Origin of the sequence: Pandoraea sp. NE5 (genome assembly GCF_024363545.1) — a bacterium.
In the GTDB taxonomy this organism is placed as follows: Bacteria; Pseudomonadota; Gammaproteobacteria; order Burkholderiales; family Burkholderiaceae; genus Pandoraea; species Pandoraea cepalis.
In genome coordinates, this window is sequence record NZ_AP025517.1 from 1,025,807 (window position 1) to 1,139,072 (window position 113,266).

Here is a 113,266-nt window from a genome sequence, read left to right on the forward strand (position 1 = left end):
AACTGGTCTTCACACAGCAATCGTCGCCTTGAGCCGGCCCGGCTCGGCTCGGACCTCCGGGGCGCTAAACCCCGCGCCCCCATTCGTTAGAATTTCGAGCGATGTGCACGTCGCACCGCGGCGCGGCGCAGTGTTGTCGTGCTACTACGGTTCGCCAGCAGAAGTCCAAGGTTCCTGACATAATCAGAAACATCCCACTGCACCTACGCCACTTCGCCAACGCATCGACGAGATTTGGGGGACCGCTCACCATGAAAGTCAGTGCCAACGGTGCATCGATTCATTACGCGGTGGAAGGCCACGGTCCGTGGGTGACGCTCGCGCATCCGCTGGGCGCGGATCTCACGATCTGGGACGATCTGGTGCCCGACCTCGCGGCCCATTTCCGGGTGCTCCGATACGACAGCCGCGGCCATGGCCGCAGCGACGTCCCCGCCGGCCCTTACACCATCGAACAACTGGCCGCCGACGCGACCGCATTGCTCAATTCGCTGGAAATCCCACAAACGCACTTCGTCGGCATTTCGATGGGCGGTGCCGTCGCGCAACAAGTCGCGCTCGATGCGCCGGAGCGCATCGCCAGCCTGACGTTGATCGACACCACGGCCGGTTACGACGACGCCGACGCGAAGGTGTTTCGCCAGCGCGCCACGCAGGCACGCGAACGGGGCATGAAGGCGCTTGCCGACGGCACGCTCGAGCGCTGGCTGGGCGAGCGCTTCCGCAAGCGCCACCCCGAGGCATCGGAACGCGTTCGCGCGCTGGTGGCCAAGGCGCATCCTGAGGGTTTCGCGGCCGCCTGCGAAGCGCTGGCCGCGTTCGACGTGCGAGCCAAACTGTCGGAAATCGACGCGCCGACCCTGGTGCTGGTCGGGGAAAACGATCCCTCCACGCCGCCGGCCGTCGCGCGACGCATCGCCAGCGGCATCGCCGGTGCCCGGCTGGAAATCGTGCCCGACGCGGCCCATCTGTCGATCGTCGAGCAGAAACAGTTCGTAACCAATGCCCTTGCAACGTTTTTGCTCGGGGCGTCCTCTAACGTGTGAACCAGCAAGCTGCGGGACCTGTAGCGGGATCTTAGACAAGGAGGGCCAAAACCATTGAATTCGTCAGCCGGTGTGCCGATAAGCGAATCATGGGGCACTGCCTCTTGAAATCGCGCCGCGTCGCCCCTATGTGGGTTACTGAGGACCATGCAGGAACACCAGGAGAGTTGCCATGCTCATGATTTACAACAGCCCGAACTACTATGTGGTCGAGTTTGCCGCGGATAACGGCGATCACGCGCTATCTGCCGGTGGCTATGAAATCGTGGACAAAACCGCTGGCCGTGAGATTTTTCTCGACGGCACGCTTGCCCGGCAATTCCGTGAAGAAGTGCAGAAGTTGATCGCCAGCGAGCCCTCCGAGGACGAAGTCGATGAATTCCTCGGCCAGTTCGATACCTTCATGACGAACCCGGTCGTGCTCCACTGACGCCAACACCGCACGCGGTGCCGCCACCCACACCCAACCCTCGCCACGGCGAGGGTTTTTTCATGGCGCCGAAGCTTACCGGCATGTCATGCATCACCGCCTTATCCCGCACGGCAATGGCCTCGCGCAGGCCCTCAGCACTGTTCCCACGGGAGTCCTTCGAAGCGCCACCCGTTCACGGCGTTGCGGTGATGGGTGCCGTCCAGATCGCCCTCGAAGCCATGCAGCACGGCATACACGTTGCGGAACCCGGCCGCCTCGAGCGCCTCGCCGGCCGCAGTGCTCCGGTTGCCGCTGCGACAGATCAGCAGCACGGGACGCTCGCCTCCGGCGCCGGCGAGCTTGCGCACGCTCTGGACGAAATGGGGGTTGATCTCCCAATCCGGGCCGTCGTTCCACGCCACGTGGATCGCCCCGGCCGGGTGTCCCACGAACAAGTATTCCATTTCGCTGCGGCAATCGACGAACAGGGCATTGGCCTTGGCTTGCAGAAACTGGTGAGCGGCGCTCGGGAGCAGGAATTCCATATCGTTGGCGAAAGCGGGTCAGGACGGCGCGGCGCGCGCGTCACGAATCGCCGCCGGCGCCGCCCGGCAGGCGGCGGCGCGCGGGCGGCGGGCGCGAAAACCATTACAATTATAGGTTTTCCGGCCACTCCAAGGCGACGTCCGTCATGACCACCGCTAGCCCATCCGCCGCCAACGCCCATACGGGGACCGCATCGACCACGGCTCCGGCCCGCTCACAGCCACGCTACACGCGGGGTCAGGCACTGCCCGCGCTGCTCGAATCGCGCATCCTGATTCTGGACGGGGCCATGGGCACGATGATCCAGCAGTACAAGCTGAGCGAAGCCCAGTACCGTGGCGATCGCTTCGCCGACTTCGCGCACGACGTCAAGGGCAACAATGAGCTGCTCTCGCTCACGCGCCCCGACATCATCAGCGAGATTCATCGCAAATACCTTGCGGCAGGCGCCGATATCCTCGAGACGAATACGTTCGGGGCGACGACGATCGCCCAGAGCGACTATCACATGGAGGATCTGGCCGACGAGATGAACCGCGCGTCGGCACGTCTGGCGCGCGAGGCCTGCGATGCCTTCAGCACGCCCGACAAGCCACGCTTCGCCGCCGGCGCCATCGGTCCAACGCCGAAGACCGCGAGCATCAGCCCGGACGTGAACGATCCGGGCGCGCGCAACGTCGACTTCGACCAACTGCGCGACGCCTACTACGCGCAAGCCAAGTCGTTGCTCGAAGGCGGCGTCGATCTGTTCCTCGTCGAGACGATCTTCGATACGCTCAACGCCAAGGCCGCGCTCTTTGCCATCGACGAGCTGTTCGAAGACACCGGCGAGGTATTGCCGATCATGATCTCGGGCACCGTCACCGATGCCTCCGGGCGCATTCTGTCGGGCCAGACGGTCGAAGCGTTCTGGAATTCGCTGCGTCACGCCCGCCCGCTCACGTTTGGCCTGAACTGCGCGCTCGGTGCGACGCTCATGCGTCCGTACATCGCGGAACTGGCCAAGCTGTGCAACACCTACGTGTCGGTCTACCCGAACGCCGGCCTGCCCAACCCGATGAGCGATACGGGCTTCGACGAGACGCCCGACGTGACGTCGAGCCTGCTCAAGGAATTCGCGCAGGCGGGCCTGGTGAATCTGGCGGGCGGCTGCTGCGGCACCACGCCGGAACACATCGCGGAGATCGCGAAGGCGCTGGCTGACGTGAAGCCGCGCCGCTGGCCGTCGCAGTATCGCCCCACCGGCGGCGGCGACGGCACGGATGGCAACGACGGCGACGACGCCTGAGCGTAGCCAGCGTCCGCCCGACGAAGACAAGATTGATTGCAGCAAGCCCGGCGCGCCGCCGTCGCCTCTCACGCACGAGGCACGGCCAACGCGCCAACCACTGAACGGATTGCCCCATGAGCCAAACGCCCTTCCTGACGCCTGTCGAATCCGTCGAGCCAGTGCAGCCGATGCGCCTGTCCGGCCTCGAGCCCTTCAACATCGGCGCGGGCACGCTCTTCGTCAACGTCGGCGAGCGTACCAACGTCACGGGTTCGAAAGCGTTTGCGCGCATGATCCTGAACGGCCAGTTCGATGAAGCCCTCGCGGTCGCCCGCCAGCAGGTCGAGAACGGCGCCCAGGTCATCGACATCAACATGGACGAGGCGATGCTCGACTCCAAGGCCGCGATGGTGCGCTTCATGAACCTGATCGCCTCCGAGCCGGACATCGCGCGCGTGCCGATCATGATCGACTCGTCGAAGTGGGAAGTGATCGAGGCGGGACTGAAGTGCGTGCAGGGCAAGGCCATCGTCAACTCGATCTCGCTCAAGGAAGGCCGCGAAGCGTTCGTGCATCACGCCAAGCGGATTCGCCGTTACGGCGCCGCCGCCGTGGTCATGGCCTTCGACGAACACGGGCAGGCCGACACCTACGCGCGCAAGACCGAGATCTGCGCGCGCAGCTATCGCGTGCTCGTCGACGAAGCGGGTTTCCCGCCCGAGGACATCATCTTCGATCCGAACATCTTCGCGGTGGCCACCGGCATCGAAGAGCACAACAACTACGCGGTCGACTTCATCAACGCCACACGCTGGATCAAGGCGCACCTGCCCGGCGCGAAGATCAGCGGCGGGGTGTCGAACGTCTCGTTCTCGTTCCGCGGCAACGACCTCGTGCGCGAAGCGATTCACACCGTGTTCCTGTACCACGCGATTCAGGCGGGCATGGACATGGGCATCGTCAACGCCGGTCAGCTCGGCGTGTATGAGAACCTCGATCCCGAACTGCGCGAGCGCGTCGAAGACGTGGTGCTCAACCGCCGCGACGACAGTACCGAGCGTCTGCTGGAAATTGCAGAGCGCTTCAAGGGCGGCGCGCAACGGCGCGAAGAGAACCTGGAGTGGCGCAACCAGCCGGTCGAAGCGCGTCTCGCGCATGCGCTGGTGCATGGCATCACCACGTTCATCGTCGACGACACGGAAGAAGTGCGCCAGAAGATTCACGCCGCGGGCGGCCGTCCGATCCAGGTGATCGAGGGCCCGCTCATGGACGGCATGAACGTCGTGGGCGATCTGTTCGGCGCGGGCAAGATGTTCCTGCCCCAGGTCGTCAAGAGCGCGCGCGTGATGAAGCAGGCCGTCGCGCATCTGGTACCGTTCATCGAAGAGGAAAAGGCGCGCATGGCCGCCGCCGGGGAAGACGTTCGCTCGAAGGGCAAGATCGTGATGGCCACGGTCAAGGGCGACGTGCACGACATCGGCAAGAACATCGTGACCGTGGTGCTCCAGTGCAACAATTTCGAGGTGGTGAACATGGGCGTGATGGTGCCCTGCGCCGACATTCTCGCCAAGGCGAAGGAGGAAGGCGCCGACATCATCGGCCTGTCGGGTCTCATCACGCCGAGTCTGGAAGAGATGGCCTACGTCGCCTCCGAAATGCAGCGCGACGATTACTTCCGCCTGCGCAACATTCCGCTGATGATTGGTGGCGCCACGACGTCGCGCGTGCACACGGCCGTGAAAATCGCGCCGCACTATGACGGCCCCGTGATTTACGTGCCCGACGCGTCGCGCTCGGTGTCGGTCGCCTCGAATCTGCTGTCGGACGAAGCCGCCGAGCGATACCTCGAAGAGGTCAAGACGGATTACGAGCGCGTGCGGGCACAGCATGCCAATCGCAGGGCCACGCCGATGGTCTCGCTCGCCACCGCGCGGGAAAACAAGTTCAAGATCGATTGGTCGACGTACGTCCCGCCCAAGCCGAAGTTCATTGGCCGGCGCGTGTTCAAGAACTACGACCTGGCTGAACTGGCGGACTACATCGACTGGGGCCCGTTCTTCCAGACGTGGGATCTGGCCGGCCCCTTCCCCGCGATTCTCAGCGACGCGATCGTCGGCGAGTCGGCCCAACGCGTCTTCGCGGACGGCAAGGAGATGCTGGATCGCATGATCAAGGGCCGCTGGCTGACGGCCAACGGCGTGATCGCGATGCTGCCCGCCAACGTGGTCGGCGACGACGACATCGAAATCTATACGGACGAGTCTCGCTCGGAAGTCGCTTTCACGTGGCATAACCTGCGACAGCAAAGCGAGCGGCCCGTGGTCGACGGCGTGCGTCGCCCGAACCGCTCACTGGCCGACTTCATCGCGCCCAAGGACAGCGGGGTGGCGGACTACATCGGCGTGTTCGCGGTCACGGCCGGTCTCGGTGTCGACGCCAAGGAAGCCGGCTTCCTCGCCACACACGACGACTACAGCGCGATCATGCTCAAGGCATTGGCCGACCGACTCGCCGAGGCGTTCGCCGAGTGCATGCACGCGCGCGTGCGTCGCGAGTTCTGGGGCTACGCCAGCGGCGAGCAACTGGACAACAATGCCCTCATCAAGGAAGCGTACGTCGGCATTCGCCCGGCCCCGGGCTACCCGGCTTGCCCCGAGCACTCGGTCAAGGGACCGATGTTCCACTACCTGCAAGCCCATGAAGTCGGCATGAGTGTGACGGAATCGCTCGCCATGCTGCCCGCCGCGAGCGTCTCGGGCTTCTACCTGTCGCATCCGGACAGCACGTACTTCAGCGTCGGCAAGATCGGCCCCGATCAGGTCGAGGACTTCATGGAACGCGCCAACGTGGACGAGGCCACCGCCCGGCGCCTGCTGGCCCCGCAACTGTCGTAATCGCATGCCTTCGCGTGACCCGGTGGGCGGCATGACGACTGCACGCCGACGCCGGTGTCACGCCCCTGTCGCAACCGACGCGTAGTGTCCCGCCCGTTCGGGCTGAGCCGGCAGATCGGATCCTCGGCCACCGGCGCCTTGCCATCTGTCGACCGGCTCACTTCGAGAGGTTCCATGCACGCATTGCAAAGCATTCAGAATTTCCACCTCCTGCCGCTGCTCAACACAGCCGTCTCGCTGCTCGTCGCGTTTATCCTGGGCACGATCATCGGTGTGGAGCGTCAGGTCCGCCAGCGCACGGCCGGTCTTCGCACCAACGTGCTCGTGGCCGTGGGGGCCGCCGCCTTCGTCGACTTGTCGATGCGGCTCATGCCCGGCGATACGCGCGTGATTGCCTACGTCGTGTCGGGGGTCGGCTTCCTCGGGGCCGGCGCCATCATGAAAGACGGCGCCTCGGTGCGCGGCCTGAACACCGCCGCCACGTTATGGGGCTCGGCCGCCGTGGGCGCCGCCGCCGGGGCCAGTCTGATCGTCGAAGCAGTCGTCGTCGCGGGCTTCGTGCTGGCGGCCAATACGTTGCTGCGTCCGGTTGTGAACCGCATCAACCGCGCCCCGATCAACGAGGCGACGTCGGAGGCGACTTACGCGCTGTCCGTCATCTGCGCCCGCACGACGCAACGAGAAGTGCTCGACAAGGTGGAAGCCTGGCTCGAAGCGTCGAACTATCCCGTGCGCGCGCTCGATATTCACCCGTTCGGCGAAGCCGACGTCGAGATCGAAGCGCTGTTGCTGCCCACCGCCGTGCAGGCTGGCGAACTCGACGCCCTCTCCGATCATTTGGAAACGCTGCCGGGGGTGAATCAGGTGTTCTGGTCGAGCCGTTCGGACGACTAGGGGAAACATGCCGAGTGATGCGCGATGACGGCCCATGTGAGGGCGTCGCCGCATCGATCGCTGGCACTGAAAGTTGCAGATTCCGGGACGGGGAACTCACGCGAAAGCGAGAGGGTTGGCGAGCGACGCGCTCGGACGAGGGGCGCGTCGTGCCGGACGAGGGGGGGGGCGCCTGCCCTGCGCTGTCTGCGAGGGCCTGCCGTTGCCTTCGACCGCTTAGCGGCGGCCAGTCTCCCACATCACGGCGACGTTTTCCTTGCGGGACTCGCGCAGCATATCGAGCAGCGGATACGCACGTTGCGCCAGGCGCAGACGATCCTCTTCCTCTCGTTCGCCGGACTTCTTGCCTTCGTTTTCCTTCTTCGCGGCGGCATTGTCTTCCGCGATGGCGGCTTCCAGCTTCGCAATGGCCTCGCCCATTTCGTCCTCGCCGATGGCACCGCGCTCGCCAAGCTTCTTGCCGACCAGCCCGAGCAGAAACTGCGCGAGATTTTCCAGCATGGTGATTGTGGGCGAAGCGTGCGACTTGAACGTTACCAGCATGGTTGTCTCCCTATTGGCGTTGTGACCCCCTCCGCCGCCCCGAGCGCATGTCACGCAACGCGTGGGATCAGCGGGTACCGTGACTTCATCATACACCTGTTAAAATCCGGTGCTGACGATTCAATTGCCTGTCCGGACGCGTCCGGACGCACCCGAAACACCCGCCAATGCTACCTGCACAAAAGAATGCTCTCGTCGCGCTGATCGGCGACGTCGTCGCCGGTCTGATGCCCGCAGACGGCACTGCGACCCCCGCGCAAAATGCGCCGGCCTTGCCGACTATCCTGCTCGAACGCCCGAAAGTCGCCGCGCATGGCGATCTGGCCTGCAACGTGGCAATGCAACTCGCGAAGCCGCTGCGCGCCAATCCGCGCGAGCTGGCCCAGAAGATTGCCGACGCCATCCTCGCCGACGCCCGCGCGAGCGGACTCGTCGACGCGGTTGAGATCGCCGGCCCCGGCTTCATCAACCTGCGTCTGGCCAACGCCGCGAAGCAGTCGGTGGCGCGCGCGATCCTGACCGAAGGCGCCGCCTTCGGCCACTGCGCTGTGCGCCACGACGACGCGCCGGTGCTCGTCGAGTTCGTCTCGGCCAACCCGACCGGCCCGCTGCACGTGGGTCACGGCCGTCAGGCCGCGCTCGGCGACACGATCTCGGCGCTGCTGGGCACGCAAGGCCATCCGGTCCATCGCGAGTTCTATTACAACGACGCCGGCGTGCAGATCCAGACGCTCGCCACCTCGGTGCAGGCGCGCGCACGCGGCCTCAAGCCGGGCGACGCCGAGTGGCCGGAATCGGCCTACAACGGCGACTACATCGGCGACATCGCACAAGACTTCCTCGCACGCAAGACCGTGCAGGCCTCCGACGGCGCCCCGGTCACCGGCAGCGGCGACATCGAGGACATCGATTCGATCCGCGCATTCGCCGTGGCCTATCTGCGCCGCGAGCAGGACATCGATCTGCAGACCTTCGGTGTGCGCTTCGATCAGTACTACCTCGAGTCGTCGCTCTATGCCGACGGCAGTGTCGAGCGCACGGTGCAGGCGCTCGTCGACGCGGGCGTGACGTACGAACAGGACGGCGCGCTGTGGCTGCGCACGACCGATTACGGCGACGACAAGGACCGCGTGATGCGCAAGTCCGACGGCACGTACACGTACTTCGTGCCGGACGTTGCCTATCACACCCGCAAGTGGGCGCGCGGCTTCCATCAAGTCATCAACGTGCAGGGGTCGGACCACCACGGCACTATCGCCCGCGTGCGCGCGGGGTTGCAGGCCCTGGGCATCGGCATTCCGACGGGCTACCCCGACTACGTGCTGCACAAGATGGTCACCGTTATGCGCCACGGCGAAGAGGTGAAGATCTCCAAGCGCGCGGGCAGCTACGTGACGGTGCGCGACCTGATCGAGTGGTCGGGCGGCATCACGGCCGAAACCCCGGTCACGGATCCGGCCGAGCGTGAAGCCGCCCTGCGCCGTGGCCGCGACGCCGTGCGCTTCTTCCTAATTTCGCGCAAGGCGGACACCGAATTCGTGTTCGACGTGGATCTCGCGCTCAAGCAGAACGACGAGAACCCGGTGTACTACGTGCAGTATGCGCACGCCCGCATCTGCTCGATCCTCACGCAATGGGGCGGCGACGACGCCCGTTTGGCCCACGCCGACCTCGCGCCGCTCGACAGCGAACGCGCGCTCGCGCTGCTGCAACTGCTCGCCGAATACCCGGACATGCTCACACGCGCGGCCGAGGAACTTGCGCCGCACGCCGTGGCCTTCTATCTGCGGGATCTGGCGGGGGCGTTCCACTCCTTCTACAACGCCGATCGCGTGCTGGTCGACGACGAGACCGTCAAGCACGCGCGTCTGGCGCTGCTGGCGGCCACGCGTCAGGTGCTGCGCAACGGTCTTGCCGTGCTGGGCGTGTCGACCCCGGCCAAGATGTAAGCCCCAGTTATCCAACCCTTCCGAACGGCAAACGCATCGGAACTCTGTAAGGACGGAATCGACTCGATGGCACACACACGTCGGCCTCCCCGCCAGCGGGGCGGTACTTTTCTGGGCATCGTGCTCGGCCTGATCGTTGGGCTGGCCGTTGCCGTCGTCGTCGCGCTCTACATCACGAAGACGCCGACCCCATTCGTCGAAAAGACGCCGCCGCGCCCGGCCGATAACTCGCCGGCCGCGCAAGCGCCCGATCCGAACAAGTCGCTGCAGCCGCGCACGCCGCTGCCGGGCGCCGCGTCGGCCGTGGCCGGGCCGGAGTCGGCCTCGCAGGCCGTGACGTCGCCGCTCGTACCCGGCACACCGGTCACGTCGCCCACCGCGTCCGCGCCCACGGCACCGGCCCCGACAAAGCCGTCGCCCGCCGATATTCTCAGCGGCAAGTCGACGGTGCCGGTCGCGCCGCAGACCACGCCGCCCGCCAGCGCGACGGACACCGCCAACACGGGCTACTACCTGCAAGTCGGCGCATTCAAGTCGCAGAGCGACGCCGAGCAACTGCGCGCCAAGTTGGCGCTATCGGGCTTCGAGGCGAAAGTCACGCAGCGCGATGCCAACGGTCTGACGCTCTACCGCGTGCGCCTCGGCCCGTATGGCAAGCTCGACGAGATGAACCATGTGCGTCAGCGCCTGCAGGATGGTGGCTACGACACGGCCGTGATCCGCTTCACGAAGCAATAAACGCAAGAGGCGTTGCTCGATAAGGGCAACGCTTTTTGTTTCGTCGCCCGGCACCGCGTCGCGCCCGTGCGGAATGCATGCCCCACCGGCGGCATCGCTCGGGAAACGCCGGGGTTGCCGGGAGGTTGAACCCGGCAGCGCGGCGCTGGTCATACGCACTAGCTTATCTGTCTGAATCCGGGATATGGTTTCGCAGGAACGCCGACCAACCGATGGCTGGCGCGTCTGCCTCACTCCTCAACAACGATCATGAAAAAACTTCTTGGTACCGTTCTGCTGTCTTTCGGTTTCCTTTGCGGCGCCGCCTCGGCCTCGCCCGAAGCCCCGGTCGCGGGAACCGATTACCTGGTGTTGCCGCAAGCACAGCCCACGTCGGCCGGCGCGGGCAAAATCGAAGTCACCGAATTCTTCTGGTATGGCTGCCCGCACTGCAATGCGCTCGAACCGTCGCTGGAAGCGTGGGTCAAGAAGCAAGGCAAGGATGTCGTGTTCAAGCGCGTGCCGGTCGCCTTCCAGGACCGCTTCGAGCCGCACACCCGTATGTTCTACGCACTCCGCGCGCTGGGCCGCGAAGCCGAACTCACGCCGAAGGTCTTCAACGAGATCCACGTCAAGCACAACTATCTGCTGACGGCGCAGACCCAGGCCGACTTCCTCACGCAGTTCGGCATCGACAAGCAGAAGTATCTCGACGCCTATAACGGCTTCTCGACCCAGGCCAGCGTGAAGACGGCCAACAAGACGTGGCAGGACTACAAGATCGACGGCGTGCCGACGATCGCGATCCAGGGCAAGTACCTGGTCTCGCCGGCCACCTCGGGCGACGCCCTGCAAAAGGCCGGCAAGCCGGCCACGACCGAGCAGCAGACGTTCGATGCGGCGCTCAAGACGGCCGACGCCATCATCAACCAGATCCGCGCGAAGAAGCTGTAAGCTTCGCCGCTCACCCAGCCCGGCCCCGGCCGGGCTTTTGCATTAGATGGCAACACACACGACATCACCGAAGGTCTTTATCACGGGCGCCTCGAGTGGATTGGGCGAAGCACTCGCACGCCACTACGCCGCGCAGGGCGCCATCCTCGGGCTGGTGGGCCGACGCGGCGACAGGCTCGCCGATCTGGCCGCCTCGCTCCCCCATCCGCATGCCGTACATAGCTACGCGCTCGACGTGCGTGACGCGCTCGCGTTGCGCGCGGCGGCCGACGACTTCATGGCGCGTCACGGCGTACCGGACATCGTTATCGCGAATGCCGGCATCAGCCACGGCGTGACGACTGAAGACCCGGCCGATCTGCCGCACTTTGCGTCGGTCATGGACACCAACTGGCTGGCGATGGTGGCCACGTTCAGCCCCTTCGTCGCGCCAATGCGCGAACGCAAGCACGGCACGCTCGTCGGTATCGGCAGCGTGGCCGGTGTGCGCGGTCTGCCCGGGCATGGCGCCTACAGCGCATCGAAGGCCGCCGCGATGACGTACCTCGAAAGCCTGCGAGTGGAATTACGCGCCGCCAAGGTCGCGGTCGTGACGATTGCGCCCGGCTACATTCGCACGCCAATGACGGATGGCAATCCGTTTCCGATGCCGTTCCTGATGCCCCCGGACACGTTCGCGCGCAAGGCGGCCGCGGCGATCGCTCGACGCAAGCGCTTCGTGGTGCTGCCGTGGCCAATGGGCGTGGTGGCCTGCGTCATGCGATGCCTGCCGCGCTGGCTTTACGACGTGCTCTTCGCCCGTGCGCCGCGAAAGCCACGGTTGTCCGAGCGCAACGTACAAAACGCCCCCTCGGCCCATGCCGACCCGCCGCCCGACGATCCCTCAACAGGCCCCAAATAGCGGCCAACGCAGGGATATTCCCCAAATCCAAGGGTGAAACCGGGGGAAGCTCAATGTCACGCGTTACATTGCTCCGAATCCCTAACGCGCGACGTCCCCATGAACGCCATGTCAACGCAAGCCGCGTCACGCGCTTGCCCCAATCGCGGCGTCGCGCTACACCGACGCATCGCCCTCATCCTTAGCCTGCCGCTTGCCCTGATGGTTTCCGGGTGCGCGGCGTTGGACCCTGGCAACTGGCAAATCGTCGGCCCGCCGGAGTCGTACATCCGCCCCGCCCCGACCCTCGTCGCGCCCGCCCCCATGGTCGTCGCCCCTGCACCGGTGATCGTGACGCCGGCGCCCACCATCATCGCGCCCGCCCCCGTCATCATTGCGCCGCGACCGCCCGTCGTCATCGCGCCCGCGCAGCCATACATCGTCGTGCCGCAGGCGCGACCACGCACGTCGCGCGATGCCGCTCACTTCCTGAGCGAGAAATGCTATCTGCAGAAGGGCGGCTGCTACACCAGCGAATACCGGGAAGGCTACGAGTTCAACCCCTACACCGGCACGTGGGAATGGGTCGGTCAACGAGACTACCGGTGGAAAGGCAGCCGCGGGAATCGATAGTCCGACACGCCCAAGTTTCTCCCTTGGAACACGCGCCGGCCGCCGTGGCAGCGCGGATTATTGAACCGTTGTGGTGCATTGCGAACCTGCGCTAGAGTGCTTGTGTAACTTCGATAGAGGTACACACGACGTTAAACCGGTCTTGCCGTCAGCGAGCGGACGGATGTCGACGGACGTTAGCAGACCGATCCGACTGCGGCACGCCCAACCAAGCAGGAGAGGCATATGCAGGCAACCCCCACCGGCGCGCCGGTCATCGATCCGGCACTGCGACGCAAAGCGGTGATCGGTTCCACGCTGGGCAATGCATTCGAGTGGTTCGACTTTACGGTCTACGGTCTCTTCGCGGTCATCATCGCGAAACTCTTCTTCCCTGCGGAAAACGATACGAACTCGCTGCTCGCGAGTGTGGCGTCGCTTGGCGTAGCGTTCTTCTTCCGTCCCATCGGCGGGCTCGCATTCGGTTTGTACGCCGACCGGGCCGGGCGCAAGTCGGCGCTCTCGGTCATGGTGTTGCTCATGGCGCTGGGCACGGGCCTGATCGGCATCGCGCCGACGTATGCGGCGATCGGCTTCGCCGCGCCGCTGCTTATCCTGCTGGCACGCGTCATTCAGGGCTTCTCGGCGGGCGGTGAATTCGGCGGCTCGACGGCCATGCTCATCGAGTTTTCGCCGCCCCACCTGCGCGGCTTCTACGGCAGTTTTCAAATGTGCTCGCAGGCACTGGCCGTCGCGTTCGCCGGGCTGTGCGCGTATGTGCTCAACACGTCGCTCACCAAGGAGGCACTCGAATCGTGGGGCTGGCGGCTTCCGTTTCTGTTCGGGATTCTGATCGGTCCGGTGGGTTTTTATATTCGACGTCGCATGACCGAGTCGCCAGAGTTTCTGGCCTACGCGGCCGCGCGTGCACCGACCCGCCGCACACCGCTCGCCGACGTCTTCTCGCATCACTATCGCGCCCTCATCGCCGGCTTCGGCCTGACGGTTGCCGCAACGACGTCGTTCTACGTCACGCTGATCTATACGCCGATCTACGCAGTCAAGCAGTTGGGATTGACGCAGGGCGCCGCGAGCCTGTCGACGTTCATCGCCGCCATGCTGATCGCCGCGCTGTGCCCGCTCACGGGCTGGATTTCGGATCGCGTGGGCCGCAAACCGCTGATTCTGCTGTTCGTGCTGCTCTACGGCCTGACGTCGTTCTGGATGTTCACGCGGCTGCACGGTGCGCCGTCGATGGGCAATCTGCTGCTCGCGCAGATTCTGCCGGCCGTCTGCATGGGCTTCGTGTGGGGCGCGTTCCCGACGGCGGTCACCGAGGTGTTCCCGGTCGGCGTGCGCTCGACGGGCGTCTCGATTCTCTACAACGTCTCGGTGATGTTGTTCGGCGGTCTCGCGCCGTTCTGGATCACATACCTGATCAAGGCGACGCAGAACCCGCTGGCCCCCGCGTATTACATTCTGATGACGGTGACGATCAGCCTGGTGACGTACGGTTTGCTTGGTCGCGACGGCCGCAACACGGCGGCATCGACGCAGCACGCCTGACGTCGCACGCGACGCCGAAAGCACGCGCGCAAAAGCAATGCCCCGGCGACCTGATTCGGTCACCGGGGCATTGTTTTGTGGCCAACCGATCCAGTCGGCCGCTCATACGCGACGCTCATGCCTGTCCCTCGCACCTGCCGCTCGCACCTGCCGCGAAGGCCGGTCGTCGTGCAGGTCGGTCACGCAGGTCCGATCAAACCGGGGAAAAGCGCCAGACGCCCTTCGCATCCTGCTCGCGCTTGAGTTCCCCCGAACGCCAGAGCATGTGCAGGTGCGCCAGCGCTTCGCCCATGGCGAAGGTGGTCTGGTGCGCATCGAGCTTGCGATGGAACATGATCGGCACGATATCGCCCGCGCTTTGCGGCGACCGGGCGCAGGCGTCGCGCACCTCCTGCAGCCGCGCGGTGTGGTGATCGCGCAGTTGGCCGATGCGGGTGTGCAGTCCGGTGAACGGCCGGCCATGCGAGGGCAGCACGAGACAATCGGCGGGCAGATCGAGATAGACGCCGAGCGAGTCGAGGAACAGTTGCAGCGAGTTGGCTTCGGGTTCGATGTCAAAGACGCTGACATTGGTCGAGATGCGCGGCAGCACCATATCGCCGGAGATGAGCACGTTGTGCTGTTCGGAGTACAGCGCCATGTGCTCCGGCGAGTGGCCATAACCCGCGATCAAACGCCAGTCGCTGCCGCCGATGCGCAGGGCCTCGCCATCGCGCAAGCGGAAGAAGCGCGACGGCACTTCGGGCACGAGATCGCTGAAGTAGGTCTTGCGGTGGCGGATCTGGTCGATCATGGCCTCATCGGCGAGCCCATGCGAAATAAAGTGCGCCACGGCGAACTCTCCGCCGGCATTGGCGGCGTTGTTGTTGACGGCCTCCGACATGAGGCGGCCCCATGCGTAGTCGCCCTGCGACATGGCGAGCCGGGCCGACCAGCGGGGTTTGTCGCCGCCCTTGCAGATCCAGTGCGCGAGGCCGAGGTGATCGGGGTGGCAATGCGTGACGACGACACGCAGAACCGGCTCGCCGCCGAGCGCGTTCTCGAACACTTGTTCCCAATAGGCCTTGATCTGCGGATGGGTGATGCCGCAATCGACGACGGTCCAGCCTTTGACGCCGTCGATATCGTCGCGCAGCAACCACAGGTTGATGTGATCGAGCACGAACGGCAGCGGCATGCGCACCCAGAAGACGCCTGGCGCCACTTCGTGCACGGTGCCGCCTTCCGGCAAGAATTCTCCGAGGGGGTAATTCAGTTGTTGTTCAAGGGCATTCACGAGGACCACGCTCCAGATGGACTTGTTCTGTCGTTATCGGTTAACGCCGTCACCGATTGCATAGGAAGCAACTTGACGCTAACGTAAACGGCAATTCTATCTGCAATGGTAAGCACCTGCTTAACCCGATGCTCACATACACGATTACCGAGCTTGCCCGCGAGTTCGACATTACGCCCCGCGCGATCCGTTTCTACGAGGATCAGGGGCTGCTCACACCGGCCCGCGAAGGTCCCGGCGGGCGCCACCGCGTCTACACCGGGCAGGATCGCACGCGTCTGAAGCTGACGCTGCGCGGCAAACGTCTAGGACTCACGCTCTCGGAGATCAAGTCGATTCTCGATCTCTACGAGTCGCCCAAGGATACGGTGTCCCAGCTTCGCGTGTTCCTCGAAACGCTGTCCCAGCATCGGCAGGTGCTCGAGCAGCAACTCGAAGACCTTCACGCCACGCTCGACGAGGTCGCGCAACACGAAGCCCAATGTCTCGCGCTGCTCGAGGCTGCCGGCGAAGCCGCACCCGCCGACGTCGCTCAACGGTCGAAGACGACGTCCGTGTCGCACTGATTCGTCAGGTTTCGACTTCTGTTTCGGCCTTGGCGTCGGCCTCGGTTTCAACCACTTACTGCCCCAACCCGCCTCAACCCGCCTCGCCCTGCATCCTGTCCGGGGTCGCCTCCCGCCCGGCCGACCTTCGCGCTTTCGATGCTGGAAAGCCCTTACTTTACGTTTACGTAAACGTAAAGTAATATCTGGGCACTCGGCTTTGTCCGTACTTTCGCTCCCATCATGGCCAACCTCCCTGTCTCTCACGCTGCACCGCTCGACGACGCCGTCGCCGCAAAAATCCGCGCCAGCTTCGACCAACAGGGCGTCATGACGCATTGGGGCGCGTTGCTCTCGCATCTTGCCGACGGACACTGCGAAATCTCGCTGCCGTTCTCGGACAAGGTCAACCAGCAGCACGGCTTTTTCCACGGGGGAGTGATCGGCGCCATCGCGGACTCCGCCGGCGGCTACGCAGGCTACACCCGCATCTCGCCGGACCAGGAACTGGTCACCGCCGAATACAAACTGAACATTCTCGCGCCCGGCAAGGGCGATACACTGATCGGACGCGGCCAGGTCGTGAAAGCCGGTCGCACGCTGATCGTCGCCACCGCCGAACTGTTCGTTGTCGACGACGACAAATGGACGCTTTGCGCACTGATGCAGCAAACGCTGTTCGTGCTGGCGGCAAGTCCCTCGGCAACGTCGTCTCCCAAGACTCGCTGAGCGCCCCCGCCACCGGATCACCGAATCAACCTCATCAGCCGCACCATCGAACCCATGCGCGGGCTAACGGCCACGCGCCACCCTCTGGAGACTGTGTCATGACCCTGTTGCCCGGACTCAATTTCATGCTCGGCGAAGACCTCGATATGCTGCGCGAATCGGTCGCGAACTTCGCGTCCAAGGAAATCGCCCCGCGCGCAGGCGAAGTGGACCGCACCGACCAGTTCCCGATGGACCTCTGGCGCAAGATGGGCGACCTCGGCGTGCTCGGCATGACGGTTTCGGAAGAGTACGGCGGCGCGAACATGGGCTATCTGGCCCACATGATCGCGATGGAGGAAATCTCGCGCGCCTCGGCGTCGATCGGCCTGTCGTACGGCGCGCACTCGAACCTCTGCGTCAACCAGATCCACCGCAATGGCACCGCCGCGCAAAAGGCGAAGTACTTGCCCAAGCTGGTGTCGGGGGAGCATATCGGCGCCCTCGCGATGAGCGAGCCGAACGCCGGCTCGGACGTGGTCAGCATGAAGCTGCGTGCCGAGAAGCGCGGCGACCGCTTCGTGCTCAACGGCACGAAGATGTGGATCACGAACGGCCCGGACTGCGACACGCTGGTCGTCTACGGCAAGACCGATCCGGAAGCGGGCGCCCGCGGCATGACGGCCTTCCTTGTCGAGAAGGGCATGAAGGGATTCTCGGTCGCGCAGAAGCTGGACAAGCTCGGCATGCGCGGCTCGCACACGGGTGAGCTGGTGTTCGAGAACGTGGAGGTGCCGGAGGAGAACGTGCTGGGCCAGGTCGGCGGCGGCACGAAGGTGCTCATGAGCGGTCTGGACTATGAGCGCGCGGTGCTCGCCGGCGGCCCGCTGGGCATCATGCAGGCGGCCATGGACGTGGTCGTGCCCTATATCCACGACCGCAAGCAGTTCGGCCAGTCGATCGGAGAGTTCCAGCTCATCCAGGGCAAGGTCGCGGACATGTACACGATTCTGCAGGCAAGCCGCGCGTATCTCTACGCGGTGGGCCGCCAGCTCGATTCGCTCGGTCGCGATCACGTGCGTCAGGTGCGCAAGGACTGCGCGGGGGTGATTCTGTACACGGCCGAAAAGGCGACGTGGATGGCCGGCGAGGCAATCCAGATTCTGGGCGGCAACGGCTATATCAACGAGTACCCGGTCGGCCGCCTGTGGCGCGACGCGAAGCTTTACGAAATCGGTGCGGGCACGTCGGAGATCCGCCGCATGCTGATCGGCCGCGAGTTGTTCGCGGAAACGATGTAAGCCCAAGACACATCGACTGACATTCAGGCGCAGGCAGCGGCGCTACAATCCCTTGAGATCGCCCCTGCGCCTGTCCCGACCGGTATGAATCACTTCCCGAAACTCCTGTCGTCGCAGTTTGCTTACGATGTCGCCCGCACGATGCTGGACGGCTTCGACAAGCATTACCGCATTTTCCGCGATGTATGCATCGCGGCGCAGGCGTGTTTCGAGGCGGGCGATTTCATGGGTATCCAGAAGCTCCAGCGCGACCGCATCGCCTATTACGACGAACGCGTGCGCGAATGCGTCGTGACGCTCGAAGACGAGTTCGACGCCCAGTCGCTCGACGACGATGTCTGGCAGCAAGTGAAGCTGCATTACATCGGCTTGCTCACCGAGCACCGTCAGCCGGAGCTGGCCGAGACGTTTTTCAACTCGGTGTGCTGCAAGATCCTGCACCGTTCGTATTTCAACAACCGCTTCATCTTCGTGCGCCCCGCCGTGGCGACGGAGTACATCGAGAACGACGCGCCCGCCGCGAAGCCGACGTATCGCGTCTATTACCCGGCGCAAGACGGCATGGCCCCCACGATCGCGCGCATCGTCACGAATTTCCAGCTCAAACGCCCGTTTGCCGATCTGACGCGCGACGTCGGCTATGTGATGCGCGCCCTCGATGAGACGCTCGGCGACTTCGTGCCCGCGCCGAATTTCCAGATTCATGTGCTCGCGTCGCTGTTCTTCCGGAACAAGGCCGCCTATATCGTGGGACGTATCGTGAACGGCGATGTGACCACGCCCTTCGCCCTGTCGATCATGCACGACGCGAATGGCATGCTGGCGCTCGACGCCGCTCTGCTGCGCCGCGAGGAACTCCGCGTGGTGTTCGGCTTCACGCACGCCTATTTCATGGTCGATATGGAAGTGCCGTCGGCCTACGTGCAGTTCCTGCGCACGATCATGCCGGGCAAGCCGAAAGCGGAGATCTATACGTCGGTCGGTCTGCAGAAACACGGCAAGAACCTGTTCTATCGCGATTTCCTGCATCACCTGAAGCATTCGAGCGACCTGTTCGTGAGCGCGCCAGGCATTCGCGGGCTGGTCATGCTGGTTTTCACGCTGCCCTCGTATCCGTATGTCTTCAAAGTGATTCGCGAGCGCTTCGCGCCACCCAAGGAGACCACGCGCGAGCAGGTGAAAGCGAAGTACCTGATGGTCAAGCAGCATGATCGTGTGGGCCGGATGGCCGATACGCTGGAGTTCTCGAGCGTGGCCTTCCCGCGCGCGCGTTTCGACGACGCCCTGCTCGCCGAACTCCAGCGCGAAGTGCCCTCGCAGCTCGAAATCGACGGCGACGCTCTCGTGATTCGCCACTGCTACATCGAGCGCCGCATGACGCCGCTCAATCTGTGGCTGCAAACGGCATCGGACGCCGAGGTCGACCACGCCATGCGCGAGTACGGCAACGCGGTGAAGGAGCTGATGGCGGCGAACATCTTCCCCGGCGATCTGCTGTACAAGAATTTCGGTGTCACGCGCCACGGCCGGGTGGTCTTTTACGACTACGATGAACTGGAATATCTGACGGATTGCCACATCCGTCGAGTGCCGGAACCCCGTAACGAAGAAGAGGCGATGTCGGGGGAAGTCTGGTACCGTGTAGGCCCGCACGACGTGTTTCCGCAGACGTTCGAGACGTTCCTGACAGGAGACGCGCGCGTGCGGCACTCCCTGAGCCAGCATCATCCGGATTTTTTCGACCCCGGCCTGTGGCAGGACTACCAGGACCGGGTGCGAGCCGGACAGATGCACGACTTCTATCCGTACGATGTCTCGCTGCGTTTCGTCAATCGCTACGGCACCGGCCACGGTGCCACCAGCGCCCCGCCCCGCGCGGCGGCCGCTTGAGCATGCGATGTCTCCCAGCACACGACACGTTCACCGGATGACACGATCATGACCGAAGACAAAGACCAACCTCTCCTCCATCTGCTCGATAACAACCGCGCCTGGGTCGCCAGCGTGAACGCGGAAGATCCCGCATTTTTCGAGCGGTTGTCAAAGCTGCAAACGCCGGAGTACCTCTGGATCGGCTGCTCGGACTCGCGCGTGCCGGCTAACCAGATCACGGGCCTCGCGCCGGGCGAAGTGTTCGTCCACCGCAATATCGCGAACGTCGTGGTGCACAGCGATCTGAACTGTCTGTCGGTATTGCAGTTCGCCGTCGAAGTGCTGAAGGTTCGCCACATCATGGTGGTCGGCCATTACGGTTGCGGCGGCGTAGGCGCGGCGCTCGACGGCGCGAAGATGGGCCTCGTCGACAACTGGCTGCGCCACGTGCGCGATGTGTACGAGCGCCACGTCGAGCAAATCGACGCGCTGCCGTCGCGCGACGCGCGTCACGACCGACTGTGCGAACTGAACGCCATCGAGCAGGTGGTCAATATCTGTCATACGACGGTATTGCGCGACGCCTGGGCCCGCAATCAGCCCGTAACGGTGCACGGCTGGGTGTACGGCCTGCGCGACGGGCTGGTGCGCGACCTGCGCATGTCGGTCAACAGCCTCGAAGCCCTGCCGCGCATTTACGACCGCTGCGTGGCCGCGATGGCCGAATTACGCAATCCGCGCGCCTGAGCGAGCCACCTTGTCCGGCCACGCCGGACACCCCTCGCCGGGCGCACGGACGATGCAAGGACTGAAGCATTGGATATTCGGGGGCTGACGACCCGGTCCGCAAGGACGATCGTCGGCCCCCGCAAGCAATTACAGGAGACTGCCATGCAACACGACCCGATCGTTATCGTTTCCGCCGCACGCACGCCGATGGGCGGCCTGCAAGGGGTATTCGGCGATGTGACCGCACCGCAACTGGGTGCCGCTGCCATTCGCGCCGCCGTCGAACGCGCCGGAATCCAACCCGAGCAGGTCGACGAAGTGGTCATGGGCTGCGTGCTGCCCGCCGGCCAGGGTCAGGCGCCTGCGCGTCAGGCCACGCTCGGCGCCGGTCTGCCGCTCGCCGCCGGGGCGACCACCGTCAACAAGATGTGCGGGTCGGGCATGCGCGCCGCCATGTTCGCGCACGACATGCTCGTGGCCGGCAGCGCCGACGTGATCGTCGCCGGTGGCATGGAAAGCATGAGCAATGCCCCGTATCTGCTGCCGAAGGCACGCACCGGCATGCGCATGGGACACGGCCAGGTCATCGACCACATGTTTTACGACGGTCTGGAAGACGCCTACGACAAGGGCCGCCTGATGGGCACCTTCGCCGAGGAATGCGCCGACCGTTACGCCTTCACCCGCGAGGCCCAGGACGCCTTCGCCATCGCCTCGCTCGAACGCGCGCAAAAGGCCACGAAGGACGGCGCGTTCTCGTGGGAAATCGCGGCGGTGACGGTACCGGGTCGCAAGGGCGACACGGTGGTCGATCAGGACGAGCAGCCGTTCAAGGCCAACCCCGAAAAGATCCCGACGCTCAAGGCAGCCTTCCGCAAGGACGGCACGGTGACAGCGGCAAATTCGTCGTCGATCTCGGATGGTGCCGCGGCCTTGGTACTGATGCGCGAATCGACGGCCAAACGTCTCGGCCTCGCGCCGCTCGCGCGCATCGCCGGACACACCACCTTCGCCCAACAGCCGGGCCTCTTCACCACGGCGCCGGTCGGCGCGATGCGCAAGCTCTTCGAGAAGACCGGCTGGTCGACGAACGACGTCGATCTGTATGAAATCAACGAAGCCTTCGCGGTCGTCACGATGGCCGCGATGCACGAGTTCAACCTGCCGCACGAGAAGGTCAATATTCATGGCGGCGCCTGTGCGCTCGGCCACCCGATCGGCGCCTCCGGCGCCCGCATCCTGGTCACGCTCATCGGTGCGTTGCGCCAGACCGGCGGCAAGCGCGGCGTAGCCAGCCTGTGTATCGGCGGCGGCGAAGCGACAGCGATGGCCATCGAACTCGTTTGACCCCGCAGGCTCACGCACTGGCCCACAGGAATCACAGGTCATGAAAACAGCGCTCATCATCGGTGCCTCGCGCGGCATCGGCATGGAATTCGTCAGACAGTATCGCGACGACGGCTGGCGTGTCTTCGCTACAGCACGCCATGAGGACGGTCTGGCGGCCTTGCGCGAGTTGGACGCCGAGCCGTTGCAGCTCGACGTCACGCGTGTGGAGTCGCTCTCCGGCCTGTCGTGGCAACTCGATGGCGTGGCCCTGGACGTCGCGATCTACAACGCAGGCGTGAATTCGGAGCGCACCACGGGCCTCGCGCCGATCACCATGGCCGAGTTCAACCGCGTGTTCCACACGAATGTCCTCGGCGCCATGCAGGCCGCGCCGCTCGTGTTGCCGTTCGTCGAGGCCGCCGGCGGCGCGTTTGGCTTTCTTTCGAGTCGCATGGGCAGCATCGCCCTGATGGAGACGAATGGCAGCTGGCTTTATCGGGCAAGCAAGGCGGCCGTGAATTCGGTCGTCAAGGCCACGTCGCTCGAAGCGCGGCGCGCCACCTGCGTCGCAATGCATCCGGGCTGGGTGCGCACGGACATGGGCGGCGAGAACGCGGACATCGACGTGCAGACGAGCGTGGCCGGCATGCGGCGTGTGCTCGCCCGAGCACCGGGCGAGCGCGCCACGCACAACGGAGGTTTCTTCAATTACGACGGCAACGCACTTGCGTGGTAATCGCAGGAAAAAATAAATTCGCGACCGGGCAGACATCGTCCGGCGCGAAACGGAATAACAAGCTGTAGCCACACCGCCGCATCTTTTGATTCGCGGGCCAGACACGTCACTCGGAAACGGAGCCCACATGACGTCCGCCATCGACTTTTATTTCGACTTCGCATCCCCGTATGGGTATTTTGCGAGCACCTGCATCGACGACATCGCGACGAGACACGGGCGTGGCGTGGCGTGGCATCCGATCCTGCTCGACATCGTCTATAAGGTGAACGGCACGGGCGCACCGACGCAGCATCCGATCAAGACCGCGTATCTGCGGCATGACGTGGAGCGCACCGCGCGGTTTCACGGCATCGCGTACAAGCGGCCGACGCACTTCCCGATTCCGACGCAAGCCGCCGAGCGCGCCGTGCTCTGGGTGCAGGATCATCACGGCGGCGACCTGTCCGCCGAGTTCGCGAAGTCGATCTTCCACGCGCTTTACGTCGACGACGTGAACATCGGCGACCCGGCGGAACTCGTGCGTCTCGGCGAGGCCCTGGGCATCGACGGCACGAAGCTCGACGCCGGCATGCACTCGCCCGCCGCCAAGGACCATCTCAAGGCCGAAATCGATCTGGCGATGGCGCGTGGGGTGTTCGGCTCGCCCTTCGTGATCGTGGACGGCGAACCGTTCTGGGGCTTCGACCACTTCCCACAGGTCGAGGCCTGTCTGAAGCAAGGCAAGATCTGACAACAAGGCAAGACTCACGATGGCAAGACCCCAAACGTCGCGCAGCGCAACGACGCCAGACCTCGAGCGCGACACCTGCCCTTGCGGCGGGCCCACGTTCGACGACTGCTGCGCGCGCTACCTGGAACACGGCGACATGGCGCCGAGCGCCGAAGCGCTGATGCGCTCGCGATACACGGCGTTCGTGCGTCACAACGCCGCGTACCTGCTCGACACCTGGGCGGCGCGCACGCGTCCCGCCACGCTTGACTTCGACGACGCACCGCAATGGCTTGGCCTGCAGATCAAGGCCCATCGCCAAAGCGATGCGTCGCATGCCGAAGTCGAATTCGTCGCCCGCTACAAGGTCGGCGGACGGGCGCACCGGCTGCACGAACGCAGCCGCTTCGAGCGCTCGGACGACGGCCGCTGGCGCTACATCGACGGCGACCTGTTCGACTGACCCCGCCGCGGTGCACGTCCACGAAACGCCTCCAACGACTCCCTCACTCTCCACCGGATTTCGTCACATGCCGATTCTTGAAAGCAAGCTCAACCCGCGCGGCGAAGACTTTGCACGCAACGCGGCCACGATGCAGACCCTGGTCGACGACCTGCGTGCCCGCATTGCACAACTGGCCGGTGGCGGCGGTGAGGCCGCGCGCAAGAAGCACATCGCGCGCGGCAAGCTGCTGCCGCGTGAGCGCGTACAACAGTTGCTCGATCCGGGCTCGCCGTTTCTCGAACTCTCGCAGCTCGCGGCCATCGGCATGTATCACGACGACGCCCCGGGCGCCGGCATCATCACCGGCATCGGCCGTGTATCAGGCCAGGAGTGCGTGATCGTCTGCAACGATGCCACGGTCAAGGGCGGCACCTATTACCCGATGACGGTCAAGAAGCACCTGCGCGCGCAGGAGATCGCCGAGCAGAACCATCTGCCGTGTATCTACCTGGTCGACTCGGGCGGCGCCAACCTGCCGAACCAGGACGATGTCTTCCCCGACCGCGATCACTTCGGGCGCATCTTCTACAACCAGGCGCAGATGTCCGCGCAGGGCATTCCGCAGATCGCCGTGGTGATGGGGTCGTGTACCGCCGGCGGCGCCTACGTGCCTGCGATGAGCGACGAGTCGATCATCGTCAAGGAACAGGGCACGATTTTCCTCGGCGGCCCGCCGCTCGTGAAAGCGGCCACCGGTGAGGAAGTGAGCGCCGAAGACCTCGGCGGCGCCGACGTCCACACGCGCCTGTCGGGCGTGGTCGATCACTTCGCGCAGAACGACGCGCACGCGCTGTCCATCGCGCGCAGCATCGCCGCGAATCTCAACCGTCGCAAACCGGCCACGGTTGCGGTCAAGCCACCGGTCGAGCCGAAGTACGACGCCCGAGACCTGTACGGTGTGATTCCGTCCGACACGAAGAAGCCGTTCGACGTACGCGAAGTGATTGCGCGCCTGGTCGACGGCTCCGAGTTCGACGAATTCAAGGCGCGCTACGGCACCACGCTCGTGTGCGGCTTCGCGCATCTGTGGGGCTATCCGGTCGGCATCGTGGCGAACAACGGCATCCTGTTCTCCGAGTCGGCCCAGAAAGGCGCGCACTTCATCGAGCTGTGCTGCCAGCGCAAGATCCCGCTGATCTTCCTGCAGAACATCACCGGCTTCATGGTCGGGCGCAAGTATGAGAACGAGGGCATCGCCAAGCACGGCGCGAAGATGGTGACGGCGGTCGCCACCGCGAACGTGCCGAAGTTCACGGTCATCATCGGCGGCTCGTTCGGCGCCGGCAACTACGGCATGTGTGGCCGGGCCTACTCGCCGCGCTTCCTGTGGATGTGGCCGAACGCCCGTATCTCGGTGATGGGCGGCGAGCAGGCCGCGTCGGTGCTCGCCACGGTCAAGCGCGACGGCATCGAGGGCCGTGGCGGCCAGTGGAGCGCCGAGGAAGAGGATGCCTTCAAGCAGCCGATTCGCGATCAATACGAGCGCCAGGGCCATCCGTACTACGCCAGCGCCCGCCTGTGGGACGACGGCGTGATCGATCCGGCGGATACCCGCACCGTGCTCGGACTGGGGCTGTCGGCCACGCTCAACGCGCCCATTCCCGAAACGCGCTTCGGCCTGTTCCGCATGTAATCGCCCGCAACGGCCCATCGAGGAATTCCACGTCATGAATCTCGTCACGTTAAAAGTCAGCGTCGACGCCCACGTCGCCACCGTCACGCTCAATCGTCCGGACGTGCGCAACGCGTTCAACGAAACGGTCATCGAGGAACTGACGGGCGCGTTTCGCGCGCTCGCCACGAACGACGACGTGCGCGCCATCGTGCTCGCCGCAGAAGGCGTCGCCTTCTGCGCGGGTGCCGATCTGAACTGGATGCAGAAGATGGCCGGCTACTCGGACGCCGAGAACCGCGCCGACGCGATGACGCTGGCCGTCATGCTGAGCACGATCTATCGCTGCCCGAAGCCGGTGATCGCCCGCGTGCAGGGCGACGCGTACGCGGGCGGCGTGGGTCTTGCCGCCGTGGCCGACATGGTCGTGGCGGTCGACACTGCGCACTTCTGCCTGTCGGAGGCAAAGCTGGGCCTGATGCCGGCAACGATCGGCCCCTACGTCATTCGCGCCCTCGGCGAGTCGGCTTCGCGCCGCTATTTCCTCACGGCGGAGCGCTTCACCGCCGCGACCGCCCACCGTCACGGTCTCGTGCACGAAGTCGTGAGCGCCGAGGCGCTCGACAGCACCGTGCAGGCACTGGCCAAGGCGCTCGTCGACAACAGCCCGAACGCAGTAAAAGAGTGCAAACGGCTCGTGCAGGACTTCGCGAGTCGAGAGATCGACGACGGCGCCATCGCCGACACGGCGGACCGCATCGCGAAGATCCGCGCGTCCGACGAAGGCCGCGAAGGGGTGCGCTCGTTCCTCGAGAAGCGCGCGCCAGCATGGCGCGAAGCGTCCTGAGCGACGCACGTGCGTCAGGCCACATCATCGGTTACAAATTTTTTGGGGGAGGGGTGACGGCGGAGATGCCGCAACGTTATCGGCGGGTTTTGCGAATTTATCGATAACGTCACGCTACGGCACACAAAACAGCGATTTTTCGCACCAATTCCGCCTATTGCCCTACTAAAACGCTTTGCCTACCATGCGTCCATCCCCCCACCTCCGGCCCCGTGCGGCAGCGCCCTGCGCAATGCCCGTCACCGGCCAGCCGAACGGACGGCACACATTAGCTTGTGAGCGTCGTCCGTCGCGGCCAACCAAGGAGTCACCGATGGACGCCTCTTCGCGCCCCCCCGCCGTTCCCGGCGATCTCGCCGCGCGCAGTCTGCGACAGGTCTGGCACCCCTGCACGCAGATGAAGCAACAGGCACAGCTACCGCTCGTCGCGTTGTCCCACGGCGAAGGTCCCTGGCTCGTCGATACCGACGGCGAGCGTTACCTCGACGCCATCAGCTCATGGTGGGTCAATCTGTTCGGCCACGCGAATCCGCGCATCAACGCGGCACTCGTCGATCAGCTTGGCCGCCTCGAACACGCGATGCTCGCAGGCTTCACCCACGAACCGGTCGTTGCCCTGGCCGAGCGTCTGTCGGCGCTGACCGGCGGCGTGCTCGGCCATGCGTTCTTCGCGTCTGATGGCGCGTCGGCCGTCGAGATCGCCCTGAAGATGAGCTTTCACGCGTGGCGCAATCAGGGCCACAGCGACAAGCGCGAATTCGTCTGCGTGCGCCACGGCTATCACGGTGAGACGCTCGGTGCGCTCGCCGTGACCGACGTTGCGCTCTTTCGCGATGCCTACGACCCGCTGCTGCGCCACGCCCACGTGGTGGCCTCGCCCGACGCGCGTGACGCCCGCGACGGGGAGACGCCGGCCGACGTCGCGCGTCGCGCCGCGGCAGACCTCGAGACGTTGCTTACGCAGCGCGAGGGACGCATCGCCGCCGTCATCGTCGAACCGCTGGTGCAATGTGCGGCCGGGATGGCAATGCACGATCCCGAGTATCTGCGCCGCGTGCGCGCGCTGTGCGACCAGCACGGCGCGCATCTGATCGCCGACGAAATCGCCGTTGGGTGCGGACGCACCGGCACCTTCTTCGCGAGCGAGCAGGCCGGCATCTGGCCCGATCTGCTCACCCTGTCCAAGGGCATCAGCGGCGGCTATCTGCCCCTGTCGCTGGTGCTCTCGCGCGACGCGATCTACAACGCCTTCTACGACGACGAGACCGCACGCGGCTTCCTGCACTCGCACTCGTACACCGGCAATCCGCTGGCGTGCCGCGCCGCGCTCGCCACGCTCGACATCTTTGCCGACGACGACGTGCTCGCCAGCAACATACTTCGCGCACAACGCCTCACCCAGGCACTCGCGCCGTTGGCCGACGATCCGCGGGCCAGGCACTTGCGTCATCGCGGCATGATCTGGGCGTTCGATGCGATGTTGCCGGACACCCCCGGCGCCGCCAGCGCCTTCGCGAAACGCTTTTACGCCGAAGCCCGGGCGCGCGGCGTGCTGCTGCGCCCCATCGGCGCCACGGTCTACCTGATGCCGCCGTACGTGCTCGACGACGACACCATCGACTGGCTCGCGGCGCAAACGCTTGCGGCCTTCGACGCCACGACGACGCACGGCACGGAGGTGCCCGCATGACAACCCATCCCCTGTTCGCCCGGCTCGACGCCGGCCTGGCCGACATCGACCGCGCGCATCTGCGACGCCGCCGCCGCGTGGTGTCCACGCCCTGCCAGCCCCATGTGCGCGCCGACGGCCGCGACGTGCTCGCATTCGCCAGCAACGACTATCTCGGTCTGGCAGCGCATCCGAAGATTGTCGAGGCGCTCATCGAGGGCGCGCGGCGCTACGGCGCAGGCAGCGGCGCATCGCACCTCATCAGCGGTCATTCGCAGGCCCACGCGGAACTCGAAGACGCGCTCGCCGACTTCATGTCGCCCCATCTCGTCGACGGCCGCGCGCTGTACTTCTGTACCGGTTACATGGCCAACCTGGCGACCCTCTCCGCGCTCGCCAACAAGGACGCCGACATCTTCTCCGAAGCGCTCAATCACGCCTCGCTGATCGACGGCGCACGTCTGTCCCGGGCGCGCACGCACGTCTACCCGCACGGCGACGTCGACGCCCTGGCCGCGCTGCTCGACGCCAGCACCGCCGAGACGAAGCTGATCGTCACCGACGGCGTGTTCTCGATGGACGGCGATATCGCGCCGCTGCCACAACTGCTTGCACTGGCCGAACGACACAACGCGTGGCTGGTGGTAGACGATGCGCATGGCTTCGGCGTCGTCGGCGAGACGGGGCGAGGCGTGTTCGAGCATTTCGATCTGTGCTCGCCGAACCTTGTCATCATCGGAACGCTCGGCAAGGCCGCCGGTGTCGGCGGCGCATTCGTCGCCGCCAACGAGCGTGTCATCGAATGGCTCGTCAATCGTGCGCGGCCGTATATCTTCACCACGGCCGCCGCGCCGTCGCAGGCCCACGCACTGCTCACGAGCCTGGCGCTGATCGCCGGCGACGAAGGCCGCGAGCGCCGCGCCGCGCTGCAAGCGCGCATCGCCCAACTGCGCGACTCGCTCACGCTGCGGCATTGGCGGCACAGGGTCTCGCCCACGGGCGTGCAGCCGATCATCCTCGGCGAGAATGCCGCGGCACTGCACGCGCAGGCTGGGCTGGCCGAAGCGGGACTGTGGGTGCCCGCCATCCGCCCGCCGACCGTGGCACCCGGCACGTCGCGACTGCGCCTGACGCTCTGCGCAACGCACACGGCCGACGACGTCGACCGGCTCGCCACCGCCATCAACCAGTTGGATCGAGACTGGACGGAGCACGCCCATGGCTGATCCGCGTCTCGTCGCTCCCCTCGATATATCTATCGATACGCCCGCCGCCCGGGCCACGTCGGCGCGCCATGCGTTCTTCGTTACCGGCACCGACACGGAAATCGGCAAGACGCTCGTGTCGTCTGCGCTGCTCCATGCCGCCTCTCGGCGCGGGCTGGTGTGCGCGGGGCTCAAGTCGGTCGCGGCTGGCGCCTCGGAGCATAACGGGCGCTTCGTCAACGACGACGTCGAGCAGTTGCACCAGGCGAGCAACCTGAAGCTGCCCGACGACTGGTACTGCCCCTATGTGCTCAAGGACGCCACGGCGCCCCATATCGCCGCCGCCGCTGAAGGCATCGCGCTCGATTGCAGCGTGATCCGCGCGGGCTATGCGCGTGTCGCCGCGCGGGCCGATCTGGTGATCGTCGAGGGCGTGGGCGGCTTTCGTGTGCCGCTCGGCGCCGATGCCAATGCACCGGATACGGCCGAGCTGGCGCGCCAGCTCGGCCTGCCGGTGATCCTGGTCGTCGGTTTGCGGCTCGGCTGCATCAACCACGCCCTGCTCACCGCCGAGGCCATCACCGCCCGCGGGCTCACGCTCGCGGGCTGGGTCGCCAATCACGTCGATCCGGAGATGCGTCACGTGGCGGCAAACATCGACACCCTTGCCGCGCGCTTGCCCGCGCCGCTGCTCGGGCGCGTGCCGCATCTGGCGCACCCCGACGCGGCGACCGCCTCCGGCTATCTCGACATCGGGCCGCTCGTCGACATGACGCGGCCCTGAGCGCGCCACTGCCCTATCGCGCGACATCAACGAACTCACCGAATTCAAGGAATCACATCATGCAAGTTCACGCCCACACCGCCGCTCACGGCCACGACGAAGCCCTGCGCCGCAACGACACGCCCTGGAGCGTCGCCGACATCGAGGCGCTCTTTGCACTGCCGTTCAATGACCTGATCTTCCGCGCACAGCAAGTGCATCGCGAACACTTCGATGCCAATGCCGTGCAGCTCTCGACGCTGCTCTCGATCAAGACCGGCGGGTGCCCGGAGGACTGCGCCTATTGCCCGCAATCGGCGCGCTACGACACCGGCGTGGAAGCCGAGAAGCTCATGCCGGTGGAGGAAGTGGTCGCCGCGGCGCAACGCGCGAAAGATGCAGGAGCGACCCGCTTCTGCATGGGCGCCGCCTGGCGCAGCCCGAAGCCGCACCAGGTCGACGCGGTGGGCGAGATGGTGCGCAGCGTCAAGGCGCTGGGCCTGGAGACATGCGTCACGCTCGGCATGCTGCGTGACGGGCAAGCGCAGCAATTGCGCGACGCCGGCCTCGACTACTACAACCACAACCTCGACACGTCGCCCGAGTTCTATGGGCAGATCATCACCACGCGCACCTATCAGGATCGCCTGGACACGCTGGCCCGCGTGCGCGACGCGGGACTGAAGGTGTGCTGCGGCGGCATCGTCGGCCTGGGCGAGACAAGCCGCGAGCGCGCCGGCCTGATCGCACAGCTCGCCAACCTGTCGCCGTATCCCGAATCGGTGCCCATCAACAACCTGATGAAGGTCGAAGGCACGCCGCTGGAGAACAACGACGCCGTCGATCCGTTCGACTTCGTGCGCATGATCGCCGTGGCGCGTATCACAATGCCGCGCGCGATGGTGCGGCTGTCGGCCGGGCGCGAGATGATGGACGACGCCCTGCAATCGTTGTGCTTCCTCGCCGGCGCGAATTCGATGTTCTACGGCGAGAAGCTGCTCGTGACGCAGAACCCTCAGGCCGAACACGACCGCGCGTTGCTCGCGCGTCTCGGCATGCACACGTCGACCGAGGAAAAGCTCGGCGCCGCCGAGCCCGCAGGCGAGTGCGATGGCCTGACGGCCTGCGCCACGCACTGAGCGTTATCGGCACGGCGAAGGGCTGGCGTTGAAGGATGTGTTGACAGGTTAAGCCGCCACGACGGCGACGAGATCGCAAAAGACGATCCGCCGTCGCGGCGAAGTTGGATAGCAAAGAGAATGGCGCGAGTGCAGTGGCCCTTCGTCACAAGCGAAGTGCGATGCGCAGGCGCCGCCCCAATCGATCATTTTCCGGAGGCAGCATGTTCGACAAGATCCTCATCGCCAACCGCGGCGAAATCGCCTGCCGCGTGGCCGCCACGGCCGCACGGCTGGGCATCCGCACGGTGGCCGTCTATTCCGACGCCGACGCGCACGCCAAGCATGTCGCCGTGTGCGACGAAGCGGTGCACGTGGGTGGCGCCGCCGCGCGCGAGAGCTATCTGCGCATCGATGCCATCATCAACGCCGCCAAGGCCACCGGCGCCCAGGCCATCCACCCGGGCTACGGCTTCCTGTCCGAGAACGAAGCCTTCGCCGCCGCGTGTCACGAGGCCGGCATCGTCTTCATTGGCCCGCCGGTCGGCGCCATTCACGCGATGGGCAGCAAGAGCGCCGCGAAAACCCTGATGGAAGGCGCCGCAGTGCCGCTGGTGCCGGGCTACCACGGCGACAATCAAGACGCCGCGTTCCTGCACGAGCGCGCCGACGAAATCGGCTACCCCGTGCTGCTCAAGGCCAGCGCGGGCGGCGGCGGCAAGGGCATGCGCGTGGTTGAGCGCAGCTCGGCGTTTCGCGCCGCGCTCACGTCCTGCCAGCGCGAAGCCGCCAGCAGCTTCGGCGACGAGCGCGTGTTGGTCGAAAAGTATCTGACGCGTCCGCGCCATATCGAGATTCAGGTATTTGCCGACGCGCACGGCAACTGCGTCTATCTGTTCGAGCGCGACTGCTCGGTGCAGCGCCGTCACCAGAAGGTCCTGGAAGAAGCCCCCGCCCCGGGCATGACCGACGAGCGTCGTCGCGCCATGGGCGAAGCCGCCTGTAATGCCGCGCGGGCCGTGGGCTATGTCGGCGCGGGCACGGTCGAGTTCATCGCCAATCAGGACGGCTCGTTCTACTTCATGGAGATGAACACGCGCCTGCAGGTCGAGCATCCGGTCACGGAGATGATCACCGGGCTCGATCTGGTGGAATGGCAATTGCGCGTGGCGGCGGGCGAACCGTTGCCGCGCAAGCAGGACGCGTTGCGCATTCACGGGCATGCGCTCGAAGCCCGTATCTACGCCGAGAATCCGGATAACAACTTCCTGCCATCGACGGGCACGCTCTGCACGTTGCGTCCGCCCGCAGCGGTCCAGTGCGAGATCGGCAGCGCCGACGTGCCGGCCGCGGTGCGCATCGACTCCGGGGTGCGCGAAGGCGACACCATCTCGCCCTTCTACGACCCGATGATCGCCAAGCTGATCGTGTGGGGTCGGGACCGCGACGAAGCGCTCGCCCGCATGCGACGCGCGCTAGGCCAGTATCGCGTGGTGGGCGTGCAGACAAACATCGCGTTCCTCGGACGCCTGGTCGCCAGCGAGCCGTTCGCCGCGGCCGATCTCGACACCGGGCTGATCGAGCGCCATCGCGACACGCTGTTCCCGGCCGCCGCCCCGGTACCGGCGACCACGCTGGCACTGGCCGTCGCGGCGCAGCTGGCCCGCGAAACCGTGATCGGCCGCCGCAAATATCAGGACAGCATCGATCACCACTCGCCGTGGCAGCTCGCCACCGGGTGGCGCCTGAACGGCGACTACCAGCGCACCCTCGCCTTCGATCACGACGAGACGCGGCTGTCGGTTCTCCTCACGAGCGGGCCACAGGCGAGCACGCTCACCGTGGACGGGCAGACGTATCCGTATCGCTACGCCCACGACGCCGGGGTGTATCGCGTGACGCTCGGCGATCGCCGCGTTCAAGGGCATGTCGACTTCGAACACGACGCCGCGCACGTCTTCGCGGACGGTCAGTCCTGGACGCTGCGCTGGCACGATCCGCTGGCACAGGCCGGGGCGCAGGAAGGGGGCGAGGGGCGGCTGACGGCGCCGATGCCGGGCAAGGTCATTGCCGTGCTCGCGCCAGCCGGTACGAAGGTCGAGAAGGGCGCGCCGCTGCTCGTGATGGAAGCGATGAAGATGGAGCACACCATCAGCGCACCCGAGGACGGTGAAATCGAAGAGGTGCTGTTCGCCGTCGGCGACCAGGTGCCGGAAGGCGCCCAGTTGCTGGCGTTCAAGCGATAACGATCGTCCTGGCGCGGTGCTCCGGCATCACGCCGCAGCGCACGCCGGTGCGGATCCACATTGACTCGCGCAGGACGGTGCTTTCCGCGCTACCGCTTACTGCGGTAGCGCGCGATGAAATTTGAGGACACTTCCTAGAAACTTCGGCAGCGCCCCCGACAGGGGGTCGCTGCCATGGGGATTTCAGTGCATTCGGAATTTTCATAAGGAATCCGAATGGCTGTTCGGAAATATTCTCGGTGTCGATTTCCACCATGCGCGGTTAAGCGCTCGACACCATGACTCAACGTCCTCACTCGTTCATCGGCCCGCGCGCCATTGCGCTCGCCGCCACGCTCACCCTCCTGACTTTGCCTGCCAGCGCCAATGCGCAAAGCAACGTCACCCTCTACGGCACGATCGATTCCGGCTTCGTCCACGCCAATCACACGGACGGCCTCAACGGCCCGCAATCGCGATCGATGATCACGAGCAACATCATCTCCGGCAGCCGCTGGGGCTTGCGTGGCACCGAGCCGCTGGGCCGCGGACTGTCGGCGATGTTCCAGATCGAAAGCGGCTTCAATGCGGTCAACGGCGAGATGGGTAACGGCGGCCGGGCGTTCGGACGCAAATCCATCGTCGGCCTGACGAGCACCGAATGGGGCGAAGTGACCATCGGCCGTCAGTACGACCCGGTCGTCAATCTCGTGCAGGGCATGACCGCAGACGGTTACTTCGGTGGGTTCTTTGCCACGCCGGGCGACGTCGACAACTACGACAACGGCGCACGCATCAACAACTCGATCCGCTACGCCACACCGAACTTCGGCGGCCTGCAGTTCGAAGGCATGTACGCATCGGGCAACGTGGCCGGGGAAACCGGGGCCGGCCGGTCGTACGGCGTCGCCGGTGCCTACAACAACGGTCCGCTCGCGCTCGGCGCCGGTTTTTTCTTCGCGGACGGTGGCAACACGCGGGCGGCCTACGGCTATCGCGAGTGGACCAGCAGCGCAGGCTCGCTGTTCAACTCGCCGATCAACAGTGGCTTCCGTACGGCGAGCAAGGTACGCATCGCGCGCGTGGCCGGCAAGTACGCCGTTGGCCCGGCGATCCTTGGGCTGTCGTATTCGAATGCCCAGTACGCGAGCGATGGTCTGTCGGAATTCACCGGCACGGCGACATTCGACACCGTGAACGCCTTCGCCACATATGCCCTGACGCCGGCGATCAACACGGGCATCGGCTATAGCTACACGCGAATGCGCGGTGCGCGCAACCTCGGCGCTCACTACAACCAGTTCAATGCCGGCGTCACCTATGCGCTGTCCAAGCGCACGTCGACCTACGTCATCGGTGGCTATCAACAGGCCATCGGCAAGACGCTGGATAGCGGTCAAACGGTGGAAGCCACCGCGTCGGTCGGTTCGTACGGCTTCAACGCCGGCGCACGAACGCAGTTGCTGGTCGGCATGGGCCTGAAGCACAGCTTCTGACCCCCTTCGTCCTGATCGGGCCGAACACGTGGAAGCCCGCGGGTTCGGGCCGATTTTTCCAATGAATTTAAGCACCTGGAATTCAAACGATCGTTTGGACGATTCCGATTCCTCTGTCTTAAAAAATACACAATTTGCTTAATTGGTATTTACCCTATCCGGGAATCTATTTAGAATTCGCTCCTGTTGAAGTTTGTTGCGGTAGCAACCGACTTGCGACGACTGGCGTCCCCGCTTTCTGAATTTCGCCTTGCGGTCAACGCGGGCCGATGTCTCTCGTGCCGATGTCTCTCGCGCTGCTGCCACTCGGGCCGGTCGTCATTGGACACAGTCATCGCTTACGTCTGTTGTTACGCCGCGCTGTCGTCGCTTAGGGAGAGGGTTTGTGATTTTCGTCATTTGGCTAGGGGTCGCGACGCTCGCCGTCACGGCGACAGTGGCACGTGTCATGCAACTGCAACGCGCTGCGGCACGCACCGCAGCGGCGACCCACGTCTCACGTGTCCTGCGATATCGCCGTAGTCATCGTCGTACCCCTTGCTCGCGCATTCGCTTGAAGGACGCCGCGTAATTTAACGTTGGCCGGCCACCGCTGGGGCCGACGCTGCCGGAACCGAAGCGGTCAGTCGCCGTTCAACGAGTCGCACCGAGTTGTCGTCGTACTTGAAATCGTAGTCCGTAGTCCGCAGTCCGCAGTACTCATGCTGTATTCCGGCACCGATGTCCTGGCCGGATAGAGAGTCATCCCTCCCCGCCGTTACGAGGCATCGCTCTCACGCGTTAGCGCCGTACCGCCGCCCACGACTCGGGCGGCCAATTTCGCGCCCACAGCCTCGTATTGCCCACGCATTGCATTAGCCCCCGACGCCCTCCATCGCGCGCCGTCGGATCACGCTCGCTCGCGTTATCGCGTGGGCGCTTCGGCATGCGCTTCACCCGCGCGGCATGCCCAATGTTTTGAACCAGAGAAAATTGGCAGACATGAACACCGCCTCAGAGCGCATTACCGTCACCCTTGAGCTGCATCCGAACGATTTGAAACAGCTCGATATCGCCTGCGAGCGCGTCGGTATGAATCGAGAAGATTTCTGCCGGCTGGCCACTCACCTGGAGGGCGCTCGCGTGCTCAATGGCGAGGGCCTGGCCGCGCTGTCGCGCCCGTTCGGTTTCGCCGCCGCGCTGCCCGCCGTCCTGCGCGGCGCGCTAGCCCGCTTCTGCCTGCGCTGATCGACATCATCGGCCTACGCCACGGCCAGCACCATCCGATGCACTGGCGCCGTTCCATGTCAGCGTGTCGCCCCATCGGCTGACAACGTCTCGTGTGATGGCGCGGCCCCATGAATTGGGAAGCGTCCGATAAGTTTTGCGCTATAGAGGTCGCCGACTCTGTATAGAGGCCCGCCTGTAACGCATGGGGAGGAGAGCGATATAACGTCGCAAGACGCGGGGGGATTGATTACGCTGTGTGACTCGTCAACGGAGTTCCGCCATGCAAACGAATCCACTCGCGCTGTTCGGAGACCATCTGGCCTGCTTGCGCAAGGCGCGCGGCTGGTCGCAGGAGAAACTGGCGCTCGAGAGCGGTCTGGCTCGCTCGTACGTCAGCGGCATCGAGCGCGGTCGACGCAACGTCGCCCTGGTCAATATCTGCGTACTGGCCGATACGCTCGGCGTGCCAACGTCCGAAATGCTGCGCTTTGCGCAGGCGGCCGGTGCCGCTGACACCGCAGCGCTACCCGATCGTACGCCATTGCCGCAGATCAGCCGTTCGCTGTGCCGCCTCGAAAACCGCGATCAGGTCTGGCTCGCCGAGATCATTCGAAGCCTCAGCTCCCGCCTGAGTCAGGCGGCGCCGCCGTCGGCGACCGACGCTTACGCAGACCGATGCGGCCCCTTGTCTGTCGCACACGGCGGTGCCTGTGGCGATGCGCGAGATAGGCGCAATCGGCACGAAGCGCGCGACGGCATCGACGATACCGAGGATCTCGACGATTTCGACGACCTCGATGACGCCGCCGCCCCGCCCGCGGCTCTCCCCAACGCCGCTAGACGGACGCCCACCGCCCCAGCGTTCTCCGCAGGCTTTCCTGCCCATCTTCAACTCGCCGCGCCGAGGGAAGCTGGCTACCGCGTTGCCGACGGCACCGGCACCGACGCCGCCCATCCCGTCGCGCGCATCTGTGACCCCGGGCGCACCCCATCCGAACGCCACGACACATCCGTCACGTCGGCCAATGCCGCCAGATCCGACGCCATCGCACGCGATGACTCGCGGCGTTTCCCCACCGGCGATGACGAGTGAGCGAAAGCGAGGCAATTGATTCTTAGGACATTGCGCAAAGTCCCCCCAGCATCGCGGGGACGTTGCGTGAGCGTTCGTCTTGTAAGCGTGACCTGGCCTTCCGTAAAAACGCTCGCTTCGTCGAGCGTCTTACATCCCCGCAATGGACGTATCACCGCGCCGTGCCTATTTCATGCACGCCAAGCCTATCAAGCATGACAGCCGGCCGATGACTGCCGACCATTCGCGCCGCTCGACACAACGTCCGGTTCGCCCCGTCAACATCGAGTGACATCCCAAGGCGGAAACTTTCAGAATCGCGTGATGGCTTGCGCCGGCATGTCCGGTGTCACACTGCGCGGCTCCGGTTCACGGGAGTGCGACAAAGCGTATCGAAATGCCTGCAGAGCGGTACGCAAACTGGCGCCACCACTACCGTCTGAAAGCACGCACTCCTTGTGCCTTCTCCGAAAGTCCGCAAAAAATCCGCGTTGCGGACCCGGTAGTTCGTGCCTCGCAAACGGGGGATACCCGAGGCACCGTCCCCAATGCCGGCTTTTTGTTTCAATCTTCTTGTCCCTAACAAGGAAAACATTCTTATGGACACCAATTTATTCAGATTCGGCCGACACCTGGCCGGTTTGCGCAAGAAGTACAACTGGGCGCAAGACAAGCTTGCCCTGGAAAGCGGTCTGGCGCGCTCATACCTGAGCGGTGTCGAGCGAGGCAAGCGCAATATCTCGCTGCGCAACATTTGCATTCTCGCCGACACGTTGGGACTGCCACCGCATGAGTTGCTGGCGTTCGATTCGTCGAACGGCATGCTGGCTGACGCGGGGGTGGCGGTGCCCTGCGATCCGTATCCCTCGCTCAACCGGGCAATGCAGAAATTGTCGGACCGCGATCAGGCGTGGATGGCCGATCTGGTCCGCACGCTGAGCTTGCGTCTGGGCCACGGCGTGTTGCGCGACGAATGAGAACGGGGCGATTGATCGCGGGACGCGACGTCCGCGCAACGCGCGCGTGTCCGGCGCCGGGCGACGCCGGCTCGCGCGCCGGCTCGCGCGCCGGCGTCGCTCCTCGGGTTCAGTCGTTCCCGAGGAAGGCGTCCACCGCGCGGTGAAACGCAATCGGATTGGCCAGATTCATGCCGTGCGATGCGTCCTGGATCACCATGCGACGGGCTTCCGGCATGGCGCACGCGAGCGCGTTCAGCACGTCGGGATAGGGTGCGGGACTTTGCGCGCCGCCCATCAGAAGCACCGGCGCATGCAACGCGCCAAGGGCGTCGATCGGCAACGGCGTACGCGGCTCGGCCACCTGACCGATCAGGGTGTGAGCGTTGTCGCGCACCATCTGCTTGAACCACGGCACCATGCGCCGCCACGTATCCGGGCCGCTCACGGTGTCGATAAAGATCGCCAGTCCGCCGTCGATATCCCCGGACTCGATGGCAGCAAGCGCCTGCTCGCGGAAGCTGCCCCGCTCGCGGTCGAGTGGCGTCTGCGCCGGGCCGCCGCTGATTTCCACGCCCGGGTCCGCCAGTATCAGCGAGCGTACGGTGTCGGGCGCGAGCAGTGCCGTGCGCAACGCGACATAGCCGCCGCGCGAATGGCCGAGCATATGGACCGGGCCGACGCCCAACGCCGTGACGAATGCGGCCAGGTCCTCGGCGTGCTGCTCCCCCGAGAACGTACCGTCATGGCCGCCCCAGGCTTCGGGCCAGTAGTGACGCAGACTCACCGAGATGACCCGCCGCCGCTGCCCCAACGGCGCCATGTTCGGCTTGAAGTAACGGCAATCGCAAAGCGAACCGTGAACCAGCAAGAGCGGCGCGCCACTGGCGTCGGCGGGGGCAGGGGTCTCGACGTACGCCATCGGATAACCGTTGACGTCGATCGTTTGCGGTACAGGAACCGGCATGGGAGACACATCAGGTAAGGCGGGGCCGCCAGTATACCGAGCTTGCCGCCCGCTTGCCGCGGTGCGCCATCGGCATGCCATGGCGCCTTGGAGAGCGGGAACAACGCGCTAGTGTATGCTTGCGACTCCCTTCATTCCTGCGGTTTCCCGGTATGGCACTCAAAGCCACCATATACAAGGCCGAGGTGCAGATCACCAACCTCGACCGCCACTACTACGCCGCCCATAGCCTGACGCTCGCCCGACATCCGTCGGAAACCGACGAACGCATGATGGTGCGCCTGCTGGCCTTCATGCTGTATGCCGATGAACGGCTCGCGTTCGGCAAGGGCCTCTCCAACGCCGACGAGCCCGACCTGTGGGAACACGACTTCGGGGGCGACATCGTCCGCTGGATCGACGTCGGGCAGCCCGACGCGCGGCGCCTTGTCAAAGCCGCGGGCCGTGCGACGCATGTCGACGTCGTGGCGTACGGTGGCAAACCCGCCGCCGTCTGGTGGCAGGCGACCGAGTCGCAGATCACCCGCTTGTCGAACCTCACGGTGCGCATGCTCGATGAGGCGTCCGCCGAGGCGCTCACGGCACTCGCCGCGCGCACGATGCGCCTCCAGTGCACGATTCAGGACGGTGAAGTCTGGATCGCCGACGACAGCCACAATTTCGCCGTCAACCTCGTGACGTTGCGCGCGGCCGCCAACGACTGACCGGCTTCGGTCATTCCCCGACGGCGGAGCGGCGCGCTGTGCCGCTGCGCCGCGTCACAACGTCACCGCCCCGCCCTCGCCTTCCTCGCCTTCCTCGCCCTCCGCACCCTCCTCGCGGCTCGTCGCCCTCCGCGACTCCGGCCTCGCCGCAGTACGCGCGACACCACAAGCTGCGTTACACTTGACGTTAACGTCAATCGAGTGAACGCGGCTGCGCCGTCGACGCCTGCCGGAAGGACCGGACATGTGTGCCATGCGCCCGCGCCGTTACCGTCAGTGCGGTAGGTGCGTGCCGCCCCCTCGCTGGCCCTATCGCCATGACTCATTCCTATACGCGTCTGCCCCGCAACTCATGGACATCCTGATCTTTTCTCCGGACGGCAAGACCGCCGCCTACGAAGCCGGCCTCGCCGAGCATCTGCCGCAGGCCGGCATTCGCGGCTGGCAGCCTGGCGATGCAGCACCCGCCGACTACCTGGTGCTCTGGAAGCCGAATGCCGAAGTGTTGCAACCGCGCGAGCGCCTGAAAGCGATTTTCAACCTGGGCGCCGGGGTGGACGGTGTGCTCGGCACGCACGGCGAAGACGCGCATCGCCTGCCGGCGGGCGTGCCGCTGGTCCGTCTCGAAGACGCCGGCATGGCCGACCAGATGGCGCAGTACGTGAGCGCCGCCGCATTGCGCTACTTCCGCCGTCTCGACGAATTCGATGCGCAGCAAACCCGAGGTCAGTGGAAGTTCCAGAAGCCGAACCGTCTCGCGGATTTCCCCGTCGCGGTGCTCGGTTACGGCACGCTCGGCGCGCACGTCGCCCAGGCACTGAAGGCGTTCGGCTTTCCGGTACGTGCATGGACCCGCAGCCAGCGCAGCGACGATAGCGGCATCGAATTGCACCACGGCGACGCCGGCTTCGATGCCTGCGTGTCCGGCACCCGCATACTCGTCAACCTGCTGCCGCTCACGCCGCAAACGGTCGATGTGCTCAACGCCAAGCTGTTTGCGAAGTTGGCGCAAGGAGCGTTCCTGATCAACGTCGCGCGCGGCGCGCACCTGGTGGAAGACGACCTCCTTGCCGCGCTGGACAGCGGCCAGATCGCCGCAGCCACGCTCGACGTGTTTCGCACCGAGCCGTTGCCGGCAGACCATCCGTTCTGGCACGCACCTCGCCTGACGCTCACACCGCACATTTCCGCCCTGACGTTGCGCGACGAAACGGTCGCGCAGATCGCCGGGAAGATCGCCGCGCTCGAACGCGGCGAAGCCATCACCGGCATCGTCGACCCGGCGCGCGGCTACTGAGCCGTCGCCCACGCGCGTCATTGCCCGAACCCCTCCAAGGAGACACCGCATGTCCTTGTCCACGCCTAATCTGCCGAAGCACGTGAAAGTGGTCGAAGTCGGCCCGCGCGACGGTCTGCAAAACGAAAAACAGCCGGTACCGACCGATATCAAGATTGCGCTGATCGACCGACTGTCGGCCGCCGGCTTCGCCAATATCGAAGCCACCTCGTTCGTCTCGCCCAAATGGGTGCCGCAGATGGCCGACGGCGCCGAGGTGATGGCGGGCATTACGCGTCGTCCCGGCACGATCTACTCGGTGCTCACGCCGAACCTGCGCGGCTTCGAGGGCGCGGTGGCGGCCAAGGCCGACGAAGTGGTGATCTTCGGCGCCGCGAGCGAAGCGTTCTCGCAACGCAATATCAACTGCTCCATCGTAGAGAGCATCGCGCGCTTCGAACCCGTCGCGCGCGCGGCGAAGGACGCCGGCCTGCGCCTGCGCGGCAGCATCTCGTGCGCGCTCGGCTGCCCGTACCAAGGGGAAGTGTCCGTCGCGAGCGTGGTCGACGTCGTGCAACGACTCGCGGCGCTCGGCTGCGACGAAATCGACATTGCCGACACCATCGGCGTGGGCACGCCCTCGCGCACCCGCGAAGTCATGGAAGCCTGCGCGAAGGTGTTCCCGATCGAGCGTCTGTCCGGCCACTTCCACGACACCTACGGCCAGGCGACGGCCAACGTCTACGCCGCGCTGCTCTCGGGCATTTCGATTTTCCACTCGTCCGTCGCCGGCCTCGGCGGCTGCCCGTACGCCAAGGGCGCGACGGGGAACGTGGCGACGGAAGACGTGGTGTATCTGCTGCATGGTCTCGGCATCGAGACCGGCATCGATCTGGACGCCGTCGTACGCACGGGCGACTTCATTTCGCGCGCCATCGACCGGCCGAACGCGTCACGCGTCGGCCGCGCCATGCTCGCGAAACTGCAGGACGGCGCGCCCACCTGTGTGTGATACCGCGCGGGCCAATGTGCCCGCGTCGACCCTGTGATTCGAAGACACTGACACGACCATGAGCGAGACACCCCGGACTCCCGAACCCGCCCAACAGGACGCTCTTCCCGAAGGCGCACGTCACGTTGCACGGCTGCTCGCCGGCCTGGGCCACGACCAGCCGATCGTGCTGTTGCCGAGCACCGGCAAGACCTCGGCCGAGGCCGCTGCCGGCCTGGGGTGCGATGTGGCCCAGATCGCCAAGTCGATCCTCTTTCGCCGCGCCGCCGACGACACCCCGGTGCTGGTCATCGCGAGCGGCATCAATCGCGTCGACGAGAAGAAGGTGGCGGCACAGGTCGGCGACCTTGCCCGCGCCGATGCGCGTTTCGTCAAGGAGAAGACAGGCTATTCAATTGGTGGCGTCAGCCCGATCGGGCACGTCGTGTCGCCGCTCACGCTGATCGACGAAGACCTGCTCAAGCTCACCAGTCTGTGGGCCGCCGCCGGGCACCCGCATGCCGTGTTCAACCTCACGCCGATGCAGCTCGTGGCGATGACGGGCGCGCCCGTCGTCGACGTGGCGCTGCGCGACTGAGCGAACGCTTCCCTACGTCACCCCAAGGCCATCATGACCCTGCCCGCGTCCCCTGTGCCATCGCCCTGCACCAACATCTGCCGCATGAATCCAGCGACGGGGTGGTGCTCTGGCTGCTGGCGCACGCTCGACGAAATTGCCGCATGGTCGACGATGGCCGAGGACGACAAGCGCCACATCTGGTCGCTGTTGCCCGCACGACGTGTCGAACACGAACCGCCGCCGGTGCAGTATCGCCGCGTGATCGCCAACGACCCCGGCTCGGGCAACGCATGACGCGCCCCGACGCATAACGCTTTCAATACCGCATATGGGAAAAATCGTTGCCATTGGTGAGACCTTCGCCGCCACCCACCATTTTTCGCCTGACTCGATCCGCGAATTTTCCGCGCTCGCACACGACTTCAATCCACTGCACCACGACGCGGATTACGCGGCCGCCGACCTGCGCTTCGGCGGACTGATCTCGTCGGGCACGCAGCAGATGTCGTATCTGGCCGCCCTGCTCGCCACGCACTATTCGAAAACGGCCCAACCGCTCGGGCTTGAATTCGACATGAAGTTGCGCCGCGCCGTGCACGCGGGCGACGACATCACCGTGCGCTGGACCGTGACCGACAGCCTGTGGAAGGACAAACTCGCGGGCGACATCGTGTCGCTCGACGGCGAGGCCGTCAATCAACGCGGCGAGACAGTGATCGCCGCCACGGCCAAGATCCTCGTGAGCGCCAAGCCGGCGTGACACGCCGCCAGCGCCCTGTGTTCCCTCTTATGCCCCTACGTCCATGACCTCGCATGCCCTGCCCGCCGGGCTTCGCGTGTTCGAGCGCGGCTGGCTCTCCTCGAACAATGTCCTGTTCCTCGGCGACGCGCCAACACTCGTCGACAGCGGCTACGTCACGCATGCCGAGCAGACGCTCGCGCTCGTCGCGCACGCGCTGCCGCATGGCCAGTCGCTCGAACGGCTCGTCAACACGCATCTGCACTCCGATCATTGCGGCGGCAACGCGGCACTTCAAGCGCGCTACGGTTGCCGTACATGGGTCCCCGCCGCCGACGCCGACCCCGTGCGCCACTGGGATGCACGGCGTCTGTCGTTCGAAGCGACGGGCCAGCAGTGCGCGCGCTTCACCTTCGACGACACCCTCTCGCCCGGCGACGCGATGACGCTCGGCGAGCGCGAATGGCTCGTTCTCGGTGCCCCGGGCCACGATCCGCACGCGCTGATGCTCTACAACGCCACCGACGGCATCCTGATTTCCGGCGATGCGCTGTGGGAACGCGGCTTCGGCGTGATCTTTCCGGAGCTCGACGGCGAGTCCGGGTTCGCCGAACAGGCCGCCGTGCTCGATCTCATCGAGCAACTCGATGTGGCGCAGGTCATTCCCGGACACGGCAAACCGTTCGGCGATATCGACGGCGCACTCGCCACCGCGCGCGCACGCCTCGACTATCTGCAAAGCGATCCGGCACGCAATGCGCGCAACGCCCTCAAGGTGCTGATCGTCTTCCGTCTCATGGCCGAGACGGAGATGACGGGCACGGTGCTCAAGGCCACCCTCGACACCGCGCGAGCCTGGCGCAGTGCGGCCGCGATGCTTGCGCCGCCGTCGGCCTGGCCCGACCTGCTCGACCGCCTCGTCGCGGAACTCGCCAAAGCAGGCGCCGTGCGCTACGAGCGTGAGACGGATACGTTGTACGCCGTCTAGGCGCACCGGGCTTTCCAGATTTTTGAAAAAACAACGCCGCTTGCCAGTCACGGCAAGCGGCGTTTGAGGACGTGACGTGCCGGACGAACGCTGCGGTCGCTAACGCGGCGCCCGTCCTGTGGCGTCTTGATGCTGACGCCGCTTGGCACGCGCTTTCATCCTAGTCGCGACGCCCCCATCTCCCAAGGGGACTTTCCCTGATACACGCGCGAATTCCCTCCACGGAACCGAAGCTTTCTTCGAGTGCCCGCTCACCGGGCGACGAACGATTCCCCCTATAATCGAACGATCGTTCGCGAAATTAACCCGCTGCGAATTGAGCGTCGACGCAGTGATGTCGCGCGCCGAACGCCCTGCTCGAGGAGACTTCATGGCCCTTCCCAAAATTCTGCAAAACCTGGCGCTGCCTGTCGTGGCGTCGCCGATGTTCATCGTGAGCTACCCGGAACTGGTGCTCGCACAGTGCAAGGCCGGGATCGTCGGCTCGTTCCCTGCGCTGAACGCGCGTGAGCCGCAAATTCTCGAAGACTGGCTCTCTCGCATCACCGAAGAACTCGCTGCGTATCAGGCGGCGAATCCGGACGCCATCGTGGGTCCACTCGCCGTCAATCAAATCGTGCATCAGTCGAACCAGCGCCTCGAACACGACGTGCGGGTATGCGTGGAGCATCGCGTGCCGATCTTCATCACGAGCTTGCGCGCGCCGCCCAAGGAGGTGCTCGACGCAGTACACAGCTACGGCGGCATCGTGCTGCACGACGTGATCAATCTGCGCCATGCGAACAAGGCGCTCGAAGCCGGTGTGGATGGGCTGATCCTCGTCGCCGCCGGGGCGGGCGGCCACGCGGGCATGCTCTCGCCGTTCGCGCTGGTGGGCGAGGTGCGCAAGATCTTCGACGGCCCGATCGTGCTCTCCGGCGCGATTGCCAACGGCGGCTCGGTCCTGGCTGCCCAGGCCATGGGCGCCGATCTCGCCTATATCGGCACGCGGTTCATCGCCTCGTCGGAAGCCAACGCCAGCGACACGTACAAGCAGGCGATCGTCGAGGCGAGTGCCAACGACATCATCTACACGAACCTGTTCACCGGTGTGTCCGGCAACTACATTCGACAGAGCATACTGAATGCCGGCCTCGATCCCGATGACTTGCCCACGGCCGACAAGAGCGCCATGAACTTCTCCAAGGCGAAGGCATGGAAGGACATATGGGGTGCGGGTCAAGGGGTGGGATTGATGGACGATATTCGTCCGACGGCCGAAATCATCGCGCGTCTGAAGCAGGAATACGAGGACACGCGCAAACGACTGGCCTGCTGAGAGCGCAGGCTCGCGCCAAGCGCCAAGCGCCTTATGGTCTCGGCGCGCCGCGGTCCGACGAGCCGGCTGAGCAACGCCTGAAGATCGACGATGCGCAGGCCGTCGACGCGGAATGGCTTGCCGCCGCTCACGGATTTCGCATCGAAGGCGAGCGCGCATATCTTCAGGGATACGAACAATCATTGCCGCCAGAGTCGATTCAGGGCGGACAGCAGCATCAGTGGATGACGGCCAACGGTCGCCAGTACCTCGGCGGTGAATCCGGCGATTACCACGTGACGCCCGGGCAACGCGCCGGCGCGTAACTCGCGCCGGCCTGCCGTCCGCTCGACCGGCGGTCAATACGTATATACGCCGCGCCCGGTCTTGCGTCCGAGATACCCGGCGGCGACCATTTCCTTGAGCAACGGGCACGGACGGTACTTCGAGTCCGCAAATGATTCGTAGTAGACGTTCATCACGGACAGGCAAACATCGAGACCGATCATGTCGGCGAGCGCCAACGGTCCGATCGGATGATTGCAGCCGAGCTTCATGCCTTCGTCGATCTCTTCGGGCGACGCCAGATGCTCGGCCAGCACGAAGAAGGCCTCGTTGATCATCGGCACCAGGATCCGGTTGACGACGAAGCCCGGCGCGTTCTTCACCGTGATCGGCGACTTGCCGAGTCGGCGCGCGAGGGCATCGACACGCGCATGCGTCTCGTCGGTCGTCTGCAAGCCGCGAATGATCTCCACGAGCGCCATCAGCGGCACCGGGTTGAAGAAGTGCATGCCGATGAATTGGGCCGGCTTGGCGACCACGGCGGCAAGCTGAGTGATCGAGATCGACGACGTGTTGGACGCGAGAATCGCACTGTCCTTCGTCGCGCCCTCGAGCTGTTTGAGGATCTTGACCTTCAGATCGAAGTTCTCTGTGGCCGCCTCGATCACGATGTCGGCGTCGGCCAGCGAGGCATAGTCGGTTGAGGTTGTGATGCGCGCCAGTGCGGCTTGCTTGTCGGCGGCCGTGAGCTTGTCTTTTTTGATCAGGCGATCGAGGCTGCCGGCAATCGTCGCCACGCCTTTCTGTACGGCGGCATCGCTGATATCGACCATCGTCACCGGCAGCCCGGCCACCGCACAGGCCTGTGCAATGCCGTTGCCCATGGTGCCTGCGCCAATGATGCCTACGTGTTGAATCGTCATGTCGTCTCTACTCCGTTTGTGCTCGGGGGATGGCGGGAATACCGTCTTGCGCGGTGCACAAATCATAGCGCGGACCCGTGGATTCGGTGACACATGAAACCGCTCTGCGAAACGACGCTGACGCGGGCGTGTGATCTGCCGGGCGTGTCGGTGTCGGCATCCACATCCGCAAACAATGACATCGCGATCGACCTGACGAACGAAGGGGGCAGACGCGCCCAATCGGCGTCTGCCCCCTTCGATGATTCCTTCGGCACGCGCATAAAGTCCGCGTGCGCGGGGAATGTCAGAACTTCATGCGAACGCCGCCGCCGAAGGTATCGCCACCCGAGAGCGTGCTCACCTTGTCGTTCATGTACGCGGCGTAGACATCCGTGCGCTTCGAGAGTGGGTAGTCATAGCCGAGCGCCCACGTCTTGCGGTTGACGTTGCTCGCGCCAGAACTCTTCGTATAGGCATACGACGCGAGCACGCTGCCGTTGCCCAGCGGCACCGACACGCCGAGCTGGCCACCGTTCTCCGACACACCGCCGCCGGCGATGTTGTTGCGGATGTACTGATACTGACCGAACAACTTCACCACGTGCAGATCGTACGTCGCCCCCAGTTGCACGGCCTGCTGGCTGCGAAAGCCCGTCATGCCGGCGAGGTCGTCCGGTTGCGAATCGAACTTCACCTGCTGGTAAGCGACGGTCGCCGCAAACGGACCGTTGAAGTACAACGCCGACGCGCTCCACTTGTTCTGCCCCGTCTCACCGGCCTTGTTGCCGAACGCATACGAGACGCTGCCCGACAGCCCCTTGAAGTTCGGCGTCGTGTACATCACCGCGTTGTTCCAGCCGGAGTCGCCCACGATGCCCTGACCGGCCACGCCGATGTACGTGTGGAACACCATCGGACTGAAGGTGTACGAATCGACGAACGGGTTGAACAGGATGGTCGAGACGAAGTACGACGTGGTGAGACGGCCGAGAGTGACCGTGCCGGCGGTGTCCGACGACAGACCGACGTATGCGTTGCGCGAGAACATCGAGTCGCCCTGGAAGCGGCCGTATTGACCGTTCTGCGGACGGAAGAAGTCTTCCAACACGAACACGGCCTTCAGGCCGCCACCGAGATCTTCATTGCCCTTCATGCCCCAGTACGACGTCGACATGCCGCCGCCGCCCTGCGTCCAGGCGCGATCGCTTCCCGGGTTCTTGACTGCGCCCATCCAGGCGTCGACCTGACCGTACAGCGTGACGTTCGATTGTGCGAACGCCGGCGCGCTCATGCATGCGCCCAACACGAGTGCCCCGCCAATGCCCTTGGCCATGCTCCGCTTCATTCACTTCTCCTTGGTTTATGTCTTTTGTGTGCCCGTTCCCGGTGTGCACGGGAGCGGCCGGCGCCCGCTGGCGAAGCGCCTCCCTGATAAACGGCCGTGATTCTCGCACAGGCTCGCCATGCGCAGATAGGCCGAAACGTCGAGAAAAAACGCACCACACGAAGTGGCCGGGAAATGGTGGGGAGACAAAATTCAGCCGACCATCCGCGCCAAAGTTAGTCTCGGTATAACGAAATCGATATGTCCCTTACATCAGCAAGTTAGCGATTGCTCACATTCGCCGTGATGTCGGGAAATAATGGAGGCGTGGGACGCGTGATTGGCAGACGTTGCTGGGAATGGGCGAGCGTATCCGATGTTGCACATGTGCAACGCCTGGTTCGTCCGAGGACATCGGAGGGGAGGGGAAAAACGGGAAACGGGGACAGCAACGCCGGCGCGGAACCGCGCGCGGCAACAAGCGTCAGCGACCGCGACGGCCGCCACCGCCACCGCCACCGCCGCGCGACCCGCGTGGCTCGCCTTGCGGCGAGTATTGGCGCTCACGCGGCTCCGCCGGGGCCGCCCAGTTCGGATAGGCCGCCTGACCGCGACCGCGATCGGCGCTGAAGCGGCTGATGTCTTCCCGCAGCGATGCCTTGTTCAAATCCAGCATGTCGCGCCCGCGCCCGCCCCCTGCCCAGGCAGGATAGGCACACACAAGCAGCAACAGGAAACAGTAACGAAGTCGGGCACTCATTTGGGTTCAGCCATCGCACCCGGCCCTAAGGTGGGGCCGGTTGGCACGAGACGCGGACGGCACCGGTGGGTTGCCTGTGCGCCATACGCCTCAAGAATGACTGTACCGGGTCGGTCGAATGAGCGTCGACCGAAAAGATGTTAACGCGTGGCGCGGTCTGCAACCGTTTGTAACGGCAGCATCACGGTGGCGCCAGACGCATCGCCAGCCCCGTTCGGCGGGACTGGGCGCGCCGCCCAGCCGCCGATGGCGAGACGGTGTTCAACCTCGGCAACGGTAACGTACCGCTTACTTCTCGATCTGCTTTTCGACGGACAGCGAGATTTCTCGCAGGCGCTCGCCGCGCGACGTGATCAAGTCCTGTGCCGTGACGGTGAAGTTGACCGGATGCGCATACTTCCGGCTCGCGCTCTGCCATTCGGCGGGCAAACCGGCAGCGTTTGTCGTGGTCGTGCGCAGCGTGGTCACGCCCCGGGTGCAGCGCGAGACCTGCGTGGCGAATCCCTGCGCCTCGCGGCGCAGATCCGCCGGCGTGATCTTCTGGTAATCCCAGACACATTCGTAAGTCGGTGCGAGACCCTTTGCCCGGAATACCTTGCAGTCGCCGCCCGGTACCGAGTAGGTCGCCTGATAGCTTTCGCCGCGGTCGTTCTTGGCCGCAAGCGGGCCGGAGATGTTGTCAAAGCCGGTCTGCGCGCTCTTGGCCAGCATGAGGATACCCTCGCACTGGTCGGCGGCGATCGCCGACTGCGCCGCACAGAGGCAGGCAAGCAGGGTCCATCGTTGTAGAGAATTCATTGCCATCGTTGGAATGTTCGACTGGGGCCCGGCGTCGTATCGCGCGATGACGATGCGGAAAGCCGCATGCCTTGCGATTACGTCGTGAATGGTGACATTAGACCCCAAAGTCGGCGCGGACGAAACCGGGGGCATGAGGGAAATCCTGTGTCAATTCGGGCGCTTGCCTACCGAACGGTTCGCCCTTGGCGCCCCCCTCATCCGAAAAGTCGATTCGCTTACCCGCGCGCGACCTATACTCAAGGGGCAGTCAAACTGCATGGGCGCGGCCGGGAACTGGAAACGGTTCAGTGCATGACGGCAATGCCTTTCGGTGCCAAGTCTACTTGGCCCATACCATGCCGCGCCGGTACACGCGGCTGGCGACGCCCCGATGGGGCATCAACCGGCGGCTCAGTCCGCCGGTTTTCATTGGGTCGTCGCGCGCCACCTATTCCCTGCCGCCGTCCGGCGCGGGATCGTCGGCGCCTCATGCTGACGGATTAGGCGAAAGTGCGGATTTCGCCCGTTGCAGTCGTCTGCAACTATCAAATCACTAGACCAATATTCGCCGGGCACGCAACTTCGGGAAGTCAACGGAGTGTTTGTGGATACCTGTACGTTATCGGCAATACTTGGCTTGCCGCGCGCACGCATGGTCGTGCGTTACGCGGGGTGAACCATGGGACACCCGACCCTTCCCGGCCGTCTTCGCCCCGGCACGCCAGACCCTGACATTGCGCTGGCGCATGACCCGTCGTGCCTGATGGAGTGCGTTCGCGGTCACGGCGGCACGCTGGCCCACGTGCTCGGCGCCCTCGGCACGTTCCGCTCCCGGCACGGTCATTGGCCCCGCCGCCTCTATCTCTATCCCGAGACCCTCGCCGCGCTGGTGCAGGATCTCACGCCACTGGGCTTCTACCGATGTCAGCAACGGCTCGACATCGTGGCGGACCTGGAGCGCGACCTCTTCTGTGCCGACGAAAGTGGCAACGTGTCGATCTACCGCATACAAGCCACGGTGGACCCGGTAGGCATTGACGCGGCCGCCGTCTGGCTGGGCCTGGCGCCACCGATGGCCGGCAACGCGCACGGCCCGGACGACACGCCACGTTCGTTGGCCACACCGAAACCACCCCGCTGACGACGACTTCCAAACCGCGGACAGCTGTCACGGCGCTATCGCATTGCGTGGCTAGTCTGGCCTGCCGCCAAGTACCGGCACCTTCATCTGACTGTTGAACCGCAACCGGACCCCGTCGCCTTGCGCGGGGCGATCTCACCTCCGCACCTTTTTCGTCGGAGAGATGTCATGAACCGAACCGCGATTGTTCTGGATGGTTTGATGCTGCTTTATCTCGCTGCGGCAACGGTCGTCGGCGTGCAATCGAGCGCCGCCGACGGGCATGCACTGCTCGCCAGCGTGCTTGGCGTGCTCCTCGCGCTTTGCGTGCTGGCGCTGATCGCCGCACCGTTCTATGTCTCGCTGGTCGTGCTCGTGGCGCAATCCGAGCGGCATCTGCGGCTGGCGACGTGGCTGCATCGTGCGATGCTGGCGATCATGGTGGCGTTGACACTCGTCTCGCTGCTCGCGCGCGACACCATCGAAGTCTCCGCGCCCCTCTTCGCGCTGGTTGCGCTCGTGTGCATCGTCAATCTCGTGGCGCTCTCGCGACGGCGAAACCATTTCGAGGCCTTCCACCTCTTCGAGCATTGACGCCGCGCCTCGCCGCCCCCCTGTCCTGCCACGGCGCGCCGTCTCACGCGACGACCGGCCGTCTCATCGCCTCAATCGCTCCGCTTGAGGCCGCCGCTGAGGGCTTGCGTCGCGTCGGCTTCGAACGCCGCCACGTCACGCACCTTCAGGCGTAACCGCAGCGTGACGGCGTCATCGTAGCCAGCGTCGAGCACCTCGGCGCCATGACGCTCCGCCAACCGGCGCAGCGTCGCTTCGTGGGCAAAGGTGCAGCGGTAGCGCGGCTCGGTCGTCGGCTCGACCGCCGTGAGCGTGGCGAGCTTGAGCGCTTCGCTCACCGCCTGCCCGTAGGCACGGGTCAGGCCGCCCGCGCCCAGTTTGATACCGCCGTAATAGCGCACGACGACCGCCAGCACATTCGTCAGGCCCTTGTGCATGAGCACGTTGTACATGGGCTTGGCCGCCGTGCCGCCCGGCTCGCCATCGTCGTCGAAACCCGACGCGCCCTCGCACAACAACACCCAGCAATAATGCGTGGCGTTGGGATAACGCACGCGCAGCGCGCCGAGTTCGCGCATGGCCGCCTCGCGCGACGTTACCGGCATGACGATGCCAATGAACCGGCTCTTTTTGATGTCCAGCTCGGTCTCGACCGGCGCTGCCAATGCATACATACGGCTATGGTCCCCGGGCGCCTTACAGGCGCACCTCGCCGCGCGCGAGTTCGATGACGTTGCCGCCCACCAGGATCCGACGATCCGCCGTGACTTCGAGCGTCAACCGGCACGGTCGCTCGATGGCGTCGCCCTGCGACACGCGCGCGCGCACCGGCAGCGGATACCCTTGTCCGATCAGCCAGCCGCCAAGGTTGGCGCAAGCGGATCCCGTGCCCGGGTCCTCGCTCACACCGCCGCCCTGCGTCGTGAAGAAGTAGCGGGCCGTGACCTGCAACTCGCCGCCCGTCTCCTCGTCGATGGAAAACACGTAACCCGTTTTACGCTCCAGACTCGAGAGCGGCCAGCGCTCCAGACGCGCGCTGTCGGGTTGCGCCCGCGCGACCGCGTCGGCGTCGCGCAGCGGAATCAGTAGTTGATCGGCCCCGGTGTCGACCCATTGGGGCGACTGTGCGAGATCGTCGCGCCCCAGCCGCACCAGCGCCGCGATGTCGGCATCGGCCTCGCTCGCAGGCTTGATCTTCGGCTCGCCCGACGACGGGGCCGTGAGCGTCCAGTGATCGCCGCTCGCCTGAACCGGCACCAGGCCGGCGGCAAATTGCAGCGTCACGCGGTCACCCAGGGCGCGCATGGCACGCAGCACGTGCGCCGTCCCCAGCGTGGGATGCCCGGCAAAACGCATCTCGTAACCGGGCGTGAAAATTCGCACGTGCGCATCGGCCGTCTCGGAGGGCAGAATGAACGTCGTCTCGGACAGATTGAACTGTCGCGCCAACGCGCCCATCTCGTCGTCGCTCAGCCCGCGCGCGTCTTCGAAAACGCACAGCGGATTGCCTCCGAAGGTCGTCTCGGCGAAAACGTTGACGATACGAAATGCATAGGTGCGGCTCATGACGAATCTCCAGTGGGGGCGGGTCGGACGACTGCACGGCCCTCAAGCCATGCGCGCACAAGTGTCCGATAACAGCCTGCCGTGCCTGCTCGCGCATTGGCCGGCCAGCTTTGGGAAAGAAGGTCCGTAGTCTCGCACATCGCGCACCGGCACGCGCGCCAACGCCCGCGCTTTCGGTCGTTTGAACCCCACGCATTAAGAATCGTCCACCTCGCGCCCGGAAGATCGGCGATTGTCATCGGCCTCAATTGTCACCTATAACGCGACAATTATTCCACAATCAAGCGGATTGTGGTTTCTCGCCAGGACTCTAAAATGACATTCATCGAGGCCAACCCAGCCTCTCAATGAAACGACGAAGACACAGGAGCCCATCATGCTGGACATCAGAAAAGCTGCAGACCGAGGCGTTGCCAACCATGGCTGGCTCAACTCGCGCCACACGTTCTCGTTCGCGAATTTTTACGATCCCAAGCAAGTCGGCTTTTCCGACCTGCTGGTGATCAACGACGACCGCGTGGCGCCGGCGCAAGGCTTCGGCAAGCATCCGCACCGTGACATGGAGATCTTTTCGTACGTGCTCGAGGGCGCGCTCGAACACAAGGACACCATGGGCACGGGGTCGGTGATCGAGCCGGGCGACGTGCAGTTGATGAGCGCGGGACGCGGCGTGGCACACAGCGAGTTCAACCACTCGCCCACCTCGCCGGTGCACTTCCTGCAGATCTGGATCGTGCCGAATCAGGCAGGCATTGCGCCCGAGTATCAGCAACAGCGCTTCACGCCGGAAGAAAAGCGCGGCCGACTGCGCCTGATCATCTCGCCGGATGGCAGCGACAACTCGCTGCACATCCATCAGGATGCGCGTGTGTACGCCGGTCTGTTCGACGGCGACGAGTCAGCCACGCTCACGCTTGCGCCGAACCGCTACGCCTATGTGCATGTTGCACGCGGTGGCGTGAGCTTGAACGGCGTGGCGCTGGCGGAAGGCGATGGAGTGCGCGTGCGCAACGAAACCGCCCTCACGCTCTCGCACGGCAACGACGCGGAAGTGCTCGTGTTCGACCTGCGCCCGGTGGAAACGCCTGACTTCTAACGCGCGGCAGCGCAGACGCACCGTACGGCGGCTTTCTCGCCTTGCGGTGCGTCACGCGTTCAAGATGGGCAACGATGCCCGCAACGTTTGATCAGGATCAGCCCCCTTCTTCGGCGTGCCACTATTGTGAAGAGATTGCAGATCCGATCTTGGGGAACGCGCCGTGTCGATTCTCGCCAGTACCGCCAGTCAGGACACGACCACTCGCCCAACAACGGCGCAGATGTGTGGACGAGTGTGCGCGGTGCGTGGCGCGGTCGTTGACGTTGCGTTCGAGACGAGCGAGCTCCCCGCGGTCGATAGTGCGCTATGGATCACCCTGCGAGGCGGCTCGCCGATCCTCGCGGAAGTCCAGTCACACACCGGCGAGCGCACGATACGCGCGCTTGCGTTGCACGCGAGCGCAGGTCTCGCGCGTGGCGCGGCGGTGCGGGCCACCGGAAAGCCCATCGACGTGCCCGTAGGAGACGCCGTGCTGGGCAGGTTGCTCGACGTCGCCGGCACGACGCGCGACGGCGGTGAGCCTTTGTCCGAAGCCATCGAGCGCCGACCCATCCATCGCGCGCCGCCGCCCCTGTCATCACAGCGCGGCACGACGCGCCTGTTCGAGACGGGAATCAAGATCGTCGATTTGCTGGCCCCGCTCGCGCATGGCGGCAAGGCGGCCATGTTCGGGGGCGCCGGCGTCGGCAAGACCGTGCTCGTGATGGAACTGATTCACGTGATGGCCGCGCAGTATGGCGGAATGTCCGTGTTCGCCGGCGTCGGAGAGCGCTCGCGCGAAGGGCACGAAATGCTGGCGGACATGCGCGGCTCCGGCGTGTTGCCGCGCGCGGTCCTCGTCTATGGGCAGATGAACGAGCCGCCCGGTGCCCGCTGGCGTGTGCCGCTCACCGCGGTCACGATCGCCGAGTATTTTCGAGACGATCGCGGCCAGAACGTACTGCTGCTGATGGACAACATCTTTCGCTTCGTGCAGGCGGGCGCCGAGGTCTCGGGGCTGCTCGGACGCATGCCTTCGAGAGTCGGCTATCAGCCGACCCTCGCGAGCGAAGTTGCGGCCTTACAGGAGCGGATTGTGTCGGTGGGCAATGCGGCAGTCACGGCGATTGAAGCGGTCTACGTCCCCGCCGACGACTTCACCGACCCTGCCGTGACGACGCTCGCATCGCACGTCGACAGCATGATCGTCTTGTCGCGCTCGCTCGCCGCCGAGGGCATGTACCCCGCGATCGATCCGATCGCGTCGTCGTCGATCCTGCTCGATCCGCTCGTCGTGGGTGAGACGCACGCGGCGGTCGCCAACGAGGTTCGGCGTGTGATCGAACATCAGCGCGAACTGCAGGACGTCGTGGCGTTGCTCGGCATCGAGGAACTCGGCATCGACGATCGTCGTGCCGTGCAACGCGCGCGCCGATTGCAACGATTTCTTACGCAGCCGTTCACGGTCACCGAAGCCTTCTCGGGCCAGCCCGGCCGATCGGTCGCGCTCGCGGACACGATCGCCGGCAGCAAGGCGATTCTGGCGGGCGAGTGTGACGACTGGCAGGAGAGTTCCTTATATATGGTCGGAACGCTGGACGAGGCACGCGCGAAGGAAGCGCGCAGCAAAACGGCGACGGCCGGCGCTACGTGAGAGGAGGCCTCGCCATGACAGCGCGTTGCTTCACGCTGACAATCACCACGCCATCGCAAATCGTCGTCGACCGACTGGCGGTCTCGTCCATACGTGCCGAGGACGACAGTGGGGCCTTTGGCGTCCACGCCGGACACGCGGATCTTGTCACGCTGATGAGTGCCTCCGTCGTGCGCTGGCGTGGGGAAGATGGCAGCGAGCATTACTGCGCGATCGACGGCGGTGTGCTGGTCGTGTCGGGCGGCACCGACGTTTCGCTTGCGTGCCGTGAAGCCATTTCGGGGACTTCGCTCGATCAGCTCGAAGCGGAAGTGCGCCGCGCGCGCGCCGCGCAACTCGACGCGATGCGGCGCGCGCGCGTCGAGCAGACACGGCTGCATGCGCAGGCAGTACGTCAGATGCTGCGCTATCTCCGGCCTCCGCCCAAGCAGGGAGCCGCGCAATGACATCCTGGCCACCTACGGGAGACACCGAGGGGAAAGACGGCGATCGCGTCGCGCAAGCGGCGAAGCGCGCTGCGAGCCACGAGCAGATCGCGCGCGCAAACCCGGAGCCGTCGCTTGGCGTGCGGCTCGGACAGATTGGGATTCTCGGCTGGACGATCGTTCTACCGATACTGCTCTGCCTTGCGCTCGGGCATTGGCTGGACCGCATTGCCGGCACGCGGGTACTTTTTGCGGCACCTCTGGTGATGATCGGCGCGGCCATCGGCCTATGGTCCGCATGGCGCTGGATGCATCGGCAGCAGAGGAGAGATCATGATTGACCTGAACCTATGGCCGTGGGGCAACACCATCATGCTCGCGACCGCCGGGGTCGCGTTGGGGCGGCTGGCTGGCGCGCTGCATTTCACGTCGCTGCACTGGGCCGTGGAGGGCTTCGCACGAGGCCGCGTGACGCATGCGCTGGGGATACAGTTGGCGCGCCTCGCACTCACCGGCGCGGTGTTCGTAGGGCTGTCGAGAATGGGAGCGCTCGCCCTGTTAGGCGGGACCGGCGGCTTTCTCTGGGCGCGTGGCGTCGCGCTGCGAAGCCGGGGGGTGGCACCGTGATTCACGCGCCATTCATCGCGGAGCCGCTGCTACGAGCGGGACCTCTGATCGTCACGGCGCCCGTGGTGGTGACGTGGGCGATCATGGCCGCGATGGCGGGCGCCTCGCTGCTGCTGACCCGCAAGCTGTCCGTCATGCCGTCGCGCGTGCAAACCGCGCTCGAACTGCTGGTCGGCACGCTCGACACTGAGATTCGCGCGACGATGCAGACCGACCCCGCGCCGTACCGTTCGCTCATCGGCACCTTGTTCCTGTTCGTCTTGATCGCAAACTGGTCGTCGCTCATTCCGGGGGTTGAACCGCCGACCGCGCATCTGGAAACCGACGCCGCGCTCGCGCTGCTCGTGCTTGCCGCGACGCTCGTGTCCGGCGTGCGCACGCGTGGCATTCGCGGCTACCTTGCCACCTTCGCCGAACCGGCGTGGGTGATGATTCCGTTGAACGTCGTCGAGCAAGTCACCCGAACGTTCTCGCTCGTGGTTCGCCTGTTTGGCAACGTGATGAGCGGCGTTTTCGTGGTCGGCATCGTGCTGTCGCTCGCCGGGCTGCTCGTGCCCATTCCGCTCATGGCGCTCGACCTGCTGACCGGCGCGGTTCAGGCATACATTTTCGCGGTGCTCGCGATGGTCTTCATCGGCGCGGCCGTCGGCAAGTCAGGCGTTTCCGTTCACGACAAGCCTAAAGGACAGACATGAGCCTCATTGAAATCTTCAGCATCGTCGCGGCGGCACTGGCCGTGTCGTTCGGCGCGATCGGTCCTGCGCTTGCCGAGGGCCGTGCGGTCGCAGCCGCAATGGATGCCATCGCCCGCCAGCCTGATGCGGCGGGCACGTTATCGCGCACACTGTTCGTCGGGCTTGCCATGATCGAGACCATGGCGATTTATTGCCTTGTCGTCGCCTTGCTGCTGTTGTTTGCGAACCCATTCGTGAAATAGAGCGCGCGATGAAACTCGACTGGTCGACGCTGGCACTGCAAACGATCAACGCGCTCATTCTGGTGTGGCTGCTCGCGCGCTTTTTGTTCCGTCCGGTCGCGAAGATCATGGCCGAGCGTCAGGCCAGTGCCAATGCATTGATGAGCGACGCGAAGGCCGCAAAGCTCGCGGCGCAGGCCGAGCGCGATGCAGCGCAGGCCGAACGCGAGCAACTTGCCGCACAGCGAGCACAGACGCTCGCGCACGTCGAGAGCGAAGCGCAAGCGCAGCGCGCGGCGCTGCTCGCCGCGGCGCAGGAAGACGCGTCTCGGCTTCGCGCCCAGGCTGCGGCGGAAATCGCGCGCGAGCGGGCGTCGCAGGCCGACGCGGCGGCGGCGGAAAAGCTGCAGCTCGCCGTCGACATTGCCGCGAAGTTGCTTGATCAACTGCCCGATGGCATGCGCGTGACGGCGTTCATCGCCGGACTGGCGAATGGCGTTCACCTGCTGTCGCCGGCCGCGCGCGCAGAAATGGCCGAGGACGCGTCACTGCGGCTCACAGCGCCGCGCGCATTGACGATGGATGAACGTGCGGCGTGCGCCGCAGCGCTCGCCACCGCGCTCGGGCGCCGCGTCGAATTCACTACCGAGGTTGATCGAGCGCTGATCGCAGGACTTGAGTTGTCGGGCACGCACGGCGTAGTCCGCAATAGTTGGCGAGATCGGTTGGCACAGATTCATGACGGGTTGCTTCGCGATGACGGCCGCCAACGCTGATGTCAACGACGACCCGGCGGACGACGGGTGGCTCGCCCGCCAGCGTGCCGCGCTCGCGCGCCTCACTCCCGAACCGAGTGCCGCCAGCATCGGGCGCATCGAGCTGATCGCCGACGGCATTGCGTTTCTCTCGGGCCTGCCCGACGCGGCGCTTGACGAGGTTGTCGAGATCGAGTGCGGCGCACGCGGATTCATTCATTCACTCGACGACACCACCGCCAGCATTGTGCTACTCGACGGCGACACGCCAGTGCGGGCCGGGATGCATGTCGTTCGTACCGGACGCGTGCTTGACGTACCCGTTGGCGATGCGCTGCTCGGACGCGTCGTCGATCCGCTTGGCAGACCGCTGGACGCAGGCGATCCGCCCAAATGCGAAGCGCGCCTGCCCGTGGAACGCCCGGCGCCCGCAATCATCGAGCGCGACGTCGTGCATGAGCCGCTCGAGACAGGTGTACTGGTCGTCGATGCGCTCTTTGCCATCGGACGCGGCCAACGTGAGCTGATCATCGGAGACCGCGCAACTGGCAAGACCTCCCTTGCCATCGATGCAGTCGTCAATCAGAAGCATAGCGACGTAATTTGCGTGTATGTCGCGGTCGGGCAACGCTCCACGGCGGTGCAGCGCGCCATCGATGCCGTGCGCGAGCACGGCGCGCCCGAGCGCTGTATTTTCGTCGTGGCATCTGCGGCAACGCCGCCCGGGCTGCAATGGATCGCGCCGTTTGCGGGCTTTTCGATTGCCGAGTTCTTTCGCGATCGCGGCCAGGACGCGTTGATCGTGATCGACGATTTGACAAAGCACGCGGCAACGCATCGCGAGCTTGCGTTGCTCACGCGCGAGCCGCCCGGGCGCGAGGCGTATCCCGGCGATATTTTCTACCTGCACGCGCGCCTGCTCGAACGCGCGGCCAGGTTGTCGGCAGCGCTCGGCGGCGGCTCGCTGACCGCGCTGCCGATCGCCGAGACGCACGCTGGCAATCTGTCGGCGTATATCCCGACGAACCTGATTTCGATCACGGATGGACAAATCGTGCTTGACGCTGCGCTTTTTGCCGCGAATCAACGGCCCGCAGTGGATGTCGGATTGAGCGTGAGCCGCGTCGGTGGCAAGGCGCAGCGCGCGGCACTGCGCGATGTCGCGGGCCGTTTGCGGCTCGACTACGCGCAGTTTCTCGAACTCGAAATGTTTAGCCATTTCGGCGGTCTTGCTGACGCGCGCGTCAACGCGAAAATCGAGCGGGGCAGGCGGATCCGTGCGCTGATCACACAACCGCGCTTCAGCGCATTGCGCGTGACCGACCAGATTGCGTTGCTCGCGGCCCTGGATGAGGGTGTCTTCGACGGCATCTCGCGCGACGTCACCGCCTGGGTTCGCGACAAACTGAAGCGCGCGGACGAGGCGGCTCGCGATGCGGCCGCGGAGGCGTGGCCGTTGTCCGCGCTCGACGACGCACAGCGCAAGCATCAGGTCGAGCGGATCCGCACGCTTGTCGAACGGGCCGTGCATGAGCACGTCAATGGGAGTACCGGGCGGTGATATCGCGATGACCAGCAAGCTCAGTGAAATTGAGCGCCGCGCCGCGTCAGCGACGCAACTCGACGCGGTGATTGGTGCGATGCGTGGCATTGCGGCAGCGCGCGAGCGTGAGGCGCAGGCTCGGCTTGCCGGTATTCGCTCGAGCGCAGCCATCGTCGGCGATGCCATCGGCAGGGTGCTGGCGGCCGTGCCTTCAGACGACGCGACCGATCCCGGAACGGCGGAAACCGGCACCCGCATTCTGATCGTCGTGTGCACAGAGCAGGGTTTCGTTGGCGGCTTCAATGAGCATCTGCTCGCGAAGGTCGAGTGCCTGAAGGGGAACGCGCCAGCCGACCTCTTCGTGGTCGGTACGCGAGGCGCGATGCTGGCTCGAGAGCGTGCATTGCCGTACGCGCTGTCTGTGCCGATGGCGTCGCATGCGGACGACGCGATGCGGGTGGCCGGACAGATCGCCGATGCGGTGTTTTCGCGTTTTCGCCATCATGCATCGTCGGCGCTTTGGCTCGTCCATGCGACGCCCGGCCCTGCCCTCGACGAACGCATCGTGACTCGCCAGCTCGTGCCGTTCGAGTTCGCGCGATTCCGACTGTCATCGCACAGGCAGGCGCCGCTCGTCAATCTTCCACTCGACGTATTGCTGACTGGGCTCACCGAACGCTATGTGTACCTCGAGCTATGCGAAGGCCTGATGCAATCGTTCGCGTCGGAAAATGCAGCGCGCCTGGCGGCGATGCTCTCGGCGAGTCATCACGTGAGGGACCAGCTTTCGACGCTCACGCGCGAGTCTCGTATCGTCCGGCAAGACGCGATTACCACTGAAATCGCCGAGTTGTCGGCGGCCAGGGCCTATGCGCAACCCTCGCCCCCCATGCAGCGTCGGTAGCGCGGGATGGGGACACGCTGGATTCCGTGCCAATCCAGCAACTCGGTGATCTCGGCAAGCATTCCATTCGTGAACACCAGGAGCGCCCAACCGCGCGTCGGTGCCCGGCTCACCGGTTCACGCGTCCCCGTCCTCGATGGACAGCGGCAGCGCGTGCGCGTCGTCGCGCCAGGCGCCATCGCCGAGCGAGCGTTCCACCACGCTCAGACAGCACGCATCGAACGCCTTTTCAATAACATCACGATCCATGCCGCGTCCGATGAACACCACTTCGTTGATGCGGTCACCCCAGGGCGCCTCCCAATTCGTCTCGATGGCGGCGCGCTGCGGATCGCCCTCGGGCGGCCATACGGCCTGATCCACGGCCGCCCACCACTGCCCCATCGGCTCCAGCGTCGCCGTATTGCCCGCGCGCGAGTACGCGAGCGCCCACGCCGGGTGACTTGCGGCCCAGACATAGCCCTTCGCACGGATCAGACCGTCGAATGGCTGCGACATGAACGATGCAAAGCGCGCCGGATGCAACGGCGCACGACGACGCAGCACAAAGCTCGTCACCCCGTAGGTGTCGGCCTCTGACACAGGCTCGCCTTCGAGCGCCTGCGCCCAGCCGGCCATTCGCTCTGCCCGCTCGGGATCGAAAAGTCCCGTGCCCAGTACGTCGGCGAGCGGTACCTGTCCGTGCTCGCCCAGCACGATGCGGGCCGACGGATTGAGACCGGCGATCAGCGCCTTGACGGCGTCGAGCCGCGCCGCGTCCACGCGATCCCCCTTGCTCACGACCACCACATCCGCAAACTCGATCTGCTCGGTCAGCAGTTCGGCCAGACGTCGCTCATCCTCCTCACCGGCCACCTCGCCGCGCTGCGAGAGCGTGTCGACACTGTGGAAGTCTTCCAGCACATGGAGGGCGTCGACGACCGTTACCATCGTGTCGAGACGAGCGATGTCGGCGAGCGATTTGCCCGCCTCATCGCGAAATTCAAACGTCGCGGCCACCGGCATCGGCTCGGCAATACCCGTCGACTCGATGAGCAGGTAATCGAAGCGCCCCTCCTGCGCCAGATCGCGCACCGCGATGAGCAAATCCTCGCGCAACGTACAACAGATACAGCCGTTGCTCATCTCGACGAGACGCTCCTGCGTGCGCGAGAGCGCCGCGCCCGCCTTGGCCGCACCGCGCTCCACGAACGACGCGTCGATGTTCACATCGCTCATGTCGTTGACGAGCACTGCCACGCGCAGGCCGTCGCGATTGCGCAGCACATGGTTGAGCAGCGTGGTCTTGCCGGCCCCGAGAAAGCCGGAAAGCACGGTCACGGGCAGGCGACGGTCGGCGTCGCCGGATGCCCCGAGAGGAATCGTCATGGCAGCAAAGTCCTGTGATCTTGTGAGGCCGGCACGGCGCGCGGACGTCCCATGGCGCGCGTCACGCCCGCCCGTCCCCGACGCCGCGCGGTACGCGGCCGGATTAATGCAACCAAGTTGCAACATGACGCGATGATACTAAGGGCGATGTCATTTTGCAACTCAGTTGCAAAATGACAAGCATGCGTCGATGCAATCTGCGCGACACATTGGCGCGCGAGACGCGCCCCCTGGGAACCCGCAGATGGCTGCGTCGGTCTGCAAGGTCTGCGATACTGCGCGAGCGGCGTTGAGCGCGCCTGCGCGCTGGACAATGCGAGCGCGTCGCCAACGCGGGGCGAGCGCGTTCTGCCCTACCGCTCGCCTGCGAACACCGCCACCCTAATGTCTTCGCGGCGTATTCAAATCATTACCCAACTCGTTAGCCCACTCGATATGCGCATTTCCAAGAACGCTTCCCATGCTCCTCGTGCCACTGGCTTCCTGCGTCGCGCGACGCACGGACTCACACTGGCGGCCGTGGTCGGCCTGACCGGGCTCGCGCAGGGAGCGTGGGCCCATGCGCACGTCGTCTCGAGCGATCCGGCCGCGCAGGCGAGTGTCGCGGCGCCGAAGGCCGTGCGCGTAACGTTCGACTCGACGCTCGAAGGCGCGCTCTCGAAGCTTGGCGTCGTCGACGCCCAGGGCAAGCCGGTCACGCAGGCCAAGGCCGAACTCGACGCCTCGCGCAAAACGCTCACGTTGTCGCTTCCCGCGCTTGCCGCCGGTCGCTATCAAGCGAATTGGGTCGCCGTCGCGAGTGACGGCCATCGCACGCAAGGCAACATCAAGTTCTCCGTGAAGTGATGTCGGCCGATCTGGCCGCCGGCACTTGGCAGCCCGCCACCGCGGGGCTGCTTGACCTCGCGCTGGCACTGGCCCTCGGCGTGCTGCTGCTGCGCAGTCCGCACGCAGTGCGGCGCGGTCTCACCCTGCGCGTGCTGCCGGCCTTTGCGGCGGGCCTCGCCGTACTCGCGTGGATCGCCTACGTGTTCGCAAGCACCGATGCGATGACGGGCGGCGACTGGGAAAGCACGGCCGCCATGATGGGCGACGTGTGGGTGGTGCTCACCCAAACCCACTTCGGCCGGATGCAATGGATCGCCGCGCTCGGCGTCGCACTGCTGTGCGCGGGCGTCTGGGCCTGGTACGACGCGCGACGCCGCCTGCGCGCGGCGCTGCCGATCGCCGACGATCCTCGCGACCGGCATCATCGTCGCGAGCATCGTCAGGAGCGTTATGCGCGCATGGTCTACGCCGCCGGCGCCGTGACGCTGGCGCTCGCCCGCGCCGGGACGGGGCACGCGGCCGATGCGGCCGTGCCGTGGCTCGCCATTGGCATTCACACGCTGCATGTCGCCGCCGCAGCCTCATGGACCGGCGCGCTGCTCGTGGCCGGATGCGCGACCCCGGGCTGGCGCCATTGGCCAGTTGGCGCACGCGCAGCGTACGGCGAACGGCTTTCCTCGGTCGCCGCGCTGGCCATGGTCGTCGCGCTGGTGACGGGGGCGTTCAACGCATGGCGCACTCTCGGTGAGACGCCCTCGCTGTGGTTCGCCCCCCAGAACGCGCCGTACTTCGCCTGGCTCGTCACGAAGCTCGTGCTCGTCGGCATTGCCGCATTGCTGGGTGCGTGGAACCGTTGGCATTTCTTGCCGCGTCTTGCGCTGGACACGGGCGAGACGCCGCTGGATACGACGGCCTTCGCGCGCGTGGTCGCCATCGAGGCGCTCGTGCTCGTGATGGTGATGAGCCTTGCGGCCAAGCTTGGCACGACGATGCCGCCGGGCGGCTGACCGAATTCGACAGCAAGAAACGGAGCGCGGCATCGCGCCCCGTTCCCTACACTGAAGGCAAGTCCTCAGTCGTCCGGAGCCCCCTGTGATGCCCACCTATCCAATGACCGCCAAACGTCCCCTTCAGCCCGGCGCCCCGACCGGCAGCCCGAGTCGTTCGCAGACCCGGACGCCGACTGTCCAGGCGAGCCAGCTTTCGGCCAAATCGCGCTACGCGACCGACGACGCCAAGTGGGCCGCGGTCGCGGCGCGCGACAAACAGGCGGATGGCGAATTCTTCTATGCCGTGCGTACGACCGGCGTGTATTGCCGCCCCTCGTGTGGCGCGCGGCTCGCGCGGCGCGAAAACGTAACGTTCCACGCCGATAGCGCCGCAGCCGAGCGCGCGGGCTTTCGTGCCTGCAAGCGTTGCCAGCCTGCGCTTGGCGCGTCTGGCGCGCGCCAGGCCCGTCACGCCGCACTGGTGAGCGCCGCTTGCCGGCAGATCGAGGCAGCCGAGGTGCCACTGCGACTGGACACGCTCGCGGCCGAGGCCGGTCTGAGCCCGCACTATTTCCACCGACTCTTTCGCGCGGTCACGGGCGTGACCCCACGCGCTTATGCCAACGCGCGTCGCGCCGAGCGTGTGCGCGACATACTGTCCGCCGCCGAGAGCGTCACGTCGGCGTACTACGACGCCGGCTTCAATTCCAACGGCCGCTTCTATGCGAATGCCGACACCCTGCTCGGCATGAAGCCCGCGGCGTACCGCGCGGGCGGCAAGGCCGAATCGATCCGCTTCGCCGTGGCGCAGTGCTCGCTCGGCGCATTGCTGGTCGCGGCCACGCCGCGCGGACTCTGTGCCGTGTCGTTGGGCGACGACCCCGATACGCTGGTGAAGGCGTTGCAAGACCGCTTTCCGCATGCGGAACTGGTCGGGGCCGACGCCGAGTTCGAGCGATGGGTGGCCCAGGTGGTGGGGTTCGTGGAGTCGCCGCGCGTCGGTCTGTCGTTGCCGCTCGATGTGCGCGGCACGGCGTTCCAGCAACGCGTGTGGCAAGCGCTGCGCGACGTGCCTGCCGGTGCGACCGCCAGCTACACGCAGATCGCCGAGCGCATTGGGGCCCCTCGTGCGGTGCGTGCGGTAGCACAGGCATGCGCATCGAACCCGTTGGCCGTCGTGATTCCGTGCCACCGCATCGTGCGCCAAGACGGCGCGCTGTCGGGCTATCGCTGGGGCGTCGAGCGCAAACGCGCCTTGCTCGCCCATGAAGGCGAGGAAAGTGCCGACGCGACGACCCAGGTGACGCAGTGAGCGCGCGCGTGCTGTCGCTCGATTGGGCCGCCCTCGAAGACGAACTCAATGGCTACGGTGCGGCGCGCATTCCACAACTGCTGAACGCGAGCGAGTGTGCGACGCTTTGCGCGATGTACGGCGAGACCGGCGCGCCACTGAGCACTACGCCCACGTCGCCGCGTTTCCGCAGCCGTATCGTGATGGCGCGTCACGGGTTCGGGCAGGGCGAATATCAGTACTTCGCTTACCCGCTGCCGCCGCAGGTCGCCGCGTTGCGCGAAGCGTTCTACGCGCCGTTGCGCGATATCGCGCACCGCTGGCACGCGGCGATGGGCATCGACACGCAATATCCGCGCACACACCAGGACTACCTCGCGCAATGTCACCGCGCCGGTCAGCGCCGACCGACGCCGTTGCTGCTGCGCTACGCGGCCGGCGACTACAATTGCCTGCATCAAGACCTCTACGGAGAACACGTCTTCCCGTTGCAGGTGGCCATTCTCCTGTCTCAGCCCGGCGAGGATTTCACGGGCGGCGAGTTCGTCGTCACCGAGCAACGCCCGCGCATGCAGTCGCGCGCCGAGGTGGTGCCGCTCACGCGCGGCGATGCGGTCGTGTTCGCCGTGCATCACCGTCCGGTGAACGGCACGCGCGGGGTGTATCGCGTCAACCTGCGACACGGGGTGAGCCGGGTGCGCAGCGGCCATCGACACACGCTCGGCGTGATCCTGCACGACGCCACATGACACTCGATCTTTTCGGCTCTGCGCACGACGACACAGACCACGGCACGCCGCCATTCGACGCACTCGGTCCGGGAGCATTCGTGTTGCGAGGGTTCGCGCAGTCACAACTGACGGCCTTGCAGGCCGATATCGACGCGGTGATCGCGCAAGCGCCGCTGCGTCACTGGCTGACGCCGGGCGGCAAGCGCATGTCAGTCGCCATGACGAATTGCGGGGACGTGGGATGGATCAGCGACCGACAGGGATACCGCTACGGCACGCACGATCCTCTCTCGCAACAACCGTGGCCATCAATGCCGGCATCGTTTGTCGCGCTCGCGCGCCGCGCCGCCGACGCTGCGGGGTATCGCGACTTCGCGCCAGACGCCTGTCTCGTCAATCGTTACTCGCTGGATGCGCGGCTCACGTTGCATCAGGATCACGATGAGCGCGATCTGGGCGCGCCCATCGTGTCGGTGTCGCTTGGACTTCCCGCGACGTTTCTGTGGGGCGGAGTGCACCGTGGCGATCGCACCCGCCGCATTCGTCTGGCCCCAGGCGACGTGGTCGTCTGGGGTGGGCCGTCGCGACTCGTCTATCACGGCATTGCGGGCGTCGAAGGCAGTTTCGACGCGCAAGCCGTGCGTTATAACCTCACGTTCCGGCAGGCATGCTGATCGCGCCAACGATCGACACGCACCGCCGTCGTCTCACGCTCAGTAGCCGACGGTAAAGCGCGCGCGCGGATGCGCGTTGCGCTCGAGTTCGTCGACCAGGGCGATGGCATAGTCTTCCATCGAGATCCAGCTCTTGCCGTTCGCATCGACGAGCAGACCGTCGCCACCGAGACGGAACTGGCCCGTGCGCTCGCCCGGCTCGAACAATGCCGACGGCGACAGGAACGTCCAGTTCAGCGGTGACGCCTTCGGCTCGGCGCGCAGCACTTGCAGGAACGCGCGGCCTGCGCTGGCTTCCGGCTTGTATGCCTCCGGGAATTCCGGCGTATCGATCAGCGCCTTGCCCGGCGCGACGTCCAGACTTCCCGCACCGCCCACCACGAGCAGACGCGGCACCCCGGCCCGCTTGACGGCGTCGATCAGCTTGGCGGCGTCCATGGATGCGAAGCGACCCGCGCTGATCACGGCATCGTGTCCGGCGAGCAGCGGCGCGAGCGACGCCGGGTCAGCGGCGTCGCCCTTGGCGACGGTGAGTCCCTGTTCGGCTTCGACGCGTTCGGGATTGCGGGCGATCCCCGTCACGGTGTGATTGCGTTGCAGCAGTTCGGCGGCAACGCGCGTACCCACGCGGCCGGTAATACCAATCAAGGCGACTTTCATCGGGATTCTCCTGGAAGTGACGAGTGAATTCGGGATAGGTGGCAGACGCTCAGAGAGCGCAGCCGTCGGGACCGCACTGGGGCAACGTACTGGCGTCGCCGTCCGGGGAAGACGCCGCCTGCGCAGACAACAGACGCTCGCGCAACGCGTCGCGCCACACGTCGGGCTGCCCCAGATAATGTCCCACTTCGAGGCGCTCGATGTGACCGCCGATCGCCAGCGCGAACGTCGGGAAGCCGCTGCCGCCGACGCGGGCAAGCCACGCGCGGCTATCGCGGAAGTGCCGCATGAGGGCGTCGGCCGCCTGTGCATCGAGCGCTTGCGCGAAGGCCCCCCGGTCGAGACCGAGATTCGCCGCGACATCGATGAGCACATGGCGATCGGCAATGCGTTTGCCATCGACATAATGCGCGCGCTGCAGCGCCGCGAACATGTCGAGCCCGCGGCCGGCCAACGCTTCGGCCGCCAGCGCGGCGGCCGTGGGCGGCGCGGAGTCGAACACGGCGGTGCCATCGCGCAGCAGACCGTCGAAATAGGCGTCGCCGAACGGCTGGCCGGTCAACGCCGCAATGCGACGGTCATGCGGCATGACGTAATCGCGCAGCTGCGGCGTAACCGGTTGCGCGTTCGGCCCGGCCATCATGCCGCCACCGTGAAACACGACATCGAGGCCGACCACGTCGCGCGCAGCGCGCACGAGCGGCGCCGCCGCGTAGCACCATCCGCACAGCGGGTCGGCGATGTAATGCAGAGTTGCCTGGGTCATCTCGATCTGTCCTGTGTCTTGCGACGCCGCCCTTCGACGCCTCTCATGTTTGCCATCGTAGTCGCGTCAGTCGCGCAAAAAAAGCCCATAATGGCGATCACTTTGTTGCATCGATCGAGCAAATCATGGATCGTCTGACGGCAATGCGGGTCTTTACCGAAGTGGCCGAACGCGGTTCGCTAACGGCGGCCGCGCAGCGGTTGGATATGTCGCGGGCGATGGTCTCGCGCTATCTGGCCGAACTCGAGGCGTGGCTCGGCACACGGCTGCTGCATCGGACGACCCGTGCGGTCAGCCTCACCGACGCCGGGAGCGACGCGTTGCCGCGTTGTCGCGAGATGCTGGGTATCGCCGACGATCTGGCGTGTGCCTCGCACGCCGACAGTGCGCCGCGCGGCCTGTTGCGAGTGGCTTGCAGCACGTCGCTCGCTCAGGCATTCCTGGCGGCGGCGGTCACGCGGTTCATCCTGCGGTATCCCGGTGTCGCCATCGATCTCGTGGTGGCGGACCGCACCGTTGACCTGGTGGACGAGCGCATCGACCTGGCGATTCGCGTAACGTCCGAGCCGTCGCCCGGACTGATTGCCCGTCGTCTCGCCACGTGCCATTCGGTGGTCTGCGCGGCACCGTCATATCTCCGGCGCCATGGCGCGCCGGAGCGCGCCGAAGACCTCGCCCTGCACAACTGCCTGACCTACACGTACTTCGGCAAAAGCCTCTGGCAATTCACGCACAACGGCACACCGCTGGGCGTGCCCGTCGGCGGCAATCTATCGGCCAATGAAGTCAATGTAGTCTTCGCCGCTACGCTCGCGGGCGCGGGCATCTCGATGCAACCGGTGTATTCGGCGTTACCGCATCTGCGCGATGGCACCTTGCGTGCGCTGCTGCCCAATTACGTGCCACGCGAGATGACCGTCTACGGCGTCTACATGTCGCGCAAACAGATGCCCAGCGCATTGCGCGCCATGCTCGACGATCTGGTCGAACAGTTCCGCACCGAGCTGTTCGAGGACACGGGCTACGCCGTGCCGCCGGAGACGCCCGCCGCGTGAGCCACCAGAGCCACGCAAGTCGATTGCGTCGCGTGCGCCACCCCACCGCGTTTTGTCTGTCGCGACATCGCGACGGCGTCACCGAATTGTCACACTCCCCGCGTAAAAACGTCGTCTGCCCAGCCTGCCCCGGCAGGCCGACGACGCGGCTCCCGCTCGTCAGCCGTTGCCGACCGGACGCGGGTGTGCACGCCTGCCTCGCCGAACGCCTCTGCCCGACTCGCCCATCAAGGACATCATGACGCACGACGCCAAGCCCCAACCTCACGATCCCGCGCTCGACGCCGCCCCAGCGCACGACGACAACCCGGCCGATCCGTCGCGTCGCCGTCTGCTTCAAGGCCTGGCCGCCATCGGTGCGGCCAGCGCGGCGGGCGCCACGACGGCACTGACCGGCTGCGCCGCCGAAGGCAGTGCCAGCGCGCCCACGGCCGTCGCCGCGGGCGGCTCGTTCGACGCCCAGCTCAAGGCCAACATCAAGACGGTGGTCGTGATCTATCTCGAGAACCGCAGCTTCAACAATCTGTTCGCCGATTTCCCCGGGTTGGAAAAGCCGCTCGCGAAAGTGCCGGCGTCGGTCTGCACCCAACTCGACCGCGACGGCAAAACGCCAATGCCGCTGCTGCCGCCGATCTTCGAGGGTCTCGTGCCGCGCGCTCAGACGATCGGCGGAAAGAAGTATCACATCGCCGAGAAGGACATCGCGCGGCAGCCGAACGCGCCATTCATGCTCAAGGACGCCGAAGGCCAGTTGCTGCCGACGTCGGTCATCACGCGCGATCTATGGCACCTGTTCTGGCAGAACCAGATGCAGATCAACGGCGGCACGAACAACCAGTTCGCCGCATGGGCCAACTCGGGCGGTCTGACGATGGGTTACTACGGCGAGACGGCCAAGACGCTCGACATGTACAAGATCGCGCAGCAGTACACAATGTGCGACAACTTCTTCATGGCGGCTTTCGGCGGTTCGTTCCTGAACCACCAGTTCCTGATCTCCGGACGCCCGCCGGTGTATCCGAACGCCGCGCAAAGTCCGGCCAAGGACAAGATCGCCGTGCTGGCCGACGGGCCGCAAGGTGTACGTCTGGCGGTGTCGCCGGCGTCGCCCGCGTCGGCGGCTGACGGTCCGCCGAAGTTCGTGCGCGACGGTGCCATCACGCCCGACAACTTTGCGGTGAATACGATGATGCCGGCTTATCAGCCGTCGCCGATCAAGCCCGCGGCCTCCGGCGACAAGCGTCTGGCCGATCCGTCGAACCCCGCCACGCTGCCCCCGCAAACGTTCCCCACCATTGGCGATGTGCTCTCGACGAAGGGCGTGTCGTGGGCGTGGTACGCGGGCGCGTGGCAGTCGGCGCTCGATCACAAGGGCGGTGCAGACAAACCGAACTTCCAGTATCACCATCAACCGTTCAACTACTTCGCCCAGTACGCGCCCGGCACGGCCGCACGCGAGATGCATCTGCGCGATGGTGGTGAAGGCGACAGCCCGATCGCGAACAAATTCATCGCCGACGCCATCGCCGGCAAGCTGCCCGCCGTCACGTTCTACAAGCCGCAGGGCAACCTGAACCAACACGCGGGGTATTCGGATGTGGAGTCCGGCGACCAACACGTGGCGAACGTGCTGGCCCATCTGATGAAGTCGCCGCAGTGGCAAAACATGATGGTCGTGATTACGTACGACGAGAATGGCGGCTGGTGGGATCACGTCGCGCCGCCGCAGGGCGACCGCTGGGGACCGGGCTCACGCGTTCCGGCGTTAGTGGTCTCGCCGTTCGCCAAACGCGGCAATGTCGATCACACGTTCTACGACACCACGTCGATCCTGCGCTTTATCACGCGCCTGTACGATCTGCCGACGCTCGAAGGCATCGCCCATCGCAACGCCGCCTTCGCGGCGCGCGGGGCCATGCCGCCGGGCGATCTGACGAAGACGCTGTCGTTCGCTTGAGGAAGGTGAAGGCCCGCGTCACGTGTGCAAAGCGAAGGCGTTGATGACGTCGACGTGCGCGTGGCGCAACTGAGCAAAAGGGCATCTGCGTGTCCGCACTCCGATCTTTGGGGCGCTGTTTCACGCGGGTGCGCTTTCCGTTTCCGTGGCACCGCGTAAGTGGCACGCGGCGCATGCCCCCGGGTGAGACCGATTAGCCTTGCCCGTCGAGTTCGTCCGAGCGCAGCAGCAGTTTGTCGAGCAGTTGCTCGTACACCCGCATCTCGTCGTCAGTCAGCGTGTCGAACAATCGGTCGTAGTGGGCGCGCGCCGCATCGATCACCACGCGCCATACGCGCTCGCCCTCCGGCGTGAGCGTGACCTTGACCGCTCGGCCGTCGTGTTCGTCCGGCGCACGACGCACCAGTCCGCGCGATACCAGCCCGTCTGCCCCCCGGCTCGCCTGACTCTTGTCGAGATTCGCGCGACGCGCCAGCTCCGAGTTCGACAACGCCCCCGCCGTGCCCACCGCCGCCAACACGCGCGACTCGGCCAGACTCAATTGCGCCGCGTCGGCATACGACTGCGCGATACGTTTGTCGTGCTGCTTCATCAGGCGGTGCATCTTGTACGTCAAGAACTGGTCGAGCGATGGGTGGACAGGCCGCATCTCAGTGTTTTTCCCTAGTCGAAAACGGTCGATATTTTGTTGCGAGCGCAACCTTAGCACACTAGAATGGTTGCGTTAGCAACTATATGCTCGTTGGCGTTTTTGCCATTCGCGCGCTGCGCTTGCGCCGTCTCCCCGCTGACACGAGACTCGCTGCGTACGTGCCGAGCCGAATTTTTGGGTGTCGCATCATGCATCGACCAGAGACCACCCCGCGCGCGTCGCTTTATCACGCGTACCGCGTCCATCCGCACTTTGCGCCGCAGGGCGAGACAACCCCGGACGTCCCTGTCACCGTCGTGGGCGGCGGCCCCATCGGTATGGTCACCGCACTCGCGTTGGCACGCCATGGGGTGCGCTGTGTCGTGCTCCAGGCCGAACAGCAAGTCTCGGAAGGCAGCCGCGCCATCGTCTTCACGCGTCGCTCGCAGGAGATTCTGCAAGCCGTGGGCGTGGCCGACGCGGTCCTCGCCAAGGGCCTGCCATGGACCAGCGGGAATTCTTACTATCGCGGCCAGCGCGTCTTCCGCATGGAGTCGCCGGTGGACGAAGACGACCGATTCGCGCCGCTGATCAACTTGCAACAGAACGTGCTCGAGAGTTATCTGGTGGACGCCGTCGAGCGCCAGCCGCTCATCGAGATGCGATGGGGCAACAAGCTCGTTGCGCTGACGCAGGATGACCACGGCGTGGCACTGCAGATCGATACGCCCGAGGGCGAGTACACGCAACGCACGCGCTGGCTCGTCGCCGCCGACGGCGCGCGCTCGACGGTGCGCACCGCGCTGGGCCTGCGTTTCGAAGGGGCGAGCTACGAAGGCCGCTTCGTCATCGCCGACATCCGCATCGATCTCGATCTGCCCACCGAGCGCCTGGCGTACTTCGCCCCCGACTGGAATCCCGGCAACACGGTGCTCATGCATCGCGAGCCGGATGGCATCTGGCGCGTGGATTATCAATTGCCGGCGTCGGAGACGTCCGAGCACGCGCTGCAACCCGAGACGATTCGCGAGCGCATCGACGCGCAGCTCGACATGATGGGTCTCGGCGGCACGCCGTGGGAACTCGACTGGTGTTCGGTCTATTCGGCGCGCGCGCTTACGCTGCCCGACTACGTGCACGGACGCATTCTCTTCGCGGGCGACGCCGCTCACCTGCTGCCGATCTTCGGTGTGCGTGGGGCCAACACTGGCTTCCAGGACGCCATCGATCTGTCGTGGAAACTTGCCGCAGTTGCCAAGGGTGCGGCACCGGCGTCGTTGCTCGCGTCGTACACAAACGACCGCGTGGGCGCGGCGCGCGAGATCATCGCGGAGGCCGGCAAGAGCACACGCTTCATGACGCCACCCTCACATGGCTTCCGTGTGTTGCGCGACGCCGTGCTCGATCTCTCGCTCGATCACGAATTCGTGCGGCCGCTGTTCCACTGGCGCACCTCGCGCGCGCACGACTATCGCGACTCTCCGCTCAACAGCCCCAACGACGACAACGCGCGGATGACGGCGGGACCCGGCGCCGGTGCGCCGGCGCCGAACGTCAAGCTCGGCGACAACGACTATCTGTACGACCACCTCGGCGCCGCGTTCCATCTGGTGACGTTTGGCGATGCCCCGCTCGACGATGTCGTGCGTCATGCGCTGGTGACGTGGCGCGAGCGCGGTGTGCCGGTGAAGGTGATCGCGTTCGCGCCGTCGGAAGACGACGTGACGGGCGCGGACCTCACGCTGCCCGATCCGACGGGCCATGCCGCGACGAAGTACGGTGCCGCCAGCGGCACGGCGTACCTCGTGCGTCCCGATCATCATGTCTGCGCCCGCTGGCAGCAGCTCGACGCCACGCGTCTTGCCAGCGCGCTCGCTCAGGCGACGGCCCACGCCTGAGCCGTCACGTCATACAAGGAAGCTCTGCCATGACTGCCCAACAAACCGCCATCGCCGGACTCGAGGAGATTTACGACACCCTCGCGCTGGCCATCGACGCCGCACCGGACGACAAGCGCGAGCTGCTGCTCGCCAAAGTCGTTCTGCTGTTGGCACACGAGATCGACGATCCACAGCGCGTGATCGACTGCATTCAGCAAGCCGCCCGCAGCGCGCAGGATTAAACACGGTTCCCTTCGGCGTCCGCCCTCGATGGCGGACCCGTTTTCATCACACCGCCACACAATATCCGAGGCGGGGAGCGTTGGAGAAGACACCCATCATGAGTCGTATCACGTCTGCCGCCGGTATCGCCGGCGGAATCGCTGCACCCGCATCGCCCGCCGCTGTCGCCCTCGATGGCACGCCGGCGTCGCAGTGTCTTCCGAACGAGGCCCTGGAGCGCGAAGTCGTACGCAAGGTCTCGCGCCGTCTGCTCGGCTTCCTGTTCGTGCTGTTCCTGTTCTCGTTTCTCGATCGCATCAACGTCGGCTTCGCCGCGCTCACGATGAGCCAGGATCTGAAGCTCACGAGCACGATGTTCGGCATGGCCTCGACCGTGTTCTACCTCACGTATGTGCTGTGCGGTGTGCCGAGCAATCTGATGCTCGTGAAGGTCGGCGCGCGTCGCTGGATCGGCACGATTCTGATCGCGTGGGGCTTCGCTTCGAGCGCCACGATGTTCGCGCACGACGCCACCAGCCTCTATCTGATTCGCGCCATCGTCGGCATTACCGAGGCAGGCTTCCTGCCGGGCATGCTGCTCTATATGGGCGACTGGTTCCCTTCGGCCGCGCGCGCACGCGCCAATGCCTGGTTCATGATCGCCATGCCGGTGACGTCCGCACTCGGCGCCGCCGCATCGGGCTATTTGCTGCGGCTCGACGGCGTAGGCGGACTCGCCGGGTGGCAGTGGCTCTTCGTGCTCGAAGGACTGCCGACGGTCTTGCTCGGCGTCGTCACCTGGTGGTATCTGGACGACAAACCCGCCGACGCGCGCTGGTTGAGCGTCGCCGAAAAGCGCGCGCTCGACACGATGATCGCCCGCGACCGTGCCGCCGCGCTCACGCAACAGACGGGCGGTGCGGCGCACGCCGGCAACAGTATGTGGCGCGCCATTCTCACACCGAGCGTGGCGAAGTTTGCGCTGGGGTATTTCTGCCTCGTCAACACGCTCTCGCTGGCGTCGCTGTGGATTCCGCAGATCGTGAAGAGCTTCGGCACGACGAGCAGCAACGTGACCATCGGCCTGCTCGCGGCGATTCCGTCGGTCTGCACGATTGCCGGCATGATCTGGTGGGGACGCCGCTCCGACCGGTTGCAGGAACGCCGCTGGCATCTGGTGCTGCCCATGCTCTTCTCTGCGGCGGGCTGGGTCGTCACGTGCTTCGCGCCAGAGCCGTCGCTGCGCCTCGCCGGGGTAGCGATGGCCTCGACCGGCGCCTACACCGCCATGGCGATCTTCTGGACGGTGCCCGACCGCAGTCTCGCCCCGCATACGCGCGCGCTCGGACTGGCGGTCATCAACGCCGTCGGCAATCTCGGCTCGGCGCTCAGTCCGATTGTCGTGGGCGCACTCAAGGACTGGACGCACTCGTTCACCTCGGGCCTGATGTTCGCTGCCGTGAGCTTGCTCGTCGGCATTGCGGTGCTGTGGTTCGCCCCGCTGGGGCAGCGTCGCGGCAACCGCTGATTCCGGTCACGGCATGACGGACACCGTTCCGGGCCATAATGCGAAACGTCTTCGCGTTCAAGGAACCCCGTCATGCCAGTGACACCCCCTGTGGCCGCCCAAGGCCCCACGCTCGTCGTTCTGATCGACGCCGATAACGCCGCGCCCGCCATCGTCGAAGGACTGCTCACCGAAGTGGCCAAGTACGGCGTGGCGAGCGTGAAGCGCATCTACGGCGACTGGACCAAACCCAATCTCGACGGCTGGAAGAAGTGCCTGCTCGAATACTCGATCCAGCCGATTCAGCAGTTCCGCTACACCGTCGGCAAGAACGCCACCGACAGCGCCATGATCATCGACGCGATGGATCTGCTCTACACGGGACGCTTCGACGGCTTCTGCCTCGTCTCCAGCGACAGCGATTTCACGCGGCTCGCCTCGCGCATTCGTGAGCAGGGACTGATCGTGTACGGCTTCGGCGAGCGCAAGACGCCGCAGCCGTTCGTCACGGCCTGCGACAAGTTCATCTACACGGAATTGCTGCGTCAGGACGACGAGCCGGACGGCGACGAAGCCCCGGCGCCGCGCAAGCGCCGCAGCGCGTCGGACCTGAAGCGCGACACGCGCCTCGTGCGGCTGCTGCGTAACGCGGTGACCGGCGTGTCGGACGAGGACGGCTGGGCGAGTCTTGGCCCCATCGGCAGCCATATCGCCAAACAGGCGCCGGACTTCGACTCGCGCAATTATGGCTTCGGCAAGCTGAGCGACCTCGTGGCGACCATCGGCCTGTTCGACGTCGAGCAGCGCACGGGCAGCGGTGGGAACAAGAGCCTCTGGGTACGGATCAAGCCCAGGCGAGGCACGGCGAAACGCGGCGAATGAGCGCGCTCGAAACTTTTTTCGACGATATCGCGCGAAACACTTGTCAGGTTCCGGAATTCCCCCTATACTCGCGGTCTTTCTAGGCTCGTAGCTCAGCTGGTTAGAGCACCACCTTGACATGGTGGGGGTCGTTGGTTCGAGTCCAATCGAGCCTACCAACGAATCAAAAGCACAAGGCGTTGCGCGTTTTTCGCGTAACGCCTTTTGTTTTTTCCGCGACCGCGCGAAGACCATCGCCCGCGTTACAAAACGACACATCCCCGACAAACTGGTAGCACCTGCCGCGCGGGGTCATCGATACACTGGCTTCAACGGTTCGACGAAAGGCATCAGGATGGGAATGCTTCCCGGCTTGCACCGCCTTCGCGAATCGATCCGACTCACTGGCTTCATTGCCCACGCGCACGCAGTCGCACCATGTCATCAAATGATGCATCGACCTGCGAGCGCCTCCGGAGGACATTATGAAACGCATTCTTATCGTCGCTGCCCTCGGCGCTGTCGCCGCTGTCGCGTCGAGCGCCGCGTCGGCCCATGTGGATGTTGGTGTCTATCTGGGGTTGCCCGCCCCTGTGATTGAAGCGCCGCCGGTCTATGTGGCACCGCAGCCTGTCTATGTGCAGCCGCGCCCCATGTACGAAGCCCCGCGTCCGGTTGTCTACTACGGTCGCGACCGCTGGGACGACTGGCGTGATCGCCGCTGGGAAGACCGTCACGATCGCGGCCACCACCGCGGCTGGGGCTGGCGTCACGGCGACGACGACTGATCCTAGAACGAACGAAGCGGTCCGCCGATTGGCGTCGGTGGGCTTTTTACGCGGGAAGCGGCACTGTCGCTTTCCGCGTTCTTTTGTTCATCGCATCGACACGTCGCGCAACTCCCGCTTCATCCATTCCACGAACACGCGCGTGCGCGATGGCAACAGTCGCGCGTGGGGATACACGATATTGACCGGCCGTGCCGGTCCTTCGTAGTCCTTGAGCACGCGTACCAGACGGCCGTCGGCCATCGGCGCGGCGACCTGATACGAGAGGAAGCAGCCGTAGCCCATTCCGCCCAGGCACGCGTCAATGGCCGTGAGGCCATGGCTGACCTCGAGATTGCCGTCGACCGGTACGACGAATTCGCGTCCGCCCTCCCAGAACCGCCACTGTCCGAAGCCGCCACCATGCGAGCGGATGCAATTTTTGCCCGCCAGGTCGCGCGGGTGCTTCACTTCCCCCTGCTCGGCCAGACACGCCGGACTCGCCACCACCACGCGACGAATGGCCCCGAGGCTTTGCGCAACGAGTGTGGAGTCGTCCAGCGGCGAGATGCGAATCCCGACGTCGATGCCTTCCTCCCAGAGATTCACCACGCGATCGTTGAGCAACAGACGGCATTTGACGGCCGGATACGCGCGCAGGAAGCGATATAGCGCGGGCGCGACGTGCAACTGTCCAAACAGCACCGGCGCCGTGACCACGAGTGTGCCGCTCGGCGCCTCGTGCCGCGCCGCCAGTCGCGCTTCCGCCTCCTGGAGTTCGCTCAGGATCTGGCGGCACGTGTCGAGATACGTCCGCCCCTCTTCAGTGAGCGCGATACGGCGCGTGGTGCGATTGAGCAGCCGGACATCGAGCGATGTCTCGAGCGCCGCCAGCGTGCGCACGACCGCCGGGAGGGAGGAGTCGAGCGCGCGCGCCGCCGCACTCAGGCTGCCCTGATCGACGATGGCGACGAACGTCTGCATGGCACGAAGTTTATCCATACCGCACATCATTACTCCGAATATTGGAGCAGTCAAATCAGCTCTGCGGCATTTATCCGGAAATCGGCTTGATGGAAAATCGGTGCATCGCGTGACACGCCTGAGCGCAGGACTCACGCGGCCTCGCTCACCACCGGAGACATCTCATGGCCCACCCCGCCGAAACGCATGCCCCCTCACCCGAGCCGTCCTTGCGCCCAACGCGTCCGATTCGCCTGTATCGGCATGCGCTGTCAGGCCATTGCCATCGTGTCGAACTGATGCTGCACCTGTTGGATCTGCCATACGAGACCATCGACATCGACCTGATGACGGGGGAGCAAAAGCAACCGGCGTTTCTTGCGCTCAACCCGTTCGGGCAAGTACCGGCCATCGACGATGACGGGCAGGTGATTGCCGATTCGAATGCGATTCTCGTCTACCTCGCAAGTCGCTACGATGCGCATGGGACCTGGTTGCCCCGTGACCCCCTGACGGCCGCCACGGTGCAGCGCTGGCTGTCGGTGGCTGCGGGCGATCTGGCCTTCGGACCGGCGGCCGCGCGCGTGGTTGTCGTGTTCAAGCGTCCCATCGACGCCACGGCGATGATCGAGCGCGCCACACTCCTCCTGTCGCGCATGCAAGCCCATCTGTCGGCACCGCAGGCGACGCCGTTTCTCGCCGGCGACACGCCAACGATTGCCGACGTGGCGTGCTATACGTATCTCGCGCATGCGCCCGAGGGCAACGTCCCGCTCGAACCGTATCCGGCCGTGCTTGCGTGGTTGGCCCGTGTCGCCGCGTTGCCGCGCTTCGTGCCGATGGTGTCGAGCGCTTGCGGCCTGAACGCCGCCTGAGCCTCGGGAGGACATCATGAATACGTCCGAATCCCCTTCGGTCCCCACGTCACCGTTCCATACAGGCGAACTCGCCGTGCAGACACTGGCCGGTTCGCGTGAAGCGATAGCGGATATCGGGGCGCGGGTGATCCGCAGCGCGATGCCCGATCAGCATCGTCAGTTCTTCGCCCAGTTGCCGTTTCTGGTCGTGGGTGCGCTCGACGCGCGGGGGCAACCCTGGGCAACGCTGTTAAGCGGCACGCCCGGCTTCGCCCAGGCGCCGGAGCCGACGTTGCTGCGGGTGAATGCCTTGCCGCCCGCCACCGATCCTTTGTACGGCGCCGTGACGCCAGGCGCGCCGGTGGGCGTGTTGGGGCTCGAGCCGTCGACACGCCGCCGGAATCGTGTGAACGGACAGGTCGTCGACGCAGATGCGCAGGGCTTTGCGATTCGCGTTGCGCAGAGCTTCGGCAACTGCCCGCAGTACATCCACAAACGCGACATCACGCCGCAAGCGCACGCGGGACGGGCACTGGCCGAGCCGCCGCGGACATCGCTCGACGACGATGCGCAATGGCAGATCGCGAGCGCCGACACGTTCTTCATCGCCACGCATTACGCGGGCGACGGCGCGACCGAGCGCAGCGCCGGTACGGACGTCTCGCATCGCGGCGGCAAGCCGGGCTTCGTGCGTGTCGACGATGCCAACACGCTGACGTGGCCCGACTTCCGTGGCAACGCCTACTACAACACGCTGGGCAATCTGCACGCCAATCCGAGGGCGGGACTGGTGTTCGTCGACTTTGCGTCGGGCGACTTTCTGCACGTGGCAGGCGACGCGGAAATTCTTTGGCAGGACGAAACGACGAGCGGCTTCGCCGGCGCACAGCGGCTTGTGCGCATGCGGGTGCGCGAGGTTCGGCGCGTGCATGGCGCGCTGCCGGCCGCGTGGCGCGATGGCGAGACGTCACCGAGCGTCGAACGCACGGGCGCATGGCCAACCGCTTGATACTGCGCGCTCACACCCCATTCGCCTCGGGCTCACCTCGGGCTCACTTCGGGCTCACCTCGGGTTCGCCTCGCGCTTGCCGCAAGGGTTCGCTGCGTGTAAAGTGTGCCCACGCCCGTCGAGTGACGGGCGCCTCTTTTCTCCTCATCGATCCATGACTGTTCACACGTCCCTTCGACTTGCCGTAGCACCGCCGCAACGCGCGGTGGGTGCACGTCTGCGCGGACGTTTTGCAGCAGTCGCGCCTCCCCCGCCGGCCGGCGTGGCACCGCCCGCTGGGGTGGTCGCTGCCGCAGTCGCCGATACCGGCGTCGTGGCCTGACGCCACGGTTGGCGCGCCGGGCGTTCGTCGCCCGGCACAACACCTTTTCATTCGAATTTCAGTTTCGATCCGCCTGTCAGCGCGTCGAACGCCGTGACGTTGTGTCATGCCGTGTCGGCGACGGCGTCGCGTCACAGGGAGCGGCGTTCTTGAGCCGTTTTCATTGACGTCGCGCCCGGCAGGCTGGACATCCTGTTCAGGGGAAGATCGATGCAATCAGAAGGTCTCGCGTGGCGCCGGCACGGCGCGACGCTCTTGTTTGTCCTGCTTTGGAGCGGCGGCGCACTGGCTGCCAAATGGGGGCTGGCGCATGCGTCGGCGTTTGCGTTTCTCGTCATTCGACTGGGGGTGGCGCTGGCTGCGCTCACACTCATCGCACTGACGCGCCGTCAATGGTGGCCGGCCGCGAACACCCGGTGGCAGGTGGCGGGCACCGGTGTGCTGCTCATTGGCGGCTATCAGGCGGCGTACCTGCTGGCGCTCTCGCACGGCGTCACGCCCGGCGCACTCGCCACGGTGCTGGGCGTGCAGCCGATTCTCACGCTGGTGGCGCTGGAGCGGGCGCATAGCGCGCGACGTCTCACCGGACTTGCGCTCGCTCTCGCCGGACTCGCACTGGTCGTCGCGCAAAGCCTGATGTCGGCGCGGTTGTCGGCGGCGGGCTCACTGTGGGCGCTGGCCGCGCTGGCGTGCATGACGCTGGGTACCCTCGCGCAGAAAGGCTCGCGACAAACGCCGCTCGACGTACTGCCGCTGCAATACGCGGTCGGGTTCGCGCTGGCGTTGCTCGTCGTGCCCACGCAACCGTGGCACGTCGACGCGTCGCTCGGTTTCTGGCTGCCGCTGCTCTATATGGCGCTCGTGATTTCGGTCGGCGCGACGCTGCTGCTCTACCGCATGATCGCGACGGGCAATCTCGTCACCGTCACCAGCCTGTTCTATCTGGTGCCCGTAGTGACGGCGCTGCTCGACTGGGGCATCTTCGGCCATCGTCCCACGGCGCTCGCCGTCGCAGGCACGGCCGCGATCCTGCTGGGACTGCGATTGGCGCTTCGATAGGTCAGTCGCGCGTCATCTCGGCTAAGATTGTCGGCTACCGGGTGACAATGCTGGGGCGAATCCCCTCGTTGTCACCTGGATCTTCTTATGACTGGGAGCTTGCGGATGGATTTACTCGACGACATGCGGATCTTCGTCACTGCGGTCGATGCCATGAGCTTCACGGGCGCGGCGGCGAAGCTCAGCCTATCGAAACAGTTCGTGAGCCGCCGTATCTCGTCGCTGGAGCAGGCGCTTGGCGTGCGTTTGTTGTTGCGGACGACGCGGCGACTCGCGGTCACGGACCTCGGCCGCGTCTATTACGAGCGCGCGCGGCGCATTCTCGACGACGTGGAGGCGGCCAACCTCGCCGTGAGCAGTCAAGGGGAGCGCCCGCGTGGCAATCTGCGGGTCTCCGCCCCCATGTCATTCGGCACGATGTTTCTCGGGTCGGTCATTCCGTCGTTTCTCACGACCTATCCGGACGTCACCATCGAGCTGGAACTCAACGACCGCACCGTCGACATCATCGGCGAAGGCTACGACGTGGCGGTGCGCATCGGTGCACTGGCCGATTCGTCGCTGATCGGCCGGGCGGTCGCGCCCATGCGCATGGTGACCTGCGCCAGCCCGCGGTATCTGGAGGCGCACGATGCGCCGCAAACGCCGGAAGCGCTGCGCGAGCACGCCCTGCTGCCCTATGGGCATAGCCAGCGCGTGAGCTGGACGTACACGCGAGACGGTCATCCGGTCGAAATTCCGGTGACCGGTCGCCTGCGCGTGAACAATGGCGAACTGGCACGTGACGCCGCCGTGGCCGGGCTCGGCATCACGTGGCTGCCGGTGTTCATCGTGGCGCCCGCCTTGCTGAGTGGGCGGCTGGTCACGGTCCTCGACGCGTTCGCGCCCGCCCCGTCGGCGATCCACGTGGTCTATCCGCAGCATCGACAGGCATCGCTCGTGATTCGCGCGTTTTCCGATTTCCTGTCGTCCGCATGTAGCGTGGCCGGTACTCAATGGTGACCTTTTGCGCAATGTTTGGCGTCCCGACGCACGGGAATCGGCCGTCAGACTTGACCATCCATAGCCCGGACGGGGATACTTGACAGGTTAAAAACCCAGCTTTTCCACGCCGATGACCACGATTCTGCAACACATTCCCACGGGACAACGGGTCGGCATCGCCTTTTCGGGCGGTCTCGACACCAGCGCTGCGCTGCTTTGGATGCGCCAAAAGGGCGCGATTCCGTACGCTTACACGGCCAATCTGGGTCAGCCGGACGAACCCGACTATGACGAAATCCCGCGCCGCGCCATGGGTTACGGCGCCGAGAACGCCCGTCTGATCGACTGCCGTGCGCAACTCGTGGCCGAGGGCATCGCCGCTCTGCAATCGGGCGCGTTCCACATCTCGACCGCCGGCGTCACGTACTTCAACACCACGCCGATCGGCCGCGCCGTCACGGGCACGATGCTCGTCGCGGCAATGAAGGAAGATGACGTCAATATCTGGGGCGATGGCAGCACGTACAAGGGCAATGACATCGAGCGCTTCTACCGCTACGGTCTCTTGACCAACCCGGGCCTGCAAATCTACAAGCCGTGGCTCGACCAGACGTTCATCGACGAACTGGGCGGCCGCAAGGAAATGTCGGAATTCCTGATCGCCAACGGCTTCGATTACAAGATGTCGGTCGAGAAGGCCTATTCGACGGACTCGAACATGCTGGGGGCGACGCACGAAGCCAAGGACCTCGAGCACCTGAATTCGGGCATCAAGATCGTGCAGCCGATCATGGGCGTGCCGTTCTGGCGCGACGACTGCGCGATCAAGGCCGAAGAAGTCACCGTGCGCTTCGAAGAAGGCCAGCCGGTGGCGCTCAATGGCAAGACGTTCGCGAGCGCCGTCGAGTTGTTCGAGGAAGCCAATCGCATCGGCGGCCGTCACGGCCTGGGCATGAGCGATCAGATCGAGAACCGCATCATCGAAGCCAAGAGCCGTGGCATCTATGAAGCCCCGGGCCTCGCGCTGCTGTTCATCGCGTACGAGCGTCTGGTCACCGGCATCCACAACGAAGACACCATCGAGCAATATCGCGAGAATGGCCGCCGCCTCGGCCGTCTGCTGTATCAGGGCCGCTGGTTCGACCCGCAAGCCATCATGCTGCGCGAGTCGGCACAGCGCTGGGTGGCACGTGCCGTGACCGGCGAAGTGACCGTCGAGCTGCGTCGCGGCAACGATTACTCGCTGCTCAACACGACGTCGCCGAACCTGACGTACAAGCCCGAGCGTCTGACGATGGAAAAGGGGGACTCGGTGTTCACGCCGCTCGACCGTATCGGCCAGCTCACGATGCGCACGCTCGACATCGTCGACACGCGCGAGAAGCTCATGACCTATGCCAAGGCCGGTCTGCTCACCGCATCGAGCGGCGACGCCCTGCCGCAGCTCGAAAGCAAGAAGGACTGAGTCGGCCAACACTCGCCGTGCCTCTCGGGGCGCTGCGAGTATCGCCCGCCACAACAGGCGGCGCGCCCTGAAAGGAGCGCGCCGCCTTTGTTTTTGGTCTGTCACGGTTCACACGCTAAGATAGCGTCAAAATCAGCCACATCCCCAATCGTTACGCATTCGGGCTGCGCGCCGTGTCCCGTTTCGCGGACAGGCGCATGCGATGGAGACCCTGCGTTGGTACGCTTGATATTGCTGTTGCTCGGCGTCGATTACTTGCGCCGCCGCGCCCTCGCCCTGATTTGGATCGGGGCGATTTTCTTCGCTTTCGGGCTGGCGCTGATCGTCGATGCCCTCGACGGGGTGGTGCACTTCCCGCTCAACGTGTTCGCCTGGCTGCTGCTGCTCGAAGGCCTGGCGACGCTGGCCATCGTCAGCATTGGCGTTGGCGGCCAGCGCATCGTGCGCGCACTCAAGGGCGGCACCTTTACCCTCGCCGCGTTGCTGGTGCTCTTCTTTCATCAACAGCACGGTAACTTCTGGCTGTCGATGTTGTTCGGTACGCTATTCCTCGCCGATGGGCTGCTGCAATGCGTGGCGGCCTATGTCGTGCGGTATCCGCGCTGGATGTGGGCCACGGCGGGGGGATTGGTCGAGATTGCCGTGGCGATCTTCTTTTATCAGCCGTATCCGACGCACTACAAGGGCACCTTGCCCTACGCCATCGGGCTGGGGCTCGCGTTCACCGGGTGGAACTTATTGGTCCTCGCCATGCGCGCGCGGCGCCTGCGCCGCGACTTCCGCGTCGAGCAGGTTCTCGGCAGCCCCAGCGACAAACGCGGCTTGTGGAGGAATCGTCCCCGCGCACCGCGCTGGGAGGGCCCACCCGCCGACGGCGAACCCGCGTTGACGGTGCACGTCTGGACGCCATCGGGCTCGTCCAAGGCCCCGGCGCGCCGTCACCCGGTCATCGATCGTTATATCGCCGCCGTCGACGGGAATGGTGTGATCTCGACGGGTCACGCCGCGCTGGAGAGTCACGAAGGCGTGTATGTGAGTCTGTATCCCGCCAAGGAAATCGACCGTTCTCCGGATCAATTCGGGCAACTGCTGCGCGCCACGCGCGAGAATGACGTCCCCGGCGTGTTCCAGCCGGACTATGCAACGGAATCGAAGGCCTGGTGCGCGTCCACCGTCAAGGTGCGTATTCGCAATTACAGCCCGCGTCAGCTAGGCACGTTCTGGCAGGCTTACCGTCAGGACGCCACCTATAACCTCACGCACCGCAACTGCTCGAGCAGTGTGGCCAAGGCGCTCGAGGCCGCAATCGAAGGCCGCGTGGGTCAACTGCCCGGCGGGGCGGATGCCGGCTGGTGGACGTTCGTACGTCTGTGGCTCACGCCCGAGTTGTGGGTCGCCGCGCAACTGCGCAAGCGGGCCGAGACGATGGCGTGGACGCCGGGCCTGGTGCTCGATTACGCGCGTGCCGTGAGCATGCTTGTCGACCCGCGTCCGTTCGGCTGGATCACGATGTCGTCGCTCGCGCTGCGTCGCATGCGCCGGGCGCGTCGCGCGTGGCAGGACGCCGCCGATCAGGCGAGCGTCGCACAATCGCAGGAAAATCGGCCCTAGCACGGCCGACGGAACACCGAAACGCCCGAGACATCTGAATGGCGACGGCGTAACGTCATGGATACGACGCAAGGCAATGGCAGCAGGTCCGCGGGCGACGCGTGAGCTTCACTCACGCATGCTTCAGAAGCACAACTCAATACGAGGACAGTTCAGTATGTTCCATCGCCTGTGGCGCTTTATCAGCGCCGCCCTGTTTGCCAGTCTGGTCATCGGCCGCGCGGCCCACGCGATCACGCCCGAAACCGCGCCCGCCACACTTCCACACGGGGCTATCGTCGACCGGCAGCCGCTCGATGCCGACCACGGCTTGCCCGAAGCCGGCGAGCAATTCCGCATTCGTTACAGCTCCATCGATGGCGTGGGTGGCACTGAAGCGCGAGAAGACACGGGTGCCGTCTTCCTTCCCAAAGGACCGACACCGCCCGGTGGCTGGCCGGTCGTTGTGTGGGCGCACGGTACGGTGGGCGTCGCCAGCGCGTGCGCGCCGTCGCTCAATGTGCGCAGCCAGCGCGACATGCAATATCTGGGCACATGGCTCTCACTCGGCTTCGCGATCGTGGCCCCCGATTACGCGGGTCTGGGCTCGCCCGGGCTGCACCATTATCTGAATTCGCGTGCGCAAGCCTACAGCGTGCTCGACAGCCTGCTGGCGGCACGCAGCGTCTTCCCGTTGCAGAACCGCGTCGTCCTCGTCGGGCAATCGCAGGGCGCGCACGCGGCGTTCTCGGCCGCCGGTTATCAGCCGCAATACGCGCCTGACGTCAAAGTGATCGCAACCGTGCTCACGGGCACGCCGTATTTCAACGCGCAGACGTCGGCCGCCATGCTGTTCGCGAGCCAACCCGATCCGGGCGCGCCGGATCCGAAGATTCCGTACGCGATGTACCTGTTCCTGTCGGCAGCCGACCGCGATCCGACGATGCAGGCGTCGCGCTACTTCTCACCGCAGGCGTTGCCTGTACTGAACGAAGCCCGCACGCTTTGCATCGACGAACTGACCGATCACTCCACGGCCGCCGGCCTGAATGCGGGCAACAGCATGCAGCCGGATATCCAGAAGCTGCTCGACAACCAGACGCCGTCACTGCGCTACCCGACGCTGCATATCAAGCATCCCGTGTTCATCGGCATGGGCATGAACGACATCGACGTGCCGGTCATCATGCAACAAGCGTTTGCGCGCGATGTGGCCCAAGCGGGAACCACCACCCTGGTGCGTACGTACGAAGGGCTCGATCACGATGCGACCGTCAATCCGTCGCTCCGCGATTCGGTGCCATTCGTCCTCGACCTCATGTCGACGAGAAAGCGTGCGCACGCACAATAATTAGAAGGATGCCTCGAAATTTTGGGTCGAAAAAGCAGAGAGATTGATGGATGGCAGCGATAAGTAGCTGATTTTATTGTTGTTATTTTGTGTTGCATATGTGCAACATGCGGGTAACTACGTAAAATTACATATGGTGCGTCGCAACACAGCGTCCTATACTGAACTCGTCTCCTCCATGTCTCCTCCTGATATGGATTAAGCCCGCCATTCGCGGGCTTTCTTTTTTTGCGCGGCCGGAATTCGCTCGACCGTCCGGCGCGGTCATGACCCAGCGCGCTCAGTCGATAGCGGCCGCACACGCGTCCGTCGGCGTGGCCAGCACGCCCCCAACCCCCGGAATGATCTTCAGCCCCGCCGACGCCACCCGGCAGGGGGCAGCCATCAATCCGCACCCTGACACCGACGTCACGAACGGGAGAATGGCGAACAAGGCCCACCACCGGCGCAGATTGCGCGGGGCGGGTTTCGACGCCAATGTCGCGTCCCCCACGTCGGGGATGCGGAGCGCTTGCCTGTCGACCGTTGCCGGGCGGGAGCGCGAAGCGTCAATGGTGTGATGGGACATCGGGGGGCGCAGCGTCATGAGGGGGTGTCCTGATAAGGGCGAAATGCCAGTCGTTCATGTGATTTGCCGCGGGCGTCGCAAAGCGAGCGAGGCGCCGTGGCTCAGGCAGCAGGCGTCGTGTGGCCGATGTACGTGAAGCGCGGCACCGAACCGCTGTCCGTCTCCACCGGTTCATTCCAGATGCGCAACAGACGGGTGCTCATGGGTAGCCCTTCGCGCGGGTACAGCCGCGTATAGACGACCACCGGCTCATCGGTCTCATCGGCGCGGGCGACACCTAGCGCGAGATAACAATTGCCTTTGTAATGACGGTAGACGCCCGGGCGGAACGCCTCGATTTCCGGCGTGGATTCGGCCGACGGCGCGGACATATTCGATACCATCGTTCTCTTCTCCTGCTGACCACAACCGGATACGGTCGGGCAAAAAATGCTCGTTGAAGTTCCGCGTCAGCGCGGCACCGCGATCCCAACCGATTTCGCGAGCGGCGCGGGCGAGATGCCCGAAGCGCCACGGAACGGCTCATCGAGGTTGACGATCAACGCGATCACCATCCCGATCGCGCCCATGTGGATCGCGATGATGAAATTACTTTTCCACGAGCCCGGATACCGGCCGTTCATCGCCATCGCCGCCAGCATGAAGAGCGCGATGACCCACCAGAACACGTCGGGCACGGTTTTCGTCGAGTTTTCGAAACGTCCTTGGCGGGCCTCCTCCAACCGATCGAGCAAGGTCCGGATCGAACTGGCGCTGTCCTCGTGTTTCGCGACCACCCGACGCGTAGCCCCGACAAACGCCGTCAATGCCGCTTCGGTCACGGGCGACAGATCCGGGTCGGCGGTGCTCAACGTCTTCCATTCGTCGGTGACGGCGGACGTCACGTAGCTGCGCAGCAACACACGCGCCGCCTGCGCGTCGCTGTCGCCAACCGCCTTGAGTTCTCGATCGAGACGTCGGACCACCGACGCCTCGCGCAGCGCCTGATCGTCCGCATGGCCGAGGTTGGCGCGCACGTCGGTCAACACATGGGCGAGCACGAAAACGATGAATGCGAGCAGGCTACCGTGGACGACATCGGATACCGTGCCGCGCACCTCGGACGGATCGGCTAATCGATCGAACAGCCAGACACGCGCCAGCCACGCGACGGCCACGGCGAGCAGCGCTGTGCCGATGGCCATGCTGACAAGCAACAGCCCCGTCGGCATCAACGTCATTTGGTTCACCAGCCATTGCATTCGCGTTCCCCCGCATCCGTCTCGACAAAGCTTTGCGAAACTTACATGGCGGCAGTAAGCGCTGCACCGCCGCCGATGCGGCGACTATACCTGATGCGCGCCCGGCGACAAGCTGGCGACGACCTGACGATGCGTGGCCGCCGGGGCGCACGCGAACAGCGCCGCCCGCTCGAAAAGCCATCTGGGTGCCTGGTTCGCGAACCTTGTGCTCAAGACCACGCGTTGCGAAGCTTGCGAGCGACGTCGATGTGCACCGCCACGTCGCCCACCGGCCCCCGCAGCACCTCGCCCTCGCGCGGCTTCGGGAGAATTTCGTACAGCGGCAACATCGTGTCGGAGACGAAACGGCTGCGCGTGCCGTACACGTGGCGATCGCCCATTCCCGTTTGCTGATGCACGTAAAACCGCTGAGGCACGACCAATTGCAGCGATTCCTTCGCGCGCGTCATCGCCACATACAAGAGCCGACGCTCTTCCTCGATGTCCTCGTCGTCGCCCGTGCTCATGTCGGACGGAATGCAGCCGTCGACGACGTTGAGCACATAGACCGAGCGCCACTCCTGCCCTTTCGCACTATGGATCGTCGACAGAATCAGGTAGTCCTCGTCAAGCAACGGCGGGCCGGATTGCGCACTCGTGGCGTCGGGAGGATCAAGGGTCAACTCGGTCAGAAACTGCTCACGCGACCCATACGTACCCGCAATGCGGGCGAGCTGTTCGAGGTCCGCCTGGCGCACGGCCGCGTCGTCGAAGCGTTGTGTCAGCAGCGGCGCATACCAGCGCAGCGCCAGATCGACATCGGCCGGCCATGACAGCCGCGTGTCGTGCAACGCGATGAAGACGTCGACGAACGCGCGCCAATCGGCAGCGGCCGCCGACGGTGGCTTGAAGTCCGCGAGCACCTGCGCGGGCATGGCGGAGGCCGACATGGCGTCGAGCAATCGGGTGGCGCTCACGGGCCCGATTCCGGGGATCAACTGGGCCACACGAAACCCCGACAAGCGGCTGGCCGGGTTGTGCGCCCAACGCAGGATCGACAACATATCCTTGACGTGCGCCGCTTCGAGAAACTTCAAGCCGCCGAATTTCACGAACGGGATATTGCGGCGTGTGAGTTCCAGCTCCAGCGCCGCGCTATGGCTACCAGTGCGGAACAGCACCGCCTGCTGCATCAATCGGGTGCCGGTCTCACGTTGCGCCAGCACCTGATCCGCCACCCAGCGGGCCTGCCCCGACTCGTCGCTCACATTGACGAGTTGCGGCAGATGCGTCGATTGCCGATCGGTCCACAATGCCTTCGCGTAGCGCTCGTTCGACTCGGCGATCACGGCATTGGACGCATCGAGAATCGGTTGCGTCGAACGGTAATTCCGCTCGAGCGTGACCACATGGGCGGGCTCGGCAAATTGCCCGGGAAAGTCGAGGATGTTTCGGATGGTGGCCGCGCGGAACGCATAAATCGACTGCGCATCATCCCCCACGACGGTGAGGCCGCGTCCGTCGGGCTTCATCGCGAGCAGGATCTGCGCCTGCAGCCGATTGGTGTCCTGGTATTCGTCGACGAGCACGTGGTCGAAGCGCTCGCCCAGTTCGCGCGCGAGATCCGGCGCGCTCATCGTCTCGGCCCAGTACAGCAGCAGATCGTCGTAATCGAGAACGTGTTGCGCTTGCTTCGCGTCGACGTAGGCACCGAAGAGCGTCTTGAGCTGCGCCTCCCATTGCGCGCACCACGGGAAATGCTTCGCGAGCACTTCCGCAAGCGGTGCCTGACTGTTCACCACGCGCGAATAGATCGAGAGGCATGTGCCCTTGAGCGGGAAGCGCGACTGCGTGGCGGAAAAGCCGAGGTCATGGCGCGCAAGGCCCAGCAGATCTTCGGCATCGCTGCGGTCGTGAATGGTGAACGCTTCCGACAGGCCGATGCGCGTTGCCACATCGCGCAGAATGCGAGCGCCAATGGCGTGAAACGTGCCGGCCCACGGCAGCGACGGCGGTTGCGACGACGCCAGCCCCAGCACCTTTTGCAGCACCGCGCCCACGCGTCGCTCCATTTCGCCGGCGGCGCGACGCGAGAAAGTGAGCAACAAGATACGGTTGGGGTCGGCCCCGCGAACGATGAGGTTGGCGACGCGATGCGCAAGCGTGCTGGTCTTGCCCGAGCCCGCGCCGGCGATGACGAGCAATGGCCCGCCGGGCGCGCCATCGTCACCGACACCATAGTCGACGGCTTCGCGCTGGCGGTCGTTGAGTTCGGCCCACGGATCGCGGGCGGGGGCGGTCGGCTGTTCGGACATGCGAGATCTGGGAGCGCCACGAAAAGACGGGCCGTGGCCCGCAAGTACGCTCATCGAGTACTGTATATTTATACATTATAACGATGGCTTCGACGCCCATCGAGTCCCTTCGGAAATTGAGACGAATTCCGGCTGTCGCCCGTCTGACGGCCCACTCACCTACCTCATGACGATTCGTACCGGCACATCGTCCTGGACCGATCCGACGCTCATTGCGTGCGGACGCTTCTACCCGCCGGGCGTCGATACGCCCGAGGCGCGGCTGCGCCATTACGCGTCGCAGTTCGATCTGGTCGAGGTCGACAGCAGCTACTACCGGCTACCCGACGCCGCCATGGCATGGCGCTGGACGCAACGCACGCCCCCGTCGTTTCGCTTTCACATCAAGGCATTTCGGGCGTTCACCGGCCATACGACGCCGCGCGCGGCACTGCCGCGCGATATCGCGCAGGCGCTGGGTGCGGGGGACGACGCAAACGCAGGGCCAGAGGGCCCGCTTGCGTCGCTTGGATCGCTCGCGCCGCACGACCTCCCCGCGGAACTTCGCGACGAACTCTGGCGACGCTATCTCGAAGCCATCGAGCCGTTGCGTCAGTGCGGGCAACTGGCGGCCATTCACTTCCAGTTCTCCCCGCGGGTGCAGAACGACCGCGCCGGGCGGGCCCTGGTCTTCGAGACCGCGCGACGGCTCGATGGCGAACGGCACGCCGTGGAATTTCGTCACCGTAGCTGGTTCGACACGCCCTCGCGCGAAGCCGCCACGCTGGCCATGCTGCGCGAGACGGGGGCGGCGCACACCATCGTCGACAGCCCCGACGGATTCGACAACACGGTGCCTGCGGTCTGGGCGACGACGCGCGACGACCTGTGCGTCGTCCGTCTTCATGGCCGCAACGCCGCCGCCTGGAACCGACGAGGCATCACCGCCTCCTCGGGACGCTTCGTCTACGAGTACAGCGCGAGCGAGTTGATCGACATCTCGGCGCGCGTCCAGCGACTGGCCGCGAACGTCGACGACACGCACGTCCTCTTCAATACGAACCACGAAGATCAGGGGATGAAGAACGCGTCGGCGTTCGCGCGCACGCTCACGACGCTTGCGCACGGCATCGTTTAGGGGCGGTGCGCGTCGTCGGTTGGCCGGGCGCCAGCCTTGAGCGTCTTGCGCCATGCGGGCAGGTCGCCGAGTCGCGCGCCTTCCGGTACGGCTCCGTGCTTGCCAGACCCGACGCGTTGCGCGCGATAGATGCCTGTATGCCCCGAACACAGGTACGCCAGCACGCACGCAATCGCGGCATAGCCCCCGATCTGCGGGCCGAAAATCTCGATGGCCATCAACGTCGAGGCGATGGGCGTGTTGGCCGCACCCGCGAACACGGCGACAAAACCGACGCCTGCGAGCACCGCCGCCGGCAACGTCAACACATGCGATAAGGCGTTGCCCAGCGTCGCGCCGATATAGAACAGCGGCGTGACTTCGCCGCCCTTGAAGCCCGAGCCGAGCGTGACGACGGTGAAGACCGCCTTGCCAAGAAAGTCGTACCACGGCAACGACGTATGAAACGCATCGACGATGGTCGGGATGCCCAACCCGAGGTACTGCGGCGTGCCCAGCACTGTGGCCGCCACTGCGACTACCAGCCCGCCGGCGAATGGACGCAGCGGAGCGTAGGCGATACGCCGCTTCATGAAGGCCGACGTGGCGTGCGTCGCCTGGGCGAACGCCATCCCCGCGAGTCCGCACAACACCCCAGCGGCGGCGGCACTGAGCGCCCCGGTGATCGACATCGACGCGGCGAACGCGCCAGGCGCAATCGTGTACACGGTGTGATGCACGCCCCAGGCGCGCGTAACCGCGTCGCCCACGAGCGCCGCGACGAGGCACGGCAACAGGGCGTCGTAGCGCAGGCGTCCGATGGCGAGCACCTCCAGGCCGAACACGGCGCCAGCGAGCGGCGTGCCGAAAACCGAGGCGAAGCCTGCGGCGATGCCCGACATCAGCAGCACACGACGCTGCTCACCGGACAGACGGAAGACATGCGTGAGCTGATCGGCCAGTGCGCCGCCCATCTGCACGGCCGTGCCCTCGCGCCCGGCGGACCCACCGACCAGATGCGTGACAACCGTGCCGAACAGCACCAGCGGCGCCATGCGCAACGGCACGACACGCCGCGGATCGTGAATCTCGTCGATCAGCAGATTGTTGCCGGCTTCGACGCTCGCGCCGAGCCGCAGATAGAGCCAGCCCACCGCGAAGCCGGCGATGGGCAGCAGCCCGAGCAGCCACGGGTGAGCCAGACGCGTCTCGGTCGCGAGATCCAGCGCGACAAGAAACAGGGCCGATGCACTTCCGGCCATGATGCCGACGAGCGCCGCGAGCGAACTGGCGCGTGCCGCGCGCGGCAGCACGCCGAACAAGTCGCGCAAGGGGGAGTCTTGAAACATCTTCATGATGTCCAACAGGGGGGACGAGCGACGCCGTCGACAAATTGCCTGAACACTACCGAGAATGAGAGAAACGCTCGCGCGCATAGCCCGCAACCTCCCGGCACGCCAGGATCTTGCAGGCATCATCAGCCCCGGGGAGGGGCGGTTTGCGCAACGAACGCCGGAGGTATGCCATCTCCGTGAAGCAGCCGACATGCTATCAGGAAGCACGAGCCCTCACAATGCGTGACATTCGCTGCGCCGAAATGCCGAACCGGATCGGCGCATTCCGATAAATCGGCGCATTGACGTTTCGCCGCCGCTCGCATCGCTAGAATCGGTGTCCGGTTCACGGAGAGCGGGTATGGCAGCGGACAGCGAATACATCGAACGCGTCAGGGGGTACGACTGGGACGACGTCACCGGGTTGTGGCGCGACATCCAGCGCTGCGCCACGCCTGGATGGGACGCGGGCAAGGCGCTGGAATATCTCGTACTGAAGGGGTTCGAGCTGGGCGGCGCGACGGTGAGGTGGCCGTATACGGTCAAGTTCGTCGATGAGAAGATCCTCGAGCAGATCGACGGCGTGATCTACGCCGCGGGCATCGCGGCCATGGTCGAATGCAAGGACTATTCGGCCCCCTCCAGTCGAACCAAACGGCGCATCGGCGCCGACCCGATTGCAACGCTCCAGGCGAAGCTGACGCGCCGTCCCGCCGCGCTGATCGGGTGCCTGTTCGCCAGCGGCGAATGCACCGAAGCGGCGGAACAACGGGTCAATTTCACCAAACCGGCGACCATCCTTTGCTGGACCGGCGACGATATCGATCGCTGTGTCCATCGACGAAACTTCACGCAGACCCTGCAGCGCAAATTCCGAATCTGCGTCGAGGAAGGCAAGCACCTCACGAAATGTTCGACCCAAGGAGACAGTCAGATGGAAATGCGGAACATCATTTGTCCCTCACAGGACAGCGTGAACTTTCTGAACGCGTGGCTGCCCCCCGAAATTTCCGCGTCGTCGCACTTCTTTTTCCCGTCGCCGCTCAGTGATGCGCCGGCAACCGCCAGGAACGTCCTCGCTACACACCCCCTTCAGGCGCTGCTCATCCGCGACGCCCACACGACGAATCCCGTGCTGATCAGCGATCTGGAGGTGTATGCGGAGGAAAGGTTGATGTTGTCGGCACCGAAGCAGCAGTTCGAAATCGAGGTCGTCTCACCGACACTGTTGGTGATGCTGTTCGAAACGCCGGAAATCTTCACCGCAGTCTTTGGCGAGCGAGCGACCGATTTCCTGCACTTGATGGGCAGCTACGATCCCGAGCGGGCGATCGGCGAAGCCGGCGCCACGGTGGCGAACATCATCGCCCATCTCGACGACACCACCCGTGCTTTGCTGCGCGCGACGCCGACGGCGCGTCGGATCCTTTCGCGCATCGCCAAACTCGACGCCAAGCCTTACCTGCGCGATGACGACTGGGACGCTGCCTGGTATCGCGACCGGCCGCAGCCGACACGGTCGTATTGAATCGCCGACGGGTTCGGCCGCGCCAACGCGTGTTCGATACCCCGCCCTCAGGCCGCCAACGCCCGGCACTGACCGACGACACGCTCGAAGCACGCTGTCACGAAATCGACCGACGCTTCGGTCGTAAAGCGCCCGAGGCTCACACGCACCGTGCGGCTCGCGGCGTCGTTGTCGAGACCAATAGCACTCAGCACGTGAGACGGCTGCCCCGACGCCGAGTTGCAGGCCGACGTCGACGACACGGCCAGCTTGCCGTTGAGCATGAACGTAGCAAAACCCGGATGTCGCACCGTCAAGCTCAACGTATGAGGGATACGCTGCGCCGTCGCGGCGTTGTGCACAATGTCACCGAGTCCCAGCACACCATCGAGCAGGCGGCGACTCAGTTGCGCGATGCGCGCGTTGTCGGTCGTCATGGCCTGCATGGCGAGTTCGCATGCGGTGCCCATGCCGACGATCTGATGCGTCGCCAGCGTGCCGGAGCGCAGGCCTCGCTCGTGACCGCCGCCATGCATCTGCGGGGCGATGCGCGTCATGACATCCTGGCGCACGTATAGGGCACCGATGCCCTTGGGGCCGTAGACCTTGTGCGCCGACATCGACATCAGGTCGATGCCCATCGTCTTGACGTCGATGGGGGTCTTGCCAAGCGCCTGCGCCGCATCGACATGCAGCAACGCCCCAGCCGCATGCACCACCTTCGCGACGGCCGCCACGTCGGTCAGCGTGCCGAGTTCGTTATTGACGAGCATGACCGACACCAGTCCGGTGTCGGGCCGCAGTGCCGCCGCCACGGCATCGGCGGTGATCTCGCCGGTGGCCGACGGCGTCAGATACGTGACGGATGCGCCGCGCGATGCCAGACACGCCATCGTGTCGAGAATCGCCTTGTGTTCGAGCGCGCTCGTCACGAAATGTGCGCGCGACTGCCCGCGTTCCGCATAGCCTTTGAGTGCGAGATTGTTCGATTCGGTCGCGCCGGACGTCCACACGATCTCGGCCGCCTCGGCACCAATGAGTGCCGCCACCTGGGCCCGCGAGCGCTCCACCAGACGGCGCGCACTCACGCCCGCCGCATGCGAACTGGAGGCTGGGTTACCGAAGACACCGTCCACGCCGAGACAATCGGCCATTGCGGCAATTACGGCGGCATCCGCCGGCGTCGTGGCCGCGTAATCGAAGTAATGGAGCGGTTCTCTCTCGCGCATGATCGGCCTCGGATAAAAAGTGCATCGATCGTACGCGCCACAAACGAGAAAAGGCTTGCGAAATCCCCCGTTGACCGGACGTTTCAGGCAAATCTCTTCCCAAAATATGACGAAATCAGGAATTTCCTTCCAGGCGTGAGTGAGTGCCGTCACTGGCTGGGAATCGCACCGTCACCTCGAGTCCGCCACCGGGCGCATCGCCGAGCGACACATCGGCACGATGCATTCGAACGATTTCCCTGACGATGGCAAGTCCCAGCCCGGAACCATCCGCCGTCTGGACCGCTTGCGGGGCCGACCCATCGTGCTCGCGGCGATAGAAACGCTCGAACACCGCCTCACGCTCGCACTCGGGAATGCCGGGGCCGTTGTCGATGACTTGCAGCACCGGCACATCGCCATCACACCAGGTGCGCACCGTAATGACAGCACCGTCGCCGGCATAACGAATGGCGTTATCGATGAGATTGCCGCACAACTCGGACAGCAACTCGCGCTGCGCCACCACGGGCACCGGCCCGTCATGCTCAAAACCCAGATCGATCCCGCGCGAGCGCGCCACCGGCGACCAGTCGAGGGCCACGCTGCGCGCCAAATCGTCCAGCCGTAGCGACACCATCGCCACCGGCGGGCCGCCTTCCGCCTCCAGACGCGACAGCGACAGCAGTTGCCGAACGCTCTTCGCGGCCTGCTTCACCGCATGGTTGAGTCGCTCCACACGCTCACGCGCCCCGGCACTGAGCGATTCCCTGAGCGTGAGTTCGGACTCTGCCTGAATGATGGCGAGCGGGGTTTTCAACTGGTGCGCCGCGTCGGCGAAGAACCGTTGCCGCGAGGCCTGCATGCGGCCCACGCGGCCCACATACTGATTGATGGATTCGACGAGCGGCTTGACCTCGGTCGGCAGATCGACATTGTCGAGCGGCGTCGTGTCGTCTTCATCGCGCGCCGCCACCTTGGCGGACAGCCGATTCAGCGGCCGCAGCCCACGCGTCACGCCCAGCCAGACGATGGCAAGCGCCAACACAACGAGCAGCACCTCCTGCTGCAGCGCGCCCGTAAGAATCTGACGCGCCAGTTCGTGGCGAGACTCCGTCGTCTCACCCACGACGATCCACACAACACGCGTCTGCGCGTTCGGCACGTCATGCACGGGCAGTTGCAGTGCCCCCATGCGCAGCGTCTCGCCGCGATACGTGGCGTCGTAGAACACGGCGTGATATGGCCCGGGCACGAGTCGTCCGGGAGGCATCGGCAGATCGTGATAGCCCGTCACCGCGCGGCCGCCCGCTTCACGAATCACGTAATAAATCTTGCCGCCGCGATCCGATTCGAACATCTCCAGCGCGAGATACGGCAGATTGACCTGCACTTCTCCGTCGATCAGTTGTGTGCCCTCGCGAATCGACTTGATCGAAAACTCCAGCGACCGGTCGAACGCCGAATTGGCCGCGCTCATCGCGCGCTGATAGGTCAGCCAGGTATCGAGCGCGAGCAACCCAAGCAGCGGGAATAATAGCCAGAGCGCCAGTTGACGGCGAAGGTTAGGTTGCGACATGGAGGGCGACGTCAGACGTGCGGATCATGCGGCAGGCGGTGCCGCGTCCGACTTCACTTCGAGCAGATAGCCCAGTCCGCGCAGCGTGACGATCGCCACGCCGCTGCCTTCGAGCTTCTTTCTCAAGCGGTAGACGTAGATTTCGATGGCGTCTGGATTCACGGATTCATCGATGCCGAAGAGCTTCTCCGAGAGCGCTTCCTTGTTGATCGCACGTCCGCCACGCACGATCAGCACTTCGAGCACGGCCCGCTCGCGCTTGGTGAGCGCCAGCAGTTCGCCGCCGAGACGGAAGCTGCGCTCAACGCCATCGAATACCAGCGGCCCGCACGCCACATCGGCGCTTTCGTGATGCTGGGCACGACGGATCAGCGCACGAGCGCGTGCTTCCAGCTCATCGAGTTCGAACGGTTTTGAAAGATAATCGTCGGCCCCAAGGTTGAGGCCCTTCACGCGATCTTCGAGCGAGCCATGCGCCGTAAGAATCAGCACGGGCACGCGGTTACGGCGCGCGCGCAGTCGTCGCAGAATTTCCAGGCCGTCCAGACGCGGCAGCCCCAGATCGAGAATCACGAGCGAATACTCCTGCGTGCGCAACACGTGGTCGGCAGCCTCGCCGTCGTGCATGCAATCGACGGCGAAGTGCGCCTGCGTCAACGCCTCGGAGAGCGATTTGGCCAGACTCGGATTGTCTTCGACAAGCAGGATGCGCATGAGACCTAGGGAAATCCATGACCCAAAAAAGGGGGCTTGGGCCCGCTTCGATACGAAATCGAAAGCGAATTGAAAGTTTCGGCAAATTACCATGCGCCACACGAAAACGACAAACCCATTCAAGGGGTCTTCCGGAGGATGACATGAAGCAACAGCAATCGCTTGGCGCGATGGTCGCGACCGCAGCGCTCTTCGCAGCCGCTATGCCCGCAGCCCATGCGCAGGTGCCCGCCGGCTATCCGGCGAACTATCAGGCCACGGTCGACGCGGCCAGGAAGGAAGGCAAGCTCATCGTGTACTCGGTGACGGATACGGCGCTCGTGCGTCCGCTCATCAAGGACTTCGAGTCGCTGTACGGTGTGAAGGTCGAATACAACGACATGAACAGCACCGAGCTGTACAACCGCTACATCAGCGAGAGCGCGGCCGACAGTACCAGCGCCGACGTGCTCTGGAGTTCCGCGATGGACCTTCAGGTCAAGCTCGTGAACGACGGCATGACGGCGAGCTACGAATCGCCCGAATCCACTCACATTCCACAATGGGCGCAGTATCAGAAGCAGGCCTACGGCACAACGTACGAGCCGCTCGCCATCGTCTACAACAAGCGTTTGTTGCCGGCGAACGAGGTACCGCAGACGCGCATGGAACTGATCAAGCTGCTGCACGCGAACCCGGCCAAGTTCAAGGGCAAGGTCACCACCTACGATATCGAAAAGTCGGGCGTGGGCTTCAACTACCTGACGCAGGACGCCCGCGTGAACCCGGAGGTGACATGGGAACTCGTGGCCGCTTTCGGCGCGCTCAACCCGAAGCTGCAATCGAGCACCGGCGCGATGATGGAGCGCATCTCGTCGGGCGAGAACCTGATCGGCTACAACATCCTCGGCTCCTACGCGTTTGCCAAGGCGAAGAAGGACCCGTCCATCGGCTACGTTTATCCGCGCGACTACACGCAGGTGGTGAGCCGTCTCGTCATGATTTCGAAGAAGGCCAGGCATTCGAACGCGGCCAGGCTCTGGGTCGACTATCTGCTCTCGAAGCGTGGCCAGACCCTGCTCGCCAATCAGGCCAACCTGTTCTCGATTCGAGCGGACGTCGACGGCGAGACGTCGATGGCGAACCTCACGCAACAACTCGGCTCGGCGCTCAAGCCGATCCCGATCGGTGCGGGCCTGCTGGTCTACCTCGATCAGTCCAAGCGTCTTGAATTCCTCAAGCGCTGGCAGCAGTCCATCAAGCGCTGAGCGGCATGCGTGTCGCACGCGCTTCATGGCTGACGTGACACGACGGGTCGCCCCCCGCCCCGCGATCATCGCGTCACCGGCAACACCCTTAAGTCCGGCGGCCGCATCGGCGGCCTGCCTCTCCCCAAGCCTTTCTCGATATGCGCCCCGCGGGGTGCAGGGAGACCCTCATGCTGTCATCTTCTACCGCTGACCGCTCTGCGGTGCCCGCCGGTCGTCCCCCTGCCGGGGCGACACCTCACGGCACAACACCCTGGCGTGCACTCGCGGCCACGTCGCGCTGGCTGGTCATCGCCGTGCTCACCGTTGCCGTGATGCTGCCGCTGTCGTTCATCGTCGTGCAGAGCCTGCTCTCGGCCCCGTTCTTCGATGCCAACCGCACGTTCGGTATCGACGGCTATCGCTTCGTCTTTGCCGACCCCGACTTCTGGTCGGCGGTGAAGAACTCGTTCATCATCGCGTTCGGGATGCTGTTCATTTCGATCCCGCTCGGCGGCATTCTCGCCTTCCTCATGGTGCGCACCGATTTGCCGGGGCGTCGCTGGCTCGAACCGCTGCTGCTCACGCCGGTGTTCGTCTCGCCGATGGTGCTCGCCTTCGGCTACGTCGTGGCCGCCGGCCCCGTCGGCTTCTACGCCGTGTGGTTCCGCGAACTCACCGGTCTCGACGCGCCCTGGTCGATCTACTCGATCTTCGCGATCACCGTGATCGTCGGCCTCACGCATGTGCCGCACGTCTACCTCTATTCGTCGGCCGCACTCCGCAATCTCGGCTCCGACGTGGAAGAGGCGGCCCGCGTGGCAGGTGCACGCCCGTTCCGGGTGGCGCTCGACGTCAGCCTGCCGATGACCCTGCCCGCCCTGCTCTTCGCTGGCGTGCTCGTGTTCTTCCTCGGCTTCGAGGTCTTCGGTCTGCCGCTCGTCCTGGGCGATCCTGAAGGTCACCTCGTGCTGGCGACATACCTGTACAAGCTCACCAACAAGCTCGGTGTGCCGTCATATCACCTGATGGCGGCGGTGGCGATGTGCATCGTCGCGATCACCTTTCCGCTCGTGCTGCTGCAACGTCGCCTGCTCAAGCGCGCGAACAAGTACGTGACCGTCAAGGGCAAGGCGGGGCGTCAGACCGCGCTGCCGCTGGGCGTGTGGCGTTGGGTCGCGCTGGCGATCGTCGGTGCCTGGCTGCTGGTGACGGTCTTCGTGCCGATCTCGGGCATCGTGCTGCGCTCGTTCGTCACGCATTGGGGTGAAGGCGTGGTCCTGAGCGACGTGCTCACGCTCGCAAACTTCACCGAGCTCTTCGAGCAAGACAATCTCGTGCGCGCCATTCTCAACACGCTGGGCATCGGCGTGATCGGCGGCGCCATCGCGGTGGGCTTCTACTCGCTCGTGGCATTCGCCGGCCACCGGCGCAACGACTGGGCCACGAAGCTGCTCGACTATCTCGTGCTGCTGCCTCGCGCCGTGCCTGGCCTGCTCGCCGGTCTGGCCTTCCTGTGGATCTTTCTGTTCGTGCCCGGACTGCGCGAACTCAAGAATTCGATGTGGAGCATCTGGGTAGCCTATACGGTCGTGTGGCTCGCGTACGGCATGCGCCTCATCCAGAGCGCGCTGCTCCAGGTCGGCCCGGAGCTGGAAGAGGCCGGACGAAGTGTCGGCGCCACGCGCAGCCGCGTGAGCCTCGACGTCACCCTGCCGCTCGTGCGCTTCGGTCTGCTCGCCGCGTGGCTGCTCATCTTCATGATCTTCGAGCGCGAGTATTCGACCGCCGTCTATTTGCTCTCGCCTGGCACGGAAGTCATCGGCTCGCTGCTCGTGTCGCTGTGGGCGACCGGCGCGGTCGATCAGGTCGCCGCGCTCTCTGTCATCAACATTGCGATGGTCGGCGCCGGTCTGGGCGTGGCGTTGCGCTTCGGAGTCAAATTGCATGGATAAGCTCATCGTTGACAACCTCTTTCTGAGCTACGGCGCCAACCCGATCCTCAAGGGCGTGTCGTTCGAACTCAAAGCGGGTGAAGTCGTGTGTCTGCTCGGCGCGTCGGGTAGCGGCAAGACCACGTTGCTGCGCGCGGTGGCGGGGCTCGAACAGCCGTCGCAAGGCCGCATCGCGCTCGACGATCAGGTCTTCTTCGACGGCGCACAGGGCATCGACTGCCCTGTCGAGCAACGCTCGCTCGGCCTGGTGTTCCAGTCGTACGCGCTGTGGCCGCATCGCACCGTCGCGGACAACGTTGGCTATGGTCTGAAGCTGCGTAAGGTCGGTGCGGCGGAGCGGCGCGAGCGCGTGCAGAACGCACTCGACCAGCTTGGCCTCGGTCATCTGGCGGCGCGCTTTCCGTTCCAGCTCTCGGGCGGACAGCAGCAGCGCGTGGCCATTGCGCGTGCGCTGGTCTACAACCCGCCCGTCATTCTGCTCGACGAACCGCTCTCGAACCTCGACGCCAAGTTGCGCGAAGAAGCGCGTGCGTGGCTGCGCGAGCTGATCGTCTCGCTCGGATTGTCGGCGCTGTGCGTTACGCACGATCAGACAGAGGCCATGGCGATGTCGGATCGGATCCTGCTGCTGCGCAACGGACGCATCGAGCAGGAAGGCTCGCCTGCCGAACTCTACGGCGCGCCGCGCTCGCTGTACACGGCCGAATTCATGGGCAGCAACAACCGGATCGATGCGACGGTGAGCGCCGTCGACGGCGATCTCGTCACGCTCGCGGGCGATGGCTTCGCCCTGCAAGCCCGGGCGCGCGACACGCTCGCACCGGGACAGGACGCGCAGGCTGTCATTCGCCTGGAGCGCGTGCAGGTGGCCGACGGCCCGGGCCAAAACCGCGTGAGCGCACAGCTCGTCACGTCGATGTATCTCGGCGACCGCTGGGAGTACCTGTTCCATTGCGGATCGCTGCGCTTCCGAGCGTTCGGCCAGACGGCACGCGAGCCGGGCCATCACTGGGTGGAATTTCCGGCGAACGATTGTTGGGCCTTCGCGCAGGCGCAAGCCTGACACGGGCACGCCGCCGCGTCGGCGCGCCCCCTGCTTTTCACGCGACGCGCGGGCGCTCTCCCGCGCAACACCACGAGAAACATAAGAGAGGAGACACCCATGAAAAGAAGCAGTATCGGTCTGGCCGCATTGAGCGCAATCGGCGTGCTCAACGCCGGCCTGACGCACGCGGCATCGAACGTGACGATCTACGGGATCATGGACGCCGGGGTGGAATATGTGAATCACGCCAGCGACGCCGGTGGCGCGGCACGCGCCGTTTCCGGCGGCAAGAATACGTCGCGCTTCGGTTTCAAGGGCAGCGAAGACCTTGGCGGCGACCTCAAGGCCATCTTCCAGCTCGAGAGCGGCATCAGCATCGTCAACGGCCAGTTCGACGACGGCCCCGGCGCGATCTTCGATCGTCGTGCGGTGGTTGGGCTCAAGCACAAACAATGGGGCCAGGTCACGCTCGGTCGTACATTCACGACGACGTACGACTACATGCTTCAGTTCGATCCAATGGGCTACGCGCCGAACTACTCGTGGGCGACCAGCGCCACGGCCACCGGCGCACGCAAGGATGGACTGTTCTCGCGCTCGGCCAACGCCGTGCGTTACGACGGTGAGTTCAACGGGTTCAAGCTCGGCGCGTTGTATGGCTTCGGCAATGTGGCAGGCAGTACGAAGACCTCATCGAAGTACGACTTCGCTGTCGGCTACGAGAACGGCCCGCTTGCGCTCGTCGCCACGTACGACCGGCAGAACGGCGCGGGCAGCAGCGTCGCGCCGGCCGACACGACCGACTACATCCAGGGAATTCATGCCGGGGCGAGCTATCGCTTTGGCCATGCGAAAGTGATGGCGGGCTACCGGAACTACAAGAAGACGTTTGTGACGGCGGGCACTGCGTCGCTGCGCAGCGACATGTACTGGCTGGGCGGGTCCTATGACTTCACGCCGGCATTCACGTTGTACGGCGCGATCTATCATCAGAACATCAAGGACGCGAGCGACGCAGATCCGACGCTGATCTCGCTGCGCGCGCAGTACGCGATGTCAAAGCGCACGGCGCTGTACCTGTCTGGCGGTTACGCGTTCGCCAAACATGGTCAGAACGTGAGCCTGTCGCGTGACCTGACCGGTGCGGCCGACACGCAGGTCGGCGTCACGGCCGGCATCCAGCATCGCTTCTGACGCTTTTCCTCGACGACGGCCCGGGGCCAATGGTGGGTAAGCCGCTTGCCGGGTCGTCGTGCTTTTTTTGAGGCGATCCCTCTCTGGCGTCAGGAGAGGGATTCGATATGCGTCGAGTGTGCGTAGACCTGGCCGAACCGGTTCGCCAGGAAATTTGCCAGGGCAATCTGTTCCTGACGCACGAAACCGCGCTGAGGCAACTGCCCGCCGAAGAACATATCGACCGCCGCGCAGATGGCCGACGCCGTCGTGATCTGGATCGCGCTGGCGCTGTGGCCGTTGTTGCGCTCGGCGAAGATTTTCCGCGCGAAGACTTCCTGCGTCAGCACGCCGCGGCGAAGGCCGCTCACGACCACGAAGATCAGCACCACGTCCTGCAGGGTGCTGGGCACCGCACGCTTGAGGATCGTCTTGATCGTATCCTGATCGTCCTTGAGGCGCAGTTCGTTGAGCAGTACCTTCATCAACGCGCCGTGGCCCGGATAGCGCACGGACTTGTAATCGAGATCGCGCACGCGTCCGCTGAGCGTCTCGCATAGCGTGCCCAATCCGCCCGACGTGTTGAACGCTTCGTACTCCACGCCATCCAGCGAAAAGTGCTCCAGATCCTCCAGCGGCTGAACGCTCAGTCGGACCCCGTCGCGAATCGCTTCGCACGGCTGGCAGTACTCGTTGATGAGCCCGTCGACGCTCCACGTCAGGTTGTACTTGAGCGAGTTGGTAGGAAATGCCGGTAACGCCCCGACACGCATCTTCACGGAGTCGACCTGTTCGAAGGTGGCCGCGAGATGATGGGCCGCGACGGCGATGAATCCGGGGGCCAGGCCGCATTGCGGCATCAGCACGGTCGACGCGCCCTCGGCCAATTGCTGGACCGCGTGCGTCGCGGCCACGTCCTCGGTCAGATCGAAGTAGTGGCACCCTGCTGCGACGGCGGCCGTAGCGGCGCTCGTGGCCATGGTGTAGGGCAGCGCATTGACGACGGCATCATGGCCCGAGATGGCCCGTTGCAGCGAGCCGGTATCGCATCCCGTCAGTTCGACGAACGTGTGGGCATGGTTGCGCACCACGGCAGCCGCCTGCGCGTTGCGGTCGAAAACCGTGACCCGGTAGTCGCCGCTATCGTGCAACAAGCGCGCAATGGTCTGGCCGATGTGTCCCGCGCCAAGCAAGGCGATCTTCTTCATGGTCTTCCCCTCGAATGGAAACGTCGAACGGCAGGGCTGGCCAGCATCGCGCCGAATCGACGGCTTCGACGTTTGTGCAAGCACCGCCACATCCATTCTAGGGAGAGTGCCGGATGAAATGTAGCGTCATTTCGTCGAAATTCATGATTTAACTGCCGAAATGACGAACATCATGACGAACTACGATGCTGTGGGCCGCGGCTATAAGAAACGTCGACCGGCTCGGCATTCGCGCAATGTGCTGCTCGGAGGAATGGGGAAGAAGGGGATTCGGGCGGGCACGGTGTCCGCCGATCGCCGATACACGGTGTGTCAGTGAGTCGCTGTCGCCAAGCCGAGATACCCCTGGTAGCCCACATACAAGCCGACCATTACGATCAGGGCGCTGGAGAAATAGGGCGCCTTGCGTGCGAACTCGCCGAAGCCGCTCCACCGTCTGGACACGTGTTTGACGCTAAGCGCGGCGAGCGTGCCGGAGGCCACCATGGTGAGCGCCAGTCCAATGCTGAAGCACAGCACCAGTCCCGCCCCCAGGGCGAACTTTTTGAGTTGAAGGCAAAGCAGCAGCACCGTAATCGACGCCGGGCATGGCACCAGTCCGCCCGTCAGACCGAACATCACGATCTGCCCGGTCGTGACGTCCCGATTCGCGAAGCGGCGTTTGATATCGTCGGCGTGCGCCCGCTCGTGGGCGTCCTGGTAGTCATCCGAAGCCACGTCCAGGCCGCCATGCGAATGATCGTGCTCCGTGAACTCGACATCGTAGCCATGACGATGGAAGCCATGCTCCAGCAGCAGGCGCGCCGTGAACGCGTGAGGCTCCGGAATCTCTTCGACAGATTCGAGATACCCGTCACGCGGCACAAACGTGAACGTCTGCTTGGCACCTCCCGGACGCTCGGTCTCGAGTCGTACGTTCTCCGCCGCCCAATCCTGGCCGTGATGTCCTTGGCGGGATAAACGAAAGCGCGGAGGCACGCCCTCCTCGAAGATCGCCAGACGGACCAGACCGTGCCCCGTATCGATGACGCGCGTCTCATCATGTTCGTGGTCGTGGCTGTGGTCATGACCGTGGTGGTGGTCGTGGTGATGTTGGTCGCGCCAGGTGCGCCAGACCATCCAGCAGGCGACGGCGACGATCAGCACCGCCGAGGCGATCTGAAAGTACGGCTCGGTCGCTTGCGCGTCCCAATTCCGGCCGAGATACAAGCCGCCTAACGCCACGCCCCAAACGACCGCCGTGTGCGACACCGTCGCGGACAGGCCGAGCAACACCGCTTGTCCAATCGTGCCGCGAATCGCCACGATGAACGCGGCCATCATCGTCTTGGAATGTCCAGGCTCCAGTCCGTGGAGCGCCCCGAGCAAGATTGCGCTGGGGATGAAAAGCCACGCGTTACCCTGCTGAAGTAGGTTGGCGAAGTCGGCCATGTCGGAGAAGGTGCATAGTGTGGGTGCGCCAATATACTCCACCCCAGTATATTGGCGCCACTTTTTTCTACACGTTTCTCGCGTCGCTCCCCCTCAAGCCTTCGCAAGGGGCGGGGATTGCTCAGGCACACGGGGACGACGGGAGCGCTCTCGGCGACGTCGATGGGGACTGCGCGTCCGGCAAGCGATCACCGAACCGTCGCTGCAATTCCTCAAACGACACCAACTCACCGGCGATGGCGCTCGCGGCGACCGTCGGCGGACTGGCCAGCCAAACCTTGCCGGGTCCGGAGCGCCCTGGGAAGTTCCGATTGATGGCGCTGATCGTCACCTGCTCGGCGTGCGTCGACGACCCCGGGCCACAGTTCGCACACGCGCCGCATGCGGGCTGCAACAATTCCGCCCCCACCTGCTCGAACGCTTTCAGGTAGCCACGATGCTCGCAGTAGTCCCGAACGGCAACGGTCCCGAACTGCAGATACAACTTCACATGCGAGGGCACCTTCAGTCCGCGCTCCGCCGCCCATGACAGGACCGCATGGTAATAGTCGAAGTCTTCACGCTTGCCGGCGGTGCAGGATCCCCCATAGGCAATATCGAAGCGAATCGGCCCTTCGGTGACATCGGTGATCGGCACGCCGTTTCCGGGATCGCCCGGCCGCGCCACCATCGGGACGACCGCGCTGCAATCGATGCGAATGACGTCCGCATAGACCGCGCCCTCATCACTGTGCATCCAGTCTTCGATGACGAACGTCACGCCTCGGCGTTCGCGCAGGAATCGAACCGTTTCCTCGTCTGGCGCAACGATGCCGGTGAATCCGCCCAGTTCGGCGGTCATGTTCGTCAACGTAGCACGCTCGTCCGTCGACAACTGCTTGATCGCCTCTCCCGTGAACTCGAAGATCCTGCCCACGCCCGCGCCTGCCTTGATGCGGGGCGCCGCGAGCAGTTCGAGCACGATGTCCTTTGCCGTCACGCCCGCGGGAATCCGACCCACGAGATCGATGCGCAGCGACTCGGGCGCCGTCAAGCGCACCGCACCGGTGACCATGCTGTTGGCCATGTCAGTCGTTCCCACGCCGAACGCCACGCAACCCACCGCACCGCTATGCGGCGTATGGGAGTCCGTGCCGACCACGACCTGACCCGGCAATGCGTAACGCTCGGCCATAACGGCGTGCGAGATACCTTCGGACCCTTTCCCATGGCCCACGTCGGCGTCGCCGAGATAGCCATGATGGCGAATGCCGTACTCGCGGACGAAGTCGCGATGCGCGCTGGACAAGTGGTACACGCCGGTCATCAACCCGTTCTGGCTATGCACCGGGCTACGATTCGAATACGAGAGATGATCTTCGAAGGCGATGATCGACTGCGGCTCGTGGAGCACGGTCGGTCGTCCGAATGCCGCATGCAGCATGTGCATGCACATGCCCGTGTAGTACTCGTGGATAAAGCGCCAGTCCGCCTTCACGAAGCCGCCGGCGCCCGGTTGCAGACCGCCATCGACATCGTCGGTCACGACGCGATGACGTAACAGGATCTTCTCCGCGAGGGTCTGCGGCCGGGGCGACGCATTCGCCATGGCATAAGGACGAACGTCGCGCATGCGTGACTGACCGTACTTGAGCAAGCCACCGTGCCTCAGAATCGCGGCAGCGAGTGTGTCACGCGGCGCCACCAGTTCCTCGATGTCGATCGCCTCACCCCGCTGGATTCGGTCAATCAGTCCGAAGTCCGTCGACGTGAACAAGCCGACGTTGTCGGCGTTCTGTCGATAGATGCGCTCGAAGCTCTCCGCGATGACCAGGACGATGCCCGCACGACGTTCCGCGACCGGACTGTGCTCGCGCGATGAGCCTTTCCCGTAGCGTTTGCCAGCCACGGTCACGCTGAACCCGCCGTGCTTCACGCTGTCCGTGCCGATCGGTGTCCGCTCGCCGGCCTTCAGGCCAACGTAGGGATAGCGTCCCAGACGGTCGTCGTAATACGTCAGCACCGGAATCGGCGTGATCTCGTCGGTCGACACATCGTTGCGCAGCGACCCCGCCTGTGCAAGATTCAATGCACGCCCTTGAAGCTGGGCATCGATCGCGTCGGGGTCTTCGCCGAGGAAGAGAATGCGGCCTGGAATGTGAAGTTCGGTCATGCAGCGCTCCTGGTCCCGGCAATGTACCGAACGCTCACGCGATCCTGAAGTGCCGATTCATGCAGGTCGCCATCCCGATTTGCGAAGGCCCCGGCTTGCGCGCGCGACGCGCCTCTGACACATAGCTGGCGCGCCTTTCCCCGCAGGTGGCAATGTTTGCCACAACGTTGGCAGGAATTGCCGCATTACGTCACTTTCGGTCTTGCGCACCGCATCCCATAATTTCCTCACGGCGCGAGCGACGCTTCGCTCCAGCGAGCCGGGTTGCCATTGCGGCGCCGGCGCACGACCGAAAGTCAGTGAGGAAATCATGAGTCATGCCACCACCACTACGCAATATGTTCAGCCGCGTAGTTCGGTAAAGCACCTTCCCGTCAATTTGTTTGCGTCAGTCATGGGTATTTCCGGACTGTCGCTTGCGTGGCGTGGCGCCCATCAGCTCTTCGGCGCCGATGTGGAGATCGCGGAGGGGATTGGCCTCATCGCCATCCTCACGTTCCTGGTCCTGGCAATCGGTTACGCCGTCAAGTGGGCGCGGTATCCCGCGGTCGTCAAAGCGGAATTCAATCATCCCGTCGCGGGCAACTTCTTCGGCACCATCACGATTGCTGTGCTGCTGCTCTCGTCCGTCGTCGGCTTCTACAGCGCAGTGCTCGGCGAAGTCGTCTGGACCCTCGGATCCATTCTGACGATCGGTCTGGCCTTCGTTATCGCGGGTCGGCTGTTCCGCGGCCAGGAGGATCCGGCCCACGCGGCGCCGGCCTGGTTGATTCCCGGCGTTGCCACACTCGATATCGCCGTGGCCGGGGGCACGATGCCGATGGCGTGGGCGCACGAGCTCAACATGTTCGCGATTGCCATCGGCACGATGATGGCGCTCGTGTTCTTCACGATGATCTTCTCGCGCGTGGTGCATCATGAACCGCTGCCGGCCGGCATGGTGCCGTCGCTGATCATCATGATTGCACCGTTCGAGGTGGGCTTCCTGGCGTACGTGAACGTCACCCACCATGTGGACATGTTTGCCGGCCTGCTCTTTTACTTCGGCCTGTTCCTGTTCATCTCGCTCTCGTTCAAGGTCTTCCGCCGGTCGATTCCCTTCGCTGCCTCGTGGTGGGCCATCAGCTTCCCGATCGCCGCGCTGTCCAATGCGGCCATCAAGTACGCGGCCTACTCGGATACCTGGGTGCTCAAGGGGCTGGCCGGCCTTATTTTGGCCTTCCTGAGCGCTGCCATTCTCGTGCTCTTCCTGCGCACGTTGCACCGCTTGTTCACGCATCGACTTCTGGTCGGCTGAAATTGCCGGCTCTGCTATGGCGCCCTCTGCCCGGAGGGCGTTTTCATTATTATCGCCCCTACGCTACATCGGTAATTCGCTATGTCTTGGATCGTGCTCAGTGTCGCTGGACTTCTGGAAATTGCTTTCGCCTTCGGGATGAAATGGTCGGCGGGGTTCAGCCGGCTCTGGCCAAGCGTTTATGCCGCCATCACAGGACTTGGCAGCATCTGGTTGTTGAACACGTCGCTCAGATCGCTTCCGGTCGGCACGGCCTATGCAGTTTGGACAGGGATTGGCGCAGCCGGCACGGCCGTCATCGGCATGATCTTCCTCGGCGAATCGGCGTCGGTGGCGCGCGTGGTATGCATCGCACTCATTCTGTCCGGCGTCGTCGGCTTGCGCATTACGGCCGGCGCGATTGCTTAGCGTCGCGCCAAGCGATATCGGTAGGCCGTGCCGACTGGCACGGCACCAAGAGGCGGGGCGGCGCGTCAGTCGTGTGCCGCTAAGCGGCCATGCGAAAGCGTCGCCGATAGTCCACCGGGGAGACACTGAGCTTGCGCAGGAAAGCGCGCCGCAGTCCATTAGGATCGGCAAAACCCGTCAGACTCGCTACTTTCTTCAAGGGGTGTTGGGTTTCCTCGAGCAGTCTGCGTGCCGCATCGATGCGGGCGTCCTCGACGAACGATGCGGGGGTCGTGCCACATTCCTGTTTGAAGATGCGCGCGAAATTTCGCGCACTCATTCCGGCACGCTCCGCAAGCGCTTCGACCGATAGCGACTGCGACAGATTCTGAAGCACCCATTCCTGCACGTCCCGGATGGCGCTCTTCTCCGACGCCTGTGCGGTCAGATACGCGCTGAACTGCGACTGCCCACCGGGGCGCTTGAGAAACATGACGAACTGACGCGCGACTTTCATGGCGACCGCTCGCCCCAGGTCTTCTTCCACGAGCGCCAATGCGAGGTCCAGGCCCGCCGTTACGCCCGCCGACGTATAGATGCCGTTGTCCCTGACGAAGATTTGGTCCGGCTGAACATCCACCTTCGGATAAAGGCGGCTCAGGCGTGCCGTGTAGTTCCAGTGTGTGGTTGCCTTACGACCGTCGAGCAAGCCTGCGCGCGCAAGCAAGAGAGCACCCGAACATACCGAGCCGATACGACGCGCCGTCTTTGCGTAACGCAATATCCATTGACGGATCGCGGCATCGTCCTCCAGCAGCTGCATCGATGGGCTGCCCGCAATCAACAGCGTATCGATATCCGCGCTGCTCGTGTCCAGCGTCGTATCGGGGGTGATCGTCATTCCGTTCGACGCCAGCAAAACGCCCGACGTCGTGGAGACAATTTCGAACTGATAGGTCGAAGGCGCGCCGGCCTGCCGCGCCGCTTCGTGAAAGACTTCCACCGGCCCGACAAGGTCGAGCATCTGCACGTTTGGAAAGGTGAGCACTGCAACTTTCATGGCCGCGACCTGTAGTCCCGATGACATTACAGTGTAGTTGCCGTGAACCGCGCTTGCCAGTCGATGGCCGAGAATTTACGTATTCTGGCCGAGATGAATCCATCGCGCCGCGCTATGGGCGGATTGATGCCAGGACTACCTGGCCCGGAACGACGCTCCCTCCGCATGGAGGAAGCGTGTCAGGACCGGGCGACTGTACGCCAGCCCCCGGCCTCACTCCACCGTCACCGACTTGGCCAGATTCCGCGGCTTGTCGACATCGGTGCCGCGCGCGCAGGCGGTGTGATACGCGAGCAATTGCAGCGGCACGACGTGCAGAATCGGCGACAGCTGGCCGTAGTGCTCCGGCATGCGAATCACGTGGATGCCGTCGGCGTTCGCGATCTGCGTGTCCGCGTCGGCGAAAACATACAACTGGCCGCCACGCGCACGCACTTCCTGCATGTTCGACTTCAGCTTCTCGACCAGCGCATCGCGCGGCGCGACCGTTACCACCGGCATCTCTTCCGTCACCAGCGCCAGCGGACCATGTTTGAGTTCGCCCGCCGGATACGCCTCGGCGTGAATGTACGAGATTTCCTTGAGCTTGAGCGCGCCTTCCAACGCGATCGGGTAATGCAGCCCGCGCCCGAGGAACAGCGCATTCTCGCGACGCGCAAAGTCCTCCGCCCACGCGATGATCTGCGGCTCCAACGCCAGCACACTATGCAGCGCCGCCGGCAGGTGTCGCAACTGCGTCAGATAGTCCGCTTCCTGAGCCGCCGTCAACCGCCCGCGCAGCTTCGCGATCGTCAGCGTCAGCAGGAACAGTGCCGTCAACTGCGTGGTGAACGCCTTCGTCGACGCCACGCCGATCTCGGTCCCCGCGCGCGTCAGGTAGTGCAGCGCCGTCTGACGCACCATCGCACTCGTGCCCACATTGCAGATCGCCAGCGTGTTCGTCATGCCCAGCGACTGCGCATGTTGCAGCGCCGCCATCGTGTCGGCCGTCTCGCCCGACTGCGAAATCGTCACCACCAGCGTCTTCGGATTCGGCACGCTGTCGCGATAGCGATACTCGCTCGCCACTTCCACTTGCGTCGGAATCTGCGCCAGCGATTCGAGCCAGTACTTGGCCGTCAGGCCCGAGTAATAGCTCGTGCCACACGCCAGAATCAGGATCGAGTCGACACTGCTCAGCACCGCTTCGGCCTTCTCGCCGAAGAGCGTCGGCGAAATGCCTTCCACGCCCTCCATCGTGTCGCCGATCGCACGCGGCTGCTCGAAGATTTCCTTCTGCATGTAGTGACGATACGGCCCCAGCTCCACCGCGCCCGTGTACGCCTGCACCGTGCGCACTTCGCGCTCGACGGCCGCATCGTTACGGTCCACGATCGTCACGCCCTCGAGCGTGAGTTCGACGACATCACCCTCTTCCAGGTAGATGAACTGATCGGTCGTGCCGGCCAGCGCCAGCGCATCCGAGGCGAGGAAGTTCTCGCCCTCACCCACGCCCACGACCAGCGGCGACCCAGCGCGCGCGCCCACCACGCGGTGCGGCTCCTGCTTGCGGAACACCGCGATGGCGTAAGCGCCGTGCAGACGGCGCGTCGCCAGACGCACCGCGTGATACAGATCGCCCGCGGCGCCGTTCGACAGCAGGTGATGCACCAGGTGCGCAATGACCTCGGTGTCGGTCTGCGACACGAATTCGTAGCCAAGGCCGCGCAGCTCGTCACGCAGGCTCTCATGGTTTTCGATGATGCCGTTGTGCACCAGCGCCACGTCGTCGCGCGAGAAGATCGGATGCGCATTGTCCGTGATCGGCGCGCCATGCGTCGCCCAGCGGGTGTGGGCAATGCCCGTCTCGCCGCCCAGGTGCGTCTGCGCCAGTTGCTCATCGAGATCCGCCACGCGCGATACGCTGCGCGCACGCTGCGGCACGCCATCCTTCAATACCGCCACGCCGCACGAGTCGTAGCCGCGGTACTCCAGACGACGCAGCCCTTCGACCAACACCGGTACTACGTTACGTCGCGCCACCGCGCCGACAATGCCGCACATATTCGCTTCCCTTCGTGCCAGAGATCCTGGCGCATT

General features: G+C 64.9%; 107 protein-coding genes, 1 tRNA gene, 1 pseudogene and 1 riboswitch (1 of these 110 only partly in view). Of the genes and pseudogenes, 81 read left to right on the top strand and 28 right to left on the bottom strand.

All coding sequences use genetic code 11. The features are described from left to right. The 3 genes from PanNE5_RS04785 to PanNE5_RS04795 all read left to right on the top strand — a co-directional run. Positions 1–32, top strand: the end of a protein-coding gene (locus tag PanNE5_RS04785; protein ID WP_261939331.1) for a DUF3108 domain-containing protein. It extends 1,126 nt beyond the left edge of the window; only the last 32 of its 1,158 coding nucleotides appear in the window; the start codon falls outside the window, past its left edge; its stop codon occupies positions 30–32. Between the two features lie 219 nt (positions 33–251). After that, positions 252–1,046 carry a 3-oxoadipate enol-lactonase gene (gene pcaD / locus PanNE5_RS04790; RefSeq protein ID WP_017232001.1) on the top strand — a complete coding sequence of 265 codons (795 nt, stop codon included), beginning with the start codon at positions 252–254 and terminating at the stop codon, positions 1,044–1,046. Positions 1,047–1,218: 172 nt separating this feature from the next. Continuing rightward, a complete protein-coding gene (locus PanNE5_RS04795) occupies positions 1,219–1,476 on the top strand; it encodes a DUF3567 domain-containing protein (RefSeq protein ID WP_017232000.1) in 258 nt (85 codons plus the stop codon). Between the two features lie 134 nt (positions 1,477–1,610). Here the strand turns inward: PanNE5_RS04795 and PanNE5_RS04800 are convergent, their stop codons facing one another. Beyond that, positions 1,611–2,003, bottom strand: coding sequence for a rhodanese-like domain-containing protein (locus PanNE5_RS04800; protein ID WP_017231999.1), 393 nt, complete (start codon positions 2,001–2,003; stop codon positions 1,611–1,613). A gap of 146 nt (positions 2,004–2,149) precedes the next feature. Here PanNE5_RS04800 and PanNE5_RS04805 point away from each other — a divergent pair, with 146 nt between their 5' ends. The 3 genes from PanNE5_RS04805 (at position 2,150) to PanNE5_RS04815 (ending at position 7,062) form a co-directional block, all read left to right on the top strand. Continuing rightward, a complete protein-coding gene (locus PanNE5_RS04805) occupies positions 2,150–3,292 on the top strand; it encodes a homocysteine S-methyltransferase family protein (protein WP_017231998.1) in 1,143 nt (380 codons plus the stop codon). A 170-nt stretch (positions 3,293–3,462) separates the two neighbouring features. Beyond that, a complete protein-coding gene (metH, locus tag PanNE5_RS04810) occupies positions 3,463–6,168 on the top strand; it encodes a methionine synthase (protein ID WP_232424500.1) in 2,706 nt (901 codons plus the stop codon). Positions 6,169–6,351: 183 nt separating this feature from the next. Beyond that, entirely contained in the window at positions 6,352–7,062 is a 711-nt protein-coding gene (locus PanNE5_RS04815) for an MgtC/SapB family protein (RefSeq protein ID WP_026131610.1), read from the top strand. A 216-nt stretch (positions 7,063–7,278) separates the two neighbouring features. Here the strand turns inward: PanNE5_RS04815 and PanNE5_RS04820 are convergent, their stop codons facing one another. Beyond that, on the bottom strand, positions 7,279–7,605 hold the full coding sequence (locus PanNE5_RS04820) for a DUF1840 domain-containing protein (protein ID WP_017231995.1): 327 nt from the start codon (positions 7,603–7,605) through the stop codon (positions 7,279–7,281). A 227-nt stretch (positions 7,606–7,832) separates the two neighbouring features. Between PanNE5_RS04820 and argS the strand changes: the two genes are divergently transcribed. The 6 genes from argS (at position 7,833) to PanNE5_RS04850 (ending at position 14,283) form a co-directional block, all read left to right on the top strand. Then, complete coding sequence (gene argS / locus PanNE5_RS04825; RefSeq protein ID WP_369751547.1) at positions 7,833–9,554, top strand: arginine--tRNA ligase; 1,722 nt, start codon at positions 7,833–7,835, stop codon at positions 9,552–9,554. A 66-nt stretch (positions 9,555–9,620) separates the two neighbouring features. Next, entirely contained in the window at positions 9,621–10,292 is a 672-nt protein-coding gene (locus PanNE5_RS04830) for an SPOR domain-containing protein (RefSeq protein ID WP_261939332.1), read from the top strand. A gap of 249 nt (positions 10,293–10,541) precedes the next feature. Further along, positions 10,542–11,225 carry a thiol:disulfide interchange protein DsbA/DsbL gene (locus PanNE5_RS04835; protein ID WP_017231729.1) on the top strand — a complete coding sequence of 228 codons (684 nt, stop codon included), beginning with the start codon at positions 10,542–10,544 and terminating at the stop codon, positions 11,223–11,225. Positions 11,226–11,271: 46 nt separating this feature from the next. Further along, positions 11,272–12,126, top strand: a complete 855-nt coding sequence (locus PanNE5_RS04840) for an SDR family oxidoreductase (protein ID WP_261939333.1) — start codon at positions 11,272–11,274, stop codon at positions 12,124–12,126. A gap of 99 nt (positions 12,127–12,225) precedes the next feature. Continuing rightward, a complete protein-coding gene (locus tag PanNE5_RS04845) occupies positions 12,226–12,738 on the top strand; it encodes a hypothetical protein (RefSeq protein ID WP_017231727.1) in 513 nt (170 codons plus the stop codon). 225 nt (positions 12,739–12,963) lie between these two features. After that, complete coding sequence (locus PanNE5_RS04850) at positions 12,964–14,283, top strand: MFS transporter (protein ID WP_150562212.1); 1,320 nt, start codon at positions 12,964–12,966, stop codon at positions 14,281–14,283. A 193-nt stretch (positions 14,284–14,476) separates the two neighbouring features. Here the strand turns inward: PanNE5_RS04850 and PanNE5_RS04855 are convergent, their stop codons facing one another. Further along, positions 14,477–15,559 (bottom strand): MBL fold metallo-hydrolase, encoded by a 1,083-nt coding sequence (locus tag PanNE5_RS04855; protein ID WP_017231725.1) that lies wholly within the window; start codon positions 15,557–15,559, stop codon positions 14,477–14,479. Positions 15,560–15,687: 128 nt separating this feature from the next. Between PanNE5_RS04855 and PanNE5_RS04860 the strand changes: the two genes are divergently transcribed. From PanNE5_RS04860 to PanNE5_RS04955, 20 genes are all read left to right on the top strand, one after another. Next, the gene (locus tag PanNE5_RS04860; protein WP_261939334.1) at positions 15,688–16,125 is read left to right on the top strand and encodes a MerR family transcriptional regulator; all 438 of its coding nucleotides are present in this window, start codon (positions 15,688–15,690) and stop codon (positions 16,123–16,125) included. Between the two features lie 222 nt (positions 16,126–16,347). Beyond that, positions 16,348–16,833, top strand: a complete 486-nt coding sequence (locus PanNE5_RS04865) for a PaaI family thioesterase (protein WP_017231723.1) — start codon at positions 16,348–16,350, stop codon at positions 16,831–16,833. Positions 16,834–16,931: 98 nt separating this feature from the next. Beyond that, positions 16,932–18,113 (top strand): isovaleryl-CoA dehydrogenase, encoded by a 1,182-nt coding sequence (locus PanNE5_RS04870; RefSeq protein ID WP_150562209.1) that lies wholly within the window; start codon positions 16,932–16,934, stop codon positions 18,111–18,113. Between the two features lie 84 nt (positions 18,114–18,197). Continuing rightward, on the top strand, positions 18,198–20,003 hold the full coding sequence (aceK, locus tag PanNE5_RS04875; RefSeq protein ID WP_261939335.1) for a bifunctional isocitrate dehydrogenase kinase/phosphatase: 1,806 nt from the start codon (positions 18,198–18,200) through the stop codon (positions 20,001–20,003). 48 nt (positions 20,004–20,051) lie between these two features. Continuing rightward, positions 20,052–20,732, top strand: a complete 681-nt coding sequence (gene can / locus PanNE5_RS04880; RefSeq protein WP_017231720.1) for a carbonate dehydratase — start codon at positions 20,052–20,054, stop codon at positions 20,730–20,732. 144 nt (positions 20,733–20,876) lie between these two features. Then, entirely contained in the window at positions 20,877–22,061 is a 1,185-nt protein-coding gene (locus tag PanNE5_RS04885; RefSeq protein ID WP_150562207.1) for an acetyl-CoA C-acetyltransferase, read from the top strand. Between the two features lie 40 nt (positions 22,062–22,101). Further along, a complete protein-coding gene (locus PanNE5_RS04890) occupies positions 22,102–22,779 on the top strand; it encodes an SDR family oxidoreductase (protein ID WP_150562206.1) in 678 nt (225 codons plus the stop codon). A gap of 127 nt (positions 22,780–22,906) precedes the next feature. After that, positions 22,907–23,512, top strand: coding sequence for a 2-hydroxychromene-2-carboxylate isomerase (locus PanNE5_RS04895; RefSeq protein ID WP_017231717.1), 606 nt, complete (start codon positions 22,907–22,909; stop codon positions 23,510–23,512). A 19-nt stretch (positions 23,513–23,531) separates the two neighbouring features. Beyond that, the gene (locus PanNE5_RS04900) at positions 23,532–23,954 is read left to right on the top strand and encodes a YchJ family protein (protein ID WP_261939336.1); all 423 of its coding nucleotides are present in this window, start codon (positions 23,532–23,534) and stop codon (positions 23,952–23,954) included. A 67-nt stretch (positions 23,955–24,021) separates the two neighbouring features. Further along, positions 24,022–25,629 (top strand): carboxyl transferase domain-containing protein, encoded by a 1,608-nt coding sequence (locus PanNE5_RS04905; RefSeq protein ID WP_017231715.1) that lies wholly within the window; start codon positions 24,022–24,024, stop codon positions 25,627–25,629. Positions 25,630–25,663: 34 nt separating this feature from the next. Beyond that, positions 25,664–26,455, top strand: coding sequence for an enoyl-CoA hydratase/isomerase family protein (locus PanNE5_RS04910; protein ID WP_017231714.1), 792 nt, complete (start codon positions 25,664–25,666; stop codon positions 26,453–26,455). Between the two features lie 313 nt (positions 26,456–26,768). Beyond that, on the top strand, positions 26,769–28,145 hold the full coding sequence (gene bioA, locus PanNE5_RS04915; protein ID WP_261939337.1) for an adenosylmethionine--8-amino-7-oxononanoate transaminase: 1,377 nt from the start codon (positions 26,769–26,771) through the stop codon (positions 28,143–28,145). After that, positions 28,142–29,350, top strand: coding sequence for an 8-amino-7-oxononanoate synthase (bioF, locus tag PanNE5_RS04920; RefSeq protein ID WP_261939338.1), 1,209 nt, complete (start codon positions 28,142–28,144; stop codon positions 29,348–29,350). Before bioA ends, bioF begins: the two co-directional genes overlap by 4 nt. Further along, positions 29,343–30,113 (top strand): dethiobiotin synthase, encoded by a 771-nt coding sequence (gene bioD, locus PanNE5_RS04925; protein WP_017233229.1) that lies wholly within the window; start codon positions 29,343–29,345, stop codon positions 30,111–30,113. The genes bioF and bioD overlap by 8 nt, the downstream gene beginning before the upstream one ends. Before the next feature lie 59 nt (positions 30,114–30,172). Continuing rightward, complete coding sequence (bioB, locus tag PanNE5_RS04930; RefSeq protein WP_150562202.1) at positions 30,173–31,231, top strand: biotin synthase BioB; 1,059 nt, start codon at positions 30,173–30,175, stop codon at positions 31,229–31,231. 203 nt (positions 31,232–31,434) lie between these two features. Further along, the gene (locus PanNE5_RS04935; protein ID WP_261939339.1) at positions 31,435–33,456 is read left to right on the top strand and encodes an acetyl/propionyl/methylcrotonyl-CoA carboxylase subunit alpha; all 2,022 of its coding nucleotides are present in this window, start codon (positions 31,435–31,437) and stop codon (positions 33,454–33,456) included. A gap of 278 nt (positions 33,457–33,734) precedes the next feature. Further along, positions 33,735–34,931, top strand: coding sequence for a porin (locus PanNE5_RS04940; protein WP_261939340.1), 1,197 nt, complete (start codon positions 33,735–33,737; stop codon positions 34,929–34,931). 981 nt (positions 34,932–35,912) lie between these two features. Beyond that, positions 35,913–36,158, top strand: a complete 246-nt coding sequence (locus PanNE5_RS04945; protein ID WP_017233232.1) for a hypothetical protein — start codon at positions 35,913–35,915, stop codon at positions 36,156–36,158. A 262-nt stretch (positions 36,159–36,420) separates the two neighbouring features. Then, complete coding sequence (locus PanNE5_RS04950) at positions 36,421–37,233, top strand: helix-turn-helix domain-containing protein (protein WP_017233233.1); 813 nt, start codon at positions 36,421–36,423, stop codon at positions 37,231–37,233. A gap of 578 nt (positions 37,234–37,811) precedes the next feature. Continuing rightward, complete coding sequence (locus tag PanNE5_RS04955; protein ID WP_017233235.1) at positions 37,812–38,189, top strand: helix-turn-helix domain-containing protein; 378 nt, start codon at positions 37,812–37,814, stop codon at positions 38,187–38,189. Between the two features lie 109 nt (positions 38,190–38,298). On the opposite strand, the gene PanNE5_RS04960 is transcribed toward PanNE5_RS04955, so the two are convergent. Further along, entirely contained in the window at positions 38,299–39,135 is an 837-nt protein-coding gene (locus tag PanNE5_RS04960) for an alpha/beta fold hydrolase (protein WP_017233236.1), read from the bottom strand. A 152-nt stretch (positions 39,136–39,287) separates the two neighbouring features. On the opposite strand from PanNE5_RS04960, the gene PanNE5_RS04965 reads away from it, so the two are divergent. The 9 genes from PanNE5_RS04965 to PanNE5_RS05005 all read left to right on the top strand — a co-directional run bounded on the left by PanNE5_RS04965 (position 39,288) and on the right by PanNE5_RS05005 (position 46,036). Next, positions 39,288–39,839: a YaeQ family protein gene (locus tag PanNE5_RS04965; protein ID WP_017233237.1), complete on the top strand. Its 552-nt coding sequence runs from the start codon at positions 39,288–39,290 to the stop codon at positions 39,837–39,839. Positions 39,840–40,191: 352 nt separating this feature from the next. Then, positions 40,192–41,136: a 2-hydroxyacid dehydrogenase gene (locus PanNE5_RS04970; protein WP_261939341.1), complete on the top strand. Its 945-nt coding sequence runs from the start codon at positions 40,192–40,194 to the stop codon at positions 41,134–41,136. Between the two features lie 49 nt (positions 41,137–41,185). Then, positions 41,186–42,127, top strand: a complete 942-nt coding sequence (locus PanNE5_RS04975) for a hydroxymethylglutaryl-CoA lyase (RefSeq protein WP_017233239.1) — start codon at positions 41,186–41,188, stop codon at positions 42,125–42,127. A gap of 58 nt (positions 42,128–42,185) precedes the next feature. Then, positions 42,186–42,704 carry a YbaK/EbsC family protein gene (locus tag PanNE5_RS04980; protein WP_261939342.1) on the top strand — a complete coding sequence of 173 codons (519 nt, stop codon included), beginning with the start codon at positions 42,186–42,188 and terminating at the stop codon, positions 42,702–42,704. A gap of 33 nt (positions 42,705–42,737) precedes the next feature. After that, positions 42,738–42,980, top strand: coding sequence for a DUF1289 domain-containing protein (locus PanNE5_RS04985; RefSeq protein WP_083902257.1), 243 nt, complete (start codon positions 42,738–42,740; stop codon positions 42,978–42,980). 34 nt (positions 42,981–43,014) lie between these two features. Further along, entirely contained in the window at positions 43,015–43,446 is a 432-nt protein-coding gene (locus tag PanNE5_RS04990; RefSeq protein WP_017233243.1) for a MaoC family dehydratase, read from the top strand. Positions 43,447–43,489: 43 nt separating this feature from the next. Then, on the top strand, positions 43,490–44,413 hold the full coding sequence (locus PanNE5_RS04995) for an MBL fold metallo-hydrolase (protein ID WP_261939343.1): 924 nt from the start codon (positions 43,490–43,492) through the stop codon (positions 44,411–44,413). A 370-nt stretch (positions 44,414–44,783) separates the two neighbouring features. Beyond that, positions 44,784–45,731 (top strand): NAD(P)H-dependent flavin oxidoreductase, encoded by a 948-nt coding sequence (locus tag PanNE5_RS05000; RefSeq protein ID WP_017233245.1) that lies wholly within the window; start codon positions 44,784–44,786, stop codon positions 45,729–45,731. 182 nt (positions 45,732–45,913) lie between these two features. After that, a complete protein-coding gene (locus PanNE5_RS05005) occupies positions 45,914–46,036 on the top strand; it encodes a hypothetical protein (RefSeq protein ID WP_261939344.1) in 123 nt (40 codons plus the stop codon). Between the two features lie 33 nt (positions 46,037–46,069). Here PanNE5_RS05005 and PanNE5_RS05010 read toward each other — a convergent pair whose 3' ends face one another. The 4 genes from PanNE5_RS05010 to PanNE5_RS05025 form a co-directional block, all read right to left on the bottom strand. After that, positions 46,070–46,918, bottom strand: a complete 849-nt coding sequence (locus PanNE5_RS05010; protein ID WP_261939345.1) for a 3-hydroxybutyryl-CoA dehydrogenase — start codon at positions 46,916–46,918, stop codon at positions 46,070–46,072. Between the two features lie 286 nt (positions 46,919–47,204). Further along, a complete protein-coding gene (locus PanNE5_RS05015; protein ID WP_017233247.1) occupies positions 47,205–48,245 on the bottom strand; it encodes a porin in 1,041 nt (346 codons plus the stop codon). 463 nt (positions 48,246–48,708) lie between these two features. Beyond that, positions 48,709–48,984, bottom strand: a complete 276-nt coding sequence (locus PanNE5_RS05020) for a hypothetical protein (RefSeq protein WP_017233248.1) — start codon at positions 48,982–48,984, stop codon at positions 48,709–48,711. Between the two features lie 288 nt (positions 48,985–49,272). Beyond that, on the bottom strand, positions 49,273–49,782 hold the full coding sequence (locus PanNE5_RS05025; protein ID WP_150562185.1) for a hypothetical protein: 510 nt from the start codon (positions 49,780–49,782) through the stop codon (positions 49,273–49,275). Between the two features lie 661 nt (positions 49,783–50,443). On the opposite strand from PanNE5_RS05025, the gene PanNE5_RS05030 reads away from it, so the two are divergent. Both PanNE5_RS05030 and PanNE5_RS05035 read left to right on the top strand, forming a co-directional pair. Further along, positions 50,444–50,905 carry a hypothetical protein gene (locus PanNE5_RS05030; RefSeq protein WP_157211413.1) on the top strand — a complete coding sequence of 154 codons (462 nt, stop codon included), beginning with the start codon at positions 50,444–50,446 and terminating at the stop codon, positions 50,903–50,905. 168 nt (positions 50,906–51,073) lie between these two features. After that, positions 51,074–51,478 (top strand): hypothetical protein, encoded by a 405-nt coding sequence (locus PanNE5_RS05035; protein WP_017233251.1) that lies wholly within the window; start codon positions 51,074–51,076, stop codon positions 51,476–51,478. A gap of 71 nt (positions 51,479–51,549) precedes the next feature. Here the strand turns inward: PanNE5_RS05035 and PanNE5_RS05040 are convergent, their stop codons facing one another. After that, a complete protein-coding gene (locus tag PanNE5_RS05040) occupies positions 51,550–52,131 on the bottom strand; it encodes an IMPACT family protein (RefSeq protein WP_017233252.1) in 582 nt (193 codons plus the stop codon). A gap of 22 nt (positions 52,132–52,153) precedes the next feature. Beyond that, positions 52,154–53,023, bottom strand: coding sequence for a PhzF family phenazine biosynthesis protein (locus PanNE5_RS05045; protein ID WP_017233253.1), 870 nt, complete (start codon positions 53,021–53,023; stop codon positions 52,154–52,156). A 376-nt stretch (positions 53,024–53,399) separates the two neighbouring features. On the opposite strand from PanNE5_RS05045, the gene PanNE5_RS05050 reads away from it, so the two are divergent. From PanNE5_RS05050 to PanNE5_RS05095, 10 genes are all read left to right on the top strand, one after another. Next, positions 53,400–54,119, top strand: coding sequence for a pirin family protein (locus PanNE5_RS05050; protein ID WP_017233254.1), 720 nt, complete (start codon positions 53,400–53,402; stop codon positions 54,117–54,119). A gap of 223 nt (positions 54,120–54,342) precedes the next feature. After that, on the top strand, positions 54,343–55,755 hold the full coding sequence (atpD, locus tag PanNE5_RS05055) for a F0F1 ATP synthase subunit beta (RefSeq protein ID WP_261939804.1): 1,413 nt from the start codon (positions 54,343–54,345) through the stop codon (positions 55,753–55,755). A gap of 14 nt (positions 55,756–55,769) precedes the next feature. Continuing rightward, a complete protein-coding gene (locus PanNE5_RS05060; RefSeq protein WP_261939346.1) occupies positions 55,770–56,201 on the top strand; it encodes a F0F1 ATP synthase subunit epsilon in 432 nt (143 codons plus the stop codon). Further along, positions 56,198–56,521 (top strand): AtpZ/AtpI family protein, encoded by a 324-nt coding sequence (locus PanNE5_RS05065; protein WP_017233257.1) that lies wholly within the window; start codon positions 56,198–56,200, stop codon positions 56,519–56,521. The genes PanNE5_RS05060 and PanNE5_RS05065 overlap by 4 nt, the downstream gene beginning before the upstream one ends. Beyond that, positions 56,514–56,807 (top strand): ATP synthase subunit I, encoded by a 294-nt coding sequence (locus tag PanNE5_RS05070; protein ID WP_017233258.1) that lies wholly within the window; start codon positions 56,514–56,516, stop codon positions 56,805–56,807. Before PanNE5_RS05065 ends, PanNE5_RS05070 begins: the two co-directional genes overlap by 8 nt. Then, positions 56,804–57,502, top strand: coding sequence for a F0F1 ATP synthase subunit A (locus PanNE5_RS05075; protein WP_017233259.1), 699 nt, complete (start codon positions 56,804–56,806; stop codon positions 57,500–57,502). The genes PanNE5_RS05070 and PanNE5_RS05075 overlap by 4 nt, the downstream gene beginning before the upstream one ends. Next, the gene (locus PanNE5_RS05080) at positions 57,499–57,744 is read left to right on the top strand and encodes a F0F1 ATP synthase subunit C (protein ID WP_017233260.1); all 246 of its coding nucleotides are present in this window, start codon (positions 57,499–57,501) and stop codon (positions 57,742–57,744) included. Before PanNE5_RS05075 ends, PanNE5_RS05080 begins: the two co-directional genes overlap by 4 nt. 8 nt (positions 57,745–57,752) lie before the next feature. Next, entirely contained in the window at positions 57,753–58,499 is a 747-nt protein-coding gene (locus PanNE5_RS05085) for a hypothetical protein (RefSeq protein WP_017233261.1), read from the top strand. Further along, positions 58,462–60,039, top strand: coding sequence for a F0F1 ATP synthase subunit alpha (locus tag PanNE5_RS05090; protein ID WP_410007559.1), 1,578 nt, complete (start codon positions 58,462–58,464; stop codon positions 60,037–60,039). Before PanNE5_RS05085 ends, PanNE5_RS05090 begins: the two co-directional genes overlap by 38 nt. 7 nt (positions 60,040–60,046) lie before the next feature. Then, positions 60,047–60,925, top strand: coding sequence for a FoF1 ATP synthase subunit gamma (locus PanNE5_RS05095; RefSeq protein WP_261939347.1), 879 nt, complete (start codon positions 60,047–60,049; stop codon positions 60,923–60,925). 117 nt (positions 60,926–61,042) lie between these two features. Here PanNE5_RS05095 and PanNE5_RS05100 read toward each other — a convergent pair whose 3' ends face one another. Further along, complete coding sequence (locus tag PanNE5_RS05100; RefSeq protein ID WP_261939348.1) at positions 61,043–62,293, bottom strand: GTP-binding protein; 1,251 nt, start codon at positions 62,291–62,293, stop codon at positions 61,043–61,045. 435 nt (positions 62,294–62,728) lie between these two features. On the opposite strand from PanNE5_RS05100, the gene PanNE5_RS05105 reads away from it, so the two are divergent. The 5 genes from PanNE5_RS05105 to alkB all read left to right on the top strand — a co-directional run bounded on the left by PanNE5_RS05105 (position 62,729) and on the right by alkB (position 66,806). Beyond that, on the top strand, positions 62,729–63,139 hold the full coding sequence (locus PanNE5_RS05105; protein ID WP_017233265.1) for a copper resistance protein CopC: 411 nt from the start codon (positions 62,729–62,731) through the stop codon (positions 63,137–63,139). Then, the gene (locus PanNE5_RS05110) at positions 63,139–64,128 is read left to right on the top strand and encodes a copper resistance D family protein (protein ID WP_261939349.1); all 990 of its coding nucleotides are present in this window, start codon (positions 63,139–63,141) and stop codon (positions 64,126–64,128) included. The genes PanNE5_RS05105 and PanNE5_RS05110 overlap by 1 nt, the downstream gene beginning before the upstream one ends. Positions 64,129–64,216: 88 nt before the next feature. Further along, the gene (gene ada / locus PanNE5_RS05115; protein WP_261939350.1) at positions 64,217–65,422 is read left to right on the top strand and encodes a bifunctional DNA-binding transcriptional regulator/O6-methylguanine-DNA methyltransferase Ada; all 1,206 of its coding nucleotides are present in this window, start codon (positions 64,217–64,219) and stop codon (positions 65,420–65,422) included. Continuing rightward, positions 65,419–66,150: a 2OG-Fe(II) oxygenase gene (locus PanNE5_RS05120; RefSeq protein WP_261939351.1), complete on the top strand. Its 732-nt coding sequence runs from the start codon at positions 65,419–65,421 to the stop codon at positions 66,148–66,150. Before ada ends, PanNE5_RS05120 begins: the two co-directional genes overlap by 4 nt. Then, a complete protein-coding gene (gene alkB / locus PanNE5_RS05125; RefSeq protein ID WP_261939352.1) occupies positions 66,147–66,806 on the top strand; it encodes a DNA oxidative demethylase AlkB in 660 nt (219 codons plus the stop codon). Before PanNE5_RS05120 ends, alkB begins: the two co-directional genes overlap by 4 nt. A 39-nt stretch (positions 66,807–66,845) precedes the next feature. Here alkB and PanNE5_RS05130 read toward each other — a convergent pair whose 3' ends face one another. Beyond that, positions 66,846–67,466 carry an NAD(P)-dependent oxidoreductase gene (locus tag PanNE5_RS05130; RefSeq protein WP_026132314.1) on the bottom strand — a complete coding sequence of 207 codons (621 nt, stop codon included), beginning with the start codon at positions 67,464–67,466 and terminating at the stop codon, positions 66,846–66,848. 49 nt (positions 67,467–67,515) lie between these two features. After that, complete coding sequence (locus PanNE5_RS05135) at positions 67,516–68,232, bottom strand: DsbA family protein (RefSeq protein ID WP_150562171.1); 717 nt, start codon at positions 68,230–68,232, stop codon at positions 67,516–67,518. A gap of 125 nt (positions 68,233–68,357) precedes the next feature. Between PanNE5_RS05135 and PanNE5_RS05140 the strand changes: the two genes are divergently transcribed. Both PanNE5_RS05140 and PanNE5_RS05145 read left to right on the top strand, forming a co-directional pair. After that, the gene (locus PanNE5_RS05140; RefSeq protein WP_017235703.1) at positions 68,358–69,287 is read left to right on the top strand and encodes a LysR family transcriptional regulator; all 930 of its coding nucleotides are present in this window, start codon (positions 68,358–68,360) and stop codon (positions 69,285–69,287) included. A gap of 238 nt (positions 69,288–69,525) precedes the next feature. After that, complete coding sequence (locus PanNE5_RS05145; protein WP_261939353.1) at positions 69,526–71,244, top strand: acid phosphatase; 1,719 nt, start codon at positions 69,526–69,528, stop codon at positions 71,242–71,244. Between the two features lie 193 nt (positions 71,245–71,437). On the opposite strand, the gene PanNE5_RS05150 is transcribed toward PanNE5_RS05145, so the two are convergent. Next, on the bottom strand, positions 71,438–71,893 hold the full coding sequence (locus tag PanNE5_RS05150) for a MarR family winged helix-turn-helix transcriptional regulator (RefSeq protein WP_017235705.1): 456 nt from the start codon (positions 71,891–71,893) through the stop codon (positions 71,438–71,440). Between the two features lie 191 nt (positions 71,894–72,084). Between PanNE5_RS05150 and PanNE5_RS05155 the strand changes: the two genes are divergently transcribed. The 6 genes from PanNE5_RS05155 to PanNE5_RS05180 all read left to right on the top strand — a co-directional run bounded on the left by PanNE5_RS05155 (position 72,085) and on the right by PanNE5_RS05180 (position 77,133). Then, entirely contained in the window at positions 72,085–73,773 is a 1,689-nt protein-coding gene (locus PanNE5_RS05155) for an FAD-dependent monooxygenase (RefSeq protein WP_261939354.1), read from the top strand. A 29-nt stretch (positions 73,774–73,802) separates the two neighbouring features. Then, positions 73,803–73,997 (top strand): hypothetical protein, encoded by a 195-nt coding sequence (locus PanNE5_RS05160; RefSeq protein WP_017235708.1) that lies wholly within the window; start codon positions 73,803–73,805, stop codon positions 73,995–73,997. Between the two features lie 98 nt (positions 73,998–74,095). Further along, a complete protein-coding gene (locus tag PanNE5_RS05165) occupies positions 74,096–75,505 on the top strand; it encodes an MFS transporter (protein WP_017235709.1) in 1,410 nt (469 codons plus the stop codon). A gap of 72 nt (positions 75,506–75,577) precedes the next feature. Further along, the gene (locus tag PanNE5_RS05170; protein WP_051060351.1) at positions 75,578–76,366 is read left to right on the top strand and encodes an NYN domain-containing protein; all 789 of its coding nucleotides are present in this window, start codon (positions 75,578–75,580) and stop codon (positions 76,364–76,366) included. Between the two features lie 81 nt (positions 76,367–76,447). Then, a tRNA-Val gene (locus tag PanNE5_RS05175) sits at positions 76,448–76,524 on the top strand. A 306-nt stretch (positions 76,525–76,830) separates the two neighbouring features. After that, positions 76,831–77,133 carry a hypothetical protein gene (locus PanNE5_RS05180; RefSeq protein WP_017235711.1) on the top strand — a complete coding sequence of 101 codons (303 nt, stop codon included), beginning with the start codon at positions 76,831–76,833 and terminating at the stop codon, positions 77,131–77,133. 87 nt (positions 77,134–77,220) lie between these two features. On the opposite strand, the gene PanNE5_RS05185 is transcribed toward PanNE5_RS05180, so the two are convergent. Beyond that, complete coding sequence (locus PanNE5_RS05185) at positions 77,221–78,114, bottom strand: LysR family transcriptional regulator (protein ID WP_017235712.1); 894 nt, start codon at positions 78,112–78,114, stop codon at positions 77,221–77,223. A gap of 146 nt (positions 78,115–78,260) precedes the next feature. On the opposite strand from PanNE5_RS05185, the gene PanNE5_RS05190 reads away from it, so the two are divergent. The 7 genes from PanNE5_RS05190 to PanNE5_RS05220 all read left to right on the top strand — a co-directional run bounded on the left by PanNE5_RS05190 (position 78,261) and on the right by PanNE5_RS05220 (position 86,712). Continuing rightward, positions 78,261–78,950 (top strand): glutathione S-transferase family protein, encoded by a 690-nt coding sequence (locus PanNE5_RS05190; protein ID WP_261939355.1) that lies wholly within the window; start codon positions 78,261–78,263, stop codon positions 78,948–78,950. Positions 78,951–78,966: 16 nt separating this feature from the next. Further along, positions 78,967–79,941: a pyridoxamine 5'-phosphate oxidase family protein gene (locus PanNE5_RS05195; protein ID WP_261939356.1), complete on the top strand. Its 975-nt coding sequence runs from the start codon at positions 78,967–78,969 to the stop codon at positions 79,939–79,941. Between the two features lie 532 nt (positions 79,942–80,473). Then, positions 80,474–81,322, top strand: a complete 849-nt coding sequence (locus PanNE5_RS05200) for a DMT family transporter (RefSeq protein ID WP_261939357.1) — start codon at positions 80,474–80,476, stop codon at positions 81,320–81,322. 105 nt (positions 81,323–81,427) lie between these two features. Continuing rightward, on the top strand, positions 81,428–82,324 hold the full coding sequence (locus PanNE5_RS05205; RefSeq protein ID WP_017235716.1) for a LysR family transcriptional regulator: 897 nt from the start codon (positions 81,428–81,430) through the stop codon (positions 82,322–82,324). 112 nt (positions 82,325–82,436) lie between these two features. Continuing rightward, positions 82,437–83,771: an argininosuccinate synthase gene (argG, locus tag PanNE5_RS05210; RefSeq protein WP_017235717.1), complete on the top strand. Its 1,335-nt coding sequence runs from the start codon at positions 82,437–82,439 to the stop codon at positions 83,769–83,771. 216 nt (positions 83,772–83,987) lie between these two features. Further along, positions 83,988–85,382, top strand: coding sequence for an HdeD family acid-resistance protein (locus PanNE5_RS05215; RefSeq protein WP_017235718.1), 1,395 nt, complete (start codon positions 83,988–83,990; stop codon positions 85,380–85,382). A 157-nt stretch (positions 85,383–85,539) separates the two neighbouring features. Then, positions 85,540–86,712, top strand: coding sequence for a lipase family protein (locus tag PanNE5_RS05220; protein ID WP_017235719.1), 1,173 nt, complete (start codon positions 85,540–85,542; stop codon positions 86,710–86,712). Between the two features lie 280 nt (positions 86,713–86,992). Here PanNE5_RS05220 and PanNE5_RS22925 read toward each other — a convergent pair whose 3' ends face one another. The 4 genes from PanNE5_RS22925 to PanNE5_RS05240 form a co-directional block, all read right to left on the bottom strand. Then, on the bottom strand, positions 86,993–87,163 hold the full coding sequence (locus PanNE5_RS22925) for a DUF6726 family protein (RefSeq protein WP_315973487.1): 171 nt from the start codon (positions 87,161–87,163) through the stop codon (positions 86,993–86,995). Between the two features lie 218 nt (positions 87,164–87,381). Continuing rightward, the gene (locus PanNE5_RS05230; protein ID WP_017235721.1) at positions 87,382–87,663 is read right to left on the bottom strand and encodes a DUF1653 domain-containing protein; all 282 of its coding nucleotides are present in this window, start codon (positions 87,661–87,663) and stop codon (positions 87,382–87,384) included. Between the two features lie 66 nt (positions 87,664–87,729). After that, positions 87,730–88,500, bottom strand: a complete 771-nt coding sequence (locus PanNE5_RS05235) for a DUF4239 domain-containing protein (RefSeq protein WP_157211562.1) — start codon at positions 88,498–88,500, stop codon at positions 87,730–87,732. A 230-nt stretch (positions 88,501–88,730) separates the two neighbouring features. Continuing rightward, positions 88,731–90,815, bottom strand: a complete 2,085-nt coding sequence (locus tag PanNE5_RS05240) for an ATP-dependent helicase (RefSeq protein ID WP_261939358.1) — start codon at positions 90,813–90,815, stop codon at positions 88,731–88,733. Between the two features lie 166 nt (positions 90,816–90,981). Here PanNE5_RS05240 and PanNE5_RS05245 point away from each other — a divergent pair, with 166 nt between their 5' ends. After that, complete coding sequence (locus PanNE5_RS05245) at positions 90,982–91,932, top strand: DUF72 domain-containing protein (protein ID WP_261939359.1); 951 nt, start codon at positions 90,982–90,984, stop codon at positions 91,930–91,932. On the opposite strand, the gene PanNE5_RS05250 is transcribed toward PanNE5_RS05245, so the two are convergent. Beyond that, on the bottom strand, positions 91,929–93,266 hold the full coding sequence (locus PanNE5_RS05250) for a voltage-gated chloride channel family protein (RefSeq protein WP_261939360.1): 1,338 nt from the start codon (positions 93,264–93,266) through the stop codon (positions 91,929–91,931). The genes PanNE5_RS05245 and PanNE5_RS05250 overlap by 4 nt on opposite strands. A 106-nt stretch (positions 93,267–93,372) precedes the next feature. Beyond that, positions 93,373–93,451, bottom strand: a riboswitch (Fluoride riboswitch). A gap of 155 nt (positions 93,452–93,606) precedes the next feature. On the opposite strand from PanNE5_RS05250, the gene PanNE5_RS05255 reads away from it, so the two are divergent. Beyond that, positions 93,607–94,773: a hypothetical protein gene (locus PanNE5_RS05255; RefSeq protein WP_017235725.1), complete on the top strand. Its 1,167-nt coding sequence runs from the start codon at positions 93,607–93,609 to the stop codon at positions 94,771–94,773. A 50-nt stretch (positions 94,774–94,823) separates the two neighbouring features. Here PanNE5_RS05255 and PanNE5_RS05260 read toward each other — a convergent pair. The 3 genes and pseudogenes from PanNE5_RS05260 to PanNE5_RS05270 all read right to left on the bottom strand — a co-directional run. Next, a pseudogene (locus tag PanNE5_RS05260) lies at positions 94,824–95,981 on the bottom strand (cysteine desulfurase family protein); the annotation flags it as partial. 115 nt (positions 95,982–96,096) lie between these two features. After that, entirely contained in the window at positions 96,097–97,539 is a 1,443-nt protein-coding gene (locus PanNE5_RS05265; RefSeq protein WP_261939361.1) for a sensor histidine kinase, read from the bottom strand. Positions 97,540–97,563: 24 nt separating this feature from the next. Beyond that, positions 97,564–98,253 carry a response regulator gene (locus tag PanNE5_RS05270; protein WP_017235728.1) on the bottom strand — a complete coding sequence of 230 codons (690 nt, stop codon included), beginning with the start codon at positions 98,251–98,253 and terminating at the stop codon, positions 97,564–97,566. 170 nt (positions 98,254–98,423) lie between these two features. Here PanNE5_RS05270 and PanNE5_RS05275 point away from each other — a divergent pair, with 170 nt between their 5' ends. The 4 genes from PanNE5_RS05275 (at position 98,424) to PanNE5_RS05290 (ending at position 103,673) form a co-directional block, all read left to right on the top strand. Further along, positions 98,424–99,500, top strand: coding sequence for an ABC transporter substrate-binding protein (locus PanNE5_RS05275; RefSeq protein ID WP_369751624.1), 1,077 nt, complete (start codon positions 98,424–98,426; stop codon positions 99,498–99,500). A 170-nt stretch (positions 99,501–99,670) separates the two neighbouring features. Then, positions 99,671–101,434, top strand: coding sequence for an ABC transporter permease (locus PanNE5_RS05280; RefSeq protein ID WP_261939362.1), 1,764 nt, complete (start codon positions 99,671–99,673; stop codon positions 101,432–101,434). Continuing rightward, positions 101,427–102,497, top strand: coding sequence for an ABC transporter ATP-binding protein (locus tag PanNE5_RS05285; RefSeq protein ID WP_261939363.1), 1,071 nt, complete (start codon positions 101,427–101,429; stop codon positions 102,495–102,497). The genes PanNE5_RS05280 and PanNE5_RS05285 overlap by 8 nt, the downstream gene beginning before the upstream one ends. 99 nt (positions 102,498–102,596) lie before the next feature. After that, complete coding sequence (locus PanNE5_RS05290; protein WP_261939364.1) at positions 102,597–103,673, top strand: porin; 1,077 nt, start codon at positions 102,597–102,599, stop codon at positions 103,671–103,673. Between the two features lie 89 nt (positions 103,674–103,762). On the opposite strand, the gene PanNE5_RS05295 is transcribed toward PanNE5_RS05290, so the two are convergent. From PanNE5_RS05295 to PanNE5_RS05305, 3 genes are all read right to left on the bottom strand, one after another. Then, the gene (locus PanNE5_RS05295; protein ID WP_261939365.1) at positions 103,763–104,860 is read right to left on the bottom strand and encodes a saccharopine dehydrogenase family protein; all 1,098 of its coding nucleotides are present in this window, start codon (positions 104,858–104,860) and stop codon (positions 103,763–103,765) included. A gap of 312 nt (positions 104,861–105,172) precedes the next feature. After that, positions 105,173–106,291: a nickel/cobalt efflux protein RcnA gene (locus PanNE5_RS05300; RefSeq protein ID WP_017235735.1), complete on the bottom strand. Its 1,119-nt coding sequence runs from the start codon at positions 106,289–106,291 to the stop codon at positions 105,173–105,175. Positions 106,292–106,412: 121 nt separating this feature from the next. Beyond that, positions 106,413–108,443 carry an aconitase family protein gene (locus PanNE5_RS05305; protein ID WP_261939366.1) on the bottom strand — a complete coding sequence of 677 codons (2,031 nt, stop codon included), beginning with the start codon at positions 108,441–108,443 and terminating at the stop codon, positions 106,413–106,415. Between the two features lie 394 nt (positions 108,444–108,837). On the opposite strand from PanNE5_RS05305, the gene PanNE5_RS05310 reads away from it, so the two are divergent. Next, positions 108,838–109,740: an SLAC1 anion channel family protein gene (locus tag PanNE5_RS05310; protein ID WP_017235737.1), complete on the top strand. Its 903-nt coding sequence runs from the start codon at positions 108,838–108,840 to the stop codon at positions 109,738–109,740. A gap of 81 nt (positions 109,741–109,821) precedes the next feature. Then, positions 109,822–110,148 carry a DMT family transporter gene (locus tag PanNE5_RS05315; protein WP_017235738.1) on the top strand — a complete coding sequence of 109 codons (327 nt, stop codon included), beginning with the start codon at positions 109,822–109,824 and terminating at the stop codon, positions 110,146–110,148. A 79-nt stretch (positions 110,149–110,227) separates the two neighbouring features. On the opposite strand, the gene PanNE5_RS05320 is transcribed toward PanNE5_RS05315, so the two are convergent. Beyond that, positions 110,228–111,187, bottom strand: coding sequence for a GlxA family transcriptional regulator (locus tag PanNE5_RS05320; protein ID WP_261939367.1), 960 nt, complete (start codon positions 111,185–111,187; stop codon positions 110,228–110,230). A gap of 213 nt (positions 111,188–111,400) precedes the next feature. After that, on the bottom strand, positions 111,401–113,230 hold the full coding sequence (gene glmS / locus PanNE5_RS05325; RefSeq protein WP_150562137.1) for a glutamine--fructose-6-phosphate transaminase (isomerizing): 1,830 nt from the start codon (positions 113,228–113,230) through the stop codon (positions 111,401–111,403). Between the last annotated feature and the right edge of the window lie 36 nt (positions 113,231–113,266).

What these genes read in the sequence shown, in the direction of transcription:
- PanNE5_RS05195 (WP_261939356.1), top strand. Translation starts at nt 78,967, where the DNA reads ATGAATACGTCCGAATCCCCTTCGGTCCCCACGTCACCGTTCCATACA.
- metH (WP_232424500.1), top strand. Translation starts at nt 3,463, where the DNA reads ATGCGCCTGTCCGGCCTCGAGCCCTTCAACATCGGCGCGGGCACGCTC.
- PanNE5_RS05280 (WP_261939362.1), top strand. Translation starts at nt 99,671, where the DNA reads ATGCTGTCATCTTCTACCGCTGACCGCTCTGCGGTGCCCGCCGGTCGT.
- PanNE5_RS05035 (WP_017233251.1), top strand. Translation starts at nt 51,074, where the DNA reads ATGAACCGAACCGCGATTGTTCTGGATGGTTTGATGCTGCTTTATCTC.
- PanNE5_RS04910 (WP_017231714.1), top strand. Translation starts at nt 25,664, where the DNA reads ATGAATCTCGTCACGTTAAAAGTCAGCGTCGACGCCCACGTCGCCACC.
- PanNE5_RS05180 (WP_017235711.1), top strand. Translation starts at nt 76,831, where the DNA reads ATGAAACGCATTCTTATCGTCGCTGCCCTCGGCGCTGTCGCCGCTGTC.
- PanNE5_RS04835 (WP_017231729.1), top strand. Translation starts at nt 10,542, where the DNA reads ATGAAAAAACTTCTTGGTACCGTTCTGCTGTCTTTCGGTTTCCTTTGC.
- PanNE5_RS05020 (WP_017233248.1), bottom strand. Translation starts at nt 48,984, where the DNA reads ATGAGTGCCCGACTTCGTTACTGTTTCCTGTTGCTGCTTGTGTGTGCC.
- PanNE5_RS05100 (WP_261939348.1), bottom strand. Translation starts at nt 62,293, where the DNA reads ATGACGATTCCTCTCGGGGCATCCGGCGACGCCGACCGTCGCCTGCCC.
- PanNE5_RS04900 (WP_261939336.1), top strand. Translation starts at nt 23,532, where the DNA reads ATGGCAAGACCCCAAACGTCGCGCAGCGCAACGACGCCAGACCTCGAG.
- bioD (WP_017233229.1), top strand. Translation starts at nt 29,343, where the DNA reads ATGGCTGATCCGCGTCTCGTCGCTCCCCTCGATATATCTATCGATACG.
- PanNE5_RS04950 (WP_017233233.1), top strand. Translation starts at nt 36,421, where the DNA reads ATGCAAACGAATCCACTCGCGCTGTTCGGAGACCATCTGGCCTGCTTG.
- PanNE5_RS05050 (WP_017233254.1), top strand. Translation starts at nt 53,400, where the DNA reads ATGCTGGACATCAGAAAAGCTGCAGACCGAGGCGTTGCCAACCATGGC.
- PanNE5_RS05295 (WP_261939365.1), bottom strand. Translation starts at nt 104,860, where the DNA reads ATGAAGAAGATCGCCTTGCTTGGCGCGGGACACATCGGCCAGACCATT.
- PanNE5_RS05025 (WP_150562185.1), bottom strand. Translation starts at nt 49,782, where the DNA reads ATGAATTCTCTACAACGATGGACCCTGCTTGCCTGCCTCTGTGCGGCG.
- PanNE5_RS04965 (WP_017233237.1), top strand. Translation starts at nt 39,288, where the DNA reads ATGGCACTCAAAGCCACCATATACAAGGCCGAGGTGCAGATCACCAAC.
- PanNE5_RS05305 (WP_261939366.1), bottom strand. Translation starts at nt 108,443, where the DNA reads ATGACCGAACTTCACATTCCAGGCCGCATTCTCTTCCTCGGCGAAGAC.
- PanNE5_RS04890 (WP_150562206.1), top strand. Translation starts at nt 22,102, where the DNA reads ATGAAAACAGCGCTCATCATCGGTGCCTCGCGCGGCATCGGCATGGAA.
- PanNE5_RS05165 (WP_017235709.1), top strand. Translation starts at nt 74,096, where the DNA reads ATGAGTCGTATCACGTCTGCCGCCGGTATCGCCGGCGGAATCGCTGCA.
- can (WP_017231720.1), top strand. Translation starts at nt 20,052, where the DNA reads ATGACCGAAGACAAAGACCAACCTCTCCTCCATCTGCTCGATAACAAC.
- alkB (WP_261939352.1), top strand. Translation starts at nt 66,147, where the DNA reads ATGACACTCGATCTTTTCGGCTCTGCGCACGACGACACAGACCACGGC.
- PanNE5_RS05265 (WP_261939361.1), bottom strand. Translation starts at nt 97,539, where the DNA reads ATGTCGCAACCTAACCTTCGCCGTCAACTGGCGCTCTGGCTATTATTC.
- PanNE5_RS05190 (WP_261939355.1), top strand. Translation starts at nt 78,261, where the DNA reads ATGGCCCACCCCGCCGAAACGCATGCCCCCTCACCCGAGCCGTCCTTG.
- PanNE5_RS05320 (WP_261939367.1), bottom strand. Translation starts at nt 111,187, where the DNA reads ATGAAAGTTGCAGTGCTCACCTTTCCAAACGTGCAGATGCTCGACCTT.
- ada (WP_261939350.1), top strand. Translation starts at nt 64,217, where the DNA reads ATGCCCACCTATCCAATGACCGCCAAACGTCCCCTTCAGCCCGGCGCC.
- PanNE5_RS05150 (WP_017235705.1), bottom strand. Translation starts at nt 71,893, where the DNA reads ATGCGGCCTGTCCACCCATCGCTCGACCAGTTCTTGACGTACAAGATG.
- PanNE5_RS05135 (WP_150562171.1), bottom strand. Translation starts at nt 68,232, where the DNA reads ATGACCCAGGCAACTCTGCATTACATCGCCGACCCGCTGTGCGGATGG.
- PanNE5_RS04980 (WP_261939342.1), top strand. Translation starts at nt 42,186, where the DNA reads ATGAGCGAGACACCCCGGACTCCCGAACCCGCCCAACAGGACGCTCTT.
- PanNE5_RS05160 (WP_017235708.1), top strand. Translation starts at nt 73,803, where the DNA reads ATGACTGCCCAACAAACCGCCATCGCCGGACTCGAGGAGATTTACGAC.
- PanNE5_RS04990 (WP_017233243.1), top strand. Translation starts at nt 43,015, where the DNA reads ATGGGAAAAATCGTTGCCATTGGTGAGACCTTCGCCGCCACCCACCAT.
- PanNE5_RS04940 (WP_261939340.1), top strand. Translation starts at nt 33,735, where the DNA reads ATGACTCAACGTCCTCACTCGTTCATCGGCCCGCGCGCCATTGCGCTC.
- PanNE5_RS04945 (WP_017233232.1), top strand. Translation starts at nt 35,913, where the DNA reads ATGAACACCGCCTCAGAGCGCATTACCGTCACCCTTGAGCTGCATCCG.
- PanNE5_RS05240 (WP_261939358.1), bottom strand. Translation starts at nt 90,815, where the DNA reads ATGTCCGAACAGCCGACCGCCCCCGCCCGCGATCCGTGGGCCGAACTC.
- PanNE5_RS04860 (WP_261939334.1), top strand. Translation starts at nt 15,688, where the DNA reads ATGCTCACATACACGATTACCGAGCTTGCCCGCGAGTTCGACATTACG.
- PanNE5_RS04865 (WP_017231723.1), top strand. Translation starts at nt 16,348, where the DNA reads ATGGCCAACCTCCCTGTCTCTCACGCTGCACCGCTCGACGACGCCGTC.
- PanNE5_RS05130 (WP_026132314.1), bottom strand. Translation starts at nt 67,466, where the DNA reads ATGAAAGTCGCCTTGATTGGTATTACCGGCCGCGTGGGTACGCGCGTT.
- PanNE5_RS05145 (WP_261939353.1), top strand. Translation starts at nt 69,526, where the DNA reads ATGACGCACGACGCCAAGCCCCAACCTCACGATCCCGCGCTCGACGCC.
- PanNE5_RS04800 (WP_017231999.1), bottom strand. Translation starts at nt 2,003, where the DNA reads ATGGAATTCCTGCTCCCGAGCGCCGCTCACCAGTTTCTGCAAGCCAAG.
- aceK (WP_261939335.1), top strand. Translation starts at nt 18,198, where the DNA reads ATGAATCACTTCCCGAAACTCCTGTCGTCGCAGTTTGCTTACGATGTC.
- PanNE5_RS04850 (WP_150562212.1), top strand. Translation starts at nt 12,964, where the DNA reads ATGCAGGCAACCCCCACCGGCGCGCCGGTCATCGATCCGGCACTGCGA.
- PanNE5_RS04840 (WP_261939333.1), top strand. Translation starts at nt 11,272, where the DNA reads ATGGCAACACACACGACATCACCGAAGGTCTTTATCACGGGCGCCTCG.
- PanNE5_RS05015 (WP_017233247.1), bottom strand. Translation starts at nt 48,245, where the DNA reads ATGAAGCGGAGCATGGCCAAGGGCATTGGCGGGGCACTCGTGTTGGGC.
- PanNE5_RS05270 (WP_017235728.1), bottom strand. Translation starts at nt 98,253, where the DNA reads ATGCGCATCCTGCTTGTCGAAGACAATCCGAGTCTGGCCAAATCGCTC.
- glmS (WP_150562137.1), bottom strand. Translation starts at nt 113,230, where the DNA reads ATGTGCGGCATTGTCGGCGCGGTGGCGCGACGTAACGTAGTACCGGTG.
- PanNE5_RS05205 (WP_017235716.1), top strand. Translation starts at nt 81,428, where the DNA reads ATGGATTTACTCGACGACATGCGGATCTTCGTCACTGCGGTCGATGCC.
- PanNE5_RS05185 (WP_017235712.1), bottom strand. Translation starts at nt 78,114, where the DNA reads ATGGATAAACTTCGTGCCATGCAGACGTTCGTCGCCATCGTCGATCAG.
- PanNE5_RS04970 (WP_261939341.1), top strand. Translation starts at nt 40,192, where the DNA reads ATGGACATCCTGATCTTTTCTCCGGACGGCAAGACCGCCGCCTACGAA.
- PanNE5_RS05255 (WP_017235725.1), top strand. Translation starts at nt 93,607, where the DNA reads ATGGCAGCGGACAGCGAATACATCGAACGCGTCAGGGGGTACGACTGG.
- atpD (WP_261939804.1), top strand. Translation starts at nt 54,343, where the DNA reads ATGTGTGGACGAGTGTGCGCGGTGCGTGGCGCGGTCGTTGACGTTGCG.
- argS (WP_369751547.1), top strand. Translation starts at nt 7,833, where the DNA reads ATGCCCGCAGACGGCACTGCGACCCCCGCGCAAAATGCGCCGGCCTTG.
- PanNE5_RS04885 (WP_150562207.1), top strand. Translation starts at nt 20,877, where the DNA reads ATGCAACACGACCCGATCGTTATCGTTTCCGCCGCACGCACGCCGATG.
- argG (WP_017235717.1), top strand. Translation starts at nt 82,437, where the DNA reads ATGACCACGATTCTGCAACACATTCCCACGGGACAACGGGTCGGCATC.
- pcaD (WP_017232001.1), top strand. Translation starts at nt 252, where the DNA reads ATGAAAGTCAGTGCCAACGGTGCATCGATTCATTACGCGGTGGAAGGC.
- PanNE5_RS05030 (WP_157211413.1), top strand. Translation starts at nt 50,444, where the DNA reads ATGGGACACCCGACCCTTCCCGGCCGTCTTCGCCCCGGCACGCCAGAC.
- PanNE5_RS05155 (WP_261939354.1), top strand. Translation starts at nt 72,085, where the DNA reads ATGCATCGACCAGAGACCACCCCGCGCGCGTCGCTTTATCACGCGTAC.
- PanNE5_RS05285 (WP_261939363.1), top strand. Translation starts at nt 101,427, where the DNA reads ATGGATAAGCTCATCGTTGACAACCTCTTTCTGAGCTACGGCGCCAAC.
- bioA (WP_261939337.1), top strand. Translation starts at nt 26,769, where the DNA reads ATGGACGCCTCTTCGCGCCCCCCCGCCGTTCCCGGCGATCTCGCCGCG.
- PanNE5_RS05300 (WP_017235735.1), bottom strand. Translation starts at nt 106,291, where the DNA reads ATGGCCGACTTCGCCAACCTACTTCAGCAGGGTAACGCGTGGCTTTTC.
- PanNE5_RS04955 (WP_017233235.1), top strand. Translation starts at nt 37,812, where the DNA reads ATGGACACCAATTTATTCAGATTCGGCCGACACCTGGCCGGTTTGCGC.
- PanNE5_RS04960 (WP_017233236.1), bottom strand. Translation starts at nt 39,135, where the DNA reads ATGCCGGTTCCTGTACCGCAAACGATCGACGTCAACGGTTATCCGATG.
- PanNE5_RS05140 (WP_017235703.1), top strand. Translation starts at nt 68,358, where the DNA reads ATGGATCGTCTGACGGCAATGCGGGTCTTTACCGAAGTGGCCGAACGC.
- PanNE5_RS05200 (WP_261939357.1), top strand. Translation starts at nt 80,474, where the DNA reads ATGCAATCAGAAGGTCTCGCGTGGCGCCGGCACGGCGCGACGCTCTTG.
- PanNE5_RS04845 (WP_017231727.1), top strand. Translation starts at nt 12,226, where the DNA reads ATGAACGCCATGTCAACGCAAGCCGCGTCACGCGCTTGCCCCAATCGC.
- PanNE5_RS04805 (WP_017231998.1), top strand. Translation starts at nt 2,150, where the DNA reads ATGACCACCGCTAGCCCATCCGCCGCCAACGCCCATACGGGGACCGCA.
- PanNE5_RS05220 (WP_017235719.1), top strand. Translation starts at nt 85,540, where the DNA reads ATGTTCCATCGCCTGTGGCGCTTTATCAGCGCCGCCCTGTTTGCCAGT.
- PanNE5_RS05315 (WP_017235738.1), top strand. Translation starts at nt 109,822, where the DNA reads ATGTCTTGGATCGTGCTCAGTGTCGCTGGACTTCTGGAAATTGCTTTC.
- PanNE5_RS04935 (WP_261939339.1), top strand. Translation starts at nt 31,435, where the DNA reads ATGTTCGACAAGATCCTCATCGCCAACCGCGGCGAAATCGCCTGCCGC.
- PanNE5_RS04820 (WP_017231995.1), bottom strand. Translation starts at nt 7,605, where the DNA reads ATGCTGGTAACGTTCAAGTCGCACGCTTCGCCCACAATCACCATGCTG.
- PanNE5_RS05235 (WP_157211562.1), bottom strand. Translation starts at nt 88,500, where the DNA reads ATGACGTTGATGCCGACGGGGCTGTTGCTTGTCAGCATGGCCATCGGC.
- PanNE5_RS04895 (WP_017231717.1), top strand. Translation starts at nt 22,907, where the DNA reads ATGACGTCCGCCATCGACTTTTATTTCGACTTCGCATCCCCGTATGGG.
- PanNE5_RS04995 (WP_261939343.1), top strand. Translation starts at nt 43,490, where the DNA reads ATGACCTCGCATGCCCTGCCCGCCGGGCTTCGCGTGTTCGAGCGCGGC.
- PanNE5_RS05230 (WP_017235721.1), bottom strand. Translation starts at nt 87,663, where the DNA reads ATGGTATCGAATATGTCCGCGCCGTCGGCCGAATCCACGCCGGAAATC.
- PanNE5_RS05170 (WP_051060351.1), top strand. Translation starts at nt 75,578, where the DNA reads ATGCCAGTGACACCCCCTGTGGCCGCCCAAGGCCCCACGCTCGTCGTT.
- PanNE5_RS05085 (WP_017233261.1), top strand. Translation starts at nt 57,753, where the DNA reads ATGAAACTCGACTGGTCGACGCTGGCACTGCAAACGATCAACGCGCTC.
- PanNE5_RS05060 (WP_261939346.1), top strand. Translation starts at nt 55,770, where the DNA reads ATGACAGCGCGTTGCTTCACGCTGACAATCACCACGCCATCGCAAATC.
- bioF (WP_261939338.1), top strand. Translation starts at nt 28,142, where the DNA reads ATGACAACCCATCCCCTGTTCGCCCGGCTCGACGCCGGCCTGGCCGAC.
- PanNE5_RS05065 (WP_017233257.1), top strand. Translation starts at nt 56,198, where the DNA reads ATGACATCCTGGCCACCTACGGGAGACACCGAGGGGAAAGACGGCGAT.
- PanNE5_RS04870 (WP_150562209.1), top strand. Translation starts at nt 16,932, where the DNA reads ATGACCCTGTTGCCCGGACTCAATTTCATGCTCGGCGAAGACCTCGAT.
- PanNE5_RS05040 (WP_017233252.1), bottom strand. Translation starts at nt 52,131, where the DNA reads ATGTATGCATTGGCAGCGCCGGTCGAGACCGAGCTGGACATCAAAAAG.
- PanNE5_RS05275 (WP_369751624.1), top strand. Translation starts at nt 98,424, where the DNA reads ATGGTCGCGACCGCAGCGCTCTTCGCAGCCGCTATGCCCGCAGCCCAT.
- PanNE5_RS05070 (WP_017233258.1), top strand. Translation starts at nt 56,514, where the DNA reads ATGATTGACCTGAACCTATGGCCGTGGGGCAACACCATCATGCTCGCG.
- PanNE5_RS05000 (WP_017233245.1), top strand. Translation starts at nt 44,784, where the DNA reads ATGGCCCTTCCCAAAATTCTGCAAAACCTGGCGCTGCCTGTCGTGGCG.
- PanNE5_RS04830 (WP_261939332.1), top strand. Translation starts at nt 9,621, where the DNA reads ATGGCACACACACGTCGGCCTCCCCGCCAGCGGGGCGGTACTTTTCTG.
- PanNE5_RS05250 (WP_261939360.1), bottom strand. Translation starts at nt 93,266, where the DNA reads ATGAAGATGTTTCAAGACTCCCCCTTGCGCGACTTGTTCGGCGTGCTG.
- PanNE5_RS04905 (WP_017231715.1), top strand. Translation starts at nt 24,022, where the DNA reads ATGCCGATTCTTGAAAGCAAGCTCAACCCGCGCGGCGAAGACTTTGCA.
- PanNE5_RS05080 (WP_017233260.1), top strand. Translation starts at nt 57,499, where the DNA reads ATGAGCCTCATTGAAATCTTCAGCATCGTCGCGGCGGCACTGGCCGTG.
- PanNE5_RS05310 (WP_017235737.1), top strand. Translation starts at nt 108,838, where the DNA reads ATGGGTATTTCCGGACTGTCGCTTGCGTGGCGTGGCGCCCATCAGCTC.
- PanNE5_RS04795 (WP_017232000.1), top strand. Translation starts at nt 1,219, where the DNA reads ATGCTCATGATTTACAACAGCCCGAACTACTATGTGGTCGAGTTTGCC.
- PanNE5_RS05245 (WP_261939359.1), top strand. Translation starts at nt 90,982, where the DNA reads ATGACGATTCGTACCGGCACATCGTCCTGGACCGATCCGACGCTCATT.
- PanNE5_RS04985 (WP_083902257.1), top strand. Translation starts at nt 42,738, where the DNA reads ATGACCCTGCCCGCGTCCCCTGTGCCATCGCCCTGCACCAACATCTGC.
- bioB (WP_150562202.1), top strand. Translation starts at nt 30,173, where the DNA reads ATGCAAGTTCACGCCCACACCGCCGCTCACGGCCACGACGAAGCCCTG.
- PanNE5_RS05110 (WP_261939349.1), top strand. Translation starts at nt 63,139, where the DNA reads ATGTCGGCCGATCTGGCCGCCGGCACTTGGCAGCCCGCCACCGCGGGG.
- PanNE5_RS05010 (WP_261939345.1), bottom strand. Translation starts at nt 46,918, where the DNA reads ATGACGATTCAACACGTAGGCATCATTGGCGCAGGCACCATGGGCAAC.
- PanNE5_RS05090 (WP_410007559.1), top strand. Translation starts at nt 58,462, where the DNA reads ATGACGGGTTGCTTCGCGATGACGGCCGCCAACGCTGATGTCAACGAC.
- PanNE5_RS04975 (WP_017233239.1), top strand. Translation starts at nt 41,186, where the DNA reads ATGTCCTTGTCCACGCCTAATCTGCCGAAGCACGTGAAAGTGGTCGAA.
- PanNE5_RS05290 (WP_261939364.1), top strand. Translation starts at nt 102,597, where the DNA reads ATGAAAAGAAGCAGTATCGGTCTGGCCGCATTGAGCGCAATCGGCGTG.
- PanNE5_RS05045 (WP_017233253.1), bottom strand. Translation starts at nt 53,023, where the DNA reads ATGAGCCGCACCTATGCATTTCGTATCGTCAACGTTTTCGCCGAGACG.
- PanNE5_RS05105 (WP_017233265.1), top strand. Translation starts at nt 62,729, where the DNA reads ATGCGCATTTCCAAGAACGCTTCCCATGCTCCTCGTGCCACTGGCTTC.
- PanNE5_RS05095 (WP_261939347.1), top strand. Translation starts at nt 60,047, where the DNA reads ATGACCAGCAAGCTCAGTGAAATTGAGCGCCGCGCCGCGTCAGCGACG.